At 72.4% G+C, this 112,717-nt stretch carries 102 protein-coding genes, 1 tRNA gene and 3 pseudogenes (1 of these 106 cut by a window edge); 47 read left to right on the forward strand and 59 right to left on the reverse strand.

Annotated elements, in window-relative coordinates; translation table 11 throughout:
• From treS to ACIHCX_RS31715, 3 genes are all read right to left on the reverse strand, one after another.
• Positions 1-1,184, reverse strand: a 1,184-nt coding sequence (treS, locus tag ACIHCX_RS31705) for a maltose alpha-D-glucosyltransferase (RefSeq protein WP_400035601.1), incomplete at its 3' end; no start/stop codon positions are given.
• Positions 1,181-3,226: an alpha-1,4-glucan--maltose-1-phosphate maltosyltransferase gene (locus ACIHCX_RS31710; RefSeq protein WP_400035603.1), complete on the reverse strand. Its 2,046-nt coding sequence runs from the start codon at positions 3,224-3,226 to the stop codon at positions 1,181-1,183. The genes ACIHCX_RS31710 and treS, both read right to left, overlap by 4 nt.
• Before the next feature lie 69 nt (positions 3,227-3,295).
• Entirely contained in the window at positions 3,296-3,604 is a 309-nt protein-coding gene (locus ACIHCX_RS31715) for a DUF5133 domain-containing protein (RefSeq protein ID WP_400035605.1), read from the reverse strand.
• A gap of 304 nt (positions 3,605-3,908) precedes the next feature.
• Between ACIHCX_RS31715 and ACIHCX_RS31720 the strand changes: the two genes are divergently transcribed.
• Both ACIHCX_RS31720 and glgX read left to right on the forward strand, forming a co-directional pair.
• Positions 3,909-4,421, forward strand: a complete 513-nt coding sequence (locus tag ACIHCX_RS31720) for a pep a2 (protein WP_400035607.1) — start codon at positions 3,909-3,911, stop codon at positions 4,419-4,421.
• Between the two features lie 29 nt (positions 4,422-4,450).
• Positions 4,451-6,622, forward strand: a complete 2,172-nt coding sequence (gene glgX / locus ACIHCX_RS31725) for a glycogen debranching protein GlgX (RefSeq protein ID WP_400035609.1) — start codon at positions 4,451-4,453, stop codon at positions 6,620-6,622.
• A gap of 48 nt (positions 6,623-6,670) precedes the next feature.
• Here the strand turns inward: glgX and ACIHCX_RS31730 are convergent, their stop codons facing one another.
• Entirely contained in the window at positions 6,671-7,474 is an 804-nt protein-coding gene (locus ACIHCX_RS31730; RefSeq protein WP_400035611.1) for a VOC family protein, read from the reverse strand.
• A gap of 150 nt (positions 7,475-7,624) precedes the next feature.
• A complete protein-coding gene (locus tag ACIHCX_RS31735; RefSeq protein WP_400035613.1) occupies positions 7,625-8,416 on the reverse strand; it encodes a SigB/SigF/SigG family RNA polymerase sigma factor in 792 nt (263 codons plus the stop codon).
• Positions 8,417-8,874: 458 nt separating this feature from the next.
• Between ACIHCX_RS31735 and ACIHCX_RS31740 the strand changes: the two genes are divergently transcribed.
• The 4 genes from ACIHCX_RS31740 to ACIHCX_RS31755 all read left to right on the forward strand — a co-directional run bounded on the left by ACIHCX_RS31740 (position 8,875) and on the right by ACIHCX_RS31755 (position 11,754).
• Positions 8,875-9,330, forward strand: coding sequence for a MarR family winged helix-turn-helix transcriptional regulator (locus ACIHCX_RS31740; RefSeq protein ID WP_400035615.1), 456 nt, complete (start codon positions 8,875-8,877; stop codon positions 9,328-9,330).
• Positions 9,327-10,190, forward strand: a complete 864-nt coding sequence (locus ACIHCX_RS31745) for an ATP-binding cassette domain-containing protein (protein ID WP_400035617.1) — start codon at positions 9,327-9,329, stop codon at positions 10,188-10,190. Before ACIHCX_RS31740 ends, ACIHCX_RS31745 begins: the two co-directional genes overlap by 4 nt.
• A complete protein-coding gene (locus ACIHCX_RS31750; RefSeq protein WP_400035619.1) occupies positions 10,150-11,010 on the forward strand; it encodes an ABC transporter permease in 861 nt (286 codons plus the stop codon). The genes ACIHCX_RS31745 and ACIHCX_RS31750 overlap by 41 nt, the downstream gene beginning before the upstream one ends.
• Positions 11,011-11,223: 213 nt before the next feature.
• On the forward strand, positions 11,224-11,754 hold the full coding sequence (locus ACIHCX_RS31755; RefSeq protein ID WP_400035621.1) for a hypothetical protein: 531 nt from the start codon (positions 11,224-11,226) through the stop codon (positions 11,752-11,754).
• A gap of 72 nt (positions 11,755-11,826) precedes the next feature.
• Here the strand turns inward: ACIHCX_RS31755 and hemC are convergent, their stop codons facing one another.
• The 4 genes from hemC to ACIHCX_RS31775 form a co-directional block, all read right to left on the reverse strand.
• Positions 11,827-12,762: a hydroxymethylbilane synthase gene (gene hemC / locus ACIHCX_RS31760; RefSeq protein ID WP_400035623.1), complete on the reverse strand. Its 936-nt coding sequence runs from the start codon at positions 12,760-12,762 to the stop codon at positions 11,827-11,829.
• Positions 12,763-12,886: 124 nt separating this feature from the next.
• The gene (locus tag ACIHCX_RS31765; protein WP_400035625.1) at positions 12,887-13,873 is read right to left on the reverse strand and encodes an ATP-dependent DNA ligase; all 987 of its coding nucleotides are present in this window, start codon (positions 13,871-13,873) and stop codon (positions 12,887-12,889) included.
• Between the two features lie 104 nt (positions 13,874-13,977).
• On the reverse strand, positions 13,978-14,877 hold the full coding sequence (locus ACIHCX_RS31770) for an aminoglycoside phosphotransferase family protein (RefSeq protein ID WP_400035627.1): 900 nt from the start codon (positions 14,875-14,877) through the stop codon (positions 13,978-13,980).
• Between the two features lie 117 nt (positions 14,878-14,994).
• Entirely contained in the window at positions 14,995-15,621 is a 627-nt protein-coding gene (locus tag ACIHCX_RS31775; RefSeq protein ID WP_400035629.1) for a TetR/AcrR family transcriptional regulator, read from the reverse strand.
• Positions 15,622-15,801: 180 nt separating this feature from the next.
• Here ACIHCX_RS31775 and ACIHCX_RS31780 point away from each other — a divergent pair, with 180 nt between their 5' ends.
• On the forward strand, positions 15,802-16,449 hold the full coding sequence (locus ACIHCX_RS31780; protein ID WP_400035631.1) for a hypothetical protein: 648 nt from the start codon (positions 15,802-15,804) through the stop codon (positions 16,447-16,449).
• A gap of 177 nt (positions 16,450-16,626) precedes the next feature.
• On the forward strand, positions 16,627-17,598 hold the full coding sequence (locus ACIHCX_RS31785; protein ID WP_400035633.1) for a TauD/TfdA dioxygenase family protein: 972 nt from the start codon (positions 16,627-16,629) through the stop codon (positions 17,596-17,598).
• A 49-nt stretch (positions 17,599-17,647) separates the two neighbouring features.
• Here ACIHCX_RS31785 and ACIHCX_RS31790 read toward each other — a convergent pair whose 3' ends face one another.
• From ACIHCX_RS31790 to ACIHCX_RS31805, 4 genes are all read right to left on the reverse strand, one after another.
• The gene (locus tag ACIHCX_RS31790) at positions 17,648-19,150 is read right to left on the reverse strand and encodes a metallophosphoesterase family protein (protein ID WP_400035635.1); all 1,503 of its coding nucleotides are present in this window, start codon (positions 19,148-19,150) and stop codon (positions 17,648-17,650) included.
• Between the two features lie 99 nt (positions 19,151-19,249).
• Positions 19,250-20,443, reverse strand: coding sequence for a glycoside hydrolase family 64 protein (locus ACIHCX_RS31795; protein WP_400035637.1), 1,194 nt, complete (start codon positions 20,441-20,443; stop codon positions 19,250-19,252).
• Positions 20,444-20,651: 208 nt separating this feature from the next.
• Positions 20,652-21,272 (reverse strand): L-threonylcarbamoyladenylate synthase, encoded by a 621-nt coding sequence (locus ACIHCX_RS31800; RefSeq protein WP_400035639.1) that lies wholly within the window; start codon positions 21,270-21,272, stop codon positions 20,652-20,654.
• An 89-nt stretch (positions 21,273-21,361) separates the two neighbouring features.
• Positions 21,362-21,796 carry a PaaI family thioesterase gene (locus tag ACIHCX_RS31805; RefSeq protein WP_400035641.1) on the reverse strand — a complete coding sequence of 145 codons (435 nt, stop codon included), beginning with the start codon at positions 21,794-21,796 and terminating at the stop codon, positions 21,362-21,364.
• Positions 21,797-22,061: 265 nt separating this feature from the next.
• Between ACIHCX_RS31805 and ACIHCX_RS31810 the strand changes: the two are divergent.
• A pseudogene (locus ACIHCX_RS31810) lies at positions 22,062-23,593 on the forward strand (helix-turn-helix domain-containing protein).
• A 119-nt stretch (positions 23,594-23,712) separates the two neighbouring features.
• Here ACIHCX_RS31810 and ACIHCX_RS31815 read toward each other — a convergent pair.
• Positions 23,713-24,216, reverse strand: coding sequence for a TIGR00725 family protein (locus ACIHCX_RS31815; RefSeq protein WP_400035643.1), 504 nt, complete (start codon positions 24,214-24,216; stop codon positions 23,713-23,715).
• Between the two features lie 160 nt (positions 24,217-24,376).
• On the opposite strand from ACIHCX_RS31815, the gene ACIHCX_RS31820 reads away from it, so the two are divergent.
• A complete protein-coding gene (locus ACIHCX_RS31820; RefSeq protein ID WP_100571873.1) occupies positions 24,377-24,817 on the forward strand; it encodes an Lrp/AsnC family transcriptional regulator in 441 nt (146 codons plus the stop codon).
• 31 nt (positions 24,818-24,848) lie between these two features.
• Here ACIHCX_RS31820 and ACIHCX_RS31825 read toward each other — a convergent pair whose 3' ends face one another.
• Together ACIHCX_RS31825 and ACIHCX_RS31830 are read right to left on the reverse strand one after the other, a co-directional pair.
• Positions 24,849-25,736 carry a Gfo/Idh/MocA family protein gene (locus tag ACIHCX_RS31825; RefSeq protein WP_400035646.1) on the reverse strand — a complete coding sequence of 296 codons (888 nt, stop codon included), beginning with the start codon at positions 25,734-25,736 and terminating at the stop codon, positions 24,849-24,851.
• Between the two features lie 203 nt (positions 25,737-25,939).
• A complete protein-coding gene (locus ACIHCX_RS31830; protein ID WP_400035648.1) occupies positions 25,940-26,170 on the reverse strand; it encodes a hypothetical protein in 231 nt (76 codons plus the stop codon).
• A gap of 242 nt (positions 26,171-26,412) precedes the next feature.
• Here ACIHCX_RS31830 and ACIHCX_RS31835 point away from each other — a divergent pair, with 242 nt between their 5' ends.
• Positions 26,413-27,231, forward strand: a complete 819-nt coding sequence (locus ACIHCX_RS31835; protein ID WP_400035650.1) for an SAM-dependent methyltransferase — start codon at positions 26,413-26,415, stop codon at positions 27,229-27,231.
• A 139-nt stretch (positions 27,232-27,370) separates the two neighbouring features.
• Here ACIHCX_RS31835 and ACIHCX_RS31840 read toward each other — a convergent pair whose 3' ends face one another.
• On the reverse strand, positions 27,371-28,294 hold the full coding sequence (locus ACIHCX_RS31840; RefSeq protein WP_400035652.1) for a helix-turn-helix domain-containing protein: 924 nt from the start codon (positions 28,292-28,294) through the stop codon (positions 27,371-27,373).
• Positions 28,295-28,392: 98 nt separating this feature from the next.
• Positions 28,393-28,623 (reverse strand): DUF397 domain-containing protein, encoded by a 231-nt coding sequence (locus tag ACIHCX_RS31845; protein WP_400035913.1) that lies wholly within the window; start codon positions 28,621-28,623, stop codon positions 28,393-28,395.
• Positions 28,624-28,776: 153 nt separating this feature from the next.
• Here ACIHCX_RS31845 and ACIHCX_RS31850 point away from each other — a divergent pair, with 153 nt between their 5' ends.
• From ACIHCX_RS31850 to ACIHCX_RS31865, 4 genes are all read left to right on the forward strand, one after another.
• Positions 28,777-29,271 (forward strand): ATP-binding protein, encoded by a 495-nt coding sequence (locus ACIHCX_RS31850; RefSeq protein ID WP_400035654.1) that lies wholly within the window; start codon positions 28,777-28,779, stop codon positions 29,269-29,271.
• A gap of 42 nt (positions 29,272-29,313) precedes the next feature.
• Positions 29,314-29,823 carry a hypothetical protein gene (locus ACIHCX_RS31855; protein ID WP_400035656.1) on the forward strand — a complete coding sequence of 170 codons (510 nt, stop codon included), beginning with the start codon at positions 29,314-29,316 and terminating at the stop codon, positions 29,821-29,823.
• A gap of 293 nt (positions 29,824-30,116) precedes the next feature.
• A complete protein-coding gene (locus ACIHCX_RS31860) occupies positions 30,117-30,383 on the forward strand; it encodes a WhiB family transcriptional regulator (RefSeq protein WP_400035658.1) in 267 nt (88 codons plus the stop codon).
• Positions 30,384-30,527: 144 nt separating this feature from the next.
• Positions 30,528-30,791 (forward strand): DUF5133 domain-containing protein, encoded by a 264-nt coding sequence (locus ACIHCX_RS31865; RefSeq protein ID WP_400035660.1) that lies wholly within the window; start codon positions 30,528-30,530, stop codon positions 30,789-30,791.
• 78 nt (positions 30,792-30,869) lie between these two features.
• Here the strand turns inward: ACIHCX_RS31865 and tgmB are convergent, their stop codons facing one another.
• Both tgmB and tgmA read right to left on the reverse strand, forming a co-directional pair.
• Positions 30,870-31,853, reverse strand: a complete 984-nt coding sequence (gene tgmB / locus ACIHCX_RS31870; protein WP_400035662.1) for an ATP-grasp ribosomal peptide maturase — start codon at positions 31,851-31,853, stop codon at positions 30,870-30,872.
• A 14-nt stretch (positions 31,854-31,867) separates the two neighbouring features.
• A complete protein-coding gene (tgmA, locus tag ACIHCX_RS31875) occupies positions 31,868-32,059 on the reverse strand; it encodes a putative ATP-grasp-modified RiPP (RefSeq protein ID WP_400035664.1) in 192 nt (63 codons plus the stop codon).
• 404 nt (positions 32,060-32,463) lie between these two features.
• On the opposite strand from tgmA, the gene ACIHCX_RS31880 reads away from it, so the two are divergent.
• On the forward strand, positions 32,464-33,480 hold the full coding sequence (locus ACIHCX_RS31880; RefSeq protein ID WP_400035666.1) for a hypothetical protein: 1,017 nt from the start codon (positions 32,464-32,466) through the stop codon (positions 33,478-33,480).
• Positions 33,481-33,671: 191 nt separating this feature from the next.
• Here the strand turns inward: ACIHCX_RS31880 and ACIHCX_RS31885 are convergent, their stop codons facing one another.
• Positions 33,672-34,904 (reverse strand): hypothetical protein, encoded by a 1,233-nt coding sequence (locus ACIHCX_RS31885; RefSeq protein WP_400035668.1) that lies wholly within the window; start codon positions 34,902-34,904, stop codon positions 33,672-33,674.
• 410 nt (positions 34,905-35,314) lie between these two features.
• Between ACIHCX_RS31885 and ACIHCX_RS31890 the strand changes: the two genes are divergently transcribed.
• Entirely contained in the window at positions 35,315-35,539 is a 225-nt protein-coding gene (locus ACIHCX_RS31890) for a chaplin (protein ID WP_400035670.1), read from the forward strand.
• Between the two features lie 163 nt (positions 35,540-35,702).
• On the opposite strand, the gene ACIHCX_RS31895 is transcribed toward ACIHCX_RS31890, so the two are convergent.
• Positions 35,703-37,067: an FAD-dependent oxidoreductase gene (locus ACIHCX_RS31895; protein WP_400035673.1), complete on the reverse strand. Its 1,365-nt coding sequence runs from the start codon at positions 37,065-37,067 to the stop codon at positions 35,703-35,705.
• A gap of 158 nt (positions 37,068-37,225) precedes the next feature.
• Between ACIHCX_RS31895 and ACIHCX_RS31900 the strand changes: the two genes are divergently transcribed.
• The gene (locus ACIHCX_RS31900) at positions 37,226-38,158 is read left to right on the forward strand and encodes a DMT family transporter (RefSeq protein ID WP_400035675.1); all 933 of its coding nucleotides are present in this window, start codon (positions 37,226-37,228) and stop codon (positions 38,156-38,158) included.
• A 47-nt stretch (positions 38,159-38,205) separates the two neighbouring features.
• Here the strand turns inward: ACIHCX_RS31900 and ACIHCX_RS31905 are convergent, their stop codons facing one another.
• Entirely contained in the window at positions 38,206-39,051 is an 846-nt protein-coding gene (locus ACIHCX_RS31905) for a SigB/SigF/SigG family RNA polymerase sigma factor (RefSeq protein WP_400035915.1), read from the reverse strand.
• Positions 39,052-39,344: 293 nt separating this feature from the next.
• On the opposite strand from ACIHCX_RS31905, the gene ACIHCX_RS31910 reads away from it, so the two are divergent.
• Complete coding sequence (locus tag ACIHCX_RS31910) at positions 39,345-40,841, forward strand: MFS transporter (protein ID WP_400035677.1); 1,497 nt, start codon at positions 39,345-39,347, stop codon at positions 40,839-40,841.
• A 98-nt stretch (positions 40,842-40,939) separates the two neighbouring features.
• Positions 40,940-41,113, forward strand: a complete 174-nt coding sequence (locus tag ACIHCX_RS31915; protein ID WP_400035679.1) for a CsbD family protein — start codon at positions 40,940-40,942, stop codon at positions 41,111-41,113.
• A 91-nt stretch (positions 41,114-41,204) separates the two neighbouring features.
• Here ACIHCX_RS31915 and ACIHCX_RS31920 read toward each other — a convergent pair whose 3' ends face one another.
• The 4 genes from ACIHCX_RS31920 to ACIHCX_RS31935 form a co-directional block, all read right to left on the reverse strand.
• Positions 41,205-42,959 carry an MFS transporter gene (locus tag ACIHCX_RS31920; protein WP_400035681.1) on the reverse strand — a complete coding sequence of 585 codons (1,755 nt, stop codon included), beginning with the start codon at positions 42,957-42,959 and terminating at the stop codon, positions 41,205-41,207.
• The gene (locus ACIHCX_RS31925) at positions 42,956-43,459 is read right to left on the reverse strand and encodes a MarR family winged helix-turn-helix transcriptional regulator (RefSeq protein WP_400035683.1); all 504 of its coding nucleotides are present in this window, start codon (positions 43,457-43,459) and stop codon (positions 42,956-42,958) included. Before ACIHCX_RS31925 ends, ACIHCX_RS31920 begins: the two co-directional genes overlap by 4 nt.
• Positions 43,460-43,541: 82 nt before the next feature.
• Positions 43,542-44,078, reverse strand: coding sequence for a hypothetical protein (locus ACIHCX_RS31930; protein WP_400035685.1), 537 nt, complete (start codon positions 44,076-44,078; stop codon positions 43,542-43,544).
• Between the two features lie 22 nt (positions 44,079-44,100).
• A complete protein-coding gene (locus ACIHCX_RS31935; RefSeq protein WP_400035687.1) occupies positions 44,101-44,646 on the reverse strand; it encodes a DoxX family protein in 546 nt (181 codons plus the stop codon).
• 221 nt (positions 44,647-44,867) lie between these two features.
• Here ACIHCX_RS31935 and ACIHCX_RS31940 point away from each other — a divergent pair, with 221 nt between their 5' ends.
• The 3 genes from ACIHCX_RS31940 to ACIHCX_RS31950 all read left to right on the forward strand — a co-directional run bounded on the left by ACIHCX_RS31940 (position 44,868) and on the right by ACIHCX_RS31950 (position 49,031).
• Positions 44,868-46,517, forward strand: coding sequence for a N,N-dimethylformamidase beta subunit family domain-containing protein (locus tag ACIHCX_RS31940; protein ID WP_400035689.1), 1,650 nt, complete (start codon positions 44,868-44,870; stop codon positions 46,515-46,517).
• A gap of 164 nt (positions 46,518-46,681) precedes the next feature.
• Positions 46,682-47,926: a PP2C family protein-serine/threonine phosphatase gene (locus ACIHCX_RS31945; protein ID WP_400035691.1), complete on the forward strand. Its 1,245-nt coding sequence runs from the start codon at positions 46,682-46,684 to the stop codon at positions 47,924-47,926.
• Positions 47,927-48,017: 91 nt separating this feature from the next.
• A complete protein-coding gene (locus ACIHCX_RS31950) occupies positions 48,018-49,031 on the forward strand; it encodes a hypothetical protein (RefSeq protein WP_400035693.1) in 1,014 nt (337 codons plus the stop codon).
• Between the two features lie 27 nt (positions 49,032-49,058).
• Here the strand turns inward: ACIHCX_RS31950 and ACIHCX_RS31955 are convergent, their stop codons facing one another.
• From ACIHCX_RS31955 to ACIHCX_RS31965, 3 genes are all read right to left on the reverse strand, one after another.
• Positions 49,059-49,271 (reverse strand): hypothetical protein, encoded by a 213-nt coding sequence (locus ACIHCX_RS31955; RefSeq protein WP_400035695.1) that lies wholly within the window; start codon positions 49,269-49,271, stop codon positions 49,059-49,061.
• Positions 49,272-49,414: 143 nt separating this feature from the next.
• Positions 49,415-49,774 carry a hypothetical protein gene (locus ACIHCX_RS31960; protein WP_400035697.1) on the reverse strand — a complete coding sequence of 120 codons (360 nt, stop codon included), beginning with the start codon at positions 49,772-49,774 and terminating at the stop codon, positions 49,415-49,417.
• Positions 49,775-49,957: 183 nt separating this feature from the next.
• Complete coding sequence (locus ACIHCX_RS31965; RefSeq protein ID WP_400035917.1) at positions 49,958-51,346, reverse strand: PP2C family protein-serine/threonine phosphatase; 1,389 nt, start codon at positions 51,344-51,346, stop codon at positions 49,958-49,960.
• Between the two features lie 152 nt (positions 51,347-51,498).
• Between ACIHCX_RS31965 and ACIHCX_RS31970 the strand changes: the two genes are divergently transcribed.
• Positions 51,499-52,311, forward strand: a complete 813-nt coding sequence (locus ACIHCX_RS31970; protein ID WP_400035699.1) for an SAM-dependent methyltransferase — start codon at positions 51,499-51,501, stop codon at positions 52,309-52,311.
• A gap of 64 nt (positions 52,312-52,375) precedes the next feature.
• On the opposite strand, the gene ACIHCX_RS31975 is transcribed toward ACIHCX_RS31970, so the two are convergent.
• A complete protein-coding gene (locus ACIHCX_RS31975) occupies positions 52,376-53,905 on the reverse strand; it encodes an NlpC/P60 family protein (protein WP_400035701.1) in 1,530 nt (509 codons plus the stop codon).
• A 346-nt stretch (positions 53,906-54,251) separates the two neighbouring features.
• Here ACIHCX_RS31975 and ACIHCX_RS31980 point away from each other — a divergent pair, with 346 nt between their 5' ends.
• From ACIHCX_RS31980 to ACIHCX_RS32000, 5 genes are all read left to right on the forward strand, one after another.
• A complete protein-coding gene (locus ACIHCX_RS31980) occupies positions 54,252-54,998 on the forward strand; it encodes an SOS response-associated peptidase (protein WP_400035703.1) in 747 nt (248 codons plus the stop codon).
• A gap of 273 nt (positions 54,999-55,271) precedes the next feature.
• The gene (locus ACIHCX_RS31985) at positions 55,272-56,447 is read left to right on the forward strand and encodes an AI-2E family transporter (RefSeq protein WP_400035705.1); all 1,176 of its coding nucleotides are present in this window, start codon (positions 55,272-55,274) and stop codon (positions 56,445-56,447) included.
• 94 nt (positions 56,448-56,541) lie between these two features.
• A complete protein-coding gene (locus ACIHCX_RS31990) occupies positions 56,542-56,955 on the forward strand; it encodes an SRPBCC family protein (RefSeq protein WP_400035707.1) in 414 nt (137 codons plus the stop codon).
• Positions 56,956-57,316: 361 nt separating this feature from the next.
• Positions 57,317-58,615: an L-seryl-tRNA(Sec) selenium transferase gene (selA, locus tag ACIHCX_RS31995; protein WP_400035920.1), complete on the forward strand. Its 1,299-nt coding sequence runs from the start codon at positions 57,317-57,319 to the stop codon at positions 58,613-58,615.
• A 6-nt stretch (positions 58,616-58,621) separates the two neighbouring features.
• Positions 58,622-60,418, forward strand: coding sequence for a SelB C-terminal domain-containing protein (locus tag ACIHCX_RS32000; protein ID WP_400035709.1), 1,797 nt, complete (start codon positions 58,622-58,624; stop codon positions 60,416-60,418).
• A 64-nt stretch (positions 60,419-60,482) separates the two neighbouring features.
• Here the strand turns inward: ACIHCX_RS32000 and ACIHCX_RS32005 are convergent.
• Together ACIHCX_RS32005 and ACIHCX_RS32010 are read right to left on the reverse strand one after the other, a co-directional pair.
• A pseudogene (locus tag ACIHCX_RS32005) lies at positions 60,483-60,725 on the reverse strand (VWA domain-containing protein); the annotation flags it as partial.
• A gap of 62 nt (positions 60,726-60,787) precedes the next feature.
• Complete coding sequence (locus tag ACIHCX_RS32010; protein WP_400035711.1) at positions 60,788-61,078, reverse strand: hypothetical protein; 291 nt, start codon at positions 61,076-61,078, stop codon at positions 60,788-60,790.
• Between the two features lie 368 nt (positions 61,079-61,446).
• On the opposite strand from ACIHCX_RS32010, the gene ACIHCX_RS32015 reads away from it, so the two are divergent.
• The gene (locus tag ACIHCX_RS32015; protein WP_400035713.1) at positions 61,447-62,292 is read left to right on the forward strand and encodes a hypothetical protein; all 846 of its coding nucleotides are present in this window, start codon (positions 61,447-61,449) and stop codon (positions 62,290-62,292) included.
• Between the two features lie 254 nt (positions 62,293-62,546).
• A complete protein-coding gene (locus tag ACIHCX_RS32020; protein ID WP_400035715.1) occupies positions 62,547-63,008 on the forward strand; it encodes a GNAT family N-acetyltransferase in 462 nt (153 codons plus the stop codon).
• Positions 63,009-63,097: 89 nt separating this feature from the next.
• Here the strand turns inward: ACIHCX_RS32020 and ACIHCX_RS32025 are convergent.
• Positions 63,098-63,292 (reverse strand): annotated as a pseudogene (locus ACIHCX_RS32025) (transposase); the annotation flags it as partial.
• A 78-nt stretch (positions 63,293-63,370) separates the two neighbouring features.
• On the opposite strand from ACIHCX_RS32025, the gene ACIHCX_RS32030 reads away from it, so the two are divergent.
• Positions 63,371-63,703, forward strand: coding sequence for a DUF952 domain-containing protein (locus ACIHCX_RS32030; protein WP_400035717.1), 333 nt, complete (start codon positions 63,371-63,373; stop codon positions 63,701-63,703).
• Between the two features lie 234 nt (positions 63,704-63,937).
• Here ACIHCX_RS32030 and ACIHCX_RS32035 read toward each other — a convergent pair whose 3' ends face one another.
• Both ACIHCX_RS32035 and ACIHCX_RS32040 read right to left on the reverse strand, forming a co-directional pair.
• Positions 63,938-64,195, reverse strand: coding sequence for a hypothetical protein (locus tag ACIHCX_RS32035; RefSeq protein WP_400035719.1), 258 nt, complete (start codon positions 64,193-64,195; stop codon positions 63,938-63,940).
• A gap of 653 nt (positions 64,196-64,848) precedes the next feature.
• The gene (locus tag ACIHCX_RS32040) at positions 64,849-65,748 is read right to left on the reverse strand and encodes a hypothetical protein (protein ID WP_400035721.1); all 900 of its coding nucleotides are present in this window, start codon (positions 65,746-65,748) and stop codon (positions 64,849-64,851) included.
• Positions 65,749-66,495: 747 nt separating this feature from the next.
• Here ACIHCX_RS32040 and ACIHCX_RS32045 point away from each other — a divergent pair.
• The 3 genes from ACIHCX_RS32045 (at position 66,496) to ACIHCX_RS32055 (ending at position 68,696) form a co-directional block, all read left to right on the forward strand.
• Entirely contained in the window at positions 66,496-67,176 is a 681-nt protein-coding gene (locus ACIHCX_RS32045) for a DUF4328 domain-containing protein (protein ID WP_400035723.1), read from the forward strand.
• Positions 67,177-67,481: 305 nt separating this feature from the next.
• Complete coding sequence (locus ACIHCX_RS32050; protein WP_400035725.1) at positions 67,482-67,781, forward strand: hypothetical protein; 300 nt, start codon at positions 67,482-67,484, stop codon at positions 67,779-67,781.
• A 504-nt stretch (positions 67,782-68,285) separates the two neighbouring features.
• Positions 68,286-68,696 (forward strand): VOC family protein, encoded by a 411-nt coding sequence (locus tag ACIHCX_RS32055; protein WP_266457694.1) that lies wholly within the window; start codon positions 68,286-68,288, stop codon positions 68,694-68,696.
• 780 nt (positions 68,697-69,476) lie between these two features.
• Here the strand turns inward: ACIHCX_RS32055 and ACIHCX_RS32060 are convergent.
• A complete protein-coding gene (locus ACIHCX_RS32060) occupies positions 69,477-69,716 on the reverse strand; it encodes a hypothetical protein (RefSeq protein ID WP_400035728.1) in 240 nt (79 codons plus the stop codon).
• Positions 69,717-70,126: 410 nt separating this feature from the next.
• A tRNA-Sec gene (locus ACIHCX_RS32065) sits at positions 70,127-70,220 on the reverse strand.
• Between the two features lie 58 nt (positions 70,221-70,278).
• Here ACIHCX_RS32065 and selD point away from each other — a divergent pair.
• The gene (gene selD / locus ACIHCX_RS32070; RefSeq protein ID WP_400035730.1) at positions 70,279-71,301 is read left to right on the forward strand and encodes a selenide, water dikinase SelD; all 1,023 of its coding nucleotides are present in this window, start codon (positions 70,279-70,281) and stop codon (positions 71,299-71,301) included.
• Between the two features lie 34 nt (positions 71,302-71,335).
• On the opposite strand, the gene fdh is transcribed toward selD, so the two are convergent.
• On the reverse strand, positions 71,336-74,593 hold the full coding sequence (fdh, locus tag ACIHCX_RS32075; protein WP_400035732.1) for a formate dehydrogenase: 3,258 nt from the start codon (positions 74,591-74,593) through the stop codon (positions 71,336-71,338).
• A gap of 116 nt (positions 74,594-74,709) precedes the next feature.
• Here fdh and ACIHCX_RS32080 point away from each other — a divergent pair, with 116 nt between their 5' ends.
• A complete protein-coding gene (locus tag ACIHCX_RS32080) occupies positions 74,710-74,922 on the forward strand; it encodes a hypothetical protein (RefSeq protein ID WP_400035734.1) in 213 nt (70 codons plus the stop codon).
• Positions 74,923-74,983: 61 nt separating this feature from the next.
• Complete coding sequence (locus ACIHCX_RS32085; protein WP_400035736.1) at positions 74,984-76,117, forward strand: hypothetical protein; 1,134 nt, start codon at positions 74,984-74,986, stop codon at positions 76,115-76,117.
• A gap of 16 nt (positions 76,118-76,133) precedes the next feature.
• Here the strand turns inward: ACIHCX_RS32085 and nrfD are convergent, their stop codons facing one another.
• From nrfD to ACIHCX_RS32140, 11 genes are all read right to left on the reverse strand, one after another.
• Positions 76,134-77,171: an NrfD/PsrC family molybdoenzyme membrane anchor subunit gene (nrfD, locus tag ACIHCX_RS32090; RefSeq protein ID WP_400035738.1), complete on the reverse strand. Its 1,038-nt coding sequence runs from the start codon at positions 77,169-77,171 to the stop codon at positions 76,134-76,136.
• Positions 77,168-78,154, reverse strand: coding sequence for a 4Fe-4S dicluster domain-containing protein (locus tag ACIHCX_RS32095; RefSeq protein ID WP_400035922.1), 987 nt, complete (start codon positions 78,152-78,154; stop codon positions 77,168-77,170). Before ACIHCX_RS32095 ends, nrfD begins: the two co-directional genes overlap by 4 nt.
• A 188-nt stretch (positions 78,155-78,342) precedes the next feature.
• On the reverse strand, positions 78,343-80,520 hold the full coding sequence (locus ACIHCX_RS32100; RefSeq protein ID WP_400035740.1) for a S9 family peptidase: 2,178 nt from the start codon (positions 80,518-80,520) through the stop codon (positions 78,343-78,345).
• A gap of 416 nt (positions 80,521-80,936) precedes the next feature.
• Positions 80,937-82,721 carry an N-acetylglutaminylglutamine amidotransferase gene (locus ACIHCX_RS32105; RefSeq protein WP_400035742.1) on the reverse strand — a complete coding sequence of 595 codons (1,785 nt, stop codon included), beginning with the start codon at positions 82,719-82,721 and terminating at the stop codon, positions 80,937-80,939.
• Positions 82,722-82,974: 253 nt separating this feature from the next.
• Entirely contained in the window at positions 82,975-84,138 is a 1,164-nt protein-coding gene (locus tag ACIHCX_RS32110) for a glutamate--cysteine ligase (RefSeq protein WP_400035744.1), read from the reverse strand.
• Positions 84,139-84,404: 266 nt separating this feature from the next.
• A complete protein-coding gene (locus ACIHCX_RS32115; RefSeq protein WP_400035746.1) occupies positions 84,405-84,869 on the reverse strand; it encodes a hypothetical protein in 465 nt (154 codons plus the stop codon).
• 55 nt (positions 84,870-84,924) lie between these two features.
• Positions 84,925-85,194 carry a hypothetical protein gene (locus ACIHCX_RS32120; protein WP_400035748.1) on the reverse strand — a complete coding sequence of 90 codons (270 nt, stop codon included), beginning with the start codon at positions 85,192-85,194 and terminating at the stop codon, positions 84,925-84,927.
• A gap of 167 nt (positions 85,195-85,361) precedes the next feature.
• Positions 85,362-86,600 carry a cytochrome P450 gene (locus tag ACIHCX_RS32125; RefSeq protein ID WP_400035750.1) on the reverse strand — a complete coding sequence of 413 codons (1,239 nt, stop codon included), beginning with the start codon at positions 86,598-86,600 and terminating at the stop codon, positions 85,362-85,364.
• 53 nt (positions 86,601-86,653) lie between these two features.
• Complete coding sequence (locus ACIHCX_RS32130; RefSeq protein ID WP_400035752.1) at positions 86,654-88,048, reverse strand: NAD(P)/FAD-dependent oxidoreductase; 1,395 nt, start codon at positions 88,046-88,048, stop codon at positions 86,654-86,656.
• The gene (locus ACIHCX_RS32135) at positions 88,038-88,283 is read right to left on the reverse strand and encodes a ferredoxin (protein WP_400035754.1); all 246 of its coding nucleotides are present in this window, start codon (positions 88,281-88,283) and stop codon (positions 88,038-88,040) included. Before ACIHCX_RS32135 ends, ACIHCX_RS32130 begins: the two co-directional genes overlap by 11 nt.
• Positions 88,284-88,492: 209 nt before the next feature.
• The gene (locus tag ACIHCX_RS32140; RefSeq protein WP_400035756.1) at positions 88,493-90,127 is read right to left on the reverse strand and encodes a multicopper oxidase family protein; all 1,635 of its coding nucleotides are present in this window, start codon (positions 90,125-90,127) and stop codon (positions 88,493-88,495) included.
• A 471-nt stretch (positions 90,128-90,598) separates the two neighbouring features.
• Here ACIHCX_RS32140 and ACIHCX_RS32145 point away from each other — a divergent pair, with 471 nt between their 5' ends.
• Positions 90,599-92,602, forward strand: coding sequence for a DUF1996 domain-containing protein (locus ACIHCX_RS32145; RefSeq protein ID WP_400035758.1), 2,004 nt, complete (start codon positions 90,599-90,601; stop codon positions 92,600-92,602).
• 337 nt (positions 92,603-92,939) lie between these two features.
• Here ACIHCX_RS32145 and ACIHCX_RS32150 read toward each other — a convergent pair whose 3' ends face one another.
• Together ACIHCX_RS32150 and ACIHCX_RS32155 are read right to left on the reverse strand one after the other, a co-directional pair.
• Positions 92,940-93,779 carry an ABC transporter ATP-binding protein gene (locus tag ACIHCX_RS32150; RefSeq protein ID WP_400035760.1) on the reverse strand — a complete coding sequence of 280 codons (840 nt, stop codon included), beginning with the start codon at positions 93,777-93,779 and terminating at the stop codon, positions 92,940-92,942.
• 129 nt (positions 93,780-93,908) lie between these two features.
• Positions 93,909-94,640 carry a L,D-transpeptidase family protein gene (locus ACIHCX_RS32155; RefSeq protein WP_400035762.1) on the reverse strand — a complete coding sequence of 244 codons (732 nt, stop codon included), beginning with the start codon at positions 94,638-94,640 and terminating at the stop codon, positions 93,909-93,911.
• Between the two features lie 135 nt (positions 94,641-94,775).
• Between ACIHCX_RS32155 and ACIHCX_RS32160 the strand changes: the two genes are divergently transcribed.
• Positions 94,776-94,988: a hypothetical protein gene (locus ACIHCX_RS32160; RefSeq protein WP_400035764.1), complete on the forward strand. Its 213-nt coding sequence runs from the start codon at positions 94,776-94,778 to the stop codon at positions 94,986-94,988.
• 305 nt (positions 94,989-95,293) lie between these two features.
• Positions 95,294-96,580, forward strand: coding sequence for an FAD-dependent oxidoreductase (locus ACIHCX_RS32165; protein ID WP_400035766.1), 1,287 nt, complete (start codon positions 95,294-95,296; stop codon positions 96,578-96,580).
• A 111-nt stretch (positions 96,581-96,691) separates the two neighbouring features.
• On the opposite strand, the gene ACIHCX_RS32170 is transcribed toward ACIHCX_RS32165, so the two are convergent.
• On the reverse strand, positions 96,692-97,846 hold the full coding sequence (locus ACIHCX_RS32170) for a S1 family peptidase (protein ID WP_400035768.1): 1,155 nt from the start codon (positions 97,844-97,846) through the stop codon (positions 96,692-96,694).
• 230 nt (positions 97,847-98,076) lie between these two features.
• On the opposite strand from ACIHCX_RS32170, the gene ACIHCX_RS32175 reads away from it, so the two are divergent.
• Both ACIHCX_RS32175 and ACIHCX_RS32180 read left to right on the forward strand, forming a co-directional pair.
• Entirely contained in the window at positions 98,077-98,649 is a 573-nt protein-coding gene (locus ACIHCX_RS32175) for a TetR/AcrR family transcriptional regulator (RefSeq protein ID WP_400035770.1), read from the forward strand.
• A 275-nt stretch (positions 98,650-98,924) separates the two neighbouring features.
• Positions 98,925-101,714 carry a SpoIIE family protein phosphatase gene (locus tag ACIHCX_RS32180; protein ID WP_400035772.1) on the forward strand — a complete coding sequence of 930 codons (2,790 nt, stop codon included), beginning with the start codon at positions 98,925-98,927 and terminating at the stop codon, positions 101,712-101,714.
• Positions 101,715-101,870: 156 nt separating this feature from the next.
• Here ACIHCX_RS32180 and ACIHCX_RS32185 read toward each other — a convergent pair whose 3' ends face one another.
• The 3 genes from ACIHCX_RS32185 to mdlC are packed head-to-tail and all read right to left on the reverse strand — an operon-like array spanning position 101,871 to position 106,242.
• Positions 101,871-103,121, reverse strand: a complete 1,251-nt coding sequence (locus tag ACIHCX_RS32185; protein WP_400035774.1) for an MFS transporter — start codon at positions 103,119-103,121, stop codon at positions 101,871-101,873.
• Positions 103,122-103,162: 41 nt separating this feature from the next.
• Positions 103,163-104,617, reverse strand: coding sequence for a benzaldehyde dehydrogenase (locus ACIHCX_RS32190; RefSeq protein ID WP_400035776.1), 1,455 nt, complete (start codon positions 104,615-104,617; stop codon positions 103,163-103,165).
• A 44-nt stretch (positions 104,618-104,661) separates the two neighbouring features.
• Entirely contained in the window at positions 104,662-106,242 is a 1,581-nt protein-coding gene (gene mdlC / locus ACIHCX_RS32195; protein ID WP_400035778.1) for a benzoylformate decarboxylase, read from the reverse strand.
• Positions 106,243-106,336: 94 nt separating this feature from the next.
• On the opposite strand from mdlC, the gene ACIHCX_RS32200 reads away from it, so the two are divergent.
• The 3 genes from ACIHCX_RS32200 to ACIHCX_RS32210 all read left to right on the forward strand — a co-directional run bounded on the left by ACIHCX_RS32200 (position 106,337) and on the right by ACIHCX_RS32210 (position 109,512).
• Complete coding sequence (locus ACIHCX_RS32200) at positions 106,337-107,272, forward strand: LysR family transcriptional regulator (RefSeq protein WP_400035780.1); 936 nt, start codon at positions 106,337-106,339, stop codon at positions 107,270-107,272.
• A 198-nt stretch (positions 107,273-107,470) separates the two neighbouring features.
• Positions 107,471-109,147 (forward strand): cytochrome c oxidase subunit I, encoded by a 1,677-nt coding sequence (gene ctaD, locus ACIHCX_RS32205; protein ID WP_400035782.1) that lies wholly within the window; start codon positions 107,471-107,473, stop codon positions 109,145-109,147.
• Positions 109,144-109,512, forward strand: coding sequence for a cytochrome C oxidase subunit I (locus ACIHCX_RS32210; protein ID WP_400035784.1), 369 nt, complete (start codon positions 109,144-109,146; stop codon positions 109,510-109,512). The genes ctaD and ACIHCX_RS32210 overlap by 4 nt, the downstream gene beginning before the upstream one ends.
• Before the next feature lie 116 nt (positions 109,513-109,628).
• Here ACIHCX_RS32210 and ACIHCX_RS32215 read toward each other — a convergent pair whose 3' ends face one another.
• The 3 genes from ACIHCX_RS32215 to ACIHCX_RS32225 all read right to left on the reverse strand — a co-directional run bounded on the left by ACIHCX_RS32215 (position 109,629) and on the right by ACIHCX_RS32225 (position 112,030).
• Positions 109,629-109,823, reverse strand: a complete 195-nt coding sequence (locus tag ACIHCX_RS32215) for an antitoxin (RefSeq protein WP_400035786.1) — start codon at positions 109,821-109,823, stop codon at positions 109,629-109,631.
• A gap of 142 nt (positions 109,824-109,965) precedes the next feature.
• Positions 109,966-110,394, reverse strand: coding sequence for a hypothetical protein (locus tag ACIHCX_RS32220; RefSeq protein ID WP_400035788.1), 429 nt, complete (start codon positions 110,392-110,394; stop codon positions 109,966-109,968).
• Positions 110,395-110,494: 100 nt separating this feature from the next.
• Positions 110,495-112,030 (reverse strand): MFS transporter, encoded by a 1,536-nt coding sequence (locus ACIHCX_RS32225; RefSeq protein ID WP_400035790.1) that lies wholly within the window; start codon positions 112,028-112,030, stop codon positions 110,495-110,497.
• Between the two features lie 238 nt (positions 112,031-112,268).
• On the opposite strand from ACIHCX_RS32225, the gene pgm reads away from it, so the two are divergent.
• Positions 112,269-112,717: the 5' portion of a phosphoglucomutase (alpha-D-glucose-1,6-bisphosphate-dependent) gene (pgm, locus tag ACIHCX_RS32230; RefSeq protein ID WP_400035792.1), read on the forward strand. 1,192 nt of this gene lie beyond the right edge of the window; the window shows 449 of its 1,641 coding nt (coding positions 1-449); it begins with the start codon at positions 112,269-112,271; its stop codon lies beyond the right edge, outside the window.

Below are 112,717 nucleotides of genomic sequence, written 5' to 3' on the forward strand. Positions count from 1 at the left end.
CCGTAGTAGAGGATGGGGCTGCCGGGCAGGGAGAGCAGCAGGGCGGTGAAGAGTTCGATCTGGTTGCGGTCGTTGTCGAGCAGGGGGGCGAGGCGACGGCGGATGCCGATGTTGGCGCGCATGCGGGGGTCTTTGGCGTATTCGGCCCACATGTAGTCGCGTTCCTCGTCGGTGACCATTTCGAGGGTGAGCTCGTCGTGGTTGCGCAGGAAGATGCCCCACTGGCAGGTGGCGGGGATGGCGGGGGTCTTGGCGAGGATCTCGGAGACGGGGTAGCGGCTCTCCCTGCGGACCGCCATGAAGATGCGGGGCATGACGGGGAAGTGGAAGGCCATGTGGCACTCGTCGCCGCCGGCGGCGTAGTCGCCGAAGTAGTCGACCACGTCCTCCGGCCACTGGTTCGCCTCCGCCAGCAGCACGGTGTCCGGGAACATCCGGTCGATCTCTTTGCGGACCCGCTTCAGGAAGGCATGGGACGCGGGGAGGTTCTCGCAGTTGGTGCCCTCTTCGGCGTAGAGGTACGGGACCGCGTCCAGCCGGAAGCCGTCGATGCCCAGGTCCAGCCAGAAGCGCAGGGCGGCCAGGATCTCCTCCTGCACCGCGGGGCTCTCGTAGTTGAGGTCCGGCTGGTGGGAGAAGAACCGGTGGAAGTAGTACTGGCCGCGGACCGGGTCGAAGGTCCAGTTCGAGGTCTCGGTGTCGACGAAGATGATCCGCGCGTCCGGGTAGCCCTTGTCGTCGTCGGCCCACACGTAGAAGTCGCCGTAGGGGCCGTCGGGGTCCTTGCGGGACTGCTGGAACCACGGGTGCTGCTCGCTGGTGTGGTTCATGACGAAGTCGATGATCACGCGCATGCCGCGCTGGTGGGCGGCGTCGACGAACTCGACGAAGTCGGCCAGGTCGCCGAACTCGGGGAGCACGGCGGCGTAGTCGGACACGTCGTAGCCGCCGTCCTTGAGCGGGGACTTGAAGAACGGGGGCAGCCACAGGCAGTCGACGCCGAGCCACTGGAGATAGTCGAGTTTGGCGGTCAGGCCCTTCAGGTCGCCGACGCCGTCGCCGTTGCTGTCCTGGAAGGAGCGGACGAGGACCTCGTAGAACACGGCACGTTTGAACCACTCCGGGTCCCGGTCCCTGGCCGGGGCGTCTTCGAAGATGTCAGGGACGGGCTCGTTGACAGTCATGGCGCTGGGGGCCCTCCGATCTCGGACGAGGTGGACGATCGCTGGACGTGGAGCACGTGCGCGGGCCGTTCGCCCGGTTCCAGGCGTACGTAGTTGGCCCTGCCCCAGTGGTAGGTCTCGCCGGTGAGCTCGTCGCGCACCGGCATCGACTCGTGCCAGTCCAGGCCGAGTTGCGGCATGTCCAACGAGACCGTGGCCTCCTGGGTGTGGTGGGGGTCGAGGTTGGCGACCACGACGACCGTGTCCGGCCCTTCGCTCTTGCTGTAGGCGAGCACGGCGTCGTTGTCGGTCGGGTGGAAGCGCAGACTGCGCAGGCGGTGCAGCGCGGGGTGGCGTCGGCGGATGTCGTTGAGGCGGGTGATGAGGGGGGCGATGGTGCGGCCCTCGTGTGCGGCGGCCGCCCAGTCACGGGGCTTGATCTGGTACTTCTCCGAGTCGAGGTATTCCTCGCTGCCCGGTTTCACGGGGGTGTTCTCACACAGTTCGTAGCCGCTGTAGATGCCCCAGGAGGGGGCGAGGGTGGCGGCCAAAACGGCGCGGACCTCGAACGCGGGACGGCCGCCGTCCTGGAGGTAGGCGTGCAGGATGTCGGGGGTGTTGGCGAAGAGGTTCGGCCGCATCCAGGCCGCCGCCTCGCCGGACAGCTCGGTCAGGTACTCGGTGAGTTCCTGCTTGGTGGTGCGCCAGGTGAAGTAGGTGTAGGACTGCTGGAAGCCGATCTGGGCCAGGGTGTGCATCATCGCGGGCCGGGTGAACGCCTCCGCCAGGAAGATCACGTCGGGGTCGGTGGCGTTGATGTCGGCGATCACGCGTTCCCAGAACATCACCGGTTTGGTGTGGGGGTTGTCGACGCGGAAGATCCGTACGCCGTGGTCCATCCAGTGCCGCAGCACGCGCAGGGTCTCGTCGATCAGGCCGTCCAGGTCGGCGTCGAAGGCCAGGGGGTAGATGTCCTGGTACTTCTTGGGCGGGTTCTCGGCGTAGGCGATGGTGCCGTCGGAGCGGTGGTGGAACCACTGGGGGTGCTTGTGCACCCAGGGGTGGTCCGGGGAGCACTGCAGAGCGAAGTCGAGGGCGATCTCCAGGCCGAGTTCGCCGGCGTGGGCGACGAAGTGGTCGAAGTCGTCGATCGTGCCCAGGGCGGGGTGGACGGTGTCGTGGCCGCCCTCGGGGGAGCCGATGGCCCAGGGCACGCCGACGTCGTCGGGGTGGGCGTCGAGGGAGTTGTTGCGGCCCTTGCGGTAGGTGGTGCCGATGGGGTGGATCGGGGGGAGGTAGACGACGTCGAAGCCCATCGCGGCGATCGCGGGCAGGCGGCGGGCGGCGGTGCGGAAGGTGCCGTGCGGCTGCTCGGGGGTGCCCTCGGAGCGGGGGAAGAACTCGTACCAGGACCCGTACAGGGCCCGCTCGCGTTCGACGAGCAGGCCGAGTGGTGCGGAGGCGGTGACCAGGTCCCGCAGCGGGTGCCGGGCGAGGACCGCGTCCACCTCCGGCGTCAACGCCGCCGCCAGCCGCGTCATCACCGGCAGCTCGTCGTCCTGGAGCGCCGCCGCGGCGGCGAGCACGGTCTCCCGCTCCGGACCCCGCGGCACTGCGGCGGCCGCGCGGGTGTGCAGAGCGGCCCCCTCCTCCAGCACAAGACCGGCGTCGATGCCGGCCGGGACCTTGATGGAGGCGGCGTGGCGCCAGGTGGCGACCGGATCCGACCAGGCCTCCACGTGGTACGTCCAGCGGCCGACCCGGTCCGGAGTGACCTCGGCGACCCAGCGGTCGCTGCCGGGGGCCGGCTCGCGCATCGGCGTCCACGGGCCGGGCCGGCCCTCCGGATCGCGCAGGACGACGTTCGCGGCCACGGCGTCGTGACCCTCGCGGAACACGGTGGCGGTGACAGGGAACGTCTCTCCCGCGACCGCCTTGGCGGCCCGCCTGCCGCCCTCCACGGCCGGACGGACGTCCCGCACCGGGATGCGGCCGATCGACGGGGCCGGACTCGGGGGCGTACTCGAGGCCGGACTCCAGGCCTGGCTCGGGGTCGAACTCATGGGTGTCACCTCCACCGTGCTCGAGGCCGGGCGCGCGCCCGGCCGGGGATCGGGTCGTGCCGGGAGGACCTACCTCCCGGCGTGGGTACGCCTGTGGGCCTGGGCCGCCTTCGGCGGGCCCCGGCGGGGGACCGCGCTCCGGTGCGGCCGGCCGCTCTGCTCCCGCAGGTAGGTGCCGAGGCTGGTGCACAGATAGCGCTCGGCGGCGTCCGCGGCCTCCCGGGCGCAGCGCTTCCCCATCAGTACGCACAAGGTGTAGCCCGAGTCCTCGAAGGTGGACCGCACCCGGCGGTCGTCGGGGGATGCGAGCATCGCGCGTTCCCACGCCCGGTAGCGGCGCAGATGCCGGGCGACTTCGGCTTTGGCGGGTAGCAGCATGGCGCCGTTCACCTTTCGGATGCGCTCGATGGGCTCGTTCCCCCGACAGCCGGGGCGGCGACCGCGCACGCGTGAGCAGCGGTCCCGTTGACGGCGCTCGAGACTTCACTCATGGTGCACGTTCAACGACACAGCGTCCTGTTGGATCTTCAACAAGCTCGCTGACCTGCTCGTGTTGCACGAATGGCGTAGCGCCCGCACTGTTGATTCTACTCAGAGGCAACACTTGCTCACGCTTCGTGTCCGGGGCTTCTCGCACCTGCGGGAGAGGAGCGTGGGCCTCGCCGGTGAGGAGTCAACGACGATGAAGACCGCAGTGCCCTGTTACTACCACCTCGACGTGGAAGTCAGCCCGGAACGGGTCGGGCAGGTCAGGCGCATTCTGGCCGCGCACCTGCGTTTTTGGGACCTGGAGGACTTGGTCGAACCCGTGTGCGGGGGTGCCGAGATGCTGCTGAAGGCCATCGACGAGCACGCCACGGACAAGCACATCTCGATCGAGATGTGGTGGACCGGTCAGCACCTGATCACCGCCGTCGGGGAGAACAACCACGATCTGCGCCCCGATCAGGACCTGCGCGGCTGCCTCGCCCGGATCGCGGCGACCAGCGACGGCTGGGGCTGCTGCGCCGCCGAGACCGGCAGCAAGATCATCTGGTTCTCGCAGCGGGCCCGCGCCGGGGTGCGCGTCCCGCTGGTCCCGACGGCTCCGGCCCCGACGCTGCGCGAGGGCCTGAAGACGCCGCGCGAGACGCCGGTCGCGGCACTGGCCTCTCCGCTCAGCGGTCCGCGGGCCGTGCTGGAAGCCGCCCGGTGACCGGGCGAAGGCATCGGACAGGGGTACCCGTGTGGAGCGGGTACCCCTTCCCGCTGGGGGCGGTGTACGACGGCAAGGGCACCAACTTCGCGCTGTTCAGCGAGGTGGCGGAGCGTGTCGACCTCGTCCTGGTGGACGACGCCGGCACCCATCGCGGCGTGCCCCTGACCGAGGTCGACGGCTTCGTGTGGCACGGCTATCTGCCCGGTGTCGGGCCGGGACAACGCTACGGGTACCGGGTCCACGGGCCCTGGCACCCGTCCGCCGGCCACCGGTGCAACCCGAGGAAACTGCTCCTGGACCCCTATGCCAGGGCGGTGGACGGGCAGATCGACAACCACCCCTCCCTGTACGAGCGGGCCGCGCACGGCCCGGACCCGGCCGACAGCGCCGGGCACACCATGCTGGGCGTGGTGACCGACCCGGCCTTCGACTGGGGCGACGACCGCCTGCCCCGACGGGCGTACTCGGACACCGTGATCTACGAGGCGCACGTACGCGGCCTGACCCGCACCCACCCCGAGGTCCCGCCCGAACTGCGCGGCACCTACGCGGGGCTGGCGCACCCGGCGGTGATCGAGCACCTGACCTCGCTGGGCGTGACCGCGGTCGAGCTGATGCCGGTGCACCAGTTCGTGCACGACGGCGTGCTCCAGGGCCGGGGCCTTTCCAACTACTGGGGCTACAACACCATCGGCTTCTTCGCGCCGCACAACGGCTACGCTGCAAGCGGTACGCGCGGGCAGCAGGTCGCCGAGTTCAAGTCGATGGTCAAGGCGCTGCACGCGGCGGGGCTCGAGGTGATCCTCGACGTGGTCTACAACCACACCGCCGAGGGCAGCGAGAAGGGCCCGACGCTGTCCTTCCGGGGCATCGACAACGCCTCGTACTACCGCCTGGTCGACGGCGACTGGGCGCACTACTACGACACCACGGGCACCGGGAACAGCCTGCTGATGCGGCACCCCTACGTCCTGCAACTGATCATGGACTCGCTGCGGTACTGGGTCACCGAGATGCACGTCGACGGCTTCCGCTTCGACCTCGCGGCCACGCTGGCCCGGCAGTTCCACGAGGTGGACCGGCTGTCGGCGTTCTTCGACCTGATCCAGCAGGACCCGGTGATCAGCCGGGTGAAGCTGATCGCGGAGCCCTGGGACGTCGGCGAGGGCGGCTACCAGGTGGGCAACTTCCCGCCGCTGTGGTCGGAGTGGAACGGCCTGTACCGCGACGCGGTACGGGACTTCTGGCGCGGCGAGGAGCACACGCTCGGCGAGTTCGCCTCCCGGCTGACCGGGTCCGCCGACCTGTACGCCCACCACCGGCGCAGGCCGCGCGCCAGCGTCAACTTCGTGACCGCGCACGACGGGTTCACGCTGCTGGACCTGGTGTCGTACAACGACAAGCACAACGAGGCCAACGGCGAGGGCAACCGGGACGGCGAGAGCGCCAACCGGTCCTGGAACTGCGGGGCCGAGGGCGACACCGACGACCCGGCCGTCCTGGAACTGAGGGCCCGCCAGCAGCGCAACTTCCTTGCCACGCTGCTGCTTTCACAGGGCATTCCGATGCTGTGCCACGGCGACGAGCTGGGGCGCACCCAGGGCGGCAACAACAACGCCTACTGCCAGGACAACGAGGTCTCCTGGACCGACTGGCGGCTGACCGACGAGCAGCGGGAGCTCGCGGACCTCACGCGGTACCTGATCGGCCTGCGCAGCGCCCATCCCGTGCTGCGCCGGCGCCGCTTCTTCCAGGGGGAGACGGCGACCCGGGACGACCAGCCGCTGCCGGACCTGGTGTGGCTGCTGCCGGACGGACGGGAGATGGCGGAGGAGGACTGGCAGCGCTCGGACGCGCACTCCGTCACGGTCTTCCTCAACGGCGACGCCATCGCCGAACCCGACCGGCAGGGCCGTCCCGTGGTGGACGACTCCTTCCTCCTGCTGCTCAACGGCTACTGGGAACCGGTCGACTTCCGCCTGCCCGGCCCCGCCTACGGAGACCGCTGGACCACCCTCCTCGACAGCGCCGAGCCCCTGGGCCTCCCGGACGAGGCCGAGCACAAACCCGGCGGCACCCTCCACGCCGACCCCCGCAGCCTGATCCTCCTGTCCCGCCCCCCGAGAACCCCCACGGCCCCCCACCACCCCACCAAGCCGGCCACACGCGGGCTCGGACGCCGCGGCCGACGCCGCTAGGGCCTGTTGCGGAAGTCCCGTCGTCCGCCCGGAGGGCGGGCCGGTCGTTCAGGCCTCGCGGCGGGACGTCACCGTGAACTGGGCGCCGTCCGGGTCGCGGAGTACCGCCTCGTCGGGGCCCTCGCGCAGGACGCTGCCGCCGTGGGCCTCGGCGGTGCGGGCGCAGGCGGCCACGTCGGCCACGCGGAAGTGGATCTGCCAGTGCGGGCGGATCGTGGGGTCGGGCGCCGCCTCCAGCGCGCCAGACTCGATGCGCGCCACGACCTCCCCGTGGCTGCGCAGCACCACCTCGTCGCCCTCGTAGCGGACCTCGCAGCAGTCGGGCTGCCGTGAGGCCCAGTCCAGGACCTCGCCGTAGAAGATGGCGGCGTCGAAGGCGTCGCGCGTGTGCAGCCGGATGAAGGCCGGCGCGGCCTTGCGCCAGGTCTCCCAGTCCGTCAGGAGGTCACCCTCCCAGATCCCGAAGGTCGCCCCGTCCCGGTCGGCCAGCAGCGCCGCGCGCCCCGGCGGGAAGGAGATCGGGCCGACCGCGGCCGTACCGCCGCGTTCCTGCACCCGTGCGACGGCCTGGTCGGCGCTGGGCACGGCGAAGTACGGCGTCCAGGCGACCGCCATCTGCCACATGGCGGCCACCGCGCCGATGCCCGCGACCGGGGCGCCCTCCGCGAGCGCGATGCGAAAGTGGTCGCCGAGTCTGGCCGGACGCCACTCCCAGCCCAGCACCGCCTGGTAGAAGTCCTCCGTGGTCCGAAGATCGCGGCTGGTCAGGCTCACCCAGCAGGGCGCGCCGCACACCGTGTGCGTGGAGACGACGTCGGGGGAACTGCCGGAAGGTGTCCTGTCGTGGTTCATGGTCCGTCCTGGTCGTGTCAGACCGGTTTCCACCAGCCTGACACCAGTGTCCGGCCGGAGCGCGGAAGACGCCTGCCGAGTACCCCCCGCGCGCCGCCGAAACGGCGCGGGCACGGCCGCCCCCGTACGGGAGGCGTGCCGCCGCGAGGCTCACCCGGCCTCGGCGAGCAGTTCCTCCCGCAGCTGTGCGAAACACCCGCTGAGCAGGCGCGAGACATGCATCTGGGAAATGCCCAGCTGCTGCGCGATCCGGCTCTGCGTCATGCCCCCGAAGAACCGGAGGTACAGGATGGTGCGCTCCCGTTCGGGCAGTGCCTCCAGACAGGGCCTGACCGCCACCCGGTCCACGACCAGGTCGAACCGCGCGTCGGCCTCGCCCAGACCGTCGCCGAGCGCGTAGCCGTCCGTACCGGGGACCTCCGCCTCCAGCGACAGCGCGGCGAAGCAGTCCAGGGCCTCCATCCCGGTGTGCACGTCGCTCACGCTCAGGTGCGCGTACTCGGCGATCTCGGCCACGGTCGGCGTCCGGCCGGGCGTGGTCTGCGCCAGCTCCTTCGTGGCACGCCGTACACGGTTGCGCAGGTCCTGGACCCGGCGCGGCACGTGCAGCGTCCACATGTGGTCGCGGAAGTGCCGCTTGATCTCCCCGGTGACCGTCGGCACGGCGTACGCCTCGAACGCGTAGCCGCGCGCCGGGTCGTAGTGGTCGACGGCCTTGACCAGGCCCAGCGCGGCCACCTGGTACAGATCCTCCAGGGCCTCGCCGCGCCCACGGAACCGTACGGCGATCCGCTCGGCCATGGGCAGCCACACCTGCACCAGCTCGTCCCTCAGCGCCTTGCGCTCGGGGCCGTCGGGCATACGGGCGAGCCGTTCGAACGCCGCGGCCGTGTCGGGGGCGTCGTCGTGCGGATGGGTCTTCGTTCTGCCGGTGGTACGCATGAGATGCGCCTCCCTCAGCAGGTGCTGGATGGACGGACACCTTGGGAGGCGCGGGGCTCGGACCGAACGGAGAGATGAACATCGGGGCCCGGCGCGCCGGCTCCCACGGACGTGCCTCCTGTCCGAAGCACTGGACTCGGGATTCCCGAAGTCGGCGATTACGAAACTGTTCCGGGAATGCGGTGACGGTATGCGACCGCACGAATGTCAATTGTTGTCCAGAATCCGGAGAATCGCCACCGGAGGAAATGCGTGCATTTCCCTGGCGGTGCGAATGCGGATGCGCCGGCCGGTTCCGCGCCGGGCCGGACCCGCGATTCAGCGCCGGACCCGAGCCACCGCCCGGCTCGCGTCCGCGTCCGCCCGCCACCGTGCCCGCGGCATCCGCATCCGTGTCCTTGACCGTCCTTGACCGTCTCTTGGGGTGATTACCTCTGCTACAGAGATAATCTGGCAGCGTGACCCCGGAAACCTTCCCCGAAGAGCTGGCCGACGCCCTCGTCGGCGTCCAGCGGCTGATCCGCCGCAGGCTGCGCACCGGGATGACTGTGAACCGGCCGCGCGGCGCCGAGATCGAGCTGCTGCGGCTGGTCGAGGGCCGCCCCGGCATAGGCGTCTCGGAGGCCGCCAAGGAGCTGCACCTGGCGGGCAACTCCGTCTCGACACTGGTCAACCAGCTCGTCCGGGACGGTCAGTTGATCCGCGAGACGGACCCCGCCGACCGGCGGGCCGCGCGCCTGCTGCTGACGGAGGCCGCCGGAACCCGCCTGCGCGACTGGCGGGAACGCCGCGCGGCCCTGGTACGCCGCCAGGTGGACCGGCTCGACGACACGGACCGGGACGCGTTGCGCGCGGCGATCCCGGCGCTGCGCAGACTGGCCGACAACCTGCGCGAGGAGGCCGATCGCCCATGACCCGGAACGCTGCCGCCCAGCCCGCTGCCGACGCGGTCGCCTGCAACCGGCTCGCCTACGCCTTCGGCGACACCAACGCCGTCGACGGCGTCGACCTGTCCGTGCGCCCGGGCGAGGTGTTCGGGCTGCTCGGCCCCAACGGCGCCGGGAAGACCACGGCGATCCGCTGCATCACCACCCTTCTGCCGGTCCCCTCCGGCATGGTCAGCGTCTTCGGCCACGACGCCGCCGCCGAGCGCATGGCGGTGCGCCGCCTGCTGGGCTACGTCCCGCAGCAGCTGTCCGCCGACGCCGCGCTCACCGGCCGGGAGAACGTCACCCTGTTCGCCCGCGTCTTCGACGTCCCGCGCCGCGAACGCGCCGAGCGGGTCGCCCAGGCGCTGGCCGCGGTCGGTCTGGCCGACGCCGCCGACCGGCTGGCGAACACCTACTCCGGCGGCATGGTCCGCCGCCTCGAACTCGCCCAGGCCCTGGTCAGCTCACCCCGGCTGCTGATCCTCGACGAGCCGACGATCGGCCTGGACCCGATCGCCCGCACCGGGGTGTGGGAGCACATCGGCGCCGTCCGCGCCGCCACCGGCATGACGGTCCTGGTGACCACCCACTACATGGACGAGGCCGACCAGTACTGCGACCGGGTCGCCCTGATGCACCGCGGCCGCATCCGGGCCCTCGGCACCCCGGCCGAGCTGCGCGAGGGGCTCGGTGAGCGCCGCCGCGCCCAGGGCGCCCCGGCCACGGACCCGCTGCCCACGCTGGAGGACGTCTTCCGCGACGTGGCCGGCAGCGGCCTCGACGAGACCTCAGGAGACTTCCGCGATGTCCGAAGCACCCGCCGCACCGCGCACCGCGTCGGCTGACGCCGTCCGCGCCGCCGACATCGGCCTGCTGCTGCGGCCGCCGCAGCCCCGCGCCGGCTGGCGGCTGCTGCCCGCCCGGGTCGTCGCCATGTGCGCGGTGGAGCTCCAAAAACTCCGCCACGACCGCACCGAGCTCTACACGCGCGCGGTGCAGCCCGCCCTGTGGCTGCTGATCTTCGGCCAGACCTTCACCCGCATCCGGGCGATCCCCACCGGCGGCATCCCGTACATCGACTTCATGGCGCCGGGCATCATCGCCCAGTCCGCCATGTTCATCGCCATCTTCTACGGCATCCAGATCATCTGGGAGCGCGACGCGGGCGTCCTCAACAAGCTCCTGGTCACTCCGACCCCGCGCTCCGCCCTCGTCACCGGCAAGGCGTTCGCGGCCGGGGTGAAGGCGCTGATCCAGGCGATCGTCGTGGTCGTCATCGCCGCTCTGCTCGGCGTGGCGCTCACCTGGAACCCGCTGCGGCTGCTCGGTGTCGCCGCGGCCGTCATCCTCGGCTCGGCGTTCTTCTCCTGCCTGTCGATGACCATCGCCGGCATCGTGCTCAGCCGCGACCGGCTGATGGGCATCGGGCAGGCGATCACGATGCCGCTGTTCTTCGGCTCCAACGCCCTGTACCCGATCGCCGTCATGCCGGGCTGGCTCCAGGCCGTCAGCAAGGCCAACCCGTTGAGCTACCAGGTCGACGCCCTGCGCGGGCTGCTGCTCGGCACCCCCGCGCACCTGGCCCTCGACTTCGTGGTCCTCGTGGTGGCCGCCGCGCTCGGCATCACCGCGGCCTCCGCCCTGCTCGGCCGGCTGGCCCGCTGACGGTGCCGGCGGACCGCCGTCGGCACCGCCCGTCAAAGTGATGTGCGGCACGCCGCGGAGACCGCCTCGACGGCCCGCCGGTGAATTCCTCCTGCCCACGGCTTGATCAGCGATCAAAGACCGTGAATTCCCCGGCCACGGCGCATTCCGCACATTTGACAGTGCGCTGAGCGCGCGGATAGGAAGCAGCTCTTGGAAGTCGAGAGGTGCATTGTGTACGAGCCGAACGTGGTCGGGGACTGGCAGGAGTACGAGGGGCATGCCGGTCTGCGCGTCCGCGTCCACCGACTGGAGCGGTCCGAGCCGCCGCGGGGGCGCGACGAGGCCGCCGAGGGAATGACGTACTTCCGCCTCCGCGTCACCGTGGAGAACCGCGGCACACGGCGTTTCGGCGTCCACCTGGAGGACGGGCAGATCGACGTGCGGATCGGCCCCGACGGGGAGGGCGCGTTCGTCGACTGGCGCAACTCGCAGTTCATCGAGGGCTACGACGTCTATCCGCTGCGCCGGGCCACGGCGGTGCTGTACGCGGCGGGGCCGGAGGCCGCCCTGTCCCGGATCGACGCGCAGATCCAGCTGCGGGTCGACGACGAGTGGACCTCTCGCGCGCTGTGGACCGGCTGCGTCGACGGGCACGAGGAGTCCGCCGGGACCGGCGCGCACGCGGCCGGCGGGCAGGGCGGGCTCGCGCACCAGATCAGCACCTTCCTGCGCGACCAGGCGGAACCGGGTACCGCGGGCTGATCCCGCCGTACCGTCGCGCGGGCCGAGCCGCCCGCACCGTCGCGCGCGTCGTACTCCGGCGCGCCCGCGTCGTCAGTGCGGGATGCCGTCGATGATCTCCCGGGCGCCCTGACGGAGCAGGGCGACGGCGACCGACGTGCCGAGTGTGGCCGCGTCCAGCCGGCCCGCCCACTCGTGGGCGTTCAGCCGGGTCTTGCCGTCGGGGGTGAACACACAGGCCCGCAGTGAGAGCTCCCCACCGCGGTCGACGTGCGCGTACCCGGCGATCGGGCTGTTGCAGTGCCCCTGGAGCACATGCAGGAGCATGCGTTCCGCGGTGGCCGCGCGACACGTGCCGGGGTCGCCGAGCACGCCGACCGCCTCGATGAGCTCGCTGTCGCCCTCCCGGCACTGGAGGGCGAGGATGCCCGCGCCGATCGGCGGCATCATCGCCTCCGGGGACAGCACCTCGCTGACGACGTCCGTGCGTCCGATGCGCTCGAGGCCGGACGCGGCGAGCAGGAGCGCGTCCGCCTCTCCCGCGGCCAGCTTTTCCAGCCGCCGGTTGGCGTTGCCGCGGAACGGCACGCACGCGAGGTGCGGGTGGGTGGCCGCGAGCTGGGCGACGCGGCGCACCGCGGACGTGCCGATCCGGGTGCCGGCCGGCAGCTCGTCCAGGGTGAGCCCGCCGGGGTGGACGAGGGCGTCGCGGACGTCGTCCCGCTTCAGGAACGCGGCGAACGTCGTGCCGGCCGGCAGCGGCCGGTCGGCGGGCACGTCCTTCAGGCAGTGCACGGCGAGGTCGGCCTCGCCGTGCAGCAGCGCGGCGTCGACCTCCTTGGTGAAGGCGCCCTTGCCCTCGACCGCGGACAGATCGCCCAGCCACTTGTCCCCGGTGGTCCGCACCGGGACCACCTCGGTGCGCACACCGGGGTACGCGGCGGCCAGTTCGGTGCGGACCCGTTCCACCTGGGCGAGTGCCATGGGGGAGTCGCGGGAGACGACACGGATCAGTTCGGGTACGGACATGCGGGACACGATAGACCTCGGCGAAGGCGGCCCGTACGGCTGTCGACGGCAGCCCTGTAAGGAACTTGACGTCCTGTCACCCCTCGGTGTCCGCCCCCCCGCATCCGTCACCCCTCCACGTCCGTCACCCCTCCACGTCGTCGGGCGGGTCCTCCACCGCGGCCTCCTCGGGGGTGAGGTCGGGCCGCAGCCGCAGCCACGAGGGCTGGCGCAGCCTCCCGGCCCGCGTGCGCACGCTGTAGCGGACCTCGCCGACCAGGCGCGGCAGCACCCAGTGCGCCCCGCGCACCGCCGGTACGGGGTCGAAGGGGCACACGTCGGTCGCCAGGGCCGCGAGCAGCGCGGCGAGCTCGGACCGCTCCGCCTCGCTCCAGCCGGTGCCCACGCTGCCGACGTAGCGCAGCCGCCCGCCCCTGCGCCGCCCCATGAGGACGGCGCCCGGCAGGCCCGTCAGGCGCCCCTTGCCGGGCAGCCAGCCGCCCACGAGGATGTCCTCGCCGCGCATGTTGCGGATCTTGATCCAGGCGCGGGAGCGCACCCCCGGCTCGTACACCGAGTCCAGCCGCTTGCACACCAGGCCCTCCAGACCGTGCTCGCGGGTGGCGGCCAGCGCCTCGGCGCCGTGGCCGACGACCGCCGAGGGCGTCGACCAGTAGGGCCCCGTCAGTCCGAGGCCTTCCAGGTGCTCGCGGCGCCGGACGTACGGGAGCGCGAGCAGCGGGTGCGCGCCCAGGTGCATCACGTCGAACAGGACGAGGTGGACGGGGACCCGGGCGGCCCGGCGCGCCGCCAGGGCGGGGGCGTGGGCCAGCCCCATGCGCCCCTGGAGCAGCTGGAAGCTCGCCCGGCCCCGCTCGTCCAGCGCCAGCACCTCCCCGTCCAGGATCGCGGGCGTGGCCCCGAGCACCCGGCCGAGGGGCCGCAGTTCGGGGTAGGCGGCGGTGATGTCCTCACCGGAGCGGGCCCGCAGCACCAGCCCGCCGTCCCCGGGCAGATAGGCCACCACACGCTGGCCGTCCTGCTTGGTCTCGTACGCCCACCGCGCGTCCTGGGCGGCCGGGGGCAGCGAGCCGGGCGTGGCGAGCATGGGCGGGATCTGCGGCAGGGTCACGGCAGAGATGTCGACGAACCGGCATCCCGCCACGCGCGTCGCCCGGCACATTCCCCTGAACGGTCGCCGAGACGGCGCAGGTCAGGCGCGCTGTCCAGGATGCCTCAGTCCTCCTCGAGCACCGTCCGGATCACGTGCCGGGCATTGTGCGCCATGGCCGGGTTCGTCTTCCGGTAGTACGGCAGTGCGATCAGCGCCTGCGAGAGCGTCCGCCCCCGGCCGCGTATCCAGGTCGCGTCGTCCACGCGCAGCGCCTCGCGGAAGACGTCCCTCGCAACGGCCGGCAGCAGATTCCAGGCCGGGAACAGATCGCACGCCGGATCACCCACCCCCAGGCATCCGAAGTCGATGACCGAGGTCAGCCTGGAGCCGTCCACCAGCAGGTTGCCCGGCATGAGATCGGCGTGCAGCCACACCGGCGGCCCGTCCCAGCCGGGGGCCCGCAGTGCCTCTTCCCACACAGCGGTGGCGGCATCGCAGTCGACGCCCTCCTCCGGGATCCCGCGCAGTTCCTCGATCGCCGTCCTGGTCTCCGCGTCGAGCGAGGCGACCGGCCCGCCGCGGTGCGCTCGCGGCGCCCCGGGCAGGGTGATGCTCCGCATCGCCGCCACGAATTCGGCCAGATCCTCGGCCAGCGGGACAGGTTCGCTCAGCGCCCCCGCCTCGGGATTGTCCCCCGCGAGCCACTGGTACACCGACCACGGCCACGGATACCCCTCGGCGGGCTGCCCGGCTCCGAGCACCTCGGGGATGGGGGTGGGCAGGTGGGGCGCGAGGCGAGGCAGCCATGTCCGTTCCATCGAGACGTCGTTGGCCCCGCCCTGCACCAGCGGAAGCCGTACGACCATCTCGTCGCCCAGCCGGTACATGGCGTTGACCGTGCCGCCGGACGGAAGCCGTTCCACCGCCAGTCCCACCCACTGAGGGAACTGCCCGGCGATCAGCCGCCGTACAAGGTCGTCGTCGATCGGATGCATGCCGGGATGCATGGGCCCTGTGGTCATGGCACGACATCCGACCGCCGGACGCCGACGAGCGTCAAACGCTTTTCGTGACGCACGGCGGAGTTGGCGCGTCTTCGCAGATCCCGCAGGGCTGTCGGTTCCTGCGGGGGCGCCCGCTCATCGCTCCTGCTGCGCAGCGGTGCTGGGCCGTAGGAAGCGGTGAAGGATCAGGCGCAGGGTGGGGAGCTGACCGGTCGGGCTGAAGGACGGGTCGGTGGCGGCGCTGGTGTAGAGAGCGGCGATGAGAGCCATGACCCACGCCGCGGTGTCGTCCGGGTCCAGGGCTGCGTCGATCTGGCCTGCCGCTGCCGCGTCGCGTAGCAGGGTGACGATCGTGGACCGTTCCTCGTCGTTGTCGCGGCTCAGCAGCGCTTCCAGCTCGGGGTCGCGGTAAGCCTGGATCATCGCCTCCATGACCAGGGCGGGGACCAGCGGCTCCGTGGCAGGGGCGGCGAGAAGATCCACGACGTCGAGGAGGGCGGTCCACGGGTCGTCGGCGGTGCGGGCGGCGGCGAGACGCTCGGCCTTGGTGGTGCCGTCGTGCTCGTCCTCCTCGAAGACGGCGTGGAAGATCGCGCGCTTGTTGGGGAAGTAGTGGAACAGGTTGCCCGCGCTCATGCCGGCGGCCCTGCAGATCTCTGCCGTGGTGGTGCGTTCGAAGCCTTTGGCGGCGAAGAGTTCGGTCGCGGCGTTGATGATGTGCCGGCGTCGTGCCTGGTGCCTGGCCGGGTCGACTGTCCTCATCTGGGCCCCTTTCTGGCTCGACTCCCAGTTTCGCTCTCGTACCGGGTATTAATAGATCGAGCGCTCGGTCTATTATTGCGCGGCAGGGGAGACGAGGGGGACATGGACATGCGCAAGGGAACGGGACGTGAGTCGCAGGAAGGTCGGCTCACCGTGCTCGGACAGTCGACCGTGATTACTGTGTGCGTTTATGCCGTTTTCGCGCTGGTGGGGGCGGGTGTCGGCTGGCTTGTCGACTTCCTGGCCGACTGGCTGGTGGCACTGCCCTGGGCGCCGCTGCAGGGGCCGGCTGAGCTGGTTGCGTCCCTTCCCGCCCTGGCGCTGACCGCCGCGGGCGCGGGGGCAGGGCTGGTCCTTGGACTTGTCGCCCAGCACGAGCAGTTGGTGGTTCGCCTGTCGGATGATCGCGTCGTGCTCACCAGCAAGGGACGGGAGCGGGAGTTTCCGCGCGATGCCGTCGCCGCAGTGTTCCGGGACGGCAAGCAGCTCGTCCTGCTCGGCCGCGACGGTGGCGAACTCGCCCGGCAGGAGTGCGACCTGGACACCGCCCGCGTTGCGGACGCCTTCACCGAGCACGGCTACGTGTGGGCGGACGCCGATCCGCACCAGGACGAGTTCCGCCGCTGGGTCCCGGACACCCCCGGACGCCCGGAGGGCGCGAACGCCCTCCTCAAGGCCCGCCAGGAGTTGCTGGAGAAGAAGGGTCCCTCCGACGGCGACGTTCGGGAACTGCGTGGGGAACTGGCCCGCCTCGGCGTCGTGGTGAGGGACGAGAAGCGACGCCAGTACTGGAGGACCTTCCAGAAGACAGGTCCGGCCGCGGAATGAGGGCGGTGGGCTCGGCGGGACCGTGTCCCTCGGTGGAGTCGACGCCGGTGCCGTCGCGTGGACCCGGGCGGATCATCCGGGTCCGTGGTGTGGCCGGAGAGAGGCCCTGTCGCCGGGAACGGGAAACGCTGACACGATCGGCGAAGACCGTTACGACGAGCATTTCGGAGCGCGGGGATGACGACGGAGACGGGCACGGCGGGCGGGCGGCGGGCCGGCGGGATCGAGGTGAGGCCCGTCGCCGGGTACATCGGGGCGGAGATCACCGGAGTGGATCTGGCCGGAGAGTTCGACGACAGCGCGGCGGCGGAGATCCGCGCGGCGGTGCTGCGCTGGAAGGTGGTGTTCTTCCGCGGGCAGCGGCTGGACCACGCCTCCCACGTGGCCCTCGCCCGCCGCTTCGGTGAACCGGTGGTCCTGCGGCGGCGCGGCGGCGCGTCACCGCCGGACGTCCCCGAGGTGGAGACCACCGCGGACCGGCTGGAGCTGGGCGGGCGGTTCGGCATGGACCACGAGGAGTGGCTGCGTCGCCGCCGGCACACGCTGCTGCGCGGCTGGCACTGCGACCACGGCGCCCGGGTCGACCCGCCGGCCGCCACGATCCTGCGCGCCGAGACCGTCCCGCCGTACGGCGGCGACACCACCTGGTCCAACCTGGCCGCCGCCTACGCCGGGCTGTCGGCGCCGGTGCGCGCCTTCGTCGACGGTCTGCGCGCCGAGCACCGGCTCGGGGTCGGCTACCAGCCGCGGCCCGGGGACGACGCGTACGTCCATCACCTGATGGGCCATCAGATCGCCACACGGCACCCGCTGGTGCGCGTCCATCCCGAGACGGGTGAGCGGCTGCTGTTCGTCAACGGCTACTACGTCGAGCAGATCGAGGGCCTCTCCCGGGCGGAGAGCGCGGCGATCCTGGAGATACTGCTGGAGCAGGCGGTCCGGCCCGAGTACACCGTCCGGTTCCGCTGGGAGCCGGGCAGCGTGGCCTTCTGGGACAACCGGGCCACCATCCACCTGGCACCGGGCGACAGCGCCCACCTCGGCCACCCGCGGATCATGCACCGGGTGATGCTCGCCGGTGACGTACCGGTGGGAGTGGACGGCACGCCCTCCGAGCCGGTCACCGGCACCGCGCCGGGCCGCTGGTGACTGGCTCGCGCGCGGCCGGTACGTCACCGGTCAGGTCAGGGGGATCCGGTCAGGTCAGCGGGATGGTGACCTCGTCCTCGACCGGCGGGCTGACCTCCTGGGCCCGTCCGCCGGTCGCGGCGAAGCAGCGCAGCCGGACCGCCTCCCCGGTGACGTCCAGACGCAGGAACGACTTGAAGAACGGCGGGCTGTACGTGGCCGAAGTGGGGGAGAACAGCTGGGTGTAGAGCTTGCGCACCGGGAGGCGGACGCGGGCCCGGCGCTCCGGGCGGAGGCCGGCGCCGAGCAGGCTCGCCACCAGGCGGACGCGCCGGGTGACCCGTACGGGCTCGCCTTCGGGACGGACGGACGGGACGCCGAGCCGTTCGGCGACGACGGCCATCGCCTCGGCCTCGCTGAGCGTGAAGAAGCGGCGCAGCCGCAGCCGGCGGGCGTACACCCTGCTGTAGAAGGCCAGGGAGTCGCCGCGCAGCGGATAGCAGCGGAAGTCCGACTCGGTGACGTTCGCGACGGACACGCGCGGGATGGTGTGGGTGGCGTGCATGAACGCGCCCCCGCCGCCGGAGACGACGTACTGGACGGTGCGGCCGTCCACGTCGACCGGGTAGCGCTGGTAGTTGTGGATGTCGCCGCCGATCGCCGCCACGTAGTGGTGGGCCGGGTCGCGCACGATGTCGTCGACGGTCCCGCCGCCCTCGATGGGGCAGGGATGGTGCTCGCCGTCCACGTACAGCGGTGATCCGGTGAGGAGGATCTTCGGGCGGGGCCCTCGTGAGACCTCCCGCAGCCAGGCGCCCTGCTCGGCGTCGATCGTGCCGAGCAGTCCGGTGTCGATGCCGACGATCCGCACCGGCCCGGCGTCGATCGCCCAGTACGGGCCCGGCTGGACGGCCTGTTGACCCGGCTGCGACCGCGACTTCCGTGCCTCGGCGAGGCCTTGCTCGTCCACCGGACGCGGCCGGTGCCACAGCAGCGCACGCCACCAGGCGCGGCCGAGCGGCCGGGGCCGCGGCTCGGGCGGCAGCGGTGGGGCGTCGTCGCAGAAGACGCGCATGAAACCGCCGAGGTCCTCGTACCAGTCGTGGTTCCCGGGTATCGCGTAGATCGGGGCCGGATAGTCCTGGTACGGGCGGAAGAACTTGGTGTCGTAGTCGCCGGTGCTTCCGACCGGGTAGATCACGTCACTGGCGATCACGGCGAACGCCGTTCCCCGCCCCGCCTCCAGCAGGCCGGGCACGACGGCGTACTGCGAGTCGTCGCCCGCGCCGGTGTCCCCGACGACCAGGAAGGAGAAGCGGTCGCCCTCCGGTCGCCGTATCACCTTGTCCGCCGGGGCGCCGGCCGCCGCCTGCTGCGCCACCCACCGGGCCCGGGTGCGGCCCGTGGGATCCCCGAACCAGGAGGCGACCACCCCGTTGCGGGCGGCCCACAGGACGCGCGGGTCGAGCCAGGACAGCTTCCGCACTCTGTCGGGGAGTAACTGCCGGTACGAGCCGGGTTCGGCGGCCGTCCAGCCGGCACCTTCGACGGTATCGCGTGAGGAGTTGGACACGCGGTGCACCGTAACAATGATCATGCCGGGCGTACGAGAGGGGTCCGGCGAGCGTGGCGCCGGACCCCTCCGCAGTCAACTCGTCTGTCTGGAGGGGAACTAGTCCAGGGGATCGAGGGTGAGGTAGGCCTGCTGCGGATCGCCGTCGTGGACCAGGGACTCCTGGTTGCCGACGTCGTCGAAGGCGAACGCGTAGGCCTTCGCGTCGGCCATCCGGTCATGGATGATCCGCGCGTAGTGGTTGGTGACCGCGTCCTGGTAGAAGTTCGCCGCCGTGGCGTCCGGCTGGTCGGGGTTGACCAGGAGCGTGGAGCGGTTGAAGGCGGCGCACAGGGTGCGGGAGATGGGGCCGCGGACATTGTCGTTCGGCGCGTCCAGCTGCTTGTGGCAGCCGAAGACGCTGTCGGCGTCCGGCTTCTGGAAGCTGGTGACGACGGCGCCCGAGTCGTCGGTGAAGTTCATGACGTCGCCCGAGACCCGGCCGTAGTAGCGGATGTCGGGCTGGTCCCCGAAGGGGGTGACGGTCAGCGTGGTGCCGGCGTACTTCTCCCACACCCGGTTGACGTAGTCGTCCATCACATCGCCCGGCAGGTCGCCGTTCTCCATGCCGTGCCCGGGGGAGAGCGCGCGCAGCACGGTGCCGTCGGACCGGGTCTGGATCAGGCCGCCCCAGCCGCCGGGTTGGGCGCGCAGGGCGTCGAACACGGCCTGGTAGCCGCCCGGCTGGAGGCGGCCGGTGGTGACGGTGTTCCCGCCGGCGCCCCGGACACCCACCGAGTACGGCGCGGAGAACATGTCCACCTGGGTGCTGTTGAGCCACAACCCCGCGTCGTTCAGCGTGTACTCGGACCAGTTGAAGAGGATGTCGTGGTTGGGGTCGCTCGGGTTCTGCACGGCGGGCTGGACCAGTCCGCCCGTGGTCAGCCGGAAGTCGAGTTTCTGGCCGTAGGAGAAGTAGATGCGCCCGGAGAACTTGGGGATCCGGATGGTCGCCGACTGCCCCGCGGCGGGCCCGGGGATGGAGGCGTCGGGTGCGGGGGTCGGCGGGTTCCCGCCCTCCGGCCACGGGTGGAACGTGCCGTCGGCGTCGGCCCAGCCCTGCTGACCGGTCGCCAGGGAGGTACCGATGTCGTAGACGTACAGCGTCTCGCCGCGGCCGGAATCGTTGGTCACCTCGAGTGGGATCGTGTCGGGCACCGCCGCGTCGGCCGGGGCGGGGACGCCGAGTCCGAGCAGTGCGCCGACGAGGGCCGTGGCCCCTGTCGCCGCGAGCACCTTGAACCTGCTGAGCATGCTCCACCTCCGTGGGGGGTTGGGGGGATACGGAGTTGGTTGGTCCGTACCTGAAGTGAGAGCGCTCTCAGAATCCCGTCTAGGGTGCGTACATGTCAATCAGGAGGCTGTCGTCAGGAACCTGCCGTGCGGCTCCTGTGCGGGGGCGGACCTTACGGCGGTGGCGGACGCCCGTCGCCCGTGGCCGCCCGCCGTTCGAGCCGGTCCCTCACTCGAACCGTGAGGTGTCGCCCGCTCCCCGCCGTACGATCTCCGCCTCGCCGCCGGAGAAGTCGACCACCGTGGTCGGCTCGGTGCCGCAGTCGCCCGAGTCGACCACCGCGTCCACCACGTGGTCGAGCCGGTCCTTGATCTCCCAGCCCTGCGTCATCGGCTCCTCCTCGTCGGGCAGCAACAGCGTGCTGGACAGCAGCGGCTCCCCGAGCTCCGTGAGCAGGGCCTGGGTGACGACGTGGTCGGGGATGCGCACCCCGACGGTCTTCTTCTTGGGATGCTGCAACATGCGCGGCACCTCCCTCGTGGCGGGGAGGATGAAGGTGTAACTGCCGGGCGTGGACGCCTTGATGGCGCGGAAGACGTCGTTGTCGATCCGCACGAACTGGCCGAGCTGCGCGAAGTCCTGGCAGACCAGGGTGAAGTGGTGCCGGTCGTCCAGGTGCCGGATCGTCCGGATCCGCTCGATGCCCTCCCGGCTGCCCAGCCGGCAGCCCAGGGCATAGCAGGAGTCGGTCGGATACGCGATCAGCGCGCCGTCGCGCACGCTGTCCGCGACCTGACGGATCGCGCGCGGCTGCGGATTGTCGGGGTGCACGTCGAAGTACTTCGCCATCCGCCGAGCTTATGCCGAACCCCACCCACCACCACGCAGGCCCCCGCCAACGCCCCCCGCGCGCCGCCCCACCACTCCGCTCCCCAGGGTCAGCTCGTGGCGTCGCCCTTCGCAGCGAGCACGATCTGGGTCTGGGTGGTCTGTCCCACGAGCCGGTCCTTGTCGTCCCGTAGATCGGTCTGTACGACGACCAGGGTGCCGCCGACGTGCAGGGGGCGGGCCGTGGCGTGGACCCGCCCGGAGGCCACCGGCCGTAGGAAGTTGGTCTTGGACTCCACCGTGGACGTGCCGGCACCCGGCGGGAGGTTGAGGTAGGCGCAGACGGCGCCGACGGAGTCGGCCAGCGCCATCAGGGCCCCGCCGTGCAGGACCCCGCCCGCGGTGCAGACCTCCGGGGACCAGGGCAGACTGCCCACGGCCCGGTCGGGGGTGGCCTCGTGGAGTTCGACGCCCAGTCGGCCGGCGAAGGGCATGGCAGCCAGGAGGTCGGCGGGGCTGGGGACTGCCGTCTCGGAAGGAGGCATGACGTGGTGCCTTTCGTGCGAAGGTGCGTGCTTCTCGCGCTCTTCGTGCTGATCATGCATCAACAAGCAGCCCTGCACGTCGATTTGGAACGACCGAGCCGAGGGACGGAAACGCGCCGCCTCGGGACCCCGGACGCTGCCTCCCCGTGAGGGACCCCCTGGCTCACTCCCGCTCAGTCCATGGGAACGGTACTGCCTGGTAACGTCGCGGACTGGAAACACCGAGGTCAAGGCCACGGACATGCGACGGATGGAGAGGGCCGACATGGCCGGGCGAGACGACGGAACCAGCGGGGACCCGGGACGGGCCGACCGGGAGTCGTGGGCCGAGGGGCTGCTCGACCAGTTGCGGCCGACCGGGCGGGACGTGCGCAAGGTGGTCGCCTGGCTCGCCGCCTCCGTGCACGGGACCGGCTGCCTGCTGGACGGCGGCGGCACCCTGCTGGCCGGCGAGCCGGTGGCCCTGGACGAGGACGTGGTCGCGGAGGTCGTCGCCGGCCGGTTCGCCTCCGCCGCGCTGGAGGACCGCGGACGCCACGTCCGCCTGGTGCGGGTGGCGGGCCCGCATCCGCGGTCGGCCCGGGTCCTGGCCGTCTCCCGCACCGAGCCCTTCGACCGGCAGGCCGCCGACATGGTCACCCATACCGCCGGGGTGCTCGAACTGCTGCTGCGGGCCCACGAGTCGACCGTCGCCGGGCACCGGCTCGAAAAGGCGACGGCGGCCCTGCGGCTGGCGATCCTGCAACTGCTGATGGTGGAGGACACCGTTTCGGCCCGCCGGGTGGCCGCCGGCCTGTGGCCCGGACTGCTCGACACGGACGCCGCCTGGGTCTACGTCGTCGAAACCCACCGCGCCGAACGCGACCGGCTGGCCGCCGAGTGCCGGGACGCCACCGGGGAACGGGCCCTGGTGGTGCTCTGCCCGGCGGTGGACGAGCACGTGATCGTGGTGGCGCCCCTCGAGGCCGACGGCCGCAACCTGCGCTCGCTGGTCGGCGAGCGGTCGCGCACGTTCCTCGGCGGCAGCATCCGGCACAACCTGGCCCGGACGGCCACCGCGTACGGGCAGGCCGTGAGCGCCCTCGCGGTCGCCCGGTTCCGCCCCGAGGGTGCCGCCGTGTACGCCGAGCGCAGCCACCCCGAGCGCCTGATGGACCCTGAGGCGCTGCGTGCCTGGTCCGCCCGGCTGCTGCGGCCGCTGGACACGCTGGCGCACCACACGCGCGCCGAACTGCTCGCCACCACCCGGCTGGGGCTGGAGTTCACCGCCGTGAGCGCGGCGAAGGTCCTCGGAGTGAGCCGCAACACGGTACGGGCCCGTATGGAGCGGGTGGAGGGACTGGTCGGCGCGGACTTCGGCAGCCTGGCCTCCCGGGCCGTGGTCCACCTCGCCCTGAACACCCAGGCCGGCTTCGACCACCAGCCGGCCGCGGCCCCGGCGCCGCAGTCGGGCGCGGTACGCCTCGGCGACCTGCTGTCCGGCCCGGCGCTGCGCACCTGGGCACGCGAGCTCCTCGGCCGTCTGGGGGCGGACGCGCGGGACCTGCGCGGCACACTCCGCACCTGGATCACCGCAGGCGGCAACGCCGAGCGCGCCGCGCACCTGCTCGGCGTGCACGCGCAGACCGTCCGCGAGCACGTCCGCGGGGTGGAGCCCGTCCTGGAACGCCAGCTCCTCGCCGCCGGCGGCGACCTGTACGAGGTCGTCCTGGCCCATCTGGCGGTGGGCGACCTCGAACCGCCCGCGCTCGGCACGGAGTGAAGGCGGGCATTCCGGACTCACTTGTGCACGGGTGAGTCCTCCGCCGGGCGGAAGGGGCACCGGCGCGGTACCCAACGGACCCCCGGTACACATAGGTTCGACGAGCCGCGGACACGGGACCGGAACGGGGGACCGGTCCCGTGCCGCCCGGCGCTCAGCGGTCCAGCCGCACCGGTGCGCTCGGCGGTGAGGGCAGGACCGCCTCGACGGCCGCCGCCGGCGTCTCCACCTCGACCGGTCCGCGCATCCCGCCCGTGGCGGACGGCGCGTCCGGCAGGGCCCAGCTCTCCAGCAGGGCGACCGGCCTGCCCGCCCGCAGGGCCAGCGCCACCTCGCTGAGCGTGCCCCAGCCGCCGCCCACCGCGATGAGGGCGTCGCAGGTGTTCACGAGCACCCCGTTGCGCAGCTCGCCCAGACCGGTCGCCACGGCGAGGCTCAGGTGCCGGCTCCCGGCGGCCCGGTCCCGCCCCGGCAGCAGGCCGACGACCGTACCGTCCGCCGACCGCACGCCCTGCGCGCAGGCCTCCATGACCCCGCCCAGGCCCCCGCACACCACGACCGCCCCCCGCCGGGCCAGAAGCGCGCCCACCCGCCGCGCGAGATCCGCCTCCCGCGCGGAGGCCTCCTGGGGACCGGCGACGGCCACGCAGGGACGCATACGCCCATGGAACGGCCCGCGGACCGCCTCGGCAAGGCGGAACGACCGAGCGGGACGCCGACGCGCACACCGAGGACCTCGCCGCCGCCCTGGCCGAACCGCGCGGCTGACGGCAGGGCCTACGCTGGGGCGAGCCGGCCGGAGAGGGAGAGCGACACACGTGGACGAGATCGACCGGGCCATCCTGCGCGAGTTGCAGACCGACGGACGTATCGCCTACGCGGACCTCGGCCCCAAGGTCGGTCTGTCCGCGTCCGCCGCCCGCCAGCGGCTCCAGCGCCTGCTGGACTCCAAGGCCGTCCAGGTGGTCGGCGTGACCGATCCGATGGCCATGGGCGGTCAGGCCATGGCCCTGCTCGGCATCGGCGTGGACGGCGACCCGCGGGCGGTCGCCGACGAACTGGCCGGGCGGCCCGAGGTGGTCTACTCGGTGCTGACCTCCGGCGGCTTCGACCTGTTCGCCGAGGTGGTCGCGCCCGGCCCGCGGGACCTGCTGGACTTCGTCAACGACGTGGTCCGCCCCATCGAGGGCGTCCGGCAGGTCCAGTCGTTCCCGTACTTCGGCATCCACACCCACCGGTTCCTGTGGGACGTGGGCTGACCGCGAGGCGCGGCGCGAGCACGAGCGTCGGTCAGTCCGTGTCGTGGGTCAGCATGGCCTCGGCCGCCGCGAGTATCTCGGTGACCCGCAGCCCGAACGCGGCGTCGCACGGGTGCGGCCGCCCGGTGCGCGCGGCGGTGAGCAGCGCGTCCGCCGCCCGCCCGAACGCGGCGCCGGCGTCCTCGGAGCTCTCCGGGAGCAGGGTCACCCCGGCCTCGCCCCGCAGTTCCACGGTGGCCCCGGCCGCCGCCGGGGGAGCGGTCAGGCTCAGGGTCAGGGTGCTGGACGCGCCGCCCACGTGGTCGAGGACCGCGTGCACCGTGTCCCCGGGACCGTGCGCGGCCGCCGTCACGCGCCGCACATCGCCGAGGACCGGCAGCAGCACCGACAGCGCGTGCGGGCCGACGTCCCACAGCGCGCCCTTCTCCCGCCGCCACGGCGAGGCGGCGAACGGGCTGTCGCCGGTGAACACCGCGCCCAGCCACTGGGCCCGTGCCGTGAACCACTCCCCCCGGGCCGCCTGCTCGGCGATCCAGGCCTCCGGCTCGGGCTGGAAGCGGGTGGTGAAGAAGACCACCGAGGCCACCCCCGTCTCGCGGACGGCCCCGACCACCGCACGGCCCTGTTCCGCCGTCGCGGCGAGCGGCTTGTCGAGCAGCAGGTGGCAGTGGGCCCGCGCGGCCCGCACCGCGAGGTCGGCCTGCACGTGCGGGGGCAGCGCGACGGCGACCGCGTCCACCTCCGCCAGCAGGGCGTCGAGGTCGTCGTAGGCGTGCGTGCCGTGTCGTTCGGCAAGATCCTTCGCGGCGGCCGTCCGTCGCCCCCACACGCCGGCGAAGTCCAGCTCGCCGTGTTCGCTCAGGGCGGGAGCGTGGACCATCCGGGCCCAGGGGCCGGTGCCGAGCAGTCCGATGCGCATACCGGTGCCTTTCCACTGTGCCGGACAGGGTGACGACCGGCCCCGTACGGCCGGTCGTCACCGAGCGTGTCACAGGAACCGGGTACCGGAGCAAGCCCGCGGACGAAAGCGGGCACGAAAGCGGGCGCGAAAGCCGTCGCGGAACGGGTCGACGGCCGTCGGCCGGCCGTGAGGGTGCCTGTCGGCCTGGGGCACCCGTCGGCTCAGACGGTCCGCTGCCGTTCGCCGGAGCCGGGAGGGTCCGCCGCGGACCCGACCGGGCCGGTACCGGCCCGGGTGCGGCGGTGGCCGTCCGGGAGCAGGCGCAGAGGTCCGCGGCGCCCGGCACGGCGGCCGCGCGCCGGAGCCGGATCCAGGATCCGCTCCTCCACGTGGTCCAGGACCGCGAGCAGCACGGACATGAGCGGCAGCAGCAGAACAGCGACGAAGACCATGACGCCCCCTTGCCCGGCAGACGATCGGTGCTCCTTGTTCGACAGAGGATCCGAGTGCTCAGAACCGCGCGGTTGATGGGTGCCGTTCCGTGAAGAATTCATGAGGATCGGGACAGACCGTGATGGCATCACCGGCCGTGGTTCGTCCGTCCGCTGGTGTGGGAAGACGCGGGTTCCCTAGGATGTACTCTCAGTCGGACCGGCCCAGTTGGCGCGGTGGAAACGGCGAATCTGGGGGACCGATGCCTGCGGAGAACCAGCTGTCCACGAACATCGACGAGAACGTGCCGACGGCTGCACGTATGTACGACCACTATCTGGGTGGCAAGGACAACTACGCGGCCGACCGGTCCGCGTGCGAGGAACTCGACAAGGTCGTCCCCAGCACCCGCCGGCTCGCCCTGAACAACAGGCGCTTCCTGCAGCGAGCCGTCCGCACGCTCGCCGAGGACCACGGGATCCGGCAGTTCCTCGACCACGGCTCCGGCCTGCCCACCCAGGACAACGTCCACCAGGTCGCCCAGCGCGTCGACCCCGAGTCGCACGTGGTCTACGTGGACAACGACCCGATGGTGCTGGTCCACGGCCGGGCCCTGCTGCAGCAGGACGAGCGCACCGCGGTCATCCACGCCGACCTGCGGCAGACCGACCAGATCTTCTCGCACCCCGAGACCCAGCGCCTGATCGACTTCTCGCAGCCGGTGGCCGTGCTGTTCAACTCGGTGTTCCACTGCATCCCGGACAGTGACACCGACGGCCCGCTCGCCGTGGTGGAGCGCGTACGGGAGCGGCTCGCGCCCGGCAGCGTCATGCTCATGTGCCAGCTGGTCAGCGAGGACCCCGAGGTGCGGGCCTTCGTCACCGACTTCATGGACAAGGTCACGCAGGGTCACTGGGGCCGGGTGCGTCAGGAGAAGGACGTCGCCGAGTGGTTCGAGGGCCTGGAGCTGCTCGAGCCGGGCCTGGTGGAAGTGTCCACCTGGCGGCCGGACACCGAGGTGGCCCCCCGTCAGCTCACCCGCGAGTGGGTGGAGTTCGGCGGGATCGGCCTGATCCGCTAGCGGACGACCGTACGGCGGCACCGACGCGAACGACGACGCCCCGTCCAGGACCCGGATACCGGGTTGTGGACGGGGCGTTCGTATCGGTCGGGGTGTGCGTCCCGGGCGGGATCGCCTCAGGTCGTCCCCTCAGGTCGCCCTAGGACGCGGACGCGTAACGGTCGTTGGCCGTCTTGCGCAGCAGTGCCAGGGACTCCTGCGGGGTGAGCGCCTCGTCGGCCAGCCGGTCCAGGGCGACCCGGTACTCCTCCGTCTCGTCGCGGTCCTCGAGGAAGTTGGCGCTCTTGATGTGCTCGAGGTAGACGACGTCGGGCAGGTCCAGGCCGCCGAACCGGAGATACGTGATCGGGATGGCGGGCGCGGACGCGTTCGTCACGTCCAACGGGATGATCTGCACGGTCACGTTGGGGCGCTGCGCCATGGTGGCGAGGTGCTCGAGCTGCTTGCGCATGACCTCGCGGCTGCCCAGAACACGCAGCAGGACCGATTCGTCAACGACCGCCCACACCTGCGGCGCGTCCTGCCGCAGCAGCAACTGGGCCCGCCGCATGCGCAGTTCGACGCGGCGCTGGACCTCGCCCGCCGAGGCGGTCGGCAGGCCGCGCTCCACCACCGCCCGGGTGTACGCCGCGGTCTGGAGCAGACCGGGTACGTACTGGATCTCGAAGGTGCGGATCGCGGCGGCCGCCTCCTGGAGGCCGACCAGCCGGTCGAACCACTCGGGCATCAGCCGCTTGTCGTAGCGCTGCCACCAACCGGGTTCGCCCGCCCGCCGCAGCAGCCTGAGGAGGACCGAGGACCCGTACTCGTCGGTGCCGTACAGCTTCAGCAGGGCGCGGACGTCGCCCTCGGCCGGAGGGCGACGTCCCTTGCCCGACTCGATGCGCGAAAGCTTCGCGGCACTGAATCCGAGCTCACGCGCCGACTGCTCCTGGGACAGGCCGGCGTCCTCGCGAAAACCCGCCAGCTGAACGCCGACCAGCATCTTCAGCAGGGTCGGGGCCGGCTCGGGCCGGTCCAGATAGGGTTCGAGGCGGGAGATGCGATGTGGCTCGGCGGACATCCTGACTCCCCGTAGACCGGCAGGCTGAGCAGTCACCGTACCGTACCGTCCGGCTGCGGAGGGCACTCGCCGGTGGAAGTCGGCATGTTCCTTCCGTTTCACAGCAGATGGTCGAACTCGCCCTCCTTGGCGCCGGCCACGAACGCGGCCACCTCCGCGGGGGTGTAGACCAGCGCGGGGCCGTCGGGGTCACGGGAGTTGCGCACCGCGATGCCACCGTCGACCAGAGTGGCGACCTCCACGCAGTTGCCTTCGGCGTTGCTGTGCCGGCTCTTGATCCAGCGGGCGTCCAGCGAACTGGCCCGCACTCCGTTCCGCATCAGTGGCACCGCGGTCTCCTTGCTGTTCACGTTCGCACGTCCGTGCGCATTTTCACGAGAAATTTCGCGTGCAATTGCACACGGACGCTGTCAGCGTGGATAATAGCCGGGGCGTCAACCCCCTGTGGACGCTGTTCGGTGACGTCGCATCAGGGAGATGACGTGCCCTCACCAGTGAGCCGAGAGCTCGAAGCGCCGAGTGCGGCCGCCGTGATCGCGCCGTGGGCGGAGGGGACCCCCGGCGCGCTCGCGGCCGCAGCGCTGCGGATCGACTGCGGCCGGGAGGGATTCGCCCGGGCCCGCGCCTTCACACGAGAGACCTTGGGCAGATGGTCGCTCGACCACTGCGCCGACGACGCCGCCGTCATCGTCACCGAACTCGCGGCCAACGCGGCGACGCACGCGGTGCCGTACGCCCCGTCCGGCGACACGGCCGTGTGGCTCGGGCTCGCCGTCGACGCCGCCCAGCTGCTCATCACCGTCTCCGACCCCTGTGCCGGCCGGTCCATACGCCGCGCCCCGGCCGACTCCAGCCTGCTGGAGCACGGCCGGGGCCTGCGCATCGTCGACGCCCTGGCCGAGGAATGGGGCTGGACCCCGAGGCCTCCGGCGGGCAAGTCCGTCTGGGTGAGGCTGTCGACGCGTCCACCCCACTGAACCGTCGTTCCCCGTACGACCGCCGCCGGAAAGGACGACGCCATGCGCACCGTACCGACGGAGCAGCCCGGCACCGACCGCGCGACCCCGCTGTCGACCCTGAGGCAGGTGCCCTGGAGCGACATCAGGGACTCCACCGGCTCGGCGGCCGACATCCCCCTGTTGCTCCGCGAGGTGGCCTCGGGCGACGCCGGCACCGCCCGCGCCGCGCTGGACGAACTGCGCGGTCGGATCTGCCAGTACGGCTTCGTGGTGGAGCAGGCCACCGCGGCCACGGTCCCCTTCCTGTGGGAGCTCGTCCGGCTTCCGCACGTGACCTGCCGACCGCAGATCATCCAGCTGCTCAGGGGCGTCTCCGAAGCCCGGCAGTGGGAGAGCGTCGCCGCGGTCTACCCCAAGCTCCTCAACCACCGGGAGAACCCCGTGGTGTGGGAGCCCCGCGCGCGGCAGGCCGTGCGCGCCCGGCGCGACGCGCTGCCGGCGCTGCTCGACGACCGCGACCGTGAGACCGCCGAGGCCACGGCGGAGCTCGCCGCCGCGCTCGCCGCGTAGGCGGGGACCCCCGGACCTCCGGGCGGCCCCGACCGCCCGCAGCCACTGCGCGGATTCGGCCACCAGCGCGAAGAATCACTCGTCGAGCGGGTCCGTGGCCGCAGACCCCCCGCTCCGAGGGGCTCACGGCTGGGCGTTCTCCTGTACGCCTTCTGCGTGGCGTTCACCCAGTCGTGGCCGCGGGGCCGAAAAACACCTATATTGCGGTACCTCTGCCGGGTCGTGCGGCGCCCTGATGCCGCAGACGGGAGCTGCCCGGACAACATGCGGCCGAGTGTTCAGCGGAGGTCCCGGTGAGCGTGGTCCGAACGATCGAGAACTGGCGCGAGCGCGGGGCGTGCCGCTTCGAGGATCCCGAACTGTTCTTCCCGCTCGGGGAAAGTGGTCCGTCGGTGCGTCAGATAGCGCAGGCCCGCGCGGTGTGCCACCGGTGCCCCGTGCTGCGCGAGTGCCGGGCGTGGGCCCTGCGCAACAGCGAGTACGACGGTGTCCGGGGCGGCATGACCGCCAGGGAGCGCCGCGCCGCGGCCCGGCGCGGATCCAGGGGCCGCGGCCGGTAGACCCGGCGGTACCCCGGTGGCGCACGGTGGCCGTGCCACCGGGGATCGACTGAATCCGGTCACACATATGCCCGCACGCCGGTCGCCGCGCATGGCACGGCGTGCCGCGGGCATACGGAGCAAAAATCGAGAGAGGGGCTCTCCGTGCTGGTTCCGGACCCGAAGGTCGTCAGGACGTTGCTGACGCGGTACGCGTCGCTGAAGATCGCTCAGGCGGAGAGGGAGCGGGCCGAGACGGCCCGGGAGCTGGAGGACGTCAGCTACACCTTGTGCGTCATGATGGGGGCCACCGGCATCCACGAGGCCATCGGGAAGGCGGACGCCCTGCTGCTCGCCCCCCGGCGAGCAGCGGACGCCGACGTGAGGGCCGACGCCGACGGGGACGGCGCCTTGCCCCTGGCGGTCTGACCCGGCGGTCCGACCCCGTGACCTTGGCGGTCCGACCCCGCGGCACCCGGACGGGTGCACTCCTGGCACGGCGTGCCGTCAAGGAGCCGCCGTACGCCTCCCGCCGGCGTGCTCGCGTTCCCGCGGGGCGGGTCGGGCCAGCCACTCGGCGATGGTGCGCGCGATCGGCTGGCCGGTCTCCACCTCGACGAACCCGAACTGGCCGGACTGGTTGCACTCGAGGAACCACCAGGTGCCGTCGGCGTCCTCGGCGAAATCGAAGGCGCCGTAGGCCAGTTCGGCCTGCCGCAGATAGGCGCGCACCGCGGCGGCCACGCGCGGCGGGACCTCGGCCGCCCGCCACGGCGTCCCGGACCTGGCGAACCGGACGTCCACCTCCTCGGGGTCGGCGTCCGCCGAGGTCGCCTTGCGGGCGGCCAGCAGCGTGTCGCCGACCGCGGTCAGCCGGATGTCGGCGCGCTTGGCGATCCTGCGTTGCAGCAGGGTCGGACCGTAGGCCACCGCGCCGAAGTCCGCGTCCGGGGCGACCCGGCTGGTCGGCACCGCCCTCGGCGGCTCCTGCGGATGGGACCCGGAGACCGGCTTGACCACCAGGTCCGGGAAGCGCTCGGCGAACTCCCGTGCGGCCTGCGGGAACGTGGTGATGAGCGTGGCCGGCACCGGCAGGCCGCTGCGCTGGGCGAGCCGCAGCTGCCAGGGCTTGTGCCGGGCACGCTCGGCCGCGTCCGGCTGGTTCATCCAGCGCGCTCCGCAGCCGCGCAGCATTCCGTACAGCGCCTGCGCGGCCTCCTCGGTCAGCCATGCGGACGGCCGGACCGCCCGGATCGCCGGGACCCCGGGCCTGCGCACCCAGACCGAACGCAGGCGGTTCACGCTCACCAGCCGTCCGCCTGCCGACAGATGCCCGTTGAAGGAGCCGTGGACCCACTCGCCCGACAGGGCGGCGCCCGCGGTCAGATCGGCCGGATCCAGCCGGACCACCGGAGTCGAGGAGGCGTTCAGGTGCATCACCACCATGTCCGCCGTCACGTCCTCCTCGCCGGTGAGGATCAGTACGGTCATCTCCGCGGCCGAGCTCAGTCGTCGAAGTGCGTCTTGGAGCCCGCCGTTGAGGTCGTGGTGCCCAGTTCTCTCAGCAGCGCGTGGTCGGATGCGGCGATCCGTCCGTCCAGGAGAACGTTCAACTGCAGACCGGAGTCGTAGGCGTACGGCGTGGCGGCGTCCCGTTCCACTGCCGGACGAGCGTAGTTGAGCGCGAACGGTTGCATCGTCTCTCCCCTGTCGGTGCAGCCGCGACCAAGCGGTGTTGCTGCTTGTGGCGTCGCTTGGCCCGCTGACTTCGTTTCGGGTTCCCGAGACTTATACGAATCGAACGAGTGAATGGTTTCCTTACGGAGCGTAGTCGTTGGCGTCCGGGCGCCCACGGCGTCCGAAAAGTGTCGGTCGGCGAGCCGGGCAACAGGTCCGTGCGCAGGACCAGATGGAGGCGGTCATCGAAAGGCCCGGCACGGCCCCGTCGGACGCCCCCGTTGCCGCCCACCCATGACCGGACGTCACCCCGCTGCGTCGTCCCGGTGGCGCGCCGGTCGACACGGCCCTTGTAATGGCGGGGTAAAGGCGTGTCGCGCTTCGGGGGTGCAGGAGCGGCCGCAACCCTGCCATGGAGCCCAGCATGACCACCCGCTCTTCACCATCCGAGTCGAACCAGGCCGTCATCGACTTCACCGACGAGAACCGCTGGTCCGGGCCGCCCGGAGCCATGGTGGGAGGCGGTGAGGACGAGGACGCCGCCGGTGACCCGGTCGGCGGACTCGTCCGGGCGGCGGTCGACGACCGGCCCCTGGAGGAGATCCTCCGCTTCGTCACCCTGCTGGAGGGACCGCCCGAGCACGCCGAGGCCGTCCGGCACGCCCTGCGCGCGGTCGCCCTGGACCGGCCGGTGGAGGACGTCGCCCGGCTGGTCGCCGAGCTGACCCGGCCGCCGCGGCCGGCGGACAACGCCGACGACACGATCCGCGCCGCGGTCGGCGGCCGCTGCGTGGAGGACGTCACCCGGCTGGTGGCGCTGCTGCACCGGCCACCGCACCTGCCGCACTGCGGCCGGGCGGCGATCCGCGCGGCCGCCGCCGACCGCACGGTCGAGGAACTCGCGGAGCTGATCGGGCGGCTGGCCCGGGAGCCGCACGACGAGCCGGGTGCGTCGCCGGATCCGGCCGCGGACCGGGAGCGGAAGGCCGCGGGCGAGCGGGCCGGGCGACCCGCCTTCTGGCCCAGCTGGATCGCCTCGGCGGCCCTCGTGGTGTGCGGCGCGGCCTACTTCCCGCTGCGCTGGCAGGGCGTGCCCCTGTTCGTCTGTCTCCTCGCCCTCATCGTGTCGGGGCTGTGCGGGCTGCTGGCCCTGCTGCTGGCGCTGCGTACCGGCGTGGTGGCCCTGGTGGCGGGGGCGGTCGTCCCGGCGGTGCTGGCGGCGGTCGGCTATGTCGAAGGCAGGTTCGTCCCGGCGCAGGTCTCCCGCGCCCTGGCGATCACGGTGGCGCCGCCGCTGAGCGCGGGACTCACCGCGGTGTGCGCGTCTCTGGCCAGTCTGGCCGCGCTCTCGCTGCTGCTGATGGTACAGGCGGCCGAGCGGCATCCGCCGCCCCGGCCGACCGGCCTCGGCTCACGGGCCGTCAACCCGCCCGCCCGGTGAGCTGCTTGCCGGGGGCCGGGAACGGCGCGTCCGGAAGCGGACACCGCTCGCCCGCCGGCCGGCGCCGTCCGCGACCAGGCCGCCCCGCCGCGGCGCGACCGGGCGGCCCCCCGGAGGTGCCGCCGCGCGGACCGCGTGCCCGGGCCGCGGCACCCGGCGGATCCGGGCACCCGTACCACCGCGGACCGGGCTCAGTTCTCGGCCCGCGGCTCCGAGCCTCCGGCCGGCGGGGACGTGCCGGCGTCCCCGCCGGCCGGAGACGCGCCACCGTCGTCGGAGGCCGCTCCGGCCTTCGGCCGCCGCTCCGGTGCGGCACCCGGGCGCAGCGACAGGGCGGTGCCCTTCAAGCGCCCCAGTCCGCGCGCAAGTTGACGGAAGGGAGACTCGGAGACCGGACCGGCCTGCCTCCTGGCCGGCAACATGCCCTCGGCCTCCGCCTCCCGGTACACGGCGAGGGCCTCGTGGGCGCGCTCGGCGGCCTCCTTGTAGAGGTCCCGGGACTTCGTCATCGCCTCCAGGGCTTCGGAGTACATGGTGACGAGTTCGCGCGCCCCGGCGAGTTCCTCCTCGACGGTCAGCAGCCGCCACTCCTCGCGCACCCCCGCCAGGGCCCGGTCGGCGCCGTCGGGCAGGGGCCTGGGCAGCGCTGCGAAACGGCGGACCGTGTCGAGGAGTTCGGTGGGTTCCGTGCCGTCGAGGAAGACGCTGCGCACCGAGAAGTCCGCCATGGCGTAGCCGGACGGCGCCGGACTGCCGGGCAGGACCACGGCGCCGCCGCGAGGCACCCGGATGCCGAAGTCGTCCAGTACCCAGTTCACGGCCCGGAACCGGTGCGGCGCGGCCCGGTGTTCGACCACCCGGTGCCGCAGGCCCTCGGGCAGCAGGCGCACCACCGCCGCCCGGCCCCGCTCGTCGGGCGTCATGGCCTCGTGGACGACGACGTGGAGGGTCCAGGTGTCCCGCGCCACGTGCCGCAGGACCCGCCTGAGGTCCTTGTCGTCGTCCGGGAGGGGGGTGGCCTCCCCGAGCGGCAGCCCGGTGACGGCCTCGTGCTGCCAACCGGCGTCGGGTCCCTGCGGCCAGAACATGGTCGCGGGGGAGGGCCACCGCGGGTCCCACCTCCGCTCCGCCTCCGCCAGCAGCGTCCACGCCCGCCCCGGTGCGTCACCGGGGTCGTCGAGGGGCGCGAGGGCGAGCCGGGCCCGTACGGTGACCTCGCCGGGCATCAGCCAGCGGGCCTCGAAGACCTTCTCGCCGCCGGGGCCGGTGCCCTCCGCTTCGAGGTGGTCGTGGAGGACACCGTCGGCCTTGAGCTGTTTCAGGTGGCGTCGCACGACGTCCTCCGCGGCGGGCCCGGTGTGGCGGCCGCGGGCCGGCCACACCGTGGGCGGGGTGGCGGGGCGGGGGGAGGGGGAGTTCGACATGAGCCAATCGGAGAGCGGGGGCGGCGTGTGTGTTCAGTATCGCCAAGCCGGATCATGCCGGGTCGCGCGGGGTCGGTGCCCGTCCCGCCGGGGCGGCGGCGCCGTCCGCCCGCGGCCGTGCGTGTGCCGTGGCGGCGCGTTTCCCGTGGTCAGCCGGTCTGCCCGGTGGCCTGGCCGGACCGGGCCCGCCGCTCGCCGGCGTGCGGGGTGAGTCCCCTGCGGGCGGCGGCGCGGCGTTGACGCGGGTGCCGGAGCCACCGGTGCCGCCTTCCCCGTTCGGAGCATGTCACGCCCTGTGAGGCTGACAGTCCTGCTGCATTCGGCGGCGGAACGGTGTCCTGCGGCGCCCGGAACCCTCACCGTCCCTCACCGTGGGAACGCCCGTGTTCTTCGAGCGACAGGAGTTCTCCATGAGGATCAGAATGACGGCTGCCGCCGCCCTGGCCGGCGCGGCCCTGATGACGTGCGCGGGAACCGCCGCGGCCGACTCCGGCGCGATCGGTGCCGCAAGCAACAGCCCCGGGTTCCTCTCCGGCAACGTCATCCAGGTCCCCGTCGAACTCGGCCTCAACGCGTGCGGCAACTCGGTCAACCTGGTCGGCCTGCTCGACCCCACCGCCGAGAACGTGTGCTAGGACGATTCCGGCGGGGCGGTGCGCGTCCACGCGCCCACTTCCCGCGCAGCCGAGCGAGCCGTGCCCCGGCCGGGGCACGGCTCGCTCGGTAGGGGCCGCACACAGGTTCCGCACGGCTCGCCGGCTGCCGGGCGGTCGCCGCCCGGCAGCCGGCCGCGCCGGACTACGCGCCGCTCGCGCGGAGCATGTCCTCGCGTTCGACGATCTTCACGCGCTCGCGGCCCCGGGGCTCGCCCAGGGCCTTCTCGGCGGCGTCCAGGCGGTACCAGCCCTCCCAGGTGGTGAACCGGACGTTCCGCTCGGCCAGGAAGGCGTCGACGGCCTCCGGGGCGGGCGAGGCGGGGGTGTGCAGGCGTTTGTTCGCGAAGTCGTCCAGCAGGTTGGCGACGGTCTCGTTGGCGTCGCCCTTGGTGTGGCCGATGAGGCCCACGGGACCGCGCCGGATCCACCCGGTGACGTACAGGGACTGCACGTGCTCGCCGGACTCGGCGACGATCCGGCCGCCCTCGTCCGGGATCGTGCCCGACTCGAGGTCCCAGGGCAGCTTGGGCAGTCGGTCGGAGAGGTAGCCCACGGCGCGGTAGACGGCCGTGACGTCCCAGTCCTTGAAGGTGCCGGTGCCCTCGACGTTGCCGGTGCCGTCGAGCGCGGTGCGCTCGGTGCGCAGCCCGACGACCCTGCCGTCCTCGCCGAGGATCTCGGCAGGGGACTCGAAGAAGTGCAGGAACAGCTTGTGCGGCCGGTCGCCGACGTCGCGGATCGCCCAGTTCTCCAGCGTCTTGGCGACCATGTCGGCCTGCTTGTTGCCGCGCCGGGTCGTGATGGAGCCCTCGTCGTAGTCGATGTCCTCGGGGTCGACGACGACCTCGATCGAGGGGGAGTGGTCCAGCTCTCGCAGCTCCATCGGGCTGAACTTCGCCTGTGCCGGACCCCGGCGGCCGAACACGTGGATCTCCACCGCCCTGTTGGCCTTCAGGCCCTCGTGCACGTTCGGCGGGATCTCGGTCGGTAGCAGTTCGTCGGCCGTCTTGGCCAGGATGCGGGCCACGTCCAGGGCGACGTTGCCGACCCCGAGCACGGCGACCTTCTCGGCGGTCAGGGGCCAGGTGCGCGGCACGTCCGGGTGCCCGTCGTACCAGGAGACGAAGTCCGCGGCGCCGTACGAGCCGTCCAGCTCGATGCCGGGTATGGGCAGCGCCCGGTCGGCCGTCGCGCCGGTGGAGAAGATCACTGCGTCGTAGAACGCGCGCAGGTCGTCCAGGCTGATGTCGCCCGGGTAGTCGACGTTGCCGAAGAGCCGGATCTGCGGCTTGTCGAGCACCTGGTGGAGGGCCGTGACGATGCCCTTGATGCGGGGGTGGTCGGGGGCGACTCCGTAGCGGATCAGACCGAACGGGGCCGGCATGCGCTCGAAGAGGTCGATGGACACGCCCGGTTCGGTGGCCACGTCGGACTTGAGGAGGGCGTCGGCGGCGTAGATCCCGGCGGGGCCGGCTCCGACGATGGCTACCCGCAGGGGGCGGGGCATGATCAGGTTCCCTTCGAGCGAGGATGTTCGACTCCTCGGCAACCCTAAACTGAGGCAAACCTAAGTAGGTACGCGGGTCCGGTCTATGGACCCATAAAGACGATTTATGACGTGCGTGGCGGCAGGACGGCACGGCCTCGGTCGGGCATGGTGGAGCTGTGATCGGGTTGGCCGCGTGCTTCGCCGTCCTGGGGGCCGCCAGCAACGCCCTGGGCACGGCCTTCCAGCGCAAGGCGGCCTCCACCGTCGCGCGCGGCGGTGGGCTGCGGCTGCTGTTCGCCCTGGCGCGCCGCCCCGCCTGGCTCGCGGGCATCGGCGGGGTGATGGGGGCCGCCATGTTCCAGGCTCTCGCGCTGGTGAACGGCCCGATGGCGCTCGTGCAGCCCCTGTTCATCCTGGAACTGCCGTTCGCCCTGCTCATCGCCGCCCCCCTGATGCACCGCGGGCTGCCCCGCGCGGGCTGGTGGGGCGTGGCGGGCATGGTCGGCGGTCTCACGCTGGTACTGGTCTCGGCCGCCCCCTCGGGGGCCCGGGACCAGGCGTCCATGGTGCGGTGGATCCCGGCCCTGACGGCGTGTCTGGGGGCGATGGCGGTGGCGGTGGTCCTCGCCCGGCCGGGACGCCCCGCGCTGTTCCGCGCCGCCGTGCTGGCCGCGGCCGCCGCCGTCGGCAACGCGCTGACCGCCGCCCTGCTGAAGTCGGCGGCCGGCAGCCTCGACACCTCCGGCCTCGCGGCCTTCCTCACCACCTGGCAGACCTACGGGTTCGCCCTCACCGGGGTCGGCGCCCTGTTGCTGCTGGAGAACGCCCTCCAGGCCGGCTCGCTGGCCGCCTCCCAGCCGGCGCTGACGCTCGGCGACGCGACGGTGAGCCTGGTGCTGGGCGTCATGCTCTTCGGCGAACACGTCCGTCTGGGCTGGTGGCTCCTGCCGGAGCTGATCGGTGCCGGGCTGATCCTGTGGGGGGTCCTACGGCTCATCCACGTGGTCCCGCACGCCCAGCAGGCCCTGCTCGGCGACAGCGGCGCAGGCACCCCGGCAGGCAGCCGCACCGACCGCCCCACCCCGCCCGAGCACGCGCCCGGGAACTAGGGTCAGGGCCGGGCGTGCCGATCCGGTGCTCGGCGCTCCTCGGATGGTCAACGGGTGGTCAGCAGACCCTGCCGCAGTCGGCCCAGCAGCCGGTTGAGCAGGCGGGACACATGCATCTGGGAGATGCCCAGGCGCTCCCCGATCTGTGCCTGGGTGAGTTCCTCGACGAACCGCATGTGGATGATCAGCCGGTCCCGCTCGCCGAGTTCCGCGAGCAGCGGAGCCAGGCTGTGGACGTCCTCCACGAGCGCCATGCCGGTGTCCTCGGCGCCGATGAAGTCGGCGAGGACGTTCTCGCCCTCCTCGCTGCCGCCGACGGCGGCGTCCAGGGAGGCGGAGGTGTAGCCGTTGGAGGCCACCATCGCGTCGACGACCTCCGGCTCGGGCAGGTTCATCAGCTCCGCGAGCTCCGCGGTCGTGGGCTTGCGGCCGAGCCGGCTGCCGAGCTCCTCGGTGGCCTTGGCCAGCTCCACGCGGGCCTCCTGCAACCGGCGCGGGACGTGTACGGCCCAGGAGGTGTCGCGGAAGAACCGCTTGATCTCACCGACGATGTACGGCACGGCGAAGGACGTGAACTCCACCTCGCGGGCGAGTTCGAACCGGTCGATCGCCTTGATCAGCCCGATCATGCCGACCTGGACGATGTCCTCCATCTCCTGCGGGCCCCTGCTGCGGAAGCGGCCGGCCGCGTAACGGACGAGGGACATGTTCATCTCGATGAGCGTGTTGCGGGCGTACTGGTGGTCGGGCGTGCCCTCCTCCAGGGTCGCCAGTCGGTCGAAGAACAGGCGTGACAGAGCCCTTGCGTCAGTGGGTGCGACCTTTGAGGGGTCGGCCACCTCCGGCAGCTCCCTACGAGCCCGAGTCGCCTTCGCCTCCGTGGTCACCGCCATCATGCGGCCCTCCCTCTCAGCCGGAACGTCTTCGGTACGCGCCCACCTTGTTGATCAAGGCGGATGTCGCAGCGTCTACCCAGGTGCGTAAACCTCACACCCATATATTTCCCCCTCTCACGCCGGCGCGCCTGCCGAGCAGGGGTGGCGGTGGGGTAGGGGAACAGCAGGGGCCGATGCGATGCGGTGTTCGACTGCGAGCAGCGGGGAACGTGGCCGGGGCACGCGGATTCCGGCCGCCGGTGCGTGCTTCGGCGGCAACCGGAAGGAGCCTTCGTGGACAGGGAGCCTTCGTGAGCAGGGACACGACAGGCGGACGCCCCGGCGCTCCGGCGGGACGCGACCCGAGGCGCTGGAAGGCGCTGTGGGTCACGCTCGCCACCGGGTTCATGAGCCTGCTCGACGTGACGATCGTGGCCGTGGCGCTGCCGTCGATGCAGCGGGACCTGGGCGCCTCGCCCGCCTCCGTGCAGTGGGTCGTCTCCGGCTACGCCCTGTCGTTCGCGCTCGCCCTGGTCCCCGCGGGCCGGCTGGGCGACGCGATGGGACGGCGCAGGATCTTCCTGTGGTCCCTGGCCGGCTTCGTGCTGTGCAGCGCCGCTGCGGGCGCCGCGCCCGGCATCGCCTGGCTCGTCGTGGCCCGGATCGCGCAGGGCGCCTGCGCGGGCTGCCTCGCGCCGCAGAACTCGGCGCTGATCCAGCAGATGTTCCGCGGGGCCGAGCGAGGCCGTGCCTTCGGCCTGTTCGGCGCCACGGTGGGCATCTCCAGCGCGGTGGGACCCGTCACCGGAGGCCTCATCCTGGCGCTGGCGCACGGCAGCCAGGGCTGGCGCTGGATCTTCTACGTCAACGTGCCGATCGGGGCGGTCGCGCTGCTGCTGGGCCTGAGGCTGCTGCCCCGCGTGGCGCCCGGCCGCCGGGAACACCTGGACCTGCCGGGCGTGGCCCTGCTGGGCGCCGGAGTACTGGGCCTGATGCTGCCCCTGGTCTTCGCCGACAGCGGGGGAGTGCGCCGGCTGTGGTGGCTGTTCCCGGTGGGCCTGGCGCTCCTGGTGGCCTTCGCCCGCTGGGAGAGGCGGATCGCGGCGCGCGACGGCGGGCCGCTGCTCGATCCGCGGCTGCTGACCTGCACGCGCGGCTATGCGGCGGGCACGTCGCTGGGCACGCTGTACTTCGTGGGGTTCAGCGGGGTGTGGCTGGTGTTTGCGCTGTTCTTCCAGAACGGCCTTGGCTACGAACCGCTGCAGTCCGGGCTCGCGGTGACGCCGTTCGCCATCGGTTCGGCGGCGGCGGCGGTGGTCTCGGGCCGGCTGGTGGAGCGGTTCGGGCGGCTGCTGACCTTCTGGGGGCTGGTCACGGTCCTCGTCGGACTGGCGGCCACCGCGCTGATCCTGCGGTCGGCTCCGCCGGGCGCCGAGGCGTGGTGGGCCGCGCCCGCCCTGTTCGTGGGCGGTGTGGGCAGCGGCTGCGTCATCGCCCCGAACGTGACGATGACGCTGCGTGACGTGCCGGTGCGGATGGCCGGGGCGGCGGGCGGCGCCCTGCAGACCGGGCAGCGGCTCGGGGGCGCGGTGGGTACGGCGGTCCTGCCGGGCCTGTTCTACATGGTGCTCGCGGCGAACGGGAAGGACTACCACGATGCCGTGGCCCTCGCCGTGGGCTGCGCCCTCGTGGCCCTGGTGGGGGCCCTGGCGCTCGCCGTCCTCGACCTGCGGCGCGACCGCCGTCCCGGCGGCCGGCGCGGTCCGCCCCAGGTTCGCACCGAGCACACCCGTGCCGGCCACGGCTGACGGGTCCGGTGACTCGTCGTGATCGGGAGGTTTGGCCGCCGCCGCGCCGAGCACCCGCGGGGTGACACCGACAGCGATTCTGCTTGGAGTGAGCGACAGTGGCTGGTGACCAGAAGGGCAAGGCCAAGAAGGAACAGATGAAGGGCAAGGCCAAGGAGACGGTCGGCCGCGCGGTGGGCAACGAGAGGATGACCGCCGAGGGACAGGCCGAGAAGTCCAAGGGCGACGCCCGCCAGGCCAAGGAGAAGACGAAGGACGTCTTCAAGCGCTGACGCCGGCCGGCGACGACGACGCCTCCGGCACCCCCGACACCCCTGGCGCCCTCAGCGGGACCCGAGCCGTTCTCCGACGACCCGAGCGCCCTCAGCGGGACCCCTGCTCGTCGAGCGAGGGTCCCGTCGGCGTCTTCCCGGGCAGCGGAGCCGGCCGACGGGCCCCTTCCTCGGGCAGCCGGTGACGGCCGCGCAGTGCCGAGGCCACCGCGGAGACCAGGGCCATCACGGCGGCGACGCCGAAGACGATGGTCAGACCGTGGTGGAAGGGCCCGGAGACCAGTTGCGGGAAGAACGTGTGCCCGGTCAGGGCCTGCTGCTGCGCGGCGGACAGCCGGTCGAGCGTTCCGCTCGGGCCGAGCAGATGCTGTACGGGGTTGTTGCCGAGGAACGTGGCGAACAGGGTGCTCACCGGCGGCAGTGAGGCGGCGTGCTGGGCCGCGGCCGCCGGGACGCCGTGTGCCCGCAGCCCGTCGCTCAGCGCCGACGGCAGCGAGGACGCGAGCCCCGAGATCATCAGCGAGAAGAACACCCCGATGGACAGGGCGGTGCCGGAGTTCTGGAAGGTGGAGCGCATGCCCGAGGCCACGCCCCGGTACTCCGGCGGCACGCTCCCCATGATCGACGAGGTGTTGGGCGCCGAGAACATGCCCTGGCCGAACCCGCTGACCAGCAGCAGCGCCGCGAACGGCCCGTAGGCGAAGTCCACCGGCAGGGCCAGCAGACCGAGGAAGGACGCGGTCACCAGCAGCAGGCCGGTCGTGGCGAACAGCCGGGCGCCGAACCGGTCGGAGAGATAGCCGGAGACCGGACCGGCGAGCAGGAACCCCAGGGTCAGCGGGAGCATGAAGATGCCAGCCCAGAGCGGGGTGTCCTCGAAGTCGTAGCCGTGCAGGGGCAGCCAGATGCCCTGGAGCCAGATGATGAGCATGAACTGGAGCCCGCCGCGCGCGATCGCGGTCAGCAGGGCGGCCAGGTTGCCCGCGGCGAACGCCCGCACCCGGAACAGCGCGAGGTGGAACATCGGCTCGGCAACGCGGGTCTCGATGACGCAGAAAAGGATCAGCAGGAAGCAGCCGCCCGTCAGTCCGGCGAGTACCCACGGGTTGCCCCAGCCGGTGGCGTTCCCGCCGTAGGGCTGGATCCCGTAGGTGATCGCGGCGAGCAGGATCCCGGCGCCCGCCGCGAAGGTGAGGTTGCCCGGCCAGTCCATGCGGCCGCGCCGCCCCGGCGCCGTCTCCCGCAGGCTCAGGTAGGACCAGATGGTGCCCCCCACGCTGATCGGGACGCTCACCCAGAACACGGCACGCCAGTCGACGGTGGCGAGCAGCCCGCCCGCGAGCAGTCCGAGGAACTGTCCGGCCAGCGCGGTGATCTGGTTGATGCCCAGGGCCATCCCGCGCTGCCTGGCGGGGAAGGCGTCGGTGAGGATGGCGGCCGAGTTCGCCGTGAGCATGGAGCCGCCGAAGGCCTGCACCATCCGCCACAGGATCAGCCACAGCGCACCGGCCCCGGCCCTGAACGGGTCGAGGGACAGCGCGACCGACGCGCAGGCGAAGACGAGGAACCCCAGGTTGTAGATGCGCACCCGGCCGAACATGTCGCCGAGCCGGCCGAGTACGACCACGAGCACGGCCGAGACCAGCAGATAGCCCAGGATCATCCACAGCAGATAGCTGATGTTGCCCGGCGCGAGCGGGTCGAGCCCGATGCCGCGGAAGATCGCCGGCAGCGAGATGATCACGATGGAGGCGTCCATCGTGGCGATCAGCACGCCAAGAGTGGTGTTCGACAGGGCGACCCACTTGTAACCGGGGCCCACGGCGGCGGGGGTACGGGGGGTCACAGCCGTTCCGCCAGCCGGTCGAGCAGGGGCAGCGCGTCGGTGAGCGTGCGCTGTTCCGCTGGGGTGAACTCCGCGATGGCGTCGGCGAGCCGGCGTACGGACTCGGTGCGCCGCGCGGCCAGCATGTCGCGCCCCGCTTCGGTGACGGCCACCACGCAGCGGCGCCGGTCGACGGCGTGGGGCGCGCGCAGGACCAGGCCGCGCTGTTCGAGTGCGGCGAGGGTCGCCGCCATGGCCTGCGGCCTGACGCGTTCCAGTTCGGCCAGCGCCCCGGGCGAGTCCGGACCGTCGGCGGCGAGCCGCGCCAGCACGGACATGCCGGACAGTGACACGTCACCGACCGCGTGCGCCTGCCGCAGCCGCCGCGTGATCCGTGCGACGGTGACGCGCAGATCGGAGGCGAGGAGAGCGGCGCCTTCCGTGCTGTCCGTGCTGTCTGTGCTGTCCGTGCTGTCTGGGGGATTCGTGGGAGTGCCGGTGCCGACCTGTTCAACGTCCACGTAGTAACAATAGATTTATCAGTCTGGACTGTTGAACCAAGCGTTGGTAATCGTTGGCTCATCCACACGCACGGGGGTGCGGTCAGCGGTCCCGGAAGACCTCCGCGGCCTGGAGTCGGCGTAGGTCCTCGACGATGCTCTGCTGCCGCCCCGCCCGTTCGAACAGATCGTCCAGTCGCCGCGGATCAAGGCGCGTGTCCCGGGCGGCGAGAGAGCGCAGCACCTCCCACGCGCAGGCCTTTCCCCGGATGCCCGACTGGAGCAGCTCCAGCTCCAGCAGGGTGCTCAGCGGAGAGCGCCGCACCAGGCCGCCGTTGCTCTTCAGCCGTGCGGCCCGTTCGCCGAGGCGGCCCGCGTACACCTTGTAGCGCCGCACGGGTATGCGGAGCGCGCGCATGATCTCCAGCAGGCTCCTGCGGTCCTCGGCGATCTCGGCCGCGATCGGGGCCATCGCGTCGCCGATCTCCGAGCCCCGTGTCGCCATGGCGAGGTGGCGGGAGCGCTCGGTGCCCGCGGTGGCGCCCGCCAGGTGGTCGTTGAGATAGACCCCGAGCAGTTCGTGACCGGACTGGCCGGTGAACACCGGGAGGCGGGTACCGACGCGGGCGTGCTCGTTCATCGCGTGTGTCCTCCCACGTTGCTCATCCGCCGTCGCGGGCGGGCAGCTTGGCGCGCAGGCCGCCGACCGCGGCGGCCGGGCGTGCCGTCGCCCGGACCGAGCGGCGCACCAGCCGCGCCTCGCGTTGCAGCTCGTGGGCCGAGTGACGGCCGCGCCACAGCAGGGACGGCGCGCTGCCCGTGTCGTCGGCCGCGATCAGCAGGCCGCCCAGCATGGAGAGGTTCTTCAGGAAGTGGATGCGCTGCTGACCGCGGTCCGCGTCGTCCTCCGCCTCCCAGAAGCGGTGTCCGGCGATGGTGGTGGGCACCAGCGTCGCGGCCAGCGTCAGGGCCGACAGCCGCGGGAACCGCCCCAGGCCGAGCAGCACGCCCGCGACGACCTGGACGCCGCCGCAGAGCCGCACGACCTGCACGGTGCTGTCCGGCAGCACCGCCACCTGCTCGGTGATCGGCCGTACGACGGGTTCGGCGATCGGCGCCAACGCCTCGGGATCGCGGAAGGAGTTCATGCCTCCGGTAACGAACATGGAGGCGAGCAGCGGCCGACCGGCCACGCGCAGCAGACTCATGGTCCTCTCCAGGGGGTGAGCGGTATGCATGCCCGGCGCTGTGCCCGGCGTTTCCCCGGGTTCCCGGCCCGGGCCAGGACAATCGACCCACGCGATCCACGCGACGCGGACGAACCCGGAGGTGTGCCCTCGCGCCCGTGCGGACCGCCGTCGCGGCCGGTACCTTCGTCGAAGGCACGCCGAGTCCGCGGGGAGGGCCCGTTCACCCCCAGGGAGGCGATGTGAGCCCGCACCACGCACAGGAGCACACAGAGCACACGGGGGACGCAGAGCACACGGGGGACACCGGAGACACGGGAGACGCGCCGGCCACGGGGAAGGGCTCAGCACACGGCCCCGCCCGCAGGCGCTTCCTCTGCCTGTGCGCCGGTGCCGGACTGGGCGCGACGGCCGTCGCCTGCGACCACACGTCCGCGGACCGGCCGTCCACCGCCGCGGACAGCCGCCGTCCGGAGGCGGACCGGGACCGCACGGGCACCCGGGACTGGCGCACGGTCTCCTCGGGCCCGCCGGACGCGGTGGCCGGCTACACCGACCGGATCAGCGTCACCCCGGGCCAGGAGTGCGGCCTGCACGTGTCGACCACGGCGTCCTCGTTCCGCGTCTCGGCCTTCCGGGTCGGCTGGTACGGCGGCCGCAACGCCCGGCTCGTCTGGCGCTCCGGGCCCGTGCGCGGCCGTGCACGGCCCGCCGGCCGCACGCTGTCCGCCACCCGCACCGTCCGCGCCGACTGGCCCCGAACCCTGGCCTTCGGCACCGAGGGCTGGCCCGAAGGCGCCTACCTGCTGCGCCTCGACGCCGACAACGGCCACCAGCGGTACGTCCCGCTGATCGTCCGCTCCATGCACGGCGCCGGCCGCACCGTACTCCTGCACGCTCCGGCGACCTGGCAGGCGTACAACCGGTGGGGCGGCTCCAGCCTGTACAACGGCGCCTCCGGGGCGTACGCGACCCGCTCCCTGGCCGTCAGCTTCGACCGGCCCTACGACGTGAACGGCGCCGAGAAGTTCCTGGTGTACGAGTGGGCGGCCGTGGTCCTCGCCGAACGCCTCGGCATACCCCTGGCGTACACCACCGGAACCGATCTGCACCACGACCCCGGCGTGCTGCGCGGCGCCACCGCGCTGCTCTGCCTGGGCCATGACGAGTACTGGACGCCCGAGCAGCGACGGCACGTCGCCGAGGCCCGTGACGCGGGCACCAACGTGGCCTTTCTCGGCGCCAACACCTGCTTCCGCCGGGTCCGCCTGGAAGGGGGCGACCCGGCAGGGGACGACACGGGGGCCGGGCGCACCGTGGTCTGCTACAAGACCTCCTACCGGGACGACCCCTGCTACCCGTCCCGCCCCGCCCTGGTCACCACCGATTTCCGGCAGGCCCCGGGCGCCGATCCCGAGTCGTCCCTCACCGGGGTCCTCTACGAGGGCTATCCGGTCGACGCCCCGTACGTCGTGTACGCGGCGGACCACTGGCTGTACGAGGGAACGGGGGCGCGCCCCGGTGAGAGCTTCGACCACCTGGTCGGAGTGGAGTACGACCGGGTCACCCCCGGATCGCCCGTGCCCGAACCGCTGGAGATCACCGCGCACTCGCCGCTGGTGTGCGCCGGAGCCCGCGGTCACAGCGACTCGGCGTACTACACGGCGCCGAGCGGGGCGGGCGTCTTCGCCACCGGCACCATGCGCTGGGTGGAGGCGCTGATGGCCGGCACCCCCGACGGGGGCCGCGACCACGGCATGAACGCCCGCACCCGGGCCTTCGTCACCCGTACCACGGAGAACCTGCTGCGCGCCTTCGCCGAGGGCCCCGCGGCCCGGCACCGGCCGGCGCCCCGCCCCAACACGCGACAGGTGTACGGGACGCCGGTGTGACCGCGCCGTACGCGTCAGCGGGCCGCCGGGGCCGCCAGGGCCGCCTCCAGGGCGGGGCGGCCCGGGATGAAGGCCACGTCGGCTCCGGCACCGCGGGTCGCTCCCCGTCGGCACCCGCCCGCGGTGCTGGGATGAATCCGGTAGATCGGCAGAAAGGGGTCGTGATGGAAGGTGAGTTGGTGTCGGGCCCCAGGAGCGCCGCGACGGACCGTTTCGCACTGGCCCGGCGGGCCGTCGCCGCGATCGGTACGACCTTCGACGACCGCAGGACGGCGGTCGAACTCGCCTCCTTCCTGGTCGAGGAGCTGTGCGAGTCGGCGACCGTCGATCTCTACGGTCCTCGGGAGGCCGGCCGTGCACCGGGCGAGTCCCTGCGTTCCGCCGCCGTGGCCGGGCGGCGCGACCTCCTCGACAGCCTGGAGAAGGCCCCGCGCGATCAGATCTCCGTCCGCGCCCTGGACGCGGGCCACCCGATCACGGCCTCGTCCGCCCACGGCGGCGCCGCCCTGGTGACCCTCTCGGTGCCACTGCTGGCCTGGGACCGGGTCTACGGGGTCGCGCTCGCGCTGCGGGCCGGCCTGCCCTTCGACGACCAGGAGACGGCAGCCGTCCACTACGCGGCCCGGCTGGCCGCCGCGCAGCTGCGGCACGCGGAGGAGCAGCGCGAGGCCGGCCCGAGGGTGTGGGACCTGCGGAAGGTGCTGCCGGCCGCCCCGGAGCGCACGCACCCCGACGTGGAGCTGGCGTCCCGTTACGTGCCCGGCGGCACGGGCGGGCGCGTGGGCGGCGACTGGTACGAGACGCTGCACCTGCCTTCCGGCCGCGTCCTGCTGGCCGTCGGCGACGTCATGGGCCATGGCCTGGACGCGGCCGTCGACATGAACGCCTACCGCTCGACGCTGCGGTACCTCGCCTCCACCGACCTCGCGCCGCACGGCATCCTGCGCCGGCTGGACGCCATGCTGTCCGCGGAGAGCGGCCGCCGCCCGGCGACCTGCCTGCTGACCCTGCTGGACCCGGCGGACGGCACGGCCCTGCTCGCGAGCGCGGGGCACCTGCCGCCGGTCCTCTTCCACGCCGACGGCACGGCCGGGCCGGTCCCGCTGAGGGTGGGCCCCCCGATCGGCACCGGACCCGGCACCGGGCTCGCCGCCCACGAGGCGACGAGGCTGCCGCTCGCGGGGGACGACACGCTGGTCATGTTCACCTACGGGCTGATCGAGAGGCGCGGCGAGGACGTCGACACCTCGCTGGCCCGGCTCTCCGGCCTGCGGGCGGGGCCCGGTGCGGGAGCCGGCGAACTCCTGGACGGCATCCTCGGCGATTTCCTGTGCGGGGCGGGACCGGGCTCCGGTCAGGCCGACGTCGACGTCGCCCTCCTCGCGGCCCGCCGGCGACCCGGCCCCTGAGCAACCTGGCCCGTGACCGCCGCGCCGGGCCGGTCACGGGCCACCGGTCGTCCGCTGGGCCGCCGCCCTGTGCGGGCGGACACTGGAGGGCATGACCGACTGGCACGACAGCGTGGCGCGCCCGGTAGGGCGCCGAGCCGTGCTGCTGGGCATGGCGGGGGCGTTGCTCGGGGCGGCGGGCTGCACCGGCGCCGCCCGGGAGCCGAAGCCGGCCGCCTCCGACTCGCCCGCGTCCCCGTCCCCCACCGCGTCCCCTTCGAGCACCGGGGCGCCTCTTCCCCGCACCACCCCGTGGCGCCCCACCTCGGCCGAGATCCACCCGGAGGTGAAACGCCGGGCCGTCGAGCTGGTCGAGGCGCTCGGGGCCTGGCCCAGCGGCCGGGGCGGCGCGTCCGCGGCGCGGGCCGGAGTGGCCGCACAGGGCCTGCCGACCGCTCTCGTGGCGCAGGCGGGTCCGTTGCGGCCGGCCGCCGACGAGGCGGTGGTGCAGGTGGTGAACGCCCAGTACGGCGGGATCCTCGCCGACTCGGCGAGCGTGCTGGTGGTGTGCCGGCAGTGGACGCGGCACGGCGGCGCCGTCCGGGCGGGCGGGACGACGGTCGACGTGCGGCTGGCGCGGTCCCGGACCGGATGGACGGTCACCGCGCTGCACCCGGCCCGACCGGGCGCGCCGGAGGCCTCGCCGCCGGCCGGGGTGCGGCGTGTGCTGGCGGACTCCCGGATCGTGCTGCCGCCCGCCGCGCTGGCCGACCTGCGCAGCGGTCAGGTCCACGACAGCGTGGTCACCGCGATGCTGCGCCTGGCCGGGACGTACCGGATGTACGTCAGCGTGGTCCGCTCGGGGCATCCGCTGGACGTCTTCGGCACCAGCCGGCCCAGCGACCACCCGCGCGGGCGCGCCTTCGACGTGTGGCGGATCGACGGCCACGCGGTCGTCGACCCGGCCACTTCCCGCTCGCTCGTCGAACGCTTCATGCGCGACGCGGCGGCCGCCGGTTCCTACAACGTCGGCGGCCCGGTTCTGCTCTCCGGCGGCAGCACCCCGAACCAGTTCTTCAGCGACGCCACCCACCACGACCACGTCCACATCGGCTTCCGCGCCTGATTGACCTGATGGGGACGGGTGCCGCGGTCAGGGCAGGGCCATCATGAGCGCGGCGAGCACGGTGAGGGCCGCCAGCGGCACCATGACCGGGCGTGCACGTTCCCACCAGGACCAGGCCGGCCCGCCGCCGCGGAGCCAGGGGCGGGCGATGGGGAGCCCGGCGTCCGGAACGGTCAGGGCCCGGCCGGAGCCGAGCAGCGAGCGGCACCAGGGGCATTCGCCGTCCTCCCACGCTTCCATGCCGCGCTCAACGACACCCCCGGGGCCGGGCAACGCCCACGCCCACCATCGTGATGCCGCCGTCATCGAGCCGTGAGCAAACGGTGCCCCGGGCCGTCCGAGCCCGTCCCCGGGGAAAGGCCAGGGCCCTTCCCCGTCCGGGCTCACAGCCCCGGGAGCCCGCGCGGCACCGGCACCGCGGGCACCGCGGGAGACACCCGCGCCGACGCCTCCGGCGGCCGCTGTTCCGACCCGACGCCCCAGGGGCGCAGCAACGGCGCGACGGGCTCCCACCCCGGGGACACCACGGTCGGCGGCGTGCCGGCGTCCGCGAAGGACGCCCACTGGACCAGGGACGGTTCGGGTGCGTACCGCCCGGTGGCCCTCGGTGGCGCGAGGCCCACGGCGCGGGGCGGCGCGTCGACCGGCGGCTGGTCCGCGGGGCCGCTGGTCAGTTCCGCGTAGGGCTGTTCCGCGGGGAGGTGGCCGAGTGAGCGCGGCACGGCCCGAGAAGTGCTCTCCATGCCGGAGCAAACGGCGCCCACGCCGCCCGCGTACGCCTCGCGCCGCGGCCGCTCACCACATCAGGTGAGGACATCGCTCGAACGGCCGCCTCCGCTCATGCGACAAGCAGTCCGGAGCGGCCGCCCGGCAGCCCGACGAACCCTCCCGGGCGAGCCGTCCGTTGAGGCCGTTCCCGGTCCCCGTCAGTTCTTCCCCGGGGTCAACTCGGCCAGCAGCAGCGTCCGGTCGTCCGAGACGTCGTAGGCGGCGTCGGCGCCGTCATGACCGGAGCCGGCCAGCAGCCGGCGGCACAGCGACGGCAGGGCGTTTGGGTGCCCGGCGTCCGGTACGTCGTCGGCCCCGGCGTCGAGGGCGCGGGCGAGGCACGAGATGCCCTGGTCGATGTCCCGGGTGCGGGACTCGACCAGACCGTCGCTGTAGAGCAGCAGCAGGGTCGGCTCGGACAGGCGCAGCACGGTCGGCTCGTAGGGACCCGTGGCCAGCCCCAGGGGGAGACCGGCGGAGGCCAGGTCGACCGGCGCCGCCGGGCGGCCGGGGCCGCGGATCAGGGGCGGCGGATGGCCGGCGCCGACGAACGTGCAGGTGTGCAGTTCCGCGTCCCACTCCGCGTACATGCAGGTGGCGAAGGAGGCGCCGGGCGTGGTGCCGGCCACGGCGTCCAGCCGGTCCATGAGTTCTGCGGGGGTGATGTCGAGCGCCGCGAGGGTACGGACGGCGGTCCGCAGCTGGATCATGGCCACGGCGGACTCCGGTCCGTGTCCCATGGCGTCGCCCACGACCATGGCGAGCCGCCGGTCCCCTCGGGGCAGCACGTCGTACCAGTCGCCGCCGATAACGTTGTCCTGCCCGGCGGGCCGGTAGCCGTGCGCGACCCGGCAGCTCTCGAAGGCCTGCCCGGTCTCCGGGAGCAGACTGCGGCGGATGGCCAGCGCCGTGCGTCGCTCGCGCTCGTAGCGGCGGGCGTTGTCGAGGGCGACGCAGGCCCGGGCGCCGAGCGACTCCACCGCCACCGCCTCGCCGCAGGTGAAGGGCTCCTTGCCCGGACCGCGCGTGCAGGCGATGAAGCCGACCGCCGCGCCGCGCAGCCGCAACGGGACGATGAGGAACGAGGCGCTGCGCAGCAGGGCGTCCACGCCCGCGTCGTCGGGGCCGGTGCCGCGCAGCCGCTCGAAGGTGTGCCGGTCGACACCGTCGAGCAACTGGGTCTGCCCGGTCGCCACGGCACGCGCGTACGGCGTGGCACGGGGAAAGACGAGTACCTCCCCGACCGGCAGCAGGTGCTCCCAGTCCTCCGAGGTGTCCGACCCTATGCGCAGGGCGAGCCGACGCGCCTCGATCTGCGGCGGGTCGGCCGCCGTGCGCGCGTGCTCCTCCAGCAGCCAGCGCTGGAGCAGGTACACCGAGGCCGCGTCGCAGAAACCCGGTGCCAGCGCGTGCACGACATGACGGCCGGTCAGGTGGAGGTCGAGCTCGGAGCCGATGGCGTCGGCCGCGGGGGAGAAGTACGAACGCCGGCGGAGCGGCGCTGTGGGCGGCGGGTCTTCGGGTCGGCCGCGTTCTGTGTTCCGCAGGGTCGTGTGCCTTCTGGGTGGGGCCGGTGGGCCGAGGTCCGGTGGCGTGGGGACGGACTGGCCGGTCGGGCCGTCGGGCGGTACGGCGTCGTATGCCGCTGGCAACTATATGATGCCCAGTCAAGGTCGTTTGATTGTAGGGGAGTTGGCGGATGAGCGATGAAGGCGGGCTGCCGCGGGGCGTGGATCCGGGCAAGGCCAGCGTGGCCCGGATGTACGACGCCATGCTGGGCGGGGAGCACAACTTCGCCATCGACCGGGAGGCGGTGGCGGCCTTCACGGCGATCGATCCCCAGGTGCGCACCCTGGCCCGTGCCAACCGTGCCTTCCTGGGCCGCGCCGTGCGGTTCCTGGTGGACGCCGGGGTGCGCCAGTTCATCGACCTCGGCTCCGGGATCCCCACCCAGGGCAATGTGCACGAGGTCGCCCAGGCCGCCAGTCCCGGCGCCCGGGTGGTGTACGTGGACAACGACCCGGTCGCGGTCGCGCACAGCGAGGCCCTGCTTGCCGACAACCCGGACGCGGCGATCGTGGCCGGCGACATCCGCGATCCCGCGAAGGTGCTCTCGGCGCCGCAGGTGCGCGAGCTCATCGACTTCGACGAGCCCGTCGCCGTCCTGATGATCACCATCCTGCACTTCGTCACACCGCAGGAGGACCCGGGCGGCATCGTGGCCGCCTTCCGGGACGCGCTGCCCGCGGGCAGCTGGCTGGCCCTGACCCACGCCACGGACGAGGACCGCCCGGACACGGCCGCGGCGGTCGGGCAGCTGTACCGCGACCGGGCCACCTCGCCGGTCACGGCACGCTCCCACGACGAGATCAAGTCGCTCTTCGACGGCTTCGACCTGGCGGAGCCGGGGCTGGTCTACGTCCCGCTGTGGCGTCCGGACCGGGACGAGGAGATCCCGGAGGACCCGTCCAAGTTCTGGGTGTACGCCGGGGTCGGCCGCAGGACCGCGTGAACGCGGGGCGGGGAGGCCCCGGTGACGCCGTGGCGGTCACCCGGGCCTCCCCGCCCGCGACGGCTCACGCCGGCCGTATCGCGCTGTGGAGGGCCCGCGGGCCCGCGAAGAGGACCGACTCCTCGCGTATCGACGCGCCGGGACTCGGGGCGTGGACCATGGTGCCGTCGCCCGCGTACAGGCCCACGTGGCCGACCTCGCCGTGGAAGAAGACCAGGTCCCCCGGCTCCAGCTCGTCGAGCTGGATCGCCGCACCGGAGCCGGCTTGTTCGTGGGCGGTACGGGGCAGCGCCACCCCGGCGACCCGCCAGGCGGCCTGGATGAGGCCGGAGCAGTCGTAGGAGCCCGGACCGGTGGCACCCCACACGCACGGCTTGCCGATCTGCGCGCGGGCGAAGGCCAGCGCCTTGGCGGCCTTCCGCTCATAGGCCGAGGCCGAGCTCTCGCCGACGTCGGCGTTGTGGCCGGCCTGGCTGGCGTCGAAGAGCGCGTTGCCGTCCAGCGGCGGGGTGGTGTCGAACAGCCCCGTGGCGTGCTGCTGCCACTGCGCCGCCTCCGGCTTGGGCGAAGGCACTGCGGGCCGGGGCTCCTCGGCCGGACGCGTCTCGACGGCGACGGGCGGCGGCGTGCTGTCCCGCGCGGCGTGCCGGGCCAGCAGGTCGCCGGCCCGGGTGAGCTTGCCCCGCGTCCGCTCCTTGGCGGGCCGCCGCACCGCGGCGTCCCAGTGGGGTGGGACGGGGGCACCCGCCCCACTGGCCGCTCCACGCCCTGCCCCGGCCACGCCCGCGAACCCCGCGACGGGGTCGGCGGGCGGGGCCGCAGTGCTCGGGCCAATACCGGCGAGCATCCCCACGGCGCTGGTGGCCGCCCCTTCCATGATCCCCGCGGAGAAGCCCTCCACGGTGCCGGTGGGTGGGGACTGCATGGCCCCGTTGGGGAGTGCTTCCAGGGTGCCGGTGGGCGGCTGCATGGTGCCGGTGAGGAACGCTCCCGTGGTGTCGGTGAGGAACGCTCCCGTGGAGCCGGTGGGCGGCTGCATGGTGCCGTTGGTGAGGGCTTCCGCGGTGCTGGTCGGCGCTGGTGGCGTCGTTCCGGGAGCCGGTGGTTCCATGGGGCGGGCGGTCGGTTCGGCCACCATCGCGGCGGTCAACTCCGGTGGGCGTGTGGTGTCCCGTGCCGCGGCCGGGAGTTCCGGTACCGGGCCCGCAGGGCCCCCGGACAGCTCCGGCCGGGTCGGTCCGCTCCCCTCCGGGCCCAGTGCCTCGCGGACCTCCGCCGGACGCCTCCCCGGCGCGACGGCAGGGGAGCTGCCCGAATCGGGCCTGCGGTCCGGCGGCAGGACTGCCGGGACGGTCGGACCCAACTGGGCGCGCCCCACGTCGAACCACTTCCTGGACACCCGGTCCAGCGCCGGATCGGTCCCCCCGGAACCCCTCCAGGCACCCGAACCGCGCCTCGCACGTGCGTTCTTGCTCATCGCGCGGGTGGCGTTGAATTTCCCCGTGGCGTTCTCCGCCTGGTCGTAGAGGCTGCTGATCCGCTGCTGGACCTCGGCGTGGCTGGGCCCGTCGTCACTCGGTCGTTCCGGCGTCAAGAAAGACGCACTCCTCCCATGGGCCGCCTACCGGTTCTGCTCTCGGCATCGGGCGGACGTTCTGTGGAAGGCGTGCCCTGCGGCCCCGTCCCGAGGGACAGTCGAGCCTCTTCACCCCGAGGTTGGTCGGTTCCCCGGCTCCGGCCGCTGTGGGGGCGTACCGGACTCGGCGGAGGTCGCGCGATCCGGCGCGACTCGCCGGAGGCAATCGTGCGGCCTGGCCGCCAACTTAGCGAACATGTGTACCTGGTGTGAAGATCGCGGCGTGGAATGTCCGATACGTATTCGTGATCTTCCCGTGAGGTGCCTCACGCCCGCCGCCGGGCCGCCGTGGCACCCTGGCCTCATGTGCGGTCGCTACGTCTCCACGCGCGGTCCGGAGGAGCTGGCCCGGCACTTCCGGGTCACCGAGTGGCACCCGGAGGAGGCGCCGGCGCCCAGCTGGAATGTCGCCCCGACCGACGAGGTGTGGGCCGTTCTCGAACGCGCCCCGCGCGAGGACCGCACCCCCGCCGTACGCAGGGAGCTGCGCCCGCTGCGCTGGGGACTGGTCCCGTCCTGGGCGAAGGACGTGAAGGCCGGCGCCCGGATGATCAACGCCCGGGTGGAGACCGTGCACGAGAAGCCGGCCTTCCGCCGCGCCTTCGTCAGGCACCGCTGCCTGCTGCCCGCCGACGGCTTCTACGAATGGCAGCAGACCACGTCCGCGGAGACCGGCAGGACCCGAAAGCAGCCGTACTACATCAGCCCCGAGGACGGCGCGCTGATGGCGCTCGCCGGCCTGTACGCGTACTGGCGCGACCCGCACGTGGCGCGGGACGAAGACCCCGCCGCCTGGCTGACCACGTGCACCATCATCACCACCGAGGCCACCGACGAGGCCGGCCGCGTCCACCCCCGGATGCCGCTGGCCCTCACCCCGGACCACTACGACGCCTGGCTCGACCCCCGCCATCAGGACCCCGGCGAACTGCGGGCGCTGCTGGTTCCGCCGGCGGGCGGCAGGCTCGGCGTCCGGCCCGTCTCCCCGGCCGTCAACAACGTCCGCAACAACGGCCCCGAACTGCTGGAGCAGACGCAGACGCAGACGTGACGGGCCGTGACGGGCCGGGCCGCCCCGGGTCGCTCCGGACCCTCCGGTCCCGGCGTTGGGCACCGTGCGCCGGACGGGCCCCCGTTCCCCCTGATGCGCCCGATCACCGCCCACCCGGGCGAACTGCACCCCTGCCCCCGCCCGACCAGACCTTACGGTGCTCACGAGGGCTCATGAGCGCTCGAGAGGCGATGCCGATGGCGAAGGCGGCCGGCCCGTCCGGTCCGGGTGTGACGGCCCGGACCGGACGGGCGGTCCGGAAGGGGAGGCGCGGTGGCGGGTGCGGGCGCTCCGGCGGGCGGGCCGGGCCGCGGGCGCCGGGCAGCCGGCCGGGCACCCGGCGCCCGCGGCCCGGCGCACTCCGTACGCCTCCCGCCGCGCGCCCGGACCGCCCGTCCGGCCCGAAGGGCCGAGAGCACCGTGCCCTGGCTGCGGGTCGCCGCCGCCTACGCCTGGCGCCTCATCCTCGTCGGCGTCGTCGTCTACGGCGTCTTCACCGTCCTCGGCCGCTTCCAGCTCATCGCCGTGGCCCTGTTCCTGGGCCTGGTCATCACCTCGATCCTGCGCCCCCTGACCGACCTGCTGAACCGCTTCCTGCCCAGAGCGCTGTGCGTCGCCGTCGCCCTGGTCGGCAGCATGCTGCTCCTGTTCGCCCTGCTGGCGCTCGTGGGCAACGCGGTGGCGGGGGAGTCGGCGAAGCTCGCGGGCGAGTTCGGCGGCGGTATCCACCGGATCGAGCAGTGGCTCCAGCGCCCGCCGTTCCGGCTCAGCCAGAGCAGACTGGCCGACCTCCAGCATCAGGTCCTGTCCTACCTGTCCGCCCACCGCGCCGGGCTCCTCAGCCGCGCACTCAGCGGCTTCGGCAGACTCGTCGAACTGGTCACGGCGGGCGCCCTCGCGGTCTTCTCCTCCGTCTTCTTCATCCACTCCGGCGAGAACCTCTGGCGATGGGCGCGCGACGAGCTGCTGCCCAGCGGGGCCCGGCCGGTGTGGGACCGGGCCGGGCACGCCGCCTGGCGGACGTTCGCCGGATACACGCGCGGCATCATCATCGTGGCGGCCACCAACGCCGTACTCGTCGGCGTCGCCCTGCTGGTCCTGCGCGTACCGCTGGCGCTGCCGCTGATGCTGCTGGAGTTCTTCGCCACGTTCGTGCCGCTGATCGGCTCACCGGTCGCGCTCGGCGTGGCCACGGTGGTCGCCCTCGCGGGGCGCGGCCCGCTCACCGCGGCGGCCGTGCTCGCCCTCATCGTCGTCATCGGCCAGCTCGAAGGGCATGTGCTGCATCCCGTGGTCATGAGCTGGGCGGTGCGTCTGCACCCGCTCGTTGTCGCCGTCTCCGTCATCGCGGGCGGCATCGTCGCGGGCGTGATCGGCGCCGTGGTCGCCGTCCCGTTCGTCTCCGTCACCTGGGCGGTGCTGCGCGCGCTGCGCACCGCCCCGCCCTGACGTCCCGCCACCGCTCGCGGCGGCGGGACTTTTCGGTGGCGGCAGACGGGGCACGCGTTCGTCGTACGACCCCGAGCGGAGGGACGGTGCCGCCATGGCCGAGTACGAACGTTCACGCACGATGCCCGCCCTGCCCGAGCAGGTCTTCGACCGGGCCGCCGACGTCGGCCGGTTCGACGCCTGGCTGCCCGGTGAACTGCACGTGCACGCGGAGGAACCCCCCGCCGTCACGGTGCACGAGGACCAGGGCGACCGGGACACCGCCGCCCAGCTGCGCACCGAACGGGATCAGATGCGGATCGAGTGGGGCACCCGCGAGCAGGGCGGCTACGCGGGCTGGCTCCAGGTCGCCGGCATCGGCAGCGGCGCCAGTGAGGTGACCGTCCACCTGTCGTTCTTCGACGACCGCCACGATCCGGGCGAGCGTGCCGCCTGCGACGCACTCGACAGCAGCCTGCGCCGCCTGGAGCAGCAGGTACGGCTCGGCACCGAGCACATGAGCGGCTGACCGCCCCCGACCGGGCCGCGCCCCACGGTCGGCTCCTCCCACGGGACTGACGAGCCGTCACCCACTGCCTGCCGTCGCCGGCTCGCCCCGCGGCTCCGGGCTGCTTCCGGCCGAAACCGTGCCCTACGGCGTGTCGTGCGGACGGCCGCCGGCACTGGGAGACGATGGGCGGGCGTCGACACCCACGAGGTCAGGCTGGGGACGGAGAGGCCAGGTGGAGCAGCAGGTCACGGGGCAGAGAGCGGGCCGGGAGACCGGCGCGGACACCCACGGTGCCGGCCCGGCCGGTCACAGCGGGACCGGCCATGGCGGGGCCGGTCACGGCGGGACCGGCCATGGCCTGAGCGGGCACGACCGGCCGGTGAGCGATGCCCGGCGGCGGATTCCCCGCACGGATGCCGTTCTGCGGGACCCACGCCTGGTGGACGCGGCGGCCCGGTTCGGACCGGGTCCGGTGAAGACCGCGGTCCGGCAGGCGCAGGAGCGGGCACGCCGGGGCGCCGTCGCACCCGAGCAGGTGGCGGACACCGCCGTGGCGCTGCTGCCGCGGGGGCTCGGCGGGCTGCGCCCGGTGATCAATGCGACCGGGGTCCTGCTGCACACCAACCTCGGCCGCGCCGCCCTCTCCGCGGCGGCCCGGCAGGCGGTGCAGGACGCCGCCGGGCCCACGGACGTCGAGCTCGACCTCCGTACCGGTGCCCGGGCCCGCCGGGGCCGCACCGCCCTGGACGTACTGCGCGGCCGGGTGCCGTCCGCCGCCGCGGCGCATGTCGTCAACAACGGCGCCGCCGCGCTCGTCCTCGCCGCGAGCGCGCTCGCCGCCGGGAGGGAGATCGTCGTCAGCCGCGGCGAGCTGGTGGAGATCGGGGACGGCTTCCGGCTGCCGGACCTGCTGGTCTCCACCGGGGCCCGGCTCCGCGAGGTCGGGACCACGAACCGTACGACCGTCCGGGACTACGCCGAGGCGATCGGTCCCGACACGGCGTTCGTCCTCAAGGTCCACCCCTCCAACTTCCGCATCACGGGCTTCACCCGGTCCGCCGGTATCCGCGACCTGTCGGCGCTGGGCGTACCAGTCGTGGCCGACATCGGCTCCGGACTGCTCGCCCCCCATCCGCTGCTGCCCGACGAGCCCGACGCCGAGAACCAGCTGAGGTCCGGCGCGGCCCTGGTGACGGCGAGCGGCGACAAACTGCTCGGCGGCCCCCAGTGCGGACTGCTGCTCGGCGACGCGGAACTCCTGCGCGTCCTCACCCGGCATCCCCTGGCCCGCGCCCTGCGGGTGGACAAGCTCACCCTGGCCGCGCTGGAGGCGACCCTGACGGGCCCCCGGACCCCGACGGCCGAGTTCCTGACCGCCGACGCCGCCGGGCTCATGCGGCGGGCCGAGCACCTCGCCGCCGAGCTGGGCGCCACCGGGGTAGAGGACGTCCGGGCCGTCGCCGGGACCGCCACCGTCGGTGGCGGCGGGGCGCCCGGCGTGACGCTGCCCAGCGCCGCGCTGTCCCTGCCGGAGCCGTACGCCGCCGTCCTGCGCACCGGGGAGGTGCCCGTGGTGGGGCGCCTGGAGGCCGGGCGGTGCCTGCTGGACCTGCGCGCGGTGCCGCCGCGGGACGACGAGCGCCTCGCCGAGGCCGTGCGCTCGGCCTCGGGAGGGTGAGGCGCCGTGCGCGTGCTGGCCACCGCGGGGCATGTCGACCACGGCAAGTCCGCCCTGGTACGGGCCCTGACCGGGATGGAACCCGACCGCTACGAGGAGGAGCGGCGCCGCGGACTCACCCTCGACCTCGGCTTCGTGTGGACGCCGCAGGACGCCCACGGCGAACGCCTCGCCTTCGTCGACGTACCCGGCCACGAGCGGTTCGTGGCCACCATGCTGGCCGGAGTCGGCCCCGTGCCGGCCGTGCTGTTCGTGGTCGCCGCCGACCAGGGCTGGCAGCCGCAGTCCGAGGAGCACCTCGCGATCCTCGACGCGCTCGCTGTACGGCACGCGGTGCTCGCCGTGACCCGGAGCGACCTGGCGGACCCCGAGCCGGTGCGCGCCGAGGCCGTCGAGCGGCTGGCCAGGACCTCGCTCGGCACCGTGCCGTCCGTAGCGGTGAGCGCGGTGACCGGCGCCGGACTCGACGAGCTGCGCACCGAACTGGCCCGGACGGCCCGCGCGCTGCCCGTGCCGCCCGCCGACGCGGACGTACGGCTGTGGCTGGACCGCGCCTTCACCGTGCGCGGCCACGGCACCGTCGTGACCGGCACGCTCGGCGCCGGCACCCTGCGTGTGGGCGACCGGCTGGTGAGCGGGGGCGACGCGCACACGCTGAGGGTGCGTGGACTCCAGTGCCTGCAACAGGACCACAGCGCCGTCAGCGGCGTGGCGCGGGTCGCGGTCAACGTACACGGCCCCCTCGCCGGGCGACTGCGGCGCGGGAAGGTGCTGCTGGCGCCGGACCGCTGGCTGTTCACCGACCGGATCGACGTCCGCGTCGCCGGCGCGCCAGCCGGCGAACTGCCCCGCGGCGTCGCCCTGCACATCGGCACGGCGGCCGTCGCGGCGGACGTCCGCCCCCTCGGCGAGGACACCGCCCGGCTGACCCTGCGCTCCCCGCTGCCGCTGCGCGTCGGGGACCGGGCCGTCCTGCGCGAACCCGGCGCCGGACGCGGACCCCGCGGGGTGAGCGTGCTCGACGTGTGCCCGCCGGAGCTGACCCGGCGGGGCGCCGGCCGGGCCAGGGCCGAAGCACTGGCCGCGATGACGGACCGCCCCGACGGAGCGGCGGAGCTGCGGCGCCGCGGACTCGTCCGCCGCTCCCACCTGCTGGCCATGGGCATCCCGCCGCCCACCGAACCGGTCACCGGGGACTGGCTGGCCGACGAGGCCCACTGGGCGCGGCTGCGCGAGCGGCTGGCCGCCGCGGTCGCCGAGCACGCGCGCCTGCATCCCCTGGAGCCGGGGCTGCCGGCCGAGGCGGCCCGGCGCCTGCTGGACCTGCCCGACCGGGCCCTGGTGGACGCCCTCGCCGCGGCACCGGGCGAGCCGCGCCTGCTGCGACGCGAAGGGCGCCTGTACCGGCCGGGCAGCGCCGGTCCCACCCTGCCGCCGCCGGTCCGGGCGGCCGTCGACGCGGTGCGGCGCGAGCTGGAGGCGGCACCGTTCCGCGCACCCGAGGCCGACCGCCTCACCGGACTGGGACTCGACCGCAGAGCCGTGGCCGCGGCGGTATCCGCCGGCGCGCTGCTGCGCGTCGGCGAGGGCATCGTGCTGCTGCCGGGGGCGGACGCCGAGGCCGCAGCGGTACTCTCCCGCCTGCCGCAGCCGTTCACCCTCAGCGAGGCGCGCAAGGCACTCGGCACGACCCGCAGGGTCGCCGTGCCACTGCTGGAGTTCCTCGACGCCCGCGGTCACACGGAGCGAGTCGACGACCGGCACAGACGCTGCCGGCCGCGGGCCGTCGGGCAGAACCGTTGACCGGCGCGGCGGCGAGCGCGGATCAGCCCGAACCGGCCGGCGGTGGACGTGCTCGCCCGACTGGTCAGTTGAGGATTCCGGCCCTGCGGGCCGCGGCAAGCCAGTCCGGGAACTCGCCCATCAGCCGGTCGTACAGCTCCGCGTCCGACATCCGCTTCGGGGCGCGGCCCGCGGGGAAGAAGCCGGCGTTGTCGACGACCCGCATCTTCGGCACCTCGAGCACGTCGAGCTTGCGGAGGAAGTCGAACCGGCCGGGGCCGAAGCCGATGAACTGCCAGAACAGGGGCAACTTCGCCGCCCTGCACAGTCGCGTAGATCGGCATCAGGGGCTCCTCGGACGGCGCCGGCAGGGGGAGTCGGCGGCGCGGCCTACTGCGGGGCCTGCTGGTGCGGCTCCGTGGACCGGCGCAGTGGCCTGCGGAAGATCAGGAACGCGGAGCACTGGTTCCTCTGGTCGTGGCTGAAGTTGGCGTGGTCGAGCTGCCAGCCGAGTGCTTCGACGGCTTCGATCTGCTCGGCGACACCGGAGAGCGAGCCGGACGCGCTGTCCTGCAGGACACCTTGGTTGACACGGCAGACGAACACGGTGCGGCCTTCGTCGACGGCGCGCTGTGCGTCTTCCCGGACCGTGTCGGCCTGAGCGTCCTTGATCCACCCCATGGTGATACCCGCCTCCCCTTTTCGACCGCCGATGTGGCGGTCGGTGCATGCACCGTAGCGGTCTGCTCGGTACCGCGGGAATCGGGGTGGCGGTTCTGTGCGCGGGGTGGCTTTGGCAAGCGTGCTCGCCCACGCGGAACGGCTCACAGAGCTCACGGACCTGGCCCGCACGGACGTCCACGCACGTCGACGGCCCAACCGAGCGCTTCGCGACCGCGGGATGGCAGCCATGCTCCACGAGCGCGCGGAGGCCGGCGACCGCGACGCTCTCTACAGCCTTGTCCGGTTGCTTTGCGGCACAGACCGGACCAAGCAAGCACGCGAAACGGTCGAGGAGGCGTCCACGTGCCGCTGGCACGCGTGCAATCATGCTGTTCGCCGACACGGCAAGGGAGGGGTGGATGGCTGGTGTATGGGTGACGGTCTGTCTGCCGGCCGAGGCCGCAGGCGATATCGAAGGAGCGCTTGCAGAGGCCCTCGCGCCTTTCTACCTAAACACGGTGGAAAACCTCCCCGACCGTGGCATGTGGGACGAACGCCGCATCCGCGGCGGCAGCAACGGCATGGGTTTTGCGATCGCCCCCGGATACATGGACGATCCGAGGCTCATCCACGACGACCCTGGATACGACGGGGCGCCACGCCCCAGTGCCCCGGGTGTCTGCGCCGGAGGACCGCGTGCCCTGCTCGATTTCTCGCAGTCGAACCTTGCTTCCGAGCGTGCGGTCGCCGCGTCCTGGGACCTGTGGCACAGCCTGTCTGCCGTACACCCCCCGGCCATTCCCCTTGCGACCTTCGTGGACCGTTGGCGGAACGATCCGGACGCATTCCCCGGTGACCGGCGGGGAGACGAGATGTTCTCCGCTTACCTGGCCCAGCCGCTGATCGGGGCATACCTCGACCACCCATTCAGCCTCGGCATGGGGTATCTGGGCTTCCTGGGTGGCGATCCTCTGGAGCACCCCGTCATCAGCTATGACGGAACCCGTGCCGCGTACATCCGTGACCTCACTTCCACAAACCCGCGGGATACGGACGTACTCACCCTGGACGGCTGGTGGTTGGAGGGCGGCTTCAACGCCGTCCACGCCTTCTGCGAGCCTGACCTTTGCCCTCACGACCCTCCGACGCCCACCGTGTGGCCGGGCAGCGAGGCGTACGTCGCGGACCTTCCCGGCGACACAATCCTCGTCCGGCTCCACTGCCACGCCTGACGTCACTCATTGTGTGCGCTCCACGGAAAGCGAGCCAGAACCAAAACTGGTGAACATTCGCGGCACCCGTGATCGCCAAGTGCTGCCCGAAGTCATGGACAAGTGCTGTCACTGGGGCGTGTGTCGAAAGTGGCTGGTTGTGAGTCTGTGGCCTGTGCTTCCCTGCCGGAGTGAACATCGAGAATTCCAGGGTTGCTGTGGAGAGGCCGGGCCGCTGGGTCCGACGGAGGACTGATGGCGATGTCGGGAGGTGCGTGCAGGTTCTCGCGGAAGTCCATCAACGTGACGGTTACCCGGTGAACTGGCCTGACCAGCCTGATGAGTGGTTGTCGCACGCTTCCGAATGGGGGGCCTGGGTCGCTGAACTTGGCGGCCGTGTCGTTGGCCATGTCAGCTTGTCCCGCAGCGGCGAAGGGGATCTGGCTCCCGGCTTGTGGAGCGACCGGAACGGGACGAGCAAGGACCTGACCGCGGTGGTCAGCCGACTGTTCGTCGCCCCGCAGGCCAGGGGGCATGGAATCGGTGCACTGCTGATCGGCCGGGCCGTGGAGGAAGCACAAGGGCGTGGCCTGCATCCGGTGCTCGACGTCGTGGCGTCCGATACCGCCGCGGCAGCCCTGTATGAGCGGCTGGGCTGGGAACTGATGGCCACGGTCGAGCAACGATGGAGCCCGTCTCAGCTGGTGGCCATCCACTGTTACGCGGCGGCATCGTGATGTGACTGGTCACAGCCACTTGTTGCCATGGGTGTCAGGCCGCGCCCGGACGGACGGACCATCGAAACGGGCGCCGAAGAGGTCGGCGCCGCACCGATCGCGTCGACCAGGCCGGCGTGGGCGTCGGAGACGACCAGCTGGACCCGGGACAGACCGCGGGCGATCAGTGAGCGCAGGAAGGCCGGCCAGCCGGCACCGTCCTCGGCGGTGGCGACGTCCAGGCCGAGGATCTCGCGGTGGCCGTCAGCGTTGACCCCGACCGCGATCGCGCCTATGCGTCGACCGTCACTCGGTCCCTCAGCCTGCCGGACCAACGCAATTTGCAGATGCGCGCGGCAGGGCCGGGCCCGTAGCGTGGCCGCATGCCGAAGCCTCAGCACATCGTGCACATCACCGAGCGCTCCCTATGGGAGACGGCCCGTGAGTCCGGCACCTACGAGATGTCCACCCGCGGCCGCACGCTCCAACAGGAGGGGTTCGTCCACTTCTCCACCCGGGACCAGCTCCGGCGTATCGCGGCCTTCCTCTACGGCGACTACGAGGGCCCCGACGAGTTGGTGGTGCTGGTCGTGGACCCGGCCCGGCTCGATGTCCCGCTGAGGTACGAGGCCATGCCGCCGAACGGCGAGGAGTTCCCGCACGTGTACGGGGCCGTGCCGGTCGAGGCCGTGGTAGGCGTCGAGCCCTGGGGATGAGCGAACAGGGAGGGGTACGCCGCCGCTTGGTGTTGGTAATGACCGAGGGGCCGGAAGAGCCAGCAGTGAGAGCAGGTCCGCTAGAGCCTCAGTTTGGAAGATCGCGTACGCGGGTGGGCGCTGACCTGGAGAGACGGTGACCTGCGCGTTCCTGGGATGCTCACCGCCGTTCCCCGGTGTCCCCCGCCGGTCGCCGCTCGGTCGGGCACGCAAGGGACACGGTGCCCACCGGGGCTATTCGTAGATCCGAGCGGCATCCAGGGCGCGGGCGAAGAACGTCCAGTCACCTTCGGGTGGTAGGTCGTGGCCGAAGTTCCGGTGCCACCCCGGAGAGTCAGCGACCCAGGCTTCCAGGGCTTCCAGGAACCTGTCCAGCGTCGGGTTCTCCCACTGCTGGCCGTTGGTTGCGTAGTCGGCACGAAGGCGTGCCAGGAAGGCGCTGAAGGCCTCGCGATCGCCAATGTGATCGTCAGGCGCCAGCGGGCTTGTCATGACTGCGACCTTAAGGGACGCACACGGTCGGCGGAGCCTCAATGGCCGGGTCAAGCCCCATCGGGCGCGATCAGTAGCCGAAGAAGTGAAGGCCGGAGTCTCTGACCTGCGGCCGTGCAATCGACCAACCCTGCGACCAGCGACTCAGCTGTCAGCGTTGGTCGGGATTGGGTACCGCCGCACGGCCCTGAGACGGCCCGAGCGGGGGTGTCGCGGCGTGCCCCTCGATGCGAACTATGTTCGGGGCTGGTTGCGGTCGTTGCTGTACTTCCGTGCTGTACAGCAACCGTGCTGACCACCGCTTTAGGAGTTCGATCTACCCCGGCCTCGCGTAGGGTCGCCCGAGCGCACGTGAGTCATTCGCGGCCACCCACTGCTGGCGCTGTCCGTGGTCGTTGATGTCAGCGTTGGATGTCAGCGGACCGTACCGGCACCGGGCAGACCTTATGGGCGGAAAAGGCCCCGAACCGTGATCTGTCCGGGGCCTTTGTGTCGCGCCCGGCTCGAAACCGGTGCTGACCGGCTGTGCCTGCAGGGCATCTCGTACGTGCTCTACTCGACATCAGCCGGCAACTGCCGCCATTGGAGCTGGAGGTCGACTCCGGGCACACCCGCTGGCGGCGGCTGGGCCGGTGGCATGAGGCGGGCGTCTTCTACCGCCTAGGGCCGCCCTGGCTGATGCCGTTGCCGCCCTGGTTGTTGCCGCCGCCTTGGTGGTCGCCGCGGGGCTTGCCGTCGTTGTCCTTGCCGTTGTGCCAGCTGCCGCCCTGGTGTTCGCCGTTGTGCCGGCCGTCGTCGTGGTCGCCGCGGGGCTTGCCGTCGTCGTGCTTGCCGTTGTGCCAGCTGCCGCCCTGGTGTTCGCCGTTGTGCCGGCCGTCGTCGTGGTCGCCGCGGGGCTTGCCGTCGTTGTCCTTGCCGTTGTGCCAGCTGCCGCCCTGGTGTTCGCCGTTGTGCCAGCCGTCGTCGTGGTCGCCGCGGGACTTGCCGTCGTTGTCGTGGTGGCCGCGGGGCTTGCCGTCGTCGTGCTTGCCGTTGTGCCAGCCGCCGCCTTGGTGGTGGCCGCGGGGCTTGCCGTCGTCGTGCTTGCCGTTGTGCCAGCTGCCGCCCTGGTGGTCGCCGTTGTGCCGGCCGTCGTCGTGGTGGCCGCGGGGCTTGCCGTCGTTGTCGTGGTGGCCGTGGCGGGGCTTGCCGTTGTTGTCGTGGCTGTGGCGGTGCTTGCCCTCGTCGTGCTTGCCGTCGTGGTGGCCGCCGTCGTGGTGGTCGCCGTTGCCCTGGTGGCCGTCGTGGTGGTGGCCGCAGTTGCCGCCGCCGTTGTGGTGGCCGCGGCGGTGCTTGCCGCCGTGGTGCGTGCGGTTGTTGTGCTTGCTGTCGTCGTGGTTGCCGCGGTGCTTGCCGCCGCTGCGGTTGCCATGGTCGCCGCAGCTGTCGGGCTGACTGATTCCGTGGCTACCGATCTTGGCGATGGAGCCATCGGCGTGGGCGGCTGTCGTGCAGGACAGCACTAGGCAACTACTGGCGCCGAGGAGCGTTACGGCGATTTTTTGAAGGTTCACGTGCGGCACTATCTAACGGCCCCCCGCAGCCACGCGTCGGGACACTGCGGATATCACCCGGACGAGCTGAACTGCCCCGGGTTTAAGGGAGTTTGTCATGTCGGTGAAGGCGGACAGTTGGGTGGCTTCCTGGGTTCGATGCCAGTCGTCTTGGTATTCGGAGGGCGGAACTCAGCCGACGGCGGATCGCAGGCTCCCGCAGCTCGTCGGGTGCGTTCCTGGTGCTGGTACGACAAGAACTCCACGAAACACGGAGCAGCTCAATGCGAGGTGGCACTGGCAAGTTGCCTGGGCGGCGCAACGGAACACCGCGGACAACGCGAGGTTGGGCGGTTGTCCGCGGTGACCTGTGGCTTTGCCGGCAGGGGCAGCGTCTGTCGCCGGGTACCTGGAAGTACCGCTGTTCCCTGCGAGTACCCGCCTGTTCGCCTCGGATGGCCCAGGGACGGCCCGAGCCGGTTACGCCGGAGACCTGCGGCACGGGCATCTGCGGGGTTTGAGGCCACAGCCGACTGCACAGTCGTTCCGGCGTAAGGCCTCGACCTGCGAAGATCAGGGCGGCAGCTGTCATGCCTCGGGCGTGAGTCGCCTCGGACGGATAGCTGCGGGGATCTCGGGGAGGGGGCGCGCTCGACTGGGCCGCCGCGCCTTGACCTGCAAAGACGCTGTTGTATCCGCTCCCGCGAGGGTTAAGATCCACTGCCGACCTGCGGGAAGTCCGAACGGGTGGCTTCCAGGGGGTGTGAAGTGGCCGGAGCAGTTAGGTTGCCGCGCGGGCAGGCCTGGTTTACCTGTGTCGCGCTCGCCGCGTTCGCGTTGGTGTCTGTCGCGGCCGGGCTGGCGGCATGGCACAAACACCAACTGCTGGCGGTCCCGATGACGCCGGGGCCGTACGTCGACAACCCGCTGGTCGAGGCCGACACGTATTTCAGAAACCTGATGGGCTGGCGAACAGGGCTCCTCCTCGTGGCCCTGCTTCAGTTCAGCATCTGGCTCGCCAACATGCGCGATGTCGCGGATGTGCTCTGGCGTCAGGGACAGCGTAGGCGCAAGGCGTGGCTGGTCTTTGGTTGGTTGATACCGGTTGCGCAGCTCTTCGTGCCCAAGATGTTCGTCAACGATCTGTGGGCTGCCAGCCAGCCGGAATCGCAGCGTCGACGCGGACATCCCCTGCTTACGGCGTGGTGGCTGTCCGTCCTGGGCGCAGCGAGTTCGTATGTCTTCACTGATGCCTCCAAGGACTTGAAGAAGGCTGTCACTACGGACCAGGCTCGTCATGCCCTGCGGCTGATCATGATGAGCGACGGTCTGTACATCTGTGCTGCTGTGCTATCGATCGTCGTCCTCTGGCAGCTCTTTCGCCGGTTGGAGCGCGCCGCTGCGACAGCGCCCGTTGAGGTTTGGGCGACGGGTCGAACGACGTCCTGAAGGTCCCTGGGCGTATGCATGCCCATGCGGTCGGTGGAGTCTCCATGGGCGTGGCAAGCGCCGGCAGCTGCGGTCAGTGGCCGGTCTACTGATCAACCTCTCCGCTGGCCCCGGGCCTGAAGAAGCCCATGGCTCTGATCAGCTCAGATGCCGTGGGCTTCTGTCATTGTCGGTCGGTGTCGGCTGAACTCGGACGGTCCGCAGAGACGGCCCAGTGGCCCTCACAGGCAACTGCCCGCACCCGGTTGCGGCTTCGTGTGAAGATCAGGCCCGCGTGATGGGACACGCGAATGGAGGGGTGAGACATGGACTGGTTCCTTGTCGGTGCGGCTGCGGTGGGCTTTGGCCTATTGGCTTTCAGCGGCTTCCTGGCTTTGGCCACCGGGTGGTTGCTGCCGTGGCTGCGAGGACGCGTAGCCAGGCCGGACCTGTGGGGGTATGGGGCAGTGTCGCTGGCCTTGAGCCTGGCGATGGCCATGTCCTTCAAGATGGTGACAGGACATTCCACGATCGTGCTGGATGCGCTCTTCGTCGTCACCATCGCGTTGGCCATCCTGGGTGGCCTGCTTCAGAGGCGCTCGATGCGTCTCCCCGCAGACCAGTAACCGCCAGCCTTTCGGCTGTTCTACTTGTCTACGGACGACTTCTGATCTTCCTCAACTCTGCTTCACTGATCGGCACCTGCGTCGGTACCCGAAGCACCGTCTCTGAGCAGGGGGAGAGCCTTCGTCGCCGGACAGGAAGAATCAGGGTGCGTGCCGCCAAGGCGGTGCGGTGGTGAGACGCTGCACGTCGGTCGCGTAGGCGGCGCGTGGCGATCAAGACGGTCCGGACCGAGCTGGCCGAGATCAGCGGACGCAACTCGTCCGGGAGCCCTTCCAGGTCGGGGTCCTCGCGCAGCATGCCGCCGGCACCCAGGCGTCCCAGCACCTCGAACGGCCCGATCCGCCGAGGGTCGTGCTGCGTCAGCTGATCTCGCTGAGTGCTGACCGGTGTTCCCCGTGGCTCCCCCTGGCGTGCCTCTCGAACGGGCACGCCAGGGGCACGCTGTCGCGGGTCAGGAACAGTGCAGCAACAAGTCGGGTGTGAGCTTGTGACAAGATCGCGGGATGCTGCGACTCACCGATTTCATTATCGACTGCCCGGACACGATGAAGCTGGCGGCTTTCTACTCCGAGGTGACGGGCCGTCCGATCAAGGAAGGCAGCTCCGAGGACTGGGCTGGCATCCAGTTCGGCGAGATCGAGCTGGCGTTCATCCGGGTGGACGACTACCGCGCTCCGCAGTGGCCCGACAGCGAGCACCCCAAGCAGTTCCACCTCGACTTCGAAGTGGACGAGATCGAGTCCGAGCAGCGCCGCGTCCTCGACCTTGGCGCGACGCTAAGGCAGGACTTCATCGGCCCCAACGGCTACGGCTGGCAGGTCTACACCGACCCGATCGGCCACCCCTTCTGCCTGTGCCGCAACAAGGGCGTCATCTGGACCGACCAAGGCCCGATCTGGCCCAAGCGTGACTAATGAGCCGCCCACTTCCTCACCCACCACTCTCCCCGGCTCCCATCCCGTCCGCCGTCGGCCCACACACCTTGGAGCGGGCGTGGTTCCTGGCGTCCAGGTGGAGCGCGCCACTGTACGAACGACCTGGACGCCAGGGGCCGCGTCTGCTCGGCTCTGCCTGGGTCGACGGCGGACGGGATGGGAGTTCCCCGCGCACACCACAACGGACCCGCAGGCGGCAACGGCGCCCCCTCCATCCCGGTGCCGGCCGATCCCCGTGCCCGCGAGGGCGGTGACACCCCGCCTCCTGCGTGGGCCACCGCCGAGCTGCTTACCGACGCCATCCGGGCCGCCGCTGCCGCCGCCCGCGATGGTTCCGGGGCATGGCAGACCTCCGGAGCAGACCCGAGCAGCGTCCAGCCTGCGGCGAAGAGGTCGGTGAGGCACGCACCGGAACCAAGGGGTCAGTCACGGCCGGAGGCTGAAAAGATTTACCTAAAACCTATTGACTCGGTACGTAGTGCGTGAATCCTGATTAGTAGCCCACAACACCGAAAGAGCCGCAAAGCCGATGAGGACGCCATTGTCGACGGAGCGACTTGGACAGGATGTGGATTAGGCCCCCGGCAAGCCGGCGCGATACCGAGGCGACAGTGACGACTGAAGCTTCAGGACACGTGCAGCACTACCGGGGACTGCTTTGCCCGCGAAGCCTTCGCTCGCGCCGCACTGCCGAGCACCCGAAAAGCCCCCCGCCACCCGCCCAAAAGGGCAAGCAGCGGGGGGCTCGGTGCTGTCGGGCTACCCCTCCAAGCGTGCCCGACGGGTCGGCGCGGCCGGCGAGTGGATCCCGACCAGCGTGATCGTGACCGTGTACGTGCCGAGGCCGAGGATCGTGGCCACGAAGCAGATCAAGTACCAGCCCATAGCGGTCGTGTGCCACGGGCGGATCCTCGCGTACGTCACCAGGAAAATGCCCGCGATGACCACGATCAGCCCAGACGCCCCCGCATTCACGATCCTGGACCACGTCAGCGTCACGACGTACGCCCCCCTCACACGTAGCGCGGATCATCTCGCCGAGGTGATTTCGCTGCTGCACCCCCCGCAGCACGTCCGCCGCTGCCTGCACGGCCGGCCCCCGCGCCTCCCCCCCCGATCAGATCACCCGTACCGGCCTTCCTCCCCACTGGTGGATCACGCCGGGCTCGACCGCCGCGTGCCTGCCGCCCCCGGTCGAGGTGGCGCGTTCGATGCCGGGCGCGATCCCGGACGGCTTCCACACGGTGTGGTCGGCGATGCCGATCGCCGCGCAGGCTCGGTGACTTCGGGTGGGTGAGCGCCTCGGACTCGATGGCCGGCCGTGACCCCGCTCGGGCGTGGCGTTGGGCCGCCGTTTGGCCGAGCATTCGGCGGGTCGCCCGTTTGTGCTGGTGAGAGCCCTGCTAGAAGCGGAGGCGGACGGGAATCGAACCCGCCTGCCCGAGATCCTCGGGCACCTCGGTTTTGAAGACCGGGAGGGCCACCAGGCACCCACACGCCTCCACCGGCCGCCACGCTACCGGAGGAGATCCCCCAGACCACCGTGATCAGGAGCCCCGGCGTGACCGCCACCCATGAAACCCCCGTACGGCTCACCCGGTTCGCCCACGGCGGCGGCTGCGCCTGCAAGATCCCGCCGGGCGAGCTGGAGGAGGTGCTCGGCGCGCTGGCGACACCGCCGCCCGCCGCCGCGGAGACCCCGTTGCTGGTCGGCCTGGCCACCGGTGACGACGCGGCCGTCGTGGCGCTGCCCGCGCGGGGCGGCGCCGCGCAGGCGGTGGTGTCCACCGCCGACTTCTTCACCCCCGTCGTCGACGACGCCTACGACTGGGGACGCATCGCCGCCGCCAACGCGCTGTCGGACGTCTACGCGATGGGCGGCCGCCCCGTCCTGGCGGTCAACCTGCTGGCCTGGCCACGCGACGTGCTGCCCTTCGAGCTGGCCCGCGAGGTGCTGCGCGGCGGTTTTGAGGTCGCCGCCGAGGCCGGCTGCCACGTCGGCGGCGGGCACAGCGTCGACGACCCCGAACCCAAGTACGGCATGGCCGTCACCGGCCTGGCCGACCCCGCACGGCTGCTGCGCAACGACGCCGGCCGGCCCGGACTGCCCCTGACCCTGACCAAACCGCTCGGCCTGGGCGTGCTGAACAACCGGCACAAGGTCACCGGCGAGCGGTTCGAGCAGGCCGTGGCCACCATGGTGGCCCTCAACCGGGACGCCTGCGCCGCCGCCCTGGCCGCCGGGGCCTCCTGCGCCACCGACGTGACGGGCTTCGGCCTCCTGGGCCACCTGCACAAACTCGCCCGTGCCTCGGACGTGACGGCGGTGATCGACACCGCCGCCGTGCCCTACCTGGACGGTGCCCGCGAGGCCGTGCGCGACGGCTACGTCAGCGGCGGCACCCGGCGCAACCTGGCCTGGGTGGAGCCGTTCACCGACTTCGGCGGCAGCGACGCCGACACCCGCCTCCTGCTGGCCGACGCCCAGACCTCCGGGGGCCTCCTGATCGCCGGCGAGGTCCCCGGCCACCCGGTCATCGGTGAACTCGTTCCGCGCGGGGCCCACTCGGTCGTCCTGAGGTGAGCCCCGCGCCGGCCGCTGGCACGCGAGCCGCCGGTCAGGGCCGGGTGCCGGTGTGCTCGTCGATGCCCGCCCGCGCCCGGTAGGAGCGGACCAGTTCCACGGCGGCCGGGCCCCTGGGGCGGCGGCCCGGGCGGATGTCGACGCCGAACGCCTTGGCCTCCTGGATGTGCGAGTTGGGGTCGAGGGAGAGGTGGAGCAGTTCGTTGGCGGCGTCGCCGGTGCTGTAGCCGTTCGGGCCCCAGTGGTAGGGCAGGCCCACCTGGTGCAGGGTGCGGCCGTGCACGGTCAGCGGCGGCACCCGGTCGGTGACCAGCACCCGCGCCTCGATGACGGCCCGGGCACTGACGATCGTGGCCCAGCCGGTGTGCTCCAGACCGCGCTCGGCGGCCAGTTCCGGCGACACCTCGCAGAAGAACTCCGGTTGCAGCTCCGCCAGGTACGGCAGCCAGCGCGACATGCCGCCCGCCGTGTGGTGCTCGGTGAGCCGGTAGGTGGTGGCCACGAACGGGAACACCTCCGAACCCGGCTCGTCGGCATCGGGCCCGTAGCGGTTGTCCGGGAGCGACCGCGTCACGTACCGCGCCGGATTGCGCTGCTGCCCGTACAGGAGGTTCGGGAACGGCGACTCCTGCGGCTCGTAGTGCGTCGGCAGCGGCCCGTCCGTGAGCCCGGACGGCACATACAGCCAGGCCTTGCCGTCGGCCTGCATCACGAAGGGATCGGTGCCCGACAGGGCCTCGGGGCCGGTCGCGTCCGGCGGCGGCCGGTGGTCCGGGGGCTTGTCCTGGGCGAAGTCGGCGATGTCGTGGCCGGTCCACCGCGCCTCGTCCTCGTCCCACCACACCAGCGCCTTGCGCTCGCTCCACGGCCTGCCGTCGGGGTCGGCCGAGGCCCGGTTGTACAGGATCCGGCGGTTGGCGGGCCAGGCCCAGCCCCACTGGGCGGCGACCCAGTCCTGCTCCCTGCCCGGCTTGCGGCGGGCGGCCTGGTTGACGCCGTCGGCGTACACACCGCAGTAGATCCAGCAGCCGCACGCGGTGGAACCGTCCGGGTTCAGCTGCTCGTAGGACGCCAGCGGCCGGCCCTCGGCGTCGAACCCGTTGATCTCGGCGAGGACCGCCTCCGCCTCGGGCTCGGCGATTTCGCCGTTCGTGGGGTAGTCCCAGGTCAGGTCGAGCACCGGCCGGTCCATCGGGTCGACGGAACCGGCGAGCTTGCGCCGGATGAGCCGGCCGAGGTGGAAGGTGAACCACAGGTCGCTGCGTGCCTCGCCCGGCGGTTCGACGGCCTGGTGGTGCCACTGCAGCAGCCGCTGCGTGTTGGTGAAACTGCCGTCCTTCTCGGTGTGCGCGGCGGCGGGCAGGAAGAACACCTCGGTGCGGATGTCCTCCGTGCGCAGCTCCCCGGTCTCGATCTCCGGGCCGTCCTTCCACCAGGTGGCCGACTCGATGAGGGAGAAGTCGCGCACGACCAGCCAGTCCAGGTTGGCCATGCCCAGGCGCTGCATCTTGGCGTTGGCGGAGCCCACCGAGGGGTTCTCGCCGAGCAGGAAGTAGCCCTTGCAGACACCGTCCACCTGCGCCAGCACCGTCTCGTAGGTGGAGTGGGAGCCGGTGAGCCGCGGCAGGTAGTCGAAACAGAAGTCGTTGTCGGCTGTCGCCGCCGCGCCCCAGTACGCCTTGAGCAGGCTCACCAGGTAGGAGCGCATGTTGCCCCAGTAGCCGTTGCGCGCCGCCTCGGCGTTCACGAAGGCGTCCAGGTCCTCGTTCCTGTGCGCGTACGGCATGGGGATGTACCCGGGCAGCAGGTTGAACAGGGTGGGGATGTCCGTGGACCCCTGGATCGACGCGTGCCCGCGCAGGGCCAGGATGCCGCCGCCCGGCCTGCCGATGTTGCCGAGCAGGGTCTGGAGCACGGAGGCGGCGCGGATGTACTGCACCCCCACGGTGTGCTGGGTCCACCCCACCGCGTAGGCGAACGCCGTGGTCCGGTCCCGTCCGGAGTTCTCCGTCACCAGCTCGCACACCTGCCGGAACAGGTCCTGCGGCACCCCGCAGATCCGTTCCACCGCCTCGGGCGTGTAGCGGGCGTAGTGCCGCTTGAGCACCTGGAACACGCACCGCGGATGGGTCATCGACGCGTCCCGCTCGGGCTCGCCCGCGCCGATGTCCGCGCCGCCCGCCCCGTGGGCCTCGCCGCGTGCGGCCTCGGTCAGCGGCCTGCCGCCGGCGCGCTCCTGGTACTCCTGGTCGCGCGCGCCGGAGGCCGCCTGCACCTCGGTTCCCCGGTACTGCCAGGTGCGGTTGTCGTAGCCGCCGGTCTCGGGGTCGAAGCCGGAGAACACGCCGTCGAGGTCCTCGGTGTCCCGGAAGTCCTCGCCCAGCAGCACGGGCCCGTTGGTGTAGGCCACGACGTAGTCACGGAAGTACTTGTCGTTGCTCAGGACGTAGTTGATGATCCCGCCGAGGAAGGCGATGTCCGAGCCGGCGCGCAGCGGCACGTGCACGTCCGCCAGCGCGCTGGTGCGGGTGAACCGCGGGTCGACGTGGACCAGTTTCGCGCCGCGGGCCTTGGCCTCCATCACCCACTGGAACCCGACCGGATGGCACTCGGCCATGTTCGAGCCCTGGATGACGATGCAGTCGGAGTTCTGGAGGTCCTGCTGGAAGGTGGTCGCGCCGCCGCGGCCGAACGAGGTTCCCAGACCGGGAACGGTGGAGGAGTGTCAAATACGGGCCTGGTTCTCGATCTGGATCGCGCCCAGCGCCGTGAAGAGCTTCTTGATCAGGTAGTTCTCCTCGTTGTCCAGCGTCGCCCCGCCCAGGCTGGCGATGCCCATCGTGCGCCGGGTGCGGGTGCCGTCGACCTCCCACTGCCAGCCGGCGCGTCGGGCCTCGATCACCCGGTCGGCGATCATGTCCATCGCCGTGTCCAGGTCGAGCCGCTCCCACCCGGTGCCGTGCGGGCGCCGGTAGAGGACGTGGTGCTCACGGGCACCGCCGGTGGTGAGCTGAAGGGTGGCCGAGCCCTTGGGGCACAGCCTGCCGCGGGAGATGGGGGAGTCCGGGTCGCCCTCGATCTGGGTGACCCGCTCGTCCTGGACGTAGACGTTCTGGCCGCAGCCGACGGCGCAGTACGGACAGATCGACTTCACCACCCGGTCGGCGGAGGCGACCCGGGGAGTGAGCCGTGCGCTCGGCCCGCTCTTGGCCGCCGCCCCGCGGCCCAGAGGGTCGGTGCCCTTGAGCTGGCGGTAGACCGGCCAGGAGTCGATCCATGTGCGTACACCCATGAGGTGGATCCCCTTCGGTACTGCGCGGTCCTCCTGCGGAAGATTCTCGCCCAGCCGGACGAGGACGGCATCCTCGAAGGCCACATGCCGCCCTTCCCGTTCCGGGTGACCGACGGGTGTTCGACGACGGTGAGGGGTACCCGGAGCACCGGGCGTTCCGGAAGAAGGCGACCGCAATGAACTTTGCCTGCGGAAAGATCCTCTGCGCGGCGGCCGGAGTGGAAGAACTCGCCGACCCCGTCACCGACCTCATCGCGTGGTTCGCCGTCATGGGCGCGATTCTGTTGGTGGCGCTCACGGTCATGCTGGTGAAGACCCGGCACCGTTGACCGCGCCGGCCCTCTGCCCATCGACGGCGTCGCACCCGTTCCCCGAGTTCAGGAGCAGAACATGGCAGGGAAGACGGATGTGCTGATACCGGCACTGAAAGATGTCCGTGACGCCCATGCCGCGGTCGTCGACCGATTTTGGACGGGGGTGGCCCTCACCCCGCCGGGCACCGAGCGGCAACGGCTCGAAAGCCAGGCGAGCGAGGCGCAGTACCACCTCGGGCGCATCGAGGCCCGGATGCGCGAAATGCGTCCGCCCCGTGGGCCGTTGTCGGCCGCCGGGCAGCTGACGTGGATGGTGACCCGCGGCGTCGTGCGGGCGGGCGTGCTTCCGCTTCAGGCGGGGGTGTCGGCCATGAGGGAGCGGGTGCGTGGTGTGGGGCAGGCCAGTGAGAGCCGGCTGCTGAGGGCCGCCGTGGACGAGTACACGTCCGTGGCCCGGGCGCTGGCGACTTGCCGGGCAGGCAAGGACATCGCCGAACGGCTCAACGACCAGGAGAGTGCCGAGCTCCTCGCCGTGCTGGGGCGGCAGGATGTGGTGCTGCTGGAGTCCGGCGAGGAGAACCTCGTCCGACGGGCCAGGGCCGCGGCTGCGGCGGCCGAGGGTCTCCACCTGCCACCGGGAGGAGCTGCCGAGGGCAGCAGCCTGCGGGCGATCACGCGCCAGGTGCGGGCGGCCACGACCGGGCTTCGGGCGCTGCCCCGAAGGGTCACCGAGCGGATGAAGGACCCGGCTGGGGGAGCCTGGCGGGAGATGTCCGCCGCCACCCGCGTGGCCGAGAAGGTGCAGGGCGCGATGGCTCGCGAGGAGGCTCTGCCCGTTCCCGGCTTCGGCCGGCTCGGTGTCGCGCAGATCCAGCCATGCCTGCGCGGTCTGTCCCAGACGGAGCTGACGGTGATCGAGGGCTACGAACGCGCCCACGCGGGCCGCCCGAGGGTACTGAACGCCATCGAGGATCTCCGTCAGGCCGAGCCCTGGGCCGGCTACGACGCGATGGACCCGGAACGCATCAAGCTGCACCTGGACGACGTGTCCGACGACGTGATCCGGAAGGTGCTGGAGTACGAGCGGCGCCATCGCCGGCGCGCCGTGGTGATCAGCGCGGCCGAGGCCGCGCTCCAGCCGGCGCCCGAGGCCACCCACCGGACGGAAGCAGACGCCCTGGGCGCGGTAACCCACGACGAGGAGCGGTGAGGGCGCGACGCGACCGTCAGTCCGGGCCGCCCTGGAGCCGCTCCCGCTGCGGTACGACGGTGTACTTGGGGTCCTCCGCCGAGGCCACCCCCGCGTGGAACACGCCGAACCTGAGCGCGGCTGAGCCGGACAGCAGGGCCAGCCCGGCGACCACGGCCGGCGCGCGGCCGCCCCGTCGCCGACCCGCGACCGCCGCCAGCGCGGTGCCGCCCGCCGTGAGCGCCTCCGCGGCCCGCAGCAGACGCTTGGCCCTGCCCCGCTCGAACGGCTCGGCGGCCAGGCCCATCCGGCGCTTCATCAGCTGGAAGGCGCCCGTCTCCAGCGCGGCCGCGAGCACCGCCATCCGGCGCGCGGGACCCGCCTGCCCCGCCGGTACGCAGACCAGCGCAAGGCCGGCGGCCGCACTGGCGCCGGAACCGGCGAACACGAAGGGCAGCTCCCGGTAGCCCTCGTGCCACGAGGGCACCGCCGTGTCGGCGATCAGCACCGCGGTGTAGGTGGCGACCGCCGGGCCCAGCACGGCGGCACCCGCCGTGGCGCCGGCGCCCAGGACGCGGTAGCGGCCGGCGACATCGGCGGCCGCCGCCGCCATCGTCAGCGGCGCGTACCCGGCCAGCAGCCACGAGCCCACGCTCATCGGGGAGGTGGGCTTGAAGACGCGCAGCATGTTGACGAAACGGGCCGGCCGCCCCAGGTCGTGCACGAGCGCGGCCAGCGAGGCGGAGATCGCGCCCGCCGCGCCCAGCTTCGCCGTCCGGGCCAGCGCCGGCCGCCCCGTGGCCTGCGCCCCGGCCGCCAGCAGCGACGAGCCCCCGGCGAGGCCGCCGAGACAGAGGTAGCCGGCGATGTCGACGGCCTTCCAGGTCGGCCTCTTCAGGACCGGCCTGCCGTAGTACGAGGAGAACCGGGCCTCGGGAACCACCGGCTGCTCGCCGCGCCCGCGGCGGCGCCGGTGCCGCCCGTGCCGCCCGTGCCCGGCGCCCGCGCCGGTCGGGGCGTCCCGGCCGGGCCGAGCCCCCTCGACGCCCCCACGGGTGACGTCCGATCCGCTCATCGGGGCCTCCTGGCGAAAGCGGCGGCGGCCAGCGCGGCGAGCGACACGGCCGCGGTCGCCGCGTGCTTCCACATCGAGGGCAGATCCCGGGTGGTGACCACCGGGTCGGGCGGCAGGCCGTACACCTCGGGTTCGTCGAGCAGCAGGAAGAACGCGCCGTCGCCGCCGACTCCGTCGTCCGGGCTCTCCCCGTACAGCCGGGCGTCGGTGACGCCGGCCGCGTGGAGCCGCGCCACCCGGGCGGCCGCCCGTTCGCGCAGTTCGTCCAGCGCGCCGAACTGGATGGATTCGGTGGGGCACGCCTTGGCGCAGGCCGGCTCCATGCCGACGCCGAGCCGGTCGTAGCACAGGGTGCACTTCCAGACCCGGCCGTCCTCCTCGCGCTGGTCGATGACCCCGTACGGGCAGGCGGGCACGCAGTAGCCGCAGCCGTTGCACACGTCCTTCTGGACCACGACGGTGCCGAACTCGGTGCGGAACAGCGCCCCGGTGGGGCACACGTCGAGGCAGGCCGCGTGGGTGCAGTGCTTGCACACGTCGGACGACATCAGCCAGCGCAGCTCGGTACGCCCGTCGGGCGACACGGGGGAGACTGGGCCCGTCGGCGTGTTCGCCGGCCCGGGGGAGGGCGTGGAGCCGAGCTGCCGGGCGGCCTCGAACGCGTCGAAGCCGCCGTGGCCCGCCTCCGGCTCCGGACCGCCCGGCGTCCTGCGCTGCTCGACGAAGGCCACGTGCCGCCAGGTGTCGGCGCCGAGCCCCTGGGTGTTGTCGTAGGACATGCCGGTCAGCTCGAGGCCGTCCTCCGGCACCGCGTTCCACTCCTTGCACGCCACCTCGCAGGCCTTGCAGCCGATGCACACGGAGGTGTCGGTGAAGAAGCCCATCCGGGGCGGGGCGTCGGCGTATCCGGACGCCTGCGCCACGTTCGGCAGCGGCCCGTACAACTGGTTCTCCCAGCGGGCGGTTCCGCCCGTACCGGTCATCGCCGCCGCACCGGCTTCGGACATGTCCGGACCTCCTCGATCGTCCTGCCGCCGCCTCCCGCCCCGTACCACCCGCACTCTTGTCAAGCCTGGCACGGGCGCCCTCGGGGCGCGCGCTCGGCACCGCGCCGGTGGAGGGGGCCGCGGGACGTACCGCAGAGCCCGGGAGCGGCCCGCACGCGCCCGTGTCAGCCGGTCAGGTGGCGCTCGATCCAGTCGGCGGCGGTCCTGCGGAAGGCCCGGCGGTTGTCCGCGCGCCGGAAGTCGTGACCCTCGTCGCGCAGGACGAGGAGTTCCGCCTCCACCCCGCGCTCCCGGGCCGCCCGCACGAACTGCTCGGACTCGCCCGGCGGCACGTTGCTGTCGTGTTCGCCGTGCACGGCCAGCACCGGCACGCGCAACGCGTCGATGCGGCTCATCGGCGACAGCGCGTGCAGCAGCTCACGGTCGTGTTCCGGATGCCCGTACTTGTGCGCGGCCGACTGCGCCAGCCACGGCTCGGTGCCCGCGAAGAACGTCGCGAAGTCCGACATCCCGCACACCGGGACGCCGGTGCGGAACAGCTCCGGATGCCAGACGAGGGACGCCATCGCCAGGTAGCCGCCGTAGGAGTGGCCCATCACGGCCAGCCGGAGCGGGTCGGCCAGGCCCTCCAGGAGCACGTGTGCCGCGCAGTCGGCGACGTCGTCGATCGCGGCGAACCTGCCCCGGCCCAGATCCGCGTCGACGAAGGACCGGCCGTAACCGGAGGAGCCGCGCACGTCGGGGGCGAAGACGTCCAGTCCCCGGCCCAGCAGCTCGTGGTAGAGCGGGTCGAACACCGGGCGCTCCTGCTCCTCCGGGCCGCCGTGCAGATGCAGCACGCAGGGGGCGGGCTCCCGCGGCGAGCGGCCCGGCGCACGGTAGTACCAGCCGCCGAGGCCCAGCCCGTCCCGGGCGACGGGGCGCACCGGAACCGGTCGTACGGGACGGTGGACGCCGGGCGCGACGACGTCCTCGTCGCGCGAGGACCACGGGGTGCGCAGCGCGGCGCCCTGGGGCAGCCACCACACACCGGGCCGGCGCAGCGACCCCGACAGCGCCACGACGGGCGCGTCCGGGTCCGCGGTGACGGCCACCCGGGTGACGACCTCGTGCGGGAGCGGCACGGCGCGGGACGGACCGGAGGCCCTCCCGGGTACGGGGACCAGCGGGGCCACCTCCAACTCACTGACCCCGCGCACGTTCCAGGAGAGCACGGCGCCGCGGCCGTCGCGGTCCAGGGCCAGCAACTCCAGCCCGCTGCCGTCGCGTTGGGCGGCCACTTGCAGGTCGAGCCGCCGTCCCCGCCGGTCCAGGGCGACCGCGTACAGGGCGGCGTGCTCACGCTCGTGGTCGCTGCGCAGCCACAGCGTGCGGCCGTCCGGCGCGAACGCGCCGATCCACGGGTCGCCGTCGGCGACCGGCACCGCGCAGGTCACCCGCAGGTCCCGGACGCGCACGACCAGGGCCTCACGCCGGGCCCGCGGTCCCCGGCGCACCAGCGCCAGCCGTCCGTCCCGGCTGACGTCGCACACGCGCAGGGTCGCGGCCTCCCGCTCGCTCACCAGCAGTACGGCGGCCGCCGCGCCGTCGGGGTCGACGAGGTACGCCGACAGGGTCCTGGGCGTGGGTTCGGCCGAGGCGGTACCGCGGTCGGCGGCGGAGACGCCGGTGACGTGAGCCGGCGGTTGCGTGGGGCGGGACGGTGCGCCCAGGAGGGTGGCTCGGCCGTCGCGTGCGGTCCAGCCTTCCGGGTGGACCGTCACGGCGGAGTCGGAGGCGAGGAAGGCGAGGGAGGCGGAGGAGGCGGTGCCCGCGCCGGGACCGAGCGCTTCGCCCAGCCCGGCGAGTCCGGCGCCGGGCTCCGCGCCGACCGGGGGGAGGTACGCGGGGGCCTCGGCGACCGTCACGGCGAGCGCCGAACCGTCGTGCGTCCAGCAGCCGAGGTACGCCGAGCTCCCCGGCTCGCCGCCCGCCAGGACCCGCCGCCCGGTGCCGTCGGGGCGCACGCACAGCACGCGCGTGTGCTCGCTGCCGCCCGGTGCGGTGGTGTACGCGATCCACCGCCCGTCGGGCGACCAGGAGACCTCGGTCACCGGATCCAGCTCGGTGTCCAGCAGGTGCACGTCGTCGCCGTCGACCGGGCCCGCCCACAACTGGGGCACCCCGCCCCGGTCGCAGATGAACGCGACATGCCGTCCGTCGGGGTCGGCCGAGGGGTACCAGCATCCGTGCGAGACGAGGACCCGCGGCACCGCGTCGAGCGGCAGGGCCGTGTCGGGCACCAGCACGGGTTCGGGCGCGGCCTGCGCCCCACCCTCCGAGGGGTACGACTGGTCCGTCACGCGCCCGGCTGGGCGTGGCGCCCGGCTCCCCGCCCGCCCCGCCGATGGGGCACGGAAGGGGCCCGCGTCCTCCCCGGCGGAGGCGGGCCGGTCCCCTTCGCGCTCCGCCGGTTTCGTACCCGCCTGATGCGCCGCGCCCCCCGCTCGTCCCCCGTCCGCCGCCGACACGGCCCGCCGTCCTTCCACGGCGCCCCCCGCTCCACCGCCCCGGCCACCTCCCGAGAGGCCTGCCTCGCTCACGGCGGCCGACTCAGCCCGGACGGGGCCGTCGATCCCGTTCCCGGCCCGCCGGGGGCGTGACCCACCCGCCCCGGTCCCGGCCCGGTCGGGGTGTGCGCCCCCCGGCGCGTCACTCGGCGGGGCAGCCGCCGTGGCCCCCGCGTCCCCGGCCGGAAGCGGGGGTGAGGGCGCGCCGGTCAGCGGATTCCGTGGGTCTGCAGCCATATCTCCAGCAAAGCAACCTGCCACAACGCGTTCGCCCCGCGCTTGGTGCGATGGGCGTCGGGCGCGGCGAGCAGCTCGTTGACGTAACTCTGGCGGAACAGCCCGCGGGCCCGCGCCTCGGGGGCGGACAGGGCCTCGCGGACGCGCAGCAGCACCGGCGCGGCCATGTGCTTGATCGCCGGGACGGGGAAGTAGCCCTTCGGCCGGTCGACGACCTCTGCCGGCAGCACCTCGCGGCCCGCCGCCTTCAGGACGCCCTTCCCGCCGTCCGCGAGCTTGAGCCCGGGCGGGCAGGCGGCGGCCAGCTCGACCAGCTCGTGGTCGAGGAACGGCACGCGTGCCTCCAGACCCCAGTCCATGGTCATGTTGTCGACCCGTTTGACCGGGTCGTCGACCATCATCACGTGGGTGTCCAGCCGCAGATCCGCGTCCAGCGCGGTCTCGGCGCCCGGCACGGCCATGTGCGCCCGCACGAAGTCGCCGCAGACGTCGTGACGGGGCAGCACCGAGGGGTCCAGCACGCGCGCGAGGTCGGCGTGCGGCCGGTCGAAGTACGTCTCGGCGTACGCGTCGGCCGCCCGGTGCCGGGGTACGCCCGCCATCGCCGGATACCAGTGGTAGCCGGCGAAGACCTCGTCGGCGCCCTGGCCGCTCTGCACGACCCTGACCTCCTTGGCCACCTGCTCGGACAGCAGATGGAAGGCGACCACGTCATGGCTGGTCATGGGCTCGCTCATGGCCAGGACGGCACCTTCCAGGGCCCGCGAGACACGGTCGGAGGGAACCATCAACTGGTGATGATCGGTGCCGAAGTGCCGTGCCACCAGGTCGGAGTAGTGGAACTCGTCGCCCTCCTCGCCTCCCTCGGACTCGAAGCCGACGCTGAACGTGGCCAGGTCGCACTGCCCCTCGTCGGCCAGCAGCGCCACGATGAGGCTGGAGTCCAGGCCGCCCGACAGCAGCACACCCACCGGCACGTCGGCGACCATCCGGCGCCGCACCGCCGTGCGCAGCGCCTCCAGAACCGCCTCCGTCCAGTCCTGCGCGCTCAGAGCGGCGTACTCGGGGCGGCGCGTGTAGGCAGGCTGCCAGTAGCAGCGGTCGCGGTACGTGCCGTCCGGCTCGACGACCCGGACCGTGGCCGGCGGCAGCTTGCGCACGCCGTTGAGGATGGTGCGGGGCGCGGGCACGGTCGCGTGCCAGCTGAGGTACTGGTGCAGTGCGACGGGGTCGATGGAGGTGTCCACCCCGCCGGCCGCGAGCAGCGCGGGCAGCGAGGAGGCGAACCGGAGCCGTCCGGGCGACTCCGCGAGGTACAGCGGCTTGACGCCCAGCCGGTCGCGGGCCAGGATCACCCGCCCGCTGTCCTGTTCGACGATCACGAAGGCGAACATGCCGAGGAAGTGCTCGACGCAGGAGGTGCCCCACTCCTGGTACGCCTTCAGGACCACCTCGGTGTCGGACCCCGAGAAGAACCGATGGCCTCGCGAGACCAGTTCGCGGCGCAGCTCACGGTAGTTGTAGACACACCCGTTGAACACGCAGACGACCCGTTCCCGGGGGTCGGCCATCGGCTGCGCGCCGCTGTCCGTCAGGTCGATGATCTTCAGCCGCCGGTGGCCGAGGGCGACCGGCCCCTGCGACCACAGCCCGCGGCCGTCGGGCCCGCGGGGCGCGAGCCGGTCGGTCATGCGCTCGACCGCGGCCAGGCCCGGGCGCCCGCCGTCGAAGCGGACCTCGCCGCTGAGCCCGCACATCAGACGGCCCTCCCTTCCGCAGTGGGCCCTTCCACGGTGGGCCCCTCCGCGGCGGCCTCCGCGGCTGCCGCGGGGCGTCTGCCGTCTGTCTCGGAGGCGCGCGGGACCTCGACGGAGGCCGGGGCGGCCGGGCAGCCGGCGGCGGCTGCGGGGGCGGTGTCGGGGGACATGGCGATGACCACTCTCCTGGGACGGTCGTCGGGCACCGCCGGGAACGGCGGCACACGGGCCGGGCCGGGACGGGAAGGGCCCGTCAGGCTCCGGCGCCTCCGGGGATCGGGCTGGGACGGGGGGTGCGGACGGGCCGGGCCGGCGCGGCCACGCGCGGTCCGGTGGCGCCGCGGGTCTCGGCGACCATCAGGTCGATGCTGGCGAGCAGGTCCTCGTCCTCGGCCGCCCGCCGCAGCCGGTGCGCGGCGCTGCCGCAGGCCAGAGCCCGGCTGAGGAGTTCGTGTACGGCCTGCCAGTCGCCGGACGCCTCCAGCGCGGGGCGGAGCCGGGCCGCCATGCCGCGCAGCACCTCGGGTGCGGGGGCCGCGCGCCGGGTGACCGGGTCGACCAGCGCGCCCTCCAGGCCCGAGCGGGCGGCACGCCAGCCCGCGGTCCGCAACCACTCGTGGTGGCCGTCGCACCGTCCGCCCTCCCCGCGGGCCAGCCGGTCGCAGGCGTCCTGGACCAGCGCCCGGAAGAGCCCCGCGACCAGCACGACCGTCTCCACGCGCGGGCAGGCGTCGCAGATCCGCAGCTCCAGCGTGCGCTGGTGCGCGCAGGGCCGTACGTCGTGGTACATCATTCCGGCGTCGCCGATGACGCCCGAGCGGATCAGCTCCTCCAGCACCGCGTCGTACGCGGCGGCGTCGGCGTAGCAGCCGGGCGGTCCGGCGGTCGGCCAGCGCTGCCACAGCATGGTCCGCCAGCTCGCGTAGCCGGTGTCCGCGCCGAGCCAGAAAGGCGAACTGGCCGACAGCGCGAGCAGCGGCGGCAGCCACGGCGCGACCAGGCACATGGCGCGTACGGCGGTGTCCCGGTCAGGGACGTCGACGTGCACCTGCGCGCTGCAGATGAGCTGTTCGTCGGCGACCCTTTGGTACTCGTCGGCCATGTGCCGGTAGCGGCGCCCGGTGGTGACGTCGCCGGGGCTCAAGCGGGCCAGCGGCACGGTGCCGGCGGCCACGGCGGCCAGTCCGAGCGAGGCGGCCGCCGTGTCCAGCAGCCGCCGTGATCGGGCCAGGTCCGCCAGGAGCTCCTCGAGGGTGTCGTGGACCTCGCTGTTGGCCTCCACCACGGACTGCTGGAGTTCGGTGGTGAAACCGGGCCTGTGCAGCCGGTCCAGTACGGCGCGGGCGCGTGGCACCAGCCGGCCGCTCTCCACGTCCAGCACATGGAACTCTTCCTCTGCCCCGATGCGCAGCGTCACGTCACGTTCTCCCCTTGCCTGGGTGCTCACCCGGCCGTCGCGTCCGGTCCCGCTGGGGACCACTGCGACTCCGGGACCCCGAGTGCCCAGACCGGGACCCGCGCAAGCGTCGCGACCGCCTCCGATGTCCCGCGGCCCGACCCGACCGCGTGCCCGGCGCCCCGGTGGAGGGGCAGCGGGCACGCGGTCGGGTGGCCGGGTCCGCGGGCGAGGAATCCGTCCGCGTCCGGCGACGGCGCCGCTTTCCCGGCACCGTGGAGAACGGATCAGTCCCAGAGGGGGTACGTCTGCACGCGCGGGTAGCCCTCCGGCCGTGCCGCCGTGAACTCCAGGCTCAGCCGGGTGAAGTGCCGCACCTCCGGCTGCTTCTTCCAGGGCGCCGGGCTGTCCAGCCGCACGATGACCGGGTACTCGTGGAACCTCCCGGCCGCGCAGTAGGGCTTGCAGTCGTTGACGAGATTGAAGCCCCTGGCCGTCGCGGACCGTTCGTTCCACTGCGACCACTGCAACGAGGATAGGACGCTGTTGCCGTCACCGCAGGCGAGAATGAACGCGCCCGGACGTTGCCGCGGCTTCCACAGGCAGTCGACCAGCACCGGCTGCCCGTCCGTCCGCTGCTCGGCGTGCGCCGCCGAGCGCGTGTTCCCGTGGGAGGCCGCCGGTGCGGCGGAGGCCGTTCCCATGCCGGCCGCGAGCAGTCCCGCGGCGCAGAGCGCGACTGTTGTCCTCATTGTGTATCTGCCCATGTCCGCTCCCGGCCGACGACGTACTGGCTTCCTGAAGACGCTACGACCGCGAGGGGCGACGTACCACTCGTACGGGCCGGTGTACCACTCGACGGGGTGACACCGCGCCCGTGTCGACCGGCGGTTCGTCGGCGTCCTCGGCGTCCTCGGCGTCCTCGGCGTCCTCGTCGTACTGGCAGGTGGCGCAGAGTTCGTGGCGGCCGTCGTGCGTGACGACGGTTCCCCAGCCCAGGCAGTCCTCGCAGTCACGGGCCAGACCCAGATCGGGGCGGGGAGGCGGGGTGGCGTTGTGGTGGGGTCCGTACGCCATACCGGGGCGACTCCTCGAAGCGGCGGTGGGGGGATGCGGACCATTTTGTCCTGTTTTTTAGTTCTGTCCAGACTCTTTTCCTGTTCTTGGGCCCGCACAGGGAGTAGCGGGCATCCGAGAGGAGGTGGTCCGCGGGACCCGGCCGTGCGGTGGGGCCTGCGGTGTCTCTACGAACGCACCGAGTCGACGGCCACGTTCAGATGGCGCGGGCCGCGCAGCACAGCGTTCCGCCGATAGGGTGGCGGGTCCTCCACCAGGCGCGGGTTCTCCAGACGGCGGGCCAGCTCGGCCAGCGCGAGCTGCGCCTCCCGCCGGGCCAGCGGCGCGCCGAAGCAGATGTGGATGCCGCTGCCGAAGCCGAGGTGCTCGATGTCCTCACGGTCGGGATCGAACCGGTCGGGGTCCTGGAACCGCTCCGGGTCCCGGTTGCCCGCGGCGAGCATCAGCCAGATCCGCGAACCCTTGGGGATCGTGACCCCGCGCACCTCGATGTCGGCGACACAGGTGCGCTGCGGCACCAACTGCACGGGAGGCTCGTAACGCAGCAGCTCCTCCACGATCCTGACCGACAGTCCCGGATCCTCGCGCAGCCGGTGCAGGTACTCCGGGTGGCGCAGCAGGGTGAGCATGCCGTTGGTGACGAGGTTGACCGTCGTCTCGTGGCCCGCGATCAGCAGCAGCACCGCGGTGCTGAGCACCTCCATCATCGACATGGTCCCGTCCGGGCCGTGACTGGCCGCCAGGTCGGACAGCAGGTCGTCGCGGGGTTCCTTGACCCGCTGCTCGACCAGACCGGCCAGGTACATGCCCAGCTGCATCCGGGCCTCCTGCGCGGCGCGCTGGACGTCGTCGTCGGTGCGCTGCCGGGTCTCCGGGTCCAGTGCCGCGACGATCGGGTCCACCCAGCTGCGAAAACGCGGCTCGTCCTCGCGCGGCACTCCGAGCAGCCGGCAGATCACCGTCACCGGGAAGGGGTAGGCGAACCGGTCGACGACGTCGATCTCCCGGGCGTCGCCGAAACCGTCGATGAGCTCGGTGATGATCCCGCTGAGTTCCGCGCTCATGGAGTCGATCCGCCGGGGCCGGTGCGGCGGGCCGAAGGAACTGTTGGCGATCCGCCGCAGCCGGTCGTGCTCGGGCGGGTCGAGCCGGATGAAGCTCGGCGGCAGCCCCGTGGCCTCCGGTCCCGACAGCTCGTCCGCCCCGGCGGCGATGAGGTTGGTGGCGTCGGAGCTGACCCTCGGGTCGTGGAGCAGGCCGAGGATGTCGTAGTACGAGCTCACGGCGTAGGGGCCGTCCTCCTCCTCGTGCAGCACCGGTGTCCTGCGCAGCTCCTCGTAGAGCGGGTAGGGGTTGGCGCGGTTGGCGTAGTCGGTGATCCGGCGCAGGAGCGGGGCGTGCGTCATGACGGGTCCTTGGGGCGTGGAGGTCCGGGTCGTAAGGCGGGCGGGGCGCCGGTTCAGTGGCGGGCCGGAGTGAAGACCAGCTGCCGGTCGGCCGGGGAGTACCCGCTGAGGGTCACGGTCGGGCCGTGCGTCGGCAGCGAGGGGTCGGGGAAGTCGGCCGGCACCGGCTTGCGGCCCTCGGGCCGTCGGTCCACCGTCGGGAACTCCACCGGGAACGGCGCGCCCGTCTCGATCTGCCGCTGGTAGAACTCCAGCCACCGCGTGTTGTCGAAGCTCACGGCGGCGATCACACGGCCCTGGTAGCCGTACACCGCGACGAACCGCCGCTCGGCCAGCGACCCCTGGGTGATCATGACCTCCTCGCCCATGGACGGCACGCCGACCGACTTGATGTTCACGCCGAACTGCGCCGACCAGAAGGCGGGCACCCACATGTGCGGGCGCCGGTCGGCGCCGGAGCTGATCATGTTGTGCGCGGCCACCTCGGCCTGGGCGACGGCGTTGCCCCAGTGCTCGAGGGACAGGAACTGGTAGCCGAACAGCGGATGCGGGGAACGGGCGACGTCGCCGGCGACGTAGACGTCGTCGGTGACGATGCCGCGGAAGTCGAAGGCCCGGCAGCCCGCGTCGCAGGCGATGCCGCGGGGGCCGGCGCCCAGCCCCGAGCCGGTCAGCCAGTCGGTGTTGCGGGTCGCGCCCAGCGAGACCACCACCACGTCCGTCTCGACGACACCGCCGTCGGACAGGTGTGCGGCCCGCACCCGCCCGGTCGCGTCCCCCTCCAGACCGGTGACCATGACCCCGGTGCGCAGGTCCACCCCGTTCTCCCGGTGCAGGTCGGCGGCGACCGCGCCGATCACTCCGCCGAGCGCGCCCACCAGGGGAGCGCCGGCCCGTTCCGCGACCGTGACCGCGATGCCCTGGTCCCGGCACGCGGAGGCGATCTCCGAACCGGTGAAGCCGGCCCCGATGACCAGCACCCGGCGCGGCGGGCCCTTCATCCGCCGGTGCAGACGGACCGCGTCGTCCCGGGTGCGCAGCACGAACACCCCGTCCAGCTCGGCCTCGTCGTCCTTCGGCCAGGGCCGGGAGCGCACACCGGTCGCGATCAGCAACCGGTCGTAGGGCACCTCCTCGCCGTCGGCCAGCCGCACCCGCCTGGCCGCCATGTCCAGGCCCGCCGCCGCGACCCCGAGCCGCCAGGTCGCGTCGATGTCCCGGCGCCGGGGCAGCTCGGTGTGTTCCGGGGACGCCTTGCCGAGCAGTACCGCCTTGGACAGCGGGGGACGGTCGTACGGCTCGTAGGGCTCGTCACCGATCATGGTGAGCGATCCGGTGAATCCTTCGGCGCGCAGGGTCTCGGCGGCTCTGAGGCCCGCCAGCGAGGCGCCGACGATCACGATCCGGCCTTCGCGGGTGAGCCACTCGTGGAACTCCTCAGCGGGCATCGGGGACCTCCCGTCCCGCGCCGGCGGGCTCCTCGCCGGTGTCGTCCAGCCCCTCCGCCGTGATCGCCTGCACCGGGCACGCCGCGACGGCCCGCGCGACCCTCTCCCGCTGCTCCCTGCCGGGCCGCGGGTTGTAGACCAGCGACTCCTCGCCGTGCAGGGTGAACACGCTCGGCGCGAGGAAAGCGCACTGCGCGTATCCCTGGCACTTGTTGAGATCGACGACAAGCCTCATTGGCTACCCGCCCTTCCGGCGGCCAGGTCCGCGGAAACCACCCGCTCGGCGGCCACCCTCGGACGGCGGTCATCCCACGTCAGGATCGAAGCTCCGGTGCCCTCCCCGCGCGCCGGGGCCCGCCGAAGGAGTGACGGGACCGGCGCCGCCCCGTCGGGAGCCGCGTCGAACGGCCGGCACGGCCACGTGCGGCCGCCGCGGCGCCGTGGTCACTTGAGGTAGCCGAGGTTGGTCATCATCCCGGACTCGGAGTGGTACTGGTTGTGGCAGTGGAGCATCCACAGGCCCGGGTTGTCGGCGTAGAAGTCCACCACCAGCCTGTCGTGCGGCAGCACGATCGCGGTGTCCTTGCGGGCTCCGCGTGCGTTCGGGCCGGTGATGGCGAAGGTGTGGCCGTGCAGGTGCAGCGGGTGCCACATGCCGGTGTGGTTGAGGAAGGTGATCCGGACCCGCTCGCCCTGGCGGATCGGATGGCGCTGCTCGACCGAGTACGGTTTGCGGTCGAAGCTCCAGTTGTACCACTTCATGTTGCCGGTCAGCTTGATCTGGATCTCGCGGTCCGGCTTGTTGTCGGAGAACGCCACCGACTTGGCGGGGACCAGCTGGTGGGCGGGCAGGAAGCGGCCGTCCAGCTCGTCGGGGTAGACGGAGGGCGCGGGCAGGTCCTTCGACTTTCCGGTGTTCAGTACGGCGAGGGCGCGCGCGTCTTTGCCCTCGGCCAGCGCGACCAGGGGGAACACCCCGTCCTTGGCGGTGACGACGACGTCGTAGCGCTCCGCCATGCCGAGCACCAGCGCGTCGGTCGTACGGTGTTCGACCGGGTAGCCGTCCGAGTGCGTCACCGTCATCTCGTGGCCGCCCAGGGCCACGCGGAACGCGGTGTCGGCACCCGCGTTGATGAACCGGATCCTGATGCGGTCGCCGCGGCGGGCCCGGAAGACCGACGGAGCGTGCGGGACACGGCCGTTGATCAGGTAGTAGGGGTAGTCGACATTGCCGCCCATGCCCTGCAGCATGCGGCTGAGACCGCCCCGCAGGATGCGGTCGGGGCCGTGGGACGAGCCGTGCGGCGCGGAATGCCCGGCGTGGCCGCCGCCGCCCATGTCCATGCCGTGCATGCCCTTGGGAACGGGGCCTTTGACCTTCTGCAACTGGGTGAGTACGCCGTCCGGGGTCGAGCCGTCCAGGCCGTCCACCCAGTCGTCCAGGACCACCACCCACTCCTTGTCGTACGACAAGGGCTCCTTGGGGTCGTCGACGACCAGCGGCGCGTACAGGCCGCGGTCGAGCTGCATGCCCTCGTGCGAGTGCAGCAGGTATGTGCCGGGGTGGGACACCACGAAGCGGTAGTTGAACTCCGAGCCGGGTTTGATGGTGTGCTGGGTCAGCCCCGGCACGCCGTCCATGTCGCAGCGCAGACGCACGCCGTGCGAGTGCATGGTCGTCCCCACGGGCAGGCGGTTGACAAGCGTGAAGTCGAGGATGTCACCCGCGGTGACCCGGACCAGCTCGCCCGGGATCCTGTCGCTGTAGGCCCAGGTCCTGACGGTCTTGCCGGCCAGGTCGAACGACGTCTCCCGGGCGGTGAACCTGTATCTGCGCACCGGCCCGGACCCGCGCCTGCGTTCGGCGGCCAGGACCTCCGGGTCGGACGGGTTCACGTACCCCTTGGGCCCCTTGGGGACGAACGGGTGGACGACGTCGACGAGCCCCGAGCCCGGCCCGGCGCCCTGCGCGGACCCGGGCCCCGAGCGGAGGTCGGCGCCGGTGCAGGCGGTCAGGAGTCCCGAGGCGGCAGCCGTGACCGAGGCACTGAGCAAGGTGCGCCGCGTATATGTGTGCATGACTTGAATAACACACGTTTTGTATCGATATGTGGGAGAACTGGCGCGGCGCGTCCGGTGATCTCGCCAACCATTGCCTGGGTGACGGGGCGATACGGGGCACGGTCCGCGCGGCGACGTGCCGGGCGCGGGCATCTGCGCTATGCTCGATCTTGAGCGAGTCACCGGAACTCCCGGTGATCGACTGTGCGTTGGTGGTCCAAGGAAAGACGCCCCGCTTCCTGCGGGGAGATGCAGGTGCAAGGCCTGCCCGGCGCTCGTGGACAAGCCCCACTCCCGTCAAGGGAGTGGGGCTTTCGTCTTGCCCGCCGAACGGGCGTTCGCACCACATGCTGATCCACGACGCGTTGATCGTCGCCGGCCGCGGGGCGCGGGGCAATCCCGGGGGCGCTTGAACACCTCTGGGCCGAACTTCGTATGGGGCGGGGGGATTCACCTTCCCGGCCGACCACAACGCGTAGGAGAAGTTCGGTGAGACGCAACACGCGCAGACGACCCACGGGCCCGCGGCGCGCCACGCTCGGCGCGATGGCGCTCATCCTGGGCGGAGGCGGGCTGATGGTCGCCAACGTGTACGCCTCCGCCACCGAAGACACCTCGACCGTGCAGTCCGTGGGGGACCGTGAGCAGAGCCCGGCGGCGGGAGGCGCCACGATCGACTGCCCGGACGTCGGCACCCGGCTGACCGAGGTGCCGCAGGAGGCGAGGGCGGCCGTCGACGAGCAACTCGCGGTGCTGGACCAGCAGATCGCGGGCGCTTACCAGAAGATGCAGGACGCGGTGCGGGACGGACGGATCGACGTCGACGCCGTGGACCAGGGGATCGTGGCCCCGCTCAGGGAGCAGCGGACCGCGACGATCGGCAGCATCGCCGACGCGATCGAGGGCGCCGGAGAGCGGCCCGAGGGGCTCGACGAACTCGCGGCCTGCACCCTGCGCACCTCCGACGCCGACGGCGGCGACGGGCAGCCCGGTCAGGAGCAGGGCGGCGAGGAGCAGGGCCAGGCGCAGGACGGGCAGCAGGAGCCGGAGCAGGGCGCCGACGACGGCCGGACCGGCAACGGGCCCGTGGCCGCGGACTACGTGGACATCAACACCGTGCAGCCCGACGCCGGCAAGCCCCGTGCGGCGGCGGGCGCCTCGCGCGGCAGCTTCGTCTCCACCTGCGGAGTGAACGCGGGCGGCCTGTTCAACTCGGACAATGTGATCGTCGCGCCCGGCGTCACCAACGGCGCCCATCACTTCCACGACTACGTCGGCAACCAGGGCAACAACGCCTTCGCCAGTGACGAGGACCTGGCGAAGGCCGACACGAGCTGCGCCGACAAGGGCGACAAGTCGACCTACTACTGGCCCGTGCTGCGTCTTCAGGACGGGACCCGGGAGCGGGACGCCGACGCCCCCGGCGGCGGGACCGAGGGCAACGCGGGCAGGATCGTGACGCCGAAGCAGGTGACGCTGTCCTTCGAGGGCAGCCCGCGGGGCAAGGTGACGGCCATGCCGCGCTTCCTGCGCATCATCACCGGGGACGCCAAGGCGTTCGTCAACGGCCCCGCCAACGCCAACGCCTCCTGGTCCTGCACCGGTTTCGAGGACCGGCAGCTGAAGGACACGTACCCGCTCTGCCCCGGCGGCAGCGACGTGGTGCGCACCTTCAGGTTCCAGAGCTGCTGGGACGGCCGGAACGCCGACAGCGCCAACCACCGCACGCACGTGGCGTTCGCCGACGGCGAGGGCAACTGCCCGGAGGGCTTCCGGGCGATCCCGCAACTGGTGCAGCGCATCGTCTACGGCGTCGGCGCCCCGAGCCTGGACGACGGGGGCGCGACCACCCCGATGTTCGCGGTGGACTCCTTCCCGGAGCAGCTGCACAAGCCGGTCACGGACCACGGCGACTTCATCAACGTCTTCGACGAGGACCTGATGGGCCGGATGGTCGACTGCATCAACAGCGGCCGCGCGTGCGGCGCCGGGATCGACGAGGGCGCGGAGTCCGGCGGGCAGCCCGAGAAGCCGCAGGAGCCCCAGGAGAAGCCGAAGATGCCGCAGGAGAAGCCGGCGGAGACCTCGGGCGCGCAGCCCGGAGGCGGCGCCGGCAAGGGCGACGGCCGGACCGACGACGGCGCGACCGGGGCCGGCAAGGGCGGCGACGGGGCCGAGAAGGCCGGGGCGGAGAAGTCCGGGGCGGAGAAGTCCGTGGAGCCGGTGGGCGACGCGGCGGTGCCCAAGGCCGACACTCCCCGCCAGGCCGAGCCGAGCGCCACGGGTGCCGCGAGCGGCGGCGAGGTGGGCACCGCCTACACGCCGCCCCCGGGCGGAAACGACCGGGCGGTGGCCGGCGCGCAGACCGAACCGCAGGCCGTCAGGGGCAGCCTGGCCGAGACCGGTGCCAAGCTGTGGCCCGCGGCCGCCGGGGCGGTGCTCGTGACCGCGGGCGTCGTGCTGCTGCGCCGGATCAGGCGCGACGCCGTCTGAGGACACCACGGACCGCGAAGGGGGCGGTGGTGGGATCGGTCTTCCGGTCCCACCACCGGCCCTTGGCGTCACTCGGCGCGGGCGAGGCCTCTTCGGGCGTTGATGTCGTGTGCATGACATTGACGACAGGTCCGCATGTGCTGTTCGTAGTCGGAATGCGCTTGCTGCAGAGCAGCGTCTGGAGACGGCATGAGGATCCTTCGCACGGGGGTCGGACGGCACGGTGCGCCCGAAGTGACGGGAGAAAACGGCCCGGAGCCAAAGTGGATCACGTTACTCCGGGTAGAGGGAAGCGGCGTCGGACCGCTGTGCGCGAGGATCGGGCGGGTTCCCCGCGTCACGCGCTCCCGGGGCTCTGCCGCCCGGAATAGGCCCACCAACGGCCCTCGTGCCGGCTGACCGCGATGGGGCGGCCGAAACACGTGGTCAGCCACGGTCCGGTCAGGACGTCCTCGACGGGTCCCTGGGACAGGATCCGGCCCTCGCGCAGCAGCAGGGCGTGACTGACGGCGGGGGAGAGTTCCTCGAGGTGGTGGGTGACCGTCACGGTGGCGAGCCGGGGCCGTCCCTCCGCGAGCCGGTGCATGGCCTCGACCAGGTCCTCGCGGGACGGCAGGTCAAGTGCGTTGAACGGCTCGTCGAGGAGCAGCAGCGCGGGTTCGGCCATGAGGGCACGGGCGATGAGGATCCGCGCCCGCTGCCCGCCCGAGCAGACTCCGTACGGCCGGTCGGCGAGGTCCTTGATCTCCAGCTCGGCCAGTAGTTCGTGGGCCCGCTGCCGCACCTCCTCGTCGTACATCCGCCACAGCGGCTGCACCGTGCCCGTGTGACCGGTGAGCACGACCGCGTGCGCGTCGAGTTCCCCGGGTACGCGCTGCGCCGTGGTGACGTGCCCGATGCGGGCGCGCAGTTCCCGTACGTCGACGCGGCCCAGCAGCGCGCCGAGGACCTCGACGCTGCCGGTCGTGGGGTGCATCAGGGCGCCGAGCAGCCGCAGCAGCGTGGTCTTCCCGGCGCCGTTGGCGCCCAGCAGTGCCCAGTGCTGGCCCGCCCGCACCGTCCAGTCGACGCCGTCGAGGATCACCTGCCCGCTCGTGTAGCGGCGGACGCCCACCGCGCGGAGGGCGACGACCGCACCGTGCCCCTGCGGTGCCCGCTCCGCGGTGTCCTCGGCCATCCTGTGCTCCCCTCGGCGTCGAGGCCGTCGCTCGACCGGCACCGCGAACGGTAGGTGCGTTCGCCGTCTTGTCGCCGATCTGTCCGGGTCGTGGACGCGGTGGGTCCGCCGTCTCGCGGCCGCGCGGCGTCAGGCCTGGAGTTCCGGCCTGTCTCCCATGACCACGACCGGGTGCTGACGCGGGTCGAGGGAGCGCAGCAGGTACCGCATCGCCGTCTGGGACAGGGTCACGCAGGCGGACGTGCCGCTGCCGTGGTCCATGTGCAGCCAGATGCTGCCGCCCCTGGACTGCCCTTCGGGCCGGGTGGGGTCGTTGGGCGGCGTCCCCTTGACGCGGTTGAAGTCGATGGCGATGACGTAGTCGAAGTCGTGCCAGGCGTTCTTCGTCCAGGACCGGGGAGCCTGGAACGCGGCGGACCGGGTGTACGGCAGTTTCGCCCCGGGGTCCTTCAGCACGCCACCGGCGTCGCTCAGCGTGAACACCCCCACGGGGGTGCGCTGGTCGCCCTCGTGATGGTCCGTCGTCCAGCCCCTCCTGCCGTTGTGGGCCGGCCAGGAGGCCGTCCGCTTCCAGCGCGAGCCGTGCTCGGTGAAGAACTCGACCGTCGAGTCGGGGGAGTCCGGCCCTGCGCCGTAGACGGCGACCACCTGGTGGGACCCGGCCGGCACCCGATGCCACATCCGGTCGCCGATGCCCGGTACCCGCCGCGTGGACGCGTCGCGCCCCGGCGCGTGCTCCGGCTGCCCGCCGTGGCCGGCCGTGCGCCGATGGCCCGGGCCGCCGCAGGCCGTCAGCGACATCGCCAGTGCTCCACCGACCGTTACCACGGCCGCCGTCCGCAACGCTCCGCCTTTCCGCATGAGCACCATGATGGCACCGCCCCCGGCGCGTTTTTCACCTGAATGGCCGTCCGTGGCTGCGTGCGGATGGCCCCCTCGGTATCTCCTTGAGTGAGAGAGGCGTCCATCGAGGGAGTGGAGCCGATCATGTATGAGATGTGTGCAGGAGTAGAGAAGCCCGGTGGGGCTCTGGTCTGGCACGTCATGGCCAAGCACACGACCACCACCCTGTGCGGCCAGAAACTGGGCCGGCACGTCGACGGCGCGAGCGCACAGCAGGCTGGACACTGTTCCAGCTGCATGGCGGTGTTCGGGAAGCTGATGACCGCACCATCCGCGGTCGCTTCTCCCGCCGCCACGGACCAGTAGGTCCTGCACACCCGGCTCCCGTCCTCCGCCGCGAGGACGGGAGCCGGGTGTGCGTCCCCCTCCACTGCGAACTCGTTCCGTCAGGCTCGCTCCTTCGGGCTCGCTTCTTCGGGCTCGCGGGTGCGGCCGGTCAATGCTTGGGCCAATTTTTGGCAACGTGACCCGATATCGCATTCCGGCACCGGTCGATGGGTAACACTGAGCGGCGGAGGGGGGAGACGTGCGGCGGCGTCGTGCCGGCGCGCGCATCCCGGAGTGTCACGCCGGCCTCGGGGGAGGCGGCGAGCGGACCAGCGGGGGGATGCATGACGCAGTCGCTTCCGGGGCAGCGGCCTGCCCGCGGGGGAGCGCGGTCGGGGCGCCGGGCGCTTCCGGTCGTGGTGGTGGGTGCCGGGCCGTACGGGCTGTCGGTCGCCGCGCATCTGCGCGCGGCGGGGGTCCCGGTGCGGGTCTTCGGGGAGGTCATGGGCAGTTGGCGGCACGCCATGGCGACCGGGATGTTCCTGAAGTCGACACCGGACGCCGTCGACCTGTCCGCGCCGGCGCCCGGCGGGCGGCTGGCGGACTTCCTCCGGGTGCACGGCGAGCCGGAGCTGACCGAGCTGACACCCATCCCGTGCGAGGTGTTCGTACGCTACGGACAGTGGTTCCAGAAGCAGTACGTCGGTGAGGTGGAGCCGGCCCGGGTGGCGGCCGTCGACCTGGCCACGTCCGGCACGGGGTTCGCCGTACGGCTGGACGACGGACAGGAACTCGCCGCGGAAGCCGTCGTCGTGGCCACCGGCCTGAACGGACTGGCCCACATCCCCGCCGAGTTGCGCGGCCTCGCGCCCGAGGGCCCGGGACCCGGGGCGCCGGTGTCGCACACCAGCCAGCACACCGACCTGTCCCGGTACGCCGGCCGCCGGGTCGCCGTGGTCGGCGGGGGCCAGTCGGCCCTGGAGAGCGCCGCCCTGCTCCATGAGTCCGGTGCCCGGGCGCAGGTGCTGGTCCGGGAGGGCGACGTGCTGTGGGGGACGGTCCCGGAGCGGGCCCGGTCCTGGGCGCGACGGATCGGCAGGCCCGCCTCGCCCCTGGGCACGGGCTGGATCCTGGCCGCGGTGTGCCGGGCCCCCGGAGCGGTACGGCATCTGCCGGCCGCGGCCCGACTGCTGCTGTTCCGGCGCGCGTTGCGGCCCTCGGGCGGCTGGTGGCTGCGGGACCGGGTCGAGGGCGTCGTGCCGGTGCGCACCTCGCGGCGGGTCGTCCGGGCCGAGACCGCCGGGTCCGTCGTACGGCTGGACCTCACCGGGCCGGGCGGTGTGGCCGAGACGCTCGACGTCGACCACGTCCTGGCCGCCACCGGCTACCGTCTGGACCTGGACGCCGTGCCGTTCCTGTCGCCGACGGTGCGACGGGCGCTCAGGCTGGTGCCGGGGTCGAGTGCGCCGCGGCTGACGCCGGGGTTCGAATCGTCGGTGCCGGGGCTGTACTTCACCGGGTCGCTCGCCGCCCCGATGTTCGGGCCGATGCTGCGGTTCGTCGCCGGCACCGGGTACACCGCGGCCCGGGTCGCCCTTGACCGTGCCCGCCGGGCGGCCGACGCCCGCTGACGGGCATGCCCTCGGCCGACCGGCCGTGCCGCCCGCCGACCACGTACTCCGTCCGTCGCCGACGCCGAGGGGGTTCCGGCCGAGCCCGGCCGGAACCCCCGGGAGCGCGGGTCAGTCGGTGTGCAGGGTCAGTCCGTAGCGGTTGAGGATCTCGTTGACCGGCTGGAACCAGGTCTCCCCGCCGCCGGAGCAGTCGCCCCAGCCTCCGGAGGTGACGCCCTGGGCCTGGTCACCGCTGATGAAGGAGCCGCCGGAGTCGCCCGGCTCGGCGCACACGCTGGTCTTCGTCAGCTCGTGCACGGCGCCCTCGGCGTAGTTGACCGTCTCGTTCTGCGCCAGCACGGTGCCGCAGTGCCAGTGCGTCGTCGAGCCGGAGCGGCAGACCGAGGAGCCGACGGGTGCCACCGCGGAGCCGTGCACCAGCTGGTCCGGGACGGTGCCCCAGCCGAGGACCACCGGCACCGTCCACCAGCCGCTGCCGACGCTGACCCAGGCGTAGTCGTTGTCGGGGAACGAGGATCCCTGGAAGGTGCCGATGTACGAGCCGTCCCAGCCGCTCACCCCGGCGCCGGGCTGGCCGCAGTGTCCGGCGGTGACGAAGCCGCCGTACACCGAGAAGCCGATGGAGCAGCGGACGTTGCCGGTGTAGTAGGGGTCGCCGCCGACCGTGCCCGCCGCGAAGGTCCGCGGCGCCGCGGAGACCGTGCGGACGGTGACGGGTCCGGCCGTGCGGGCCTGGGCGAGGAAGCGTTGGACATCGTTGTCGGAGCGCGCGGAGCGGACGACGTCCACGACGACCGTGTTGGCCTTCGGGTCCACCCGCCAGCCGCTCACGCCCCGCGGTGCCGACGTGCTGTCCAGGCGGGCCTTGGCCGTGTCCAGCTGCCGGGCGCTGTGCTGGACGCCGCGGACGGTGGCGCCGGTGGCCCGGACGGCGCGCAGGGCCGAGTCGGAGGCGTCGGAGGTGACGGCCACGGTGAGCCGGCCGGTCGTGTCGTCGAACCACGAGCCGCCGTAGGCGGATCCCGCGGCCGCGCGGGCCTTCGGTTCCACGGCCGTGGCGGTGCGTTCCGCCGCCAGCCGCGCCTCGGCCTGCCGCGCGGAGAGTCCCAGGTCCCGTTGCATCGCCTGGATCAGGCCGGGGGAGGTGGTGGGGGGTGCGGCGGCGGGGGTCGCCGCTCCGGCCGGCGTGGTGCCCGCCACGGCCCAGCTGCCGAGCAGCACGAGCGCGGCCACGGCCACGTGGTGGAGTCGAGTGCGTCTCACAGGGGTGCCCTTCGTCGTTCCAGCGAGGTGGGGGTGGAACAACCGCGACCTGAGAGCGCTCTCATCCGGGTCGGGGGAAGCTTAGCGGGAGCCGGGTCATCAGGTCCATGCCAATGGCGGGATTCGCGCCGGGTCCCGCGCCGGGCCCCGCGCCGTCCCGTTTGCCTAATGGGTTTAGGTGGATATTCAATGGCTTCAGGTTCTTGGCGGGCTGGGGTGTGAGGAGCGGTATGGCGCGTGCGGGGTTGACCACGGAACGCCTGGTCAGGGCAGGGGCGGAGTTGGCGGACGAGGTCGGCTTCGAGCAGGTGACCGTCTCGGCCCTCGCCCGGCGGTTCGACGTCAAGGCCGCGAGCCTGTACTCGCACCTGAAGAACTCCCAGGACCTCAAGACGAGGATCGCCCTGCTCGCCCTGGAGGAACTCGCGGACCGGGCCGCCGACGCGCTGGCCGGGCGGGCCGGCAGGGACGCCCTCACCGCCTTCGCGAACGTCTACCGCGACTACGCCCGGGAGCATCCCGGCCGGTACGCGGCGGCGCGGCTCCGGCTGGACCCGGAGACCGCCGCCGTGAGCGCCGGGGGCCGGCACGCGCAGATGACCCGCGCGATCCTGCGCGGCTACGACCTGCCCGAGCCGGACCAGACCCACGCCGTCCGGCTGCTGGGCGGTGTCTTCCACGGCTACGTCAGCCTGGAACTGGCCGGCGGCTTCGCCCACAGCGCCCCGGACTCGCAGGAGACCTGGACCTGGATCCTCGACCGCCTCGACACGATGCTGCGCACCTGGCCCCCGACGGGCTGAGTCCCGTGCCGCCCGTCCGGTGGGCGAGCCCGCGCGCCCGTAGTCGTCGGCTGCGCTCCGTTGCCGTCCGTGAGTGAACCGCGGTCGGATCCCTGGATCCGGCGCGGCCCTGACGAGCGCTTCGACGGAATCGTCCTCCTCGCCGGAGACAGCGCTTTCCCTCGCCGTGACGCCTGGCATTCGGGGTTTCCCGGGTGGTTTCGGGCAGGGCTCCTGGCGAATGATCGACCGTGCAAGCCGTGACGGCGGGGCGTGGCGGATGTTACAAATGCCGGATGGCCGACCGTTTTACCCGTCTTCGACGCATATCGCGGCGCCCGCTGCTGGGGGGAAGCCCGCGAAGCGTCGCCGGACAGGTGTTCGTTCTGCAGGTGGCGCTGGTGGCGCTGCTTGTGGCCTTCGCCGTCTTCGCCCTCGTCCTTCAGTCGCAGCGCGACATCAGCGCCGAGGCCAAGCGGCGTTCCGTGGCGGTCGCGGAGACCTTCGCGCACTCCCCGGGCGTCGTGAGTGCGCTGCGGACGCCCGAGCCGTCGAAGGTGCTCCAGCCCCTCACGGAGGCGGCGCGCGGGTCCGCGGGGGTCGACTTCATCGTCGTCATGGACACGAGCGGCATCCGCTACACGCACCCCCTGCCGGACCGCATCGGTCAGCGCTTCGTCGGCACCATCAGGCCGTCGTTGGAGGGGAAGGTCTACACCGAGACCGTCCACGGGCCGCTCGGCGACGAGGTACAGGCCACCGTTCCCGTCCGGGACGGCAGCCACGTCGTGGCGCTGGTCTCCGCCGGGCTCCAGGTCAAGCACGTGACCAGCCAGGTGCACCGGCAGGTTCCGATCATCCTGGGCGCCGGCGCGGCGGCGCTGGGCCTGGCCACCGGCGTGACGGCGCTCGTCGGCAGGCGGCTGCGGCGGCAGACGCACAGCCTCGCCCCGGACGAGATGACCCGCATGTACGACCACCACGACGCCGTGCTGCACTCCGTACGCGAAGGAGTGCTCATCATCGGTGACGACGGGCGGCTGCTGCTCGCGAACGACGAGGCCAGGCGGCTGCTGGACCTGCCGGCGGACGCCGAGGGCAGGCAGGTGGCGCACTTCCCGACGCTGGAACCCGAGACGGTCGAACTGCTCACCTCCGGCCGCATGGCCACCGACGAGGTGCACCTGGCCGGATCCCGGCTGCTGGCCGTCAACCAGCGGCCCACGCACCAGGACGGAAGCCCGGGACGAACGGTGGTGACACTGCGCGACTCCACCGAACTCCAGGCCATCTCCGGCCGGGCCCAGGTCGCCCGGGAACGGCTGGAACTGCTCTACGACGCCGGACTGGGCATCGGCACCACCCTCGACGTGACCCGCACCGCCGACGAACTCGCCCAGGTCGCCGTCCCCCGCTTCGCCGACTACGTCTCCGTGGACCTCGCCGAGGGCGTGCTCCAGGGCGAGGAGCCCGCCGCCACCGCGACCGGCCTGCGCCGCATCGCCGTACGCGGTGTCCAGGACGACTCGCCGCTCTACGAGAAGGGCCGGTTGATCGACTTCCTGCCGTCCACGCCCATGGCCCACAGCTACGGCACCGGCCACCTGGAACTGGTGACGGACCTGTCGTCGGCGTACGGCTGGCAGGCGCAGGACCCGGAGCGTGCCGAGGCGATCGTGGACCACGGCATCCACTCGCTGCTCTCGGTCCCGATCCGGGCCCGCGGTGTCGTGCTGGGCATGGCCAACTTCTGGCGCCGCAAGGAGCGCGGCGCGTTCGACGAGGAGGAGCTGTCCCTGGCCGAGGAGCTGGTGACCCGGGCCGCGGTCAGTATCGACAACGCCCGCCGCTACGCCCGCGAGCACGCGCTCGCGGTCACCCTGCAACGCAGTCTGCTGCCGCGGGCCCTGCCCGAGCTGAGCGCGCTGGAGGTCGGCTACCGCTATCTGCCCGCCCAGTCGGGCGTGAGCGGTGACTGGTTCGACGTGATCCCGCTGCCCGGCGGACGGGTTGCCCTGGTCGTCGGGGACGTGGTCGGGCACGGCCTGCACGCCGCCGCCACCATGGGACGGCTGCGGACCGCGGTGCACAACTTCTCCACGCTCGACCTGCCCCCCGACGAACTGCTGAGCCACCTGGACGACCTCGTCGGCCGCATCGACCAGGAGGAGGCCTCCACCGGCGCCGCCGCGGCCGTCGTCGGAGCCACCTGCCTGTACGTCATCTACGATCCCGTGACCCGCCGCTGCGCCATGGCGCGCGCCGGCCATCTCGCGCCCGCGCTGATCAGCCCGGACGGCGGCGTCACCTTCCCCGATCTGCCGCACGGGCCGCCGCTCGGCCTGGGCGGCATGCCCTTCAGGACGGCCGAGCTGGAGCTTCCCGAAGGCACCCAGCTCGTCCTGTACACCGACGGCCTCGTCGAGGACCGGCGGCGGGATCTGGACGTCGGCATGGAAATGCTGCGCCAGGCGCTCGCCGGCCACCCCGACCGCTCGCCCGAGCAGAACTGCCAGGCGGTGCTGGACGCACTGCTGCCCGCACGTCCCAAGGACGACGTCGCCCTGCTCGTCGCCCGGACCCGGGCACTGCCGTGCGACCGGGTCGCCGAGTGGGACGTGCCACCCGACCCCGCCGCCGTTGCCCGGGTCCGCGTCGCGGCCGCCCGCACGCTCGACGAGTGGGGCCTGTCCGAGCTCGGCTTCAGCATGGAACTCGTGCTGAGCGAGCTCGTCACCAACGCCATCCGCTACGGCGGCGAGCCGATCCATGTCCGGCTGATCCGCGACCGCTCGCTGATCTGCGAGGTGTCCGACGGCACCAGCACCTCGCCGCATCTGCGCTATGCCGCGACGACCGAGGAGGGCGGCCGCGGGCTGTTCCTGGTGTCGCAGATGACGGAGCACTGGGGCACGCGCTACTCCCCGCACGGAAAGGTCATCTGGGCGGAGCTGGCCCTGCCCGAGAGCGTCGAGAGCCCCGCGACGACCAGGTCGGGGACGGCCGCCCACCCCACCGACGCTTGCCCCGCCGCCCCGCGGACACCCGTGCTTCCAGGCCAGGCGGCGGGCGACCGGTCCGGGTGACGGGCGTGATCGGGCCGGGGCGCGTGGTCCCCGCCCCGGCCCAGGTGCACGGCGCACGGGTGCGGTCGATCGATCGGTCGGTCGGCCTCGAAGCAGCGACGGCGCGGAACCACCCAGGAGGGCGGTCCCGCGCCGTCGCGGGGGTGGGCGGACGCGTCAGGCGGTGACCCCGGCGGCCTCCGGCCGCGGAGCGTGGCGCGGCAGGGTCAGCACGGCCAGGAAGCCGAGGACCGCGACCGCGGCGAAGAAGTAGAAGCCCCACGGGTGGCCGATGCCGGCGGTGACCAGGGCCCCGGTGATCGTCGGGCCGACGATCGAGCCGATCCGGCCGATGCCGGAGGCCGAGCCGAGGGCGGTGCCGCGCACCGCGGCCGGGTAGTAGTGGGTCACGTAGGCGTAGACGAGCACCATGGCGGAGAAGACAAACACGCCGGTGAGGAAGACGACGACGTTGAGCAGAACGTCGCTGTTCATCTTGACGCTCAGGCAGCCGAGCATGACCACGGACACCGCGAACCAGCCGAGTATGGTCCCCTTGATGCCCCGCCGGTCGGCCACGAAGCCGCCGACGACCAGGCCGACGACGCCACCGACGTTGAGTATCAGGAGCTGGGTGACGGCCGTGGGGACGGGATAGCCGGCGTCGTTCATCAGCTTGGGCAGCCAGGTGTTCAGGCCGTAGACCAGCAGCAGTCCCATGAACGAGGCGACCCAGATGCCGATGCCCGCGCGCAGGTAGGCCGGCTTGAGCAGCTCGGTGAGCGGGACCCGCTGCGTGCCGGTCGCCTCCTTGGCCTGGACGAAGGCCTCCGACTCCGGCAGCCGGAACCACTGGATGCCGGCCACGACGAGTCCGGCCACGCCGAGCACGTAGAACAGGATCTGCCAGTTGTCGGTCACCTGGAGGGCGAGCAGGGAGGTGATCACGGCACCGGTGTGGTAGCCGGTCATGGTCAGGGTGCTGGCCCGGGCACGCCGGCTGGCCGGCATGTGCTCGGCCATCATCGTCAGCGACACCGGCATGCAGGCGCCCAGGCCCAGACCGGCGATGAGCCGGAGGACGGCGAACATCGTCACGGAGCCGGCCAGCGGCACCAGGATCGTGAAGACCGAGAACACCACCACCGACGCGATGAGCAGCAGGCGGCGCCCCAGCCGGTCGGCCAGCGGGCCGACGCAGACGGCGCCGATGGCGACGCCGACGAGCGACAGCGTCGCGATCATGGTGGCGTCGCCCGCGGTCATGCCGAGGTGGTGGGTCTTGAGCAGGGTCGGGATGATGGCGCCGAGGACGACGAGGTCGTAGCCCTCGAGCATGACGGTGATCCAGCACAGGACCACGGTCCAGGTGCCGCGCCCGGCGGTGCCGGTCTGCGCGGTCGTCTGGGACGAGACGGCGGATGTCATCAGGACGTTCCCCCCTGGGGACGGAAGCGGACGGGGCGGCGTCAGAACGGGTAGTCGGCGATGTCGGGCCGGACGGTGACCCACTGGGTCTCGGTGAAGGCCTCGACGTTGGCGGCGGCGCCGCCGAACCGGGACCCGGTGCCGGAGGCCTTGACCCCGCCGAAGGGGGCGTTGGGCTCGTCGCTGACGGTCTGCTCGTTGATGTGGACCTTGCCGGAGTCGATCCGGTCGGCGAGCTTCATCGCCGTCCCGACGTCGCCGAGGATCCCCACGGACAGCCCGTACTCGCAGTCGTTGACGATCCGGGCGGCCTCCTCCAGCGTCGAGAAGCCGATGACGGGGGCCACGGGCCCGAAGATCTCCTCGCGCCAGGCCGGCATGTCGGTCGTCAGGCCGCTCAGCACCGTGGCCCGGTAGCCCGCGCCGACGATCTCGCCGCCCGCGGCGAGAGTCGCGCCCGCGGTGACGCTGTCGGTGACGATGCCGTGCACCCGTTCGAGCTGGCGCCGGTCGATGAGCGGGCCGAGCGCGACATCCTCGCGGGCCGGGTCGCCGACCGGCAGGGCCGCCGCCTTCGCGGCGAGCGCCGCGGTGTACTCCTCCAGCAGCGACTCGTGGACGATGTGGCGGCCGGTCGTCATGCAGATCTGCCCCTGGTGCAGATAGGAGCCGAACGCGCCGGCGGAGGCCGCCTTCGCCACGTCCGCCCCGGGCAGCACGACCAGCGCGTTGTTCCCGCCCAGCTCCAGGTGGGCCCGCTTGAGCAGGCGTCCGGCCTGCTCGCCGATCGCCCGCCCGACCGGAGTGGAGCCGGTGAAGGAGACCACCCGGACCTCGGGCGCCTCGACCACCGCCCGGCCGACCGAGCCGTCGCCCGGCAGCAGGTGCAGCACACCGGCCGGCAGGCCCGCCTCCTCGAAGACGCGCGCGATGACGACACCGCCGCTCACCGCGGTGCGCGGGTCCGGCTTGAGCAGGACCGCGTTGCCCAGGGCGAGCGCCGGAGCCACCGAGCGCAGGCCCAGGATGAGCGGGAAGTTGAAGGGCGCGATGACACTGACGACACCGGCGGGGCGGCGGCGGGACATCGACCAGCGGGCGTCCTCAGAGGTGAGCACCTCGCCCTGCGGGTGCGTCGGCAGGCCCGCGCACTCGAAGCACTCGCCCACGGCGAGCTGCGTCTCGAAGGCCGCCTTGGCCCGTACGGACCCGGCCTCGCGCACCAGCCAGTCCTCGATCTCGGCGGCGTGCTCGGCCAGCAGCTCGCCCGCCCGGCGCAGTACGGCGGCCCGCCGCTGCGGGGAGGTCGCCGCCCACGCGCGCTGGGCCTCGGCCGCACGGGCGGCCGCGCGGGTCACGTCCTCGGCGGTGGCCAGGCCCGCCGTCGCGAGCTGTTCTCCGGTCGCGGGCTCGACGACCGGCTGCTCGCCGGCGGCGTCCCTCCAGCCGTCGCTGAAGAACTTCTTGCCCCAGACGGCGCTGTCCAGGAGTTCCATCGGCTGTCCTCTCTTCTTTTTGTGCGGTCTTTCGTGCGGTCGGGTCAGGACGGGGTGGTGAGCGCGGTGTCCACCTGGAGCAGCCGCGGGTGGTCCGGACGCTCGGCGAGGGCGGCCCGCAGTTCCTCGGCGTCGCCGACGTGCCGGGCCCGGACGCCGTATCCCTCGGCGATCCGGACGAAGTCCAGACCGGGGATGTCCAGACCGGGTGCGTCCGGCACACCCAGCAGGCCGCCGAACCAGCGCAGTGCCCCGTAGGTGCCGTTGCGCAGCAGGACGACGGTCAGCGGGAGGTGCTGCTGGGCGGCCGTCCACAGCGCGGTGATGCCGTAGTTGGCGGAGCCGTCGCCGATGACGCCGACCACCGGCCGGCCGGGCTGCCCCATGGCGACCCCGACCGCGCCGGGCAGCCCGAACCCGAGTCCGCCGGCCGCGGGGAAGTAGTACGAGCCGGGCCGGCGCAGGTCCATCTGGCGCCACCAGGAGGCGTTCGTCGACGTCGACTCGACCACGTACGCGGTGTCCTCGGGCAGTTCGTCGCGCAGCGCGGCGAAGACCTGCTCGGGGTGCAGCCGGGAGCCGTCGCCCGTGGGCGGCTCGGGAACGGGCCGGAAGGCACCGGACGACGTCTCGGGGCCGCCGAGTTGCTTCAGGAGCAGGTCGATGACGGCTCCCGGGTCGGCGACCAGCGCCTCGCCCATCGGCGCCCGCGCGGCGGCGGAGGCGTCCTCGGTCACCTGGACCAACTGGGTGCCCTCGGGCAGGTACCGGCCGGGGAGGTGCTCGTGGTAGCGGAACACCGGCGCGCCGAGCACCAGGACGAGGTCGTGGCCCTCGAACGCCTCGCAGATCGGCGCGATGCCGGCGGGCAGCACCCCGCGGAACAGCGGGTGCCGGTTGGGGAAGGGCAGCCGGAACTGCGAGGGGGCCGCCCACACCGGGCCGCCCAGGCGCTCGGCCAGCCGGACGGCGTCGTCGAACAGGCCGGCCGAGTCGATGTCCCCGCCCAGCACCAGCGCGGGCCGCCGGGCGGAGGCGACCTGTTCGGCCAGCCGGCGGCCCTGCTCCCCGTCGGGGACGGACGCACGGCCGACCCGCCGGTCGAGGATCGCGAGGGCGTTGTCGCCGGCCTCGGCCGCCCAGTCGTCGTAGGGGACCGACAGATACGTCGGGCGCCGCTGGAGCCGCGCCTCGAAGACGGCCTGCGCGAGGGCGCGCGGCACGTCCTGGGCGCACGCCGGCTCGGCGGCCCAGCCGACGAGCGGCCTCATCAGCGCCGGCGCGTCCACGTTGGACAGGTTGGCCTCCGGGCCGATGGCGGAGCGCACCTGCTGGCCGGCGACGATCACGAGCGGGGTGCGGGAGGCCACGGCGTTCGTCAGCGCGCCCATCGCGTTCCCCGAGCCCGAGGCCGCGTGCAGATTGACCAGGACGGGACGGCCGGTCGCCTGCGCGTACCCGTCGGCCATGCCGACGACGGCGCCCTCGTGCAGGCCCAGGACGTAGCGGAAGCCGTCGGGGAGTTCGGCGAGGAAGGGCAGTTCGTTGGAGCCGGGATTGCCGAACACGGTGGTGAGGCCCTGGCGCTCCAGGAACTCGTGGGAGAGGCGGCGTACAGAAGGCACAGACGTTCCCTTCGGAGTGACGCACGCCACGCTAGGCAAGCCCCGACATGAGCACCAATAAATCTTTTACCGTCGCGATATAGAGTTCTTCGATATGAGGAACTTCGACCTCAACCTCGCCCGTGTCTTCGTGCTGCTGTACGAGACGGGCAGCGTCACGGTCACCGCCGACACGCTCCACGTCACCCAGCCCACCGTCAGCTACAGCCTGGGCAAGCTGCGCCGGCACTTCGGCGACGAGCTGTTCCGGCGCACCGGACGCGGACTGACGCCGACCGCAGGCGCCCGCCGGCTGTACGAGCCGCTGCAGCGCGCCCTGGCCGACATCGACGGCACCGTCCGCCAGTCCGACGTCTTCGATCCGCGGGTCATGTCCGGCCGCTTCACGGTGGCGCTGTCCGACCTGGGAGAGGTCACCCTGCTGCCGCGCCTGCTGGCCGCGGCCCGCGAGCAGGCGCCCGGGGTGTCCTTCACCGTGCGGCCCCTGGACGTGGACGAGGCGGAGCACCAGTTGCGCCGCGGCGACATCGACGTGTTCGTGGCCACCCCGGTGCTGACCTCCCACCGGACCGTGCGGATCCCGCTCTTCCACGAGCGCTACGTCGGCATGGTCGCCGCCGGCCACCCCCGCGTACGGGGCGAGTCGGTCACCCTGGCCGAACTCGCCGCCGAGTCCCACGCCACCGTCTTCGGCCCCAGCGGGCACGTCGTCCCACGGGCCGTGCTCGCCGCGCACGGGCTCCTCGACCGGGTGGTGGTGGACGCCACCCGCTTCTCGACGCTGCCCTACCTGCTGGAACAGACCGACCTGATCGCCATCGTCCCCGAGTACGTCGGCGAGGTCTTCGCCTCCTCCCACCAACTGCGCCTGGTACGGCTCCCGTTCGACACCGATCCGATCGAGGTGGCGCTGTACGCCCGGCACGAGTCCTCGCGCAGCCCCTCCCAGCGGTGGCTGGTGCAGTTCATGTCCCAGGTCCTGGGGGAGCGGGTGAGCCCGGCCCAACTGCCCCCGTCCGTCGCCCGGTAGGCCGGTCCGCGCGCCGTGCCCGCCATGAGCGTGAGGCGCGTAGGCCAACCGGGTGCAATTCGCCGGGCGTTACTCCGTCTCGGCGACGACGGCCTCCGGTTCTGCGGCGCGAGACGGAAGGATGGAAGCCGGGCCCTGCGGGAGACCGTGTGGACCTTCGCGTAACCATCTCCCGAGAGAAAGCGTGTCACGGGCCGCATGACAGACGTCCAGCACACCGCGCGGGAAACCGCCGCTCCCCGTCGCCTGCGGCCCGGTGCCGTGGTGGTGAAGTGGGTGACGACGACCGATCACAAGACGATCGGCTCGCTGTATCTGATCACCTCCTTCACGTTCTTCGTGATCGGCGGCATCATGGCGCTGCTGATGCGCGCCGAGCTGGCCCGGCCGGGCCTGCAACTGCTGTCGACCGACCAGTTCAACCAGATGTTCACGATGCACGGCACGATCATGCTGCTGATGTTCGCGACGCCGCTGTTCGCCGGGTTCACGAACTGGATCATGCCGCTGCAGATCGGCGCCCCGGACGTCGCCTTCCCACGGCTGAACATGTTCGCCTACTGGCTGTACCTGTTCGGCTCGCTGATCGCGGTGGCCGGCTTCCTCACCCCGCAGGGCGCCGCCGACTTCGGCTGGTTCGCCTACGCCCCGCTGAACGACGTCGTCCACACCCCGGGCCTGGGCGCGGACCTGTGGATCCTCGGCCTCGGCATGTCCGGCTTCGGCACCATCCTCGGCTCCGTCAACTTCATCACCACGGTCATCTGCATGCGCGCCCCGGGCATGACCATGTTCCGCATGCCCATCTTCACCTGGAACGTGCTGCTCACCAGCGTCCTGGTGCTGCTGGCCTTCCCGGTCCTGGCGGCGGCGCTGCTCAGCCTGGAGGTGGACCGCAAGTGGGGCGCCCACGTCTTCGACGCGGCCAACGGCGGTTCGCTGCTGTGGCAGCACCTGTTCTGGTTCTTCGGGCACCCCGAGGTGTACATCATCGCGCTGCCGTTCTTCGGCATCGTCAGTGAGGTCATCCCGGTCTTCTCCCGCAAGCCGATCTTCGGCTACATGGGCCTGATCGGCGCCACCATCTCGATCGCGGGCCTGTCGGTGACGGTGTGGGCGCACCACATGTTCGTCACCGGTGGTGTGCTGCTGCCGTTCTTCTCCTTCATGAGCTTCCTGATCGCGGTCCCGACCGGGGTGAAGTTCTTCAACTGGACCGGCACCATGTGGAAGGGGTCCCTGAGCTTCGAGACGCCGATGCTGTGGTCGATCGGCTTCCTGGTGACGTTCCTCTTCGGCGGTCTGACCGGCGTCCTGCTGGCCTCGCCGCCGCTGGACTTCCACGTCTCGGACTCGTACTTCGTGGTGGCCCACTTCCACTACGTCGTCTTCGGCACCGTGGTGTTCGCGATGTTCGCCGGATTCCACTTCTGGTGGCCGAAGTTCACCGGCAAGATGCTCGACGAGCGCCTGGGGAAGATGACCTTCTGGACGCTGTTCGTCGGCTTCCACACCACGTTCCTGGTGCAGCACTGGCTGGGCGCGGAGGGCATGCCGCGCCGGTACGCCGACTATCTGGCGAGCGACGGCTTCACCACACTCAACGAGGTCTCCACCATCGGCTCGTTCCTGCTGGGGCTGTCGATGCTGCCGTTCTTCTACAACATCTGGAAGACGGCCAGGTACGGCAAGAAGGTCGAGACCGACGACCCGTGGGGCTACGGCCGCTCCCTGGAGTGGGCCACCTCCTGCCCGCCCCCGCGACACAACTTCGTCACCCTGCCCATGATCCGCAGCGAGTCCCCGGCCTTCGACCTGCACCACCCGGAGGTCTCGGTCACGGACAAGCGGGAGAACCTGGGCCTGCCCGGATGACCGACGCGGCGAACCGCCCGGACGGGCAGCCGGCCGGGCCCACCGGACTGGCCGAGCAGGTCGAGGGCTATCTGCTGTGGCAGGCCCGCGTCGCCGAGGCCGAGCAGCGGGCCCAGGCCTTCACCGAGCCCATGCAGTGGCTGACCACGGCGCAGCGCGAGGAGATCGAGGAGCACTACGTCTCCGACTGCCTGCTGCGGGCCCGGGCGGACCTCCAGCGGATCGCCGAACGGTGCCGGGCACTGCGCGGCGAGTACGAGGAGCGCTACCGCCAGTTGCGGGCGCGGTGCTTCGCGTTCGTCCTCGTCGCCCTCGCCGTGCTGGCCGCGGCGGCGGTCCTGGCCCTGGCCCTCGCACGGCCCTGAGAGCGCGGATCCGTTCCGTCCGGCCGGTGCCGGACACCTCGGGCCGCCCTCCTCACGGGGGCGGCCCGAGCGTGTTGTGCCGGCCCACCGTGCCGGCGGTCGTGATCATGGGAGCGTCACTGCGGCGGCTCGTCCTGGCCCGGGTCCGGTCGGCCGAGCTGCTCCTTGAGCTTCTCCTCGCCGGTGTCGACCTGGCTCCGGTGCTTTCCCTGGGTCCGCTCGTCGGCGTAGTCACCGGCTTTGTCGATGCCCTTGCCGGCCTGCTCCTCGTGACCTTTCAGCAGTCCCTTGAGCTTGTCCAGCATGCTCATCGCATACTCCTTCGCACCGTGGTTCCTCTCAGCATGGCCGACGGCGGTAGGGACTGCATCCGCAACCGGAACAGTGCGGTTGAGCTGCGGGAACACTGGTTCTCCGGCAGCGGGTGCGCTCAGGGGCGAAGGGCGGACGGGCTCAGCGGGCACACAGGTTCTCGGCCGGTGGCACGCCGTCGAGGAGCCGGCGGCCGTCCCGCTCGGTGATGTGCCAGGCCGTGCACAGGGAGTCGTCCCGCGCGGAGCGCAGCAGCAGGAAGTCGTCGCCGTCGCGGTGCTCCACCCGGGCCTGCAACGCGGGGGCGTGCTCTCCCAGCCGGTCCAGGTAGTCCGCGGCGTAGTCGTCGGAGACGGTGTCCTCGTCGAACAGGCTCTGGAGGCCGTCCGCGTCCCGGTCGGCGGCGGCCTTCCGGACCCCGTCGGCCAGCGCGGCCACGCTCGGTGCGCCGGGCGGGGGTTCCGTCGCGATCGAATAGCACACCACGCCCAGCCAGGTGCCCAGACCGACGACCAGCGCGATCACCGCGAGACGTGACTTGCTCGAACGCTTCCGGCGCCCTTCCGGCACTGCTCTTCCTCCCGACCTGCCCTGTGTAGGGGACCACTCTCCCATGGCGGAGGAGCCGTACGAGCACGAGGCCCTGGGCAGGGACGGAGCGGGACAGTCCTCAGGGCCCGGACGTCCCGCGGGTGGCCCGGTACAGGGCCCGCGAGGTGATGAGCAGTTCACGCCGCTCCCGCGCGGAGCCCACCATCGGCCGGGAGCCGCTGAGCGGCACCTGGGCGCTCTCCGGCAGGAACCTCACGGTCAGCAGGCCGATCGCGCCGGCCAGCATGAGGTAGTAGGCGGGCATCATGGCGTCGCCCGTGACGTCGACCAGGGCCGCGCTCACCAGCGGGGTGGTGCCGCCGAAGGCGGCGACGGCGAAGTTGAAGCCGATGCCCATGGCCGCGTAGCGCACCGCGGTCGGGAAGAGCGCGGGCAGGGTGGCGGCGCTCGGCGCGGCGAAGCAGGCCAGCAGGGTGGACAGGATCAGTACGCCGCAGACCGGCGCCCAGGTCCCCTCCGCCTTGATCAGCAGGAACGAGGGGATGGCGAGGACGATCATCGCGGCGGCCGCGACGCCGTAGACCGGGCGCCGCCCGACGTGGTCGCTGAGCCGGCCGACGAAGGTGATCAGCAGCACGATCCACACCATGCCCAGCAGCACCAGCAGGCCGGCGGAGCTGCTGGAGCGGTGCAGGGTCTCGGTCTGGTAGGTGGGCAGGTAGCCGGTGACCATGTAGTTGGTGACGTTGTAGAGCAGCACCAGGCCCATGCAGATCAGCAGCGCACCCCAGTGCTCCTTCACGACGGTCCGCAGCTCGCTGCGCGCCGACTTCTGGGCGAGGCTCCGCTCGTGCTCGTCCAGCTGCTGCTGGAAGGCGGGCGACTCCTCCAGCCGGAGCCGCATGTACAGGCCGATCACGCCGAGGGGACCGGCGATCAGGAACGGGACCCGCCAGCCCCAGGCGGTCATCTGGGCGTCGGTGAGGAGCAGGGTCAGCGCGGTGACCAGGGCGGAGCCCAGCGCGTAGCCGACGAAGGTGCCGAAGTCGAGCCAGCTGGACAGGAAGCCGCGGCGGCGGTCGGGGGAGTACTCGGCGACGAAGGTGGTCGCGCCGCCGTACTCGCCGCCGGTGGAGAAGCCCTGGACCATGCGGGCCAGCAGCAGGAGGACCGGGGCGGCGATGCCGAGGGTTCCGTAGCCGGGGATCAGGCCGATGGCGAACGTGCCGAGCGCCATCATGATCATCGTGGTGGCGAGCACCTTCTGCCGGCCGATCCGGTCCCCGAGCGGACCGAACACGAGGCCGCCCAGCGGCCGCACCACGAACGCCGCGGCGAAGGTCGCGAAGGAGGAGATCACCTGGGCGCCCGGGGAGGCACCGGGGAAGAAGACCTTCCCGATGGTGGCGGCGAGGTAGCTGTAGACGCCGAAGTCGAACCACTCCATGCAGTTGCCGAGGGCGGAGGCCCCGACCGCACGCCTGAGCAGCGCGGGCTCGACGATCTGCACGTCCTCCTCACGCAGGGCGCGCCGACTGCGCCGCAGCCGGCGGGTCAGCTCCTCGCGGACCTGCCGCGGCAGCCGCGCGGCGGCCTCCCGCGGCCCGGGCGGGCCGCAGGGACCGGCCTGCCCGTCGGGTGTCACGTTCACCACCGCGTCACCTTGCCCTTGTGCGTGGATGAGTGTGTGGATGTACGAGGTATTGGCATTCTGCGGAGAATCGGCTCCCGGTGCGTGTTGGAGCGGCTGCCCCCAACGACGTTCCTCACGCCCTCGACCACCGGTCCACGACCCGGGACCGGCGCGAGCCCGACTCGCGTTCCGCGCCCGGGGGAAGATGAGAGCGCGAGCGGACAGCGGACGCACGACGACGCGGAGGAGCGTGGGTGCCATGCGGCACGAGCGAGCGGGCAAGCCGGCCGGACCCGAGGACCTGATCGACGTCGCCCGGCTGGTGACGGCGTACTACGCGCTGCACCCCGACCCGGCCGAGACGGGACAGCGGGTGGCGTTCGGAACCTCCGGACACCGCGGATCGTCCCTGGCGACGGCGTTCAACGACGACCACATCGCCGCGACCAGCCAGGCGATCTGCGAGTACCGCGCACGGCAGGGCACCGACGGGCCCCTCTTCCTGGGCGCGGACACGCACGCTCTGTCCGAGCCCGCTCGGGTCACCGCGCTGGAGGTCCTCGCGGCCAACGACGTCACCGTCCTCGTCGACACGGCGGACGGCTACACCCCCACCCCGGCCGTCTCCCACGCGATCCTGACGCACAACCGCTCGCGCGCCTCGGGCCTCGCCGACGGCGTGGTCGTGACCCCGTCGCACAACCCGCC

Origin of the sequence: Streptomyces sp. NPDC052043, from assembly GCF_044548235.1 — a bacterium.
Classification (GTDB): Bacteria; Actinomycetota; Actinomycetes; order Streptomycetales; family Streptomycetaceae; genus Streptomyces.

What these genes read in the sequence shown, in the direction of transcription:
- ACIHCX_RS31710 (WP_400035603.1), bottom strand. Translation starts at nt 3,226, where the DNA reads ATGAGTTCGACCCCGAGCCAGGCCTGGAGTCCGGCCTCGAGTACGCCC.
- ACIHCX_RS31715 (WP_400035605.1), bottom strand. Translation starts at nt 3,604, where the DNA reads ATGCTGCTACCCGCCAAAGCCGAAGTCGCCCGGCATCTGCGCCGCTAC.
- ACIHCX_RS31720 (WP_400035607.1), top strand. Translation starts at nt 3,909, where the DNA reads ATGAAGACCGCAGTGCCCTGTTACTACCACCTCGACGTGGAAGTCAGC.
- ACIHCX_RS31730 (WP_400035611.1), bottom strand. Translation starts at nt 7,474, where the DNA reads ATGAACCACGACAGGACACCTTCCGGCAGTTCCCCCGACGTCGTCTCC.
- ACIHCX_RS31735 (WP_400035613.1), bottom strand. Translation starts at nt 8,416, where the DNA reads ATGCGTACCACCGGCAGAACGAAGACCCATCCGCACGACGACGCCCCC.
- ACIHCX_RS31745 (WP_400035617.1), top strand. Translation starts at nt 9,327, where the DNA reads ATGACCCGGAACGCTGCCGCCCAGCCCGCTGCCGACGCGGTCGCCTGC.
- ACIHCX_RS31750 (WP_400035619.1), top strand. Translation starts at nt 10,150, where the DNA reads ATGTCCGAAGCACCCGCCGCACCGCGCACCGCGTCGGCTGACGCCGTC.
- hemC (WP_400035623.1), bottom strand. Translation starts at nt 12,762, where the DNA reads ATGTCCGTACCCGAACTGATCCGTGTCGTCTCCCGCGACTCCCCCATG.
- ACIHCX_RS31770 (WP_400035627.1), bottom strand. Translation starts at nt 14,877, where the DNA reads ATGACCACAGGGCCCATGCATCCCGGCATGCATCCGATCGACGACGAC.
- ACIHCX_RS31775 (WP_400035629.1), bottom strand. Translation starts at nt 15,621, where the DNA reads ATGAGGACAGTCGACCCGGCCAGGCACCAGGCACGACGCCGGCACATC.
- ACIHCX_RS31785 (WP_400035633.1), top strand. Translation starts at nt 16,627, where the DNA reads ATGACGACGGAGACGGGCACGGCGGGCGGGCGGCGGGCCGGCGGGATC.
- ACIHCX_RS31795 (WP_400035637.1), bottom strand. Translation starts at nt 20,443, where the DNA reads ATGCTCAGCAGGTTCAAGGTGCTCGCGGCGACAGGGGCCACGGCCCTC.
- ACIHCX_RS31800 (WP_400035639.1), bottom strand. Translation starts at nt 21,272, where the DNA reads ATGGCGAAGTACTTCGACGTGCACCCCGACAATCCGCAGCCGCGCGCG.
- ACIHCX_RS31805 (WP_400035641.1), bottom strand. Translation starts at nt 21,796, where the DNA reads ATGCCTCCTTCCGAGACGGCAGTCCCCAGCCCCGCCGACCTCCTGGCT.
- ACIHCX_RS31815 (WP_400035643.1), bottom strand. Translation starts at nt 24,216, where the DNA reads ATGCGTCCCTGCGTGGCCGTCGCCGGTCCCCAGGAGGCCTCCGCGCGG.
- ACIHCX_RS31825 (WP_400035646.1), bottom strand. Translation starts at nt 25,736, where the DNA reads ATGCGCATCGGACTGCTCGGCACCGGCCCCTGGGCCCGGATGGTCCAC.
- ACIHCX_RS31830 (WP_400035648.1), bottom strand. Translation starts at nt 26,170, where the DNA reads ATGGTCTTCGTCGCTGTTCTGCTGCTGCCGCTCATGTCCGTGCTGCTC.
- ACIHCX_RS31835 (WP_400035650.1), top strand. Translation starts at nt 26,413, where the DNA reads ATGCCTGCGGAGAACCAGCTGTCCACGAACATCGACGAGAACGTGCCG.
- ACIHCX_RS31840 (WP_400035652.1), bottom strand. Translation starts at nt 28,294, where the DNA reads ATGTCCGCCGAGCCACATCGCATCTCCCGCCTCGAACCCTATCTGGAC.
- ACIHCX_RS31855 (WP_400035656.1), top strand. Translation starts at nt 29,314, where the DNA reads ATGCGCACCGTACCGACGGAGCAGCCCGGCACCGACCGCGCGACCCCG.
- tgmB (WP_400035662.1), bottom strand. Translation starts at nt 31,853, where the DNA reads ATGACCGTACTGATCCTCACCGGCGAGGAGGACGTGACGGCGGACATG.
- tgmA (WP_400035664.1), bottom strand. Translation starts at nt 32,059, where the DNA reads ATGCAACCGTTCGCGCTCAACTACGCTCGTCCGGCAGTGGAACGGGAC.
- ACIHCX_RS31880 (WP_400035666.1), top strand. Translation starts at nt 32,464, where the DNA reads ATGACCACCCGCTCTTCACCATCCGAGTCGAACCAGGCCGTCATCGAC.
- ACIHCX_RS31885 (WP_400035668.1), bottom strand. Translation starts at nt 34,904, where the DNA reads ATGTCGAACTCCCCCTCCCCCCGCCCCGCCACCCCGCCCACGGTGTGG.
- ACIHCX_RS31890 (WP_400035670.1), top strand. Translation starts at nt 35,315, where the DNA reads ATGAGGATCAGAATGACGGCTGCCGCCGCCCTGGCCGGCGCGGCCCTG.
- ACIHCX_RS31895 (WP_400035673.1), bottom strand. Translation starts at nt 37,067, where the DNA reads ATGCCCCGCCCCCTGCGGGTAGCCATCGTCGGAGCCGGCCCCGCCGGG.
- ACIHCX_RS31905 (WP_400035915.1), bottom strand. Translation starts at nt 39,051, where the DNA reads ATGGCGGTGACCACGGAGGCGAAGGCGACTCGGGCTCGTAGGGAGCTG.
- ACIHCX_RS31930 (WP_400035685.1), bottom strand. Translation starts at nt 44,078, where the DNA reads ATGAACGAGCACGCCCGCGTCGGTACCCGCCTCCCGGTGTTCACCGGC.
- ACIHCX_RS31935 (WP_400035687.1), bottom strand. Translation starts at nt 44,646, where the DNA reads ATGAGTCTGCTGCGCGTGGCCGGTCGGCCGCTGCTCGCCTCCATGTTC.
- ACIHCX_RS31945 (WP_400035691.1), top strand. Translation starts at nt 46,682, where the DNA reads ATGGAAGGTGAGTTGGTGTCGGGCCCCAGGAGCGCCGCGACGGACCGT.
- ACIHCX_RS31950 (WP_400035693.1), top strand. Translation starts at nt 48,018, where the DNA reads ATGACCGACTGGCACGACAGCGTGGCGCGCCCGGTAGGGCGCCGAGCC.
- ACIHCX_RS31955 (WP_400035695.1), bottom strand. Translation starts at nt 49,271, where the DNA reads ATGGAAGCGTGGGAGGACGGCGAATGCCCCTGGTGCCGCTCGCTGCTC.
- ACIHCX_RS31960 (WP_400035697.1), bottom strand. Translation starts at nt 49,774, where the DNA reads ATGGAGAGCACTTCTCGGGCCGTGCCGCGCTCACTCGGCCACCTCCCC.
- ACIHCX_RS31970 (WP_400035699.1), top strand. Translation starts at nt 51,499, where the DNA reads ATGAGCGATGAAGGCGGGCTGCCGCGGGGCGTGGATCCGGGCAAGGCC.
- ACIHCX_RS31980 (WP_400035703.1), top strand. Translation starts at nt 54,252, where the DNA reads ATGTGCGGTCGCTACGTCTCCACGCGCGGTCCGGAGGAGCTGGCCCGG.
- ACIHCX_RS31990 (WP_400035707.1), top strand. Translation starts at nt 56,542, where the DNA reads ATGGCCGAGTACGAACGTTCACGCACGATGCCCGCCCTGCCCGAGCAG.
- ACIHCX_RS32010 (WP_400035711.1), bottom strand. Translation starts at nt 61,078, where the DNA reads ATGGGGTGGATCAAGGACGCTCAGGCCGACACGGTCCGGGAAGACGCA.
- ACIHCX_RS32015 (WP_400035713.1), top strand. Translation starts at nt 61,447, where the DNA reads ATGCTGTTCGCCGACACGGCAAGGGAGGGGTGGATGGCTGGTGTATGG.
- ACIHCX_RS32030 (WP_400035717.1), top strand. Translation starts at nt 63,371, where the DNA reads ATGCCGAAGCCTCAGCACATCGTGCACATCACCGAGCGCTCCCTATGG.
- ACIHCX_RS32035 (WP_400035719.1), bottom strand. Translation starts at nt 64,195, where the DNA reads ATGACAAGCCCGCTGGCGCCTGACGATCACATTGGCGATCGCGAGGCC.
- ACIHCX_RS32050 (WP_400035725.1), top strand. Translation starts at nt 67,482, where the DNA reads ATGGACTGGTTCCTTGTCGGTGCGGCTGCGGTGGGCTTTGGCCTATTG.
- ACIHCX_RS32055 (WP_266457694.1), top strand. Translation starts at nt 68,286, where the DNA reads ATGCTGCGACTCACCGATTTCATTATCGACTGCCCGGACACGATGAAG.
- ACIHCX_RS32085 (WP_400035736.1), top strand. Translation starts at nt 74,984, where the DNA reads ATGGCAGGGAAGACGGATGTGCTGATACCGGCACTGAAAGATGTCCGT.
- nrfD (WP_400035738.1), bottom strand. Translation starts at nt 77,171, where the DNA reads ATGAGCGGATCGGACGTCACCCGTGGGGGCGTCGAGGGGGCTCGGCCC.
- ACIHCX_RS32095 (WP_400035922.1), bottom strand. Translation starts at nt 78,154, where the DNA reads ATGACCGGTACGGGCGGAACCGCCCGCTGGGAGAACCAGTTGTACGGG.
- ACIHCX_RS32105 (WP_400035742.1), bottom strand. Translation starts at nt 82,721, where the DNA reads ATGTGCGGGCTCAGCGGCGAGGTCCGCTTCGACGGCGGGCGCCCGGGC.
- ACIHCX_RS32115 (WP_400035746.1), bottom strand. Translation starts at nt 84,869, where the DNA reads ATGAGGACAACAGTCGCGCTCTGCGCCGCGGGACTGCTCGCGGCCGGC.
- ACIHCX_RS32120 (WP_400035748.1), bottom strand. Translation starts at nt 85,194, where the DNA reads ATGGCGTACGGACCCCACCACAACGCCACCCCGCCTCCCCGCCCCGAT.
- ACIHCX_RS32125 (WP_400035750.1), bottom strand. Translation starts at nt 86,600, where the DNA reads ATGACGCACGCCCCGCTCCTGCGCCGGATCACCGACTACGCCAACCGC.
- ACIHCX_RS32130 (WP_400035752.1), bottom strand. Translation starts at nt 88,048, where the DNA reads ATGCCCGCTGAGGAGTTCCACGAGTGGCTCACCCGCGAAGGCCGGATC.
- ACIHCX_RS32135 (WP_400035754.1), bottom strand. Translation starts at nt 88,283, where the DNA reads ATGAGGCTTGTCGTCGATCTCAACAAGTGCCAGGGATACGCGCAGTGC.
- ACIHCX_RS32140 (WP_400035756.1), bottom strand. Translation starts at nt 90,127, where the DNA reads ATGCACACATATACGCGGCGCACCTTGCTCAGTGCCTCGGTCACGGCT.
- ACIHCX_RS32150 (WP_400035760.1), bottom strand. Translation starts at nt 93,779, where the DNA reads ATGGCCGAGGACACCGCGGAGCGGGCACCGCAGGGGCACGGTGCGGTC.
- ACIHCX_RS32155 (WP_400035762.1), bottom strand. Translation starts at nt 94,640, where the DNA reads ATGCGGAAAGGCGGAGCGTTGCGGACGGCGGCCGTGGTAACGGTCGGT.
- ACIHCX_RS32160 (WP_400035764.1), top strand. Translation starts at nt 94,776, where the DNA reads ATGTGTGCAGGAGTAGAGAAGCCCGGTGGGGCTCTGGTCTGGCACGTC.
- ACIHCX_RS32165 (WP_400035766.1), top strand. Translation starts at nt 95,294, where the DNA reads ATGACGCAGTCGCTTCCGGGGCAGCGGCCTGCCCGCGGGGGAGCGCGG.
- ACIHCX_RS32175 (WP_400035770.1), top strand. Translation starts at nt 98,077, where the DNA reads ATGGCGCGTGCGGGGTTGACCACGGAACGCCTGGTCAGGGCAGGGGCG.
- ACIHCX_RS32180 (WP_400035772.1), top strand. Translation starts at nt 98,925, where the DNA reads ATGGCCGACCGTTTTACCCGTCTTCGACGCATATCGCGGCGCCCGCTG.
- ACIHCX_RS32185 (WP_400035774.1), bottom strand. Translation starts at nt 103,121, where the DNA reads ATGACATCCGCCGTCTCGTCCCAGACGACCGCGCAGACCGGCACCGCC.
- ACIHCX_RS32190 (WP_400035776.1), bottom strand. Translation starts at nt 104,617, where the DNA reads ATGGAACTCCTGGACAGCGCCGTCTGGGGCAAGAAGTTCTTCAGCGAC.
- ACIHCX_RS32200 (WP_400035780.1), top strand. Translation starts at nt 106,337, where the DNA reads ATGAGGAACTTCGACCTCAACCTCGCCCGTGTCTTCGTGCTGCTGTAC.
- ctaD (WP_400035782.1), top strand. Translation starts at nt 107,471, where the DNA reads ATGACAGACGTCCAGCACACCGCGCGGGAAACCGCCGCTCCCCGTCGC.
- ACIHCX_RS32210 (WP_400035784.1), top strand. Translation starts at nt 109,144, where the DNA reads ATGACCGACGCGGCGAACCGCCCGGACGGGCAGCCGGCCGGGCCCACC.
- ACIHCX_RS32215 (WP_400035786.1), bottom strand. Translation starts at nt 109,823, where the DNA reads ATGAGCATGCTGGACAAGCTCAAGGGACTGCTGAAAGGTCACGAGGAG.